Source organism: Enterobacter chinensis (genome assembly GCF_034008295.1).
GTDB classification, from domain to species: domain Bacteria; phylum Pseudomonadota; class Gammaproteobacteria; order Enterobacterales; family Enterobacteriaceae; genus Enterobacter; species Enterobacter chinensis.
Genome location: NZ_JARDVI010000004.1, coordinates 1 through 115,343, shown reverse-complemented (window position 1 = coordinate 115,343; position 115,343 = coordinate 1). Strand labels below are relative to the sequence as shown.

Below are 115,343 nucleotides of genomic sequence, written 5' to 3'. Positions count from 1 at the left end.
TTATCTGGAACACGATCGGGTCTATATTTTTGATAATGCGGGTGATAAACAGGTCTATCTCTCTTCTGCAGACTGGATGACGCGCAATATTGACTACCGAATTGAAGTCGCGACGCCGCTGCTGGATCCACGCCTGAAGCAGCAGATCCTCGACATCATCGAGATTCTGTTCAGCGATACCGTGAAAGCACGCTATATCGACAAAGAACTCAGTAACCGCTACGTACCGCGCGGCAACCGTCGTAAAGTGCGGTCGCAACTGGCGATTTACGACTATATCAAATCACTCGAGCAACCCGATTAACCTATGCCGATAAATGATAAGACCCCACGTCCGCAGGAATTCGCCGCGGTCGATCTTGGCTCTAACAGTTTCCACATGGTCATCGCCCGTGAGGTGGATGGCGCGCTGCAGATCATCGGTCGTCTGAAGCAGCGCGTACACCTGGCGGATGGTCTTGATGAACGCAGCATGCTTAGCGAAGAGGCGATGGAGCGTGGGTTAAACTGCCTGTCGCTGTTTGCTGAACGCCTGCAGGGCTTCTCGCCCTCCAGCGTGTGCATCGTGGGCACCCACACCCTGCGCCAGGCGCTGAACGCGCCAGAATTCCTCAAGCGGGCCGAAAAAGTGATCCCCTACCCGATTGAGATCATCTCCGGTAACGAGGAGGCGCGTCTGATTTTCATGGGCGTTGAGCACACTCAACCGGAAAAAGGTCGCAAGCTGGTTATCGATATCGGCGGCGGCTCTACGGAGCTGGTGATCGGCGAAGACTTTGAGCCTCGTCTGGTGGAAAGCCGCCGTATGGGCTGCGTCAGCTTCGCGCAGATGTATTTCCCGGGCGGCACCATCACCCGTGAAAATTTCCAGCGCGCGCGTATGGCGGCTGTCCAGAAGCTGGAAAACCTGGCCTGGCAGTACCGTATTCAGGGCTGGAACGTAGCGCTGGGCGCGTCAGGCACCATCAAAGCGGCGCATGAAGTGCTGCTGGCGATGGGTGAAAAAGACGGGTTTATCACGCCCGAACGCCTGACACTGCTTACCGAAGAGGTGCTGAAAAATAAAAGCTTCGACGCCTTAAGCCTGCCGGGCCTTTCCGACGAGCGCAAAGCGGTCTTCGTGCCGGGGCTGGCTATCCTCTGCGGCGTGTTTGATGCGCTGGCCATTAAAGAGCTGCGTCTTTCTGACGGCGCGCTGCGTGAAGGTGTGCTGTATGAGATGGAAGGCCGCTTCCGCCATCAGGATATCCGCAGCCGCACCGCGCAAAGCCTGGCAAACCAGTACAACATCGATCGGGAACAGGCGAAGCGAGTTCTGGAAACGACCGTTCAGATGTACGATCAATGGCAGGAGCAGAACCCTAAGCTGGCGCACCCGCAGCTTGCCGCCCTGCTGAAATGGGCAGCGATGCTGCACGAAGTGGGACTAAACATCAACCACAGCGGGATGCACCGCCATTCGGCATATATTCTGCAAAACAGCGATCTGCCTGGCTTCAACCAGGAGCAGCAAACCATGATGGCGACCCTGGTGCGCTATCACCGTAAAGCCATCAAGCTTGACGATCTGCCGCGCTTCACGCTGTTCAAGAAGAAGCAGTTCCTGCCGCTGATTCAGCTGCTGCGTCTGGGCGTGCTGCTCAATAACCAGCGTCAGGCAACCACCACGCCGCCAACGCTGAAGCTGAAAACCGACGATCATCACTGGACGCTAAGCTTCCCGCACGACTGGTTTAGCCAGAACGCGCTGGTCCTGCTGGACCTGGAAAAAGAGCAGCAGTACTGGGAAGCGGTCACCGGCTGGCTGCTCAAAATCGAAGAAGAGAGTGCCGACGTCGCCGCGTAACGCCTCAGGCGTCCGAGGAGGACGCCTCAGCTTCCAGCAGTGACTCAAGCGGTACCGGCCTGCCAATCAAATAGCCCTGCACATAATCAATACCTAGCGCGTTAACCGCGCTACGTATCTCTTCGGTCTCAACATACTCTGCGACCACCAGCATTTTCTTCATGCGCGCCAGATGGCAGATAGAGGCCACTATCTGGTAATCCAGGCTGTTGTTGACGATATTGCGGATAAAGCTGCCGTCGATCTTGAGAATGTCCGCATCCACGCTTTTCAGCCGTGCATAGCTCGCATACCCGGTACCGAAATCATCAATCGCAATGCGTACCCCCATTTTCTGCAGCTGCTGGAGGATGTGTAGCGCCTGCTCCCCGCTGCCGAAAGTGCTGCACTCCGTCACCTCAAAAATCAGCTGCCACGGCTCGATGGCGTATTTCGCCAGCAGGCGACTCACCTCGAGCGGGAACTGCACCCGACAAACGGTTGAAGGGGCCAGATTAATGGCAAAACGCTGACCGGGCAGCCTTTCGCGATGCGCGGCCAGAAAGCGCAGGGTGTGCTCCAGCACCCACAAATCCACCCGCGACGACAGACCAAACTCCTGCGCAACGGGCAAGAACTGATCGGGGGAGATCAATAACCCGTTGACATCCGGCATCCGCAACAAGACTTCGTGATAGCGATCGCCACGCAGGCCGCGAACGGGCTGCGCCAGCAGGGTGAATTCGTTGTTATCGAGCGTCTTTTGCAGGCGGCTCATCATCGCGACTTTATCCTTCAGGCTACGCTGCAAATGGACCGCACCACGCTGCTGAAGATTTTCCGGATGGTTGGAGGAGAGCGACATATCGGCAACTACCCCCAGTTCCCCCAGGACCAGATAGAGATGGTTAACCGGGGAACGTACATAGCAGTAGCTCACGCCAACCTGCGGCTGCAGCGGCATGCCATCCCAGACAAAGCGGAACTGTTTGATATGCTCGTCCAGGGCTTCAATCCGCTGCTGGTGAGATTCCGCGTTGAGCCGCACCGCCAGGTCATATCCGGTCAGGTGATACACCTGCTCATTGGGCTGGAGCGTGCCATTAACCCACTGCGCCAGCTGCTGTTTGTACAAAATACGCAGCAACACACCGTAATTTCGACCCAGAATTTCCAGTTCCGGAATGCGCAGCAGGCAGAGCGCCGACCACGGGTTCTTTGCCAGATCGCGCGACAATGCCCGCAGGTTAGGCATATGTACGACCGGGTCGAGCAGCGCCAGCCTGCGGGAGCGTTTATTCACGGCGCGCTGGCGAGTCGCCATCATCGACATATAAATCACCACAAACGAGAAGACCAGGTAACTGGAAGAGGTGATCGCCAGCTGGATGTCATACCCCTGGTTAGCCGGGATATAGTGGTAAAAATAGTGAATAGACACCAGCAGCACCGGTGTCCAGATCAGCGATACCAGCTTATAGCCAAAACGCATCGCGCCCCAGAGCATCACCGGCATCAGCAATGACAGGGTGTAGTTGGTGGTGAAAATGGAGCTGTTTTCGTTCATCGGGAGCAGCAGCAGTGAAAGCAGCCCGCCAAGCGCAACAGCCCATAGTAAAAACTCAGCGACTGTCACCTTTTTATCTATCTGGGAACGGATCTGCGAGACAAGGCTTTTGACATAACGCGGATGACGAATCAGGCGGATCAGCAGATAGCTCAACGGCACGCCCGTCAGCCCGCTGACCAGCAGTGCCTGATAGTTAATAAGCGTGCGAATATTGAGAGGGTTTAATCCCGCCAGGCTCTGGCGGCTCTCATACACGCCCAGATAGACCGCAAACTGAAACAACACCAGAAACAGCGTCGCGGGGCAGAAGACCTGCCAGAAGATGCGCTGCGCCATCAGCCGGACGTCGCCGTAAGCCGTCATATTCCGTCGGGGCGCAAACACCCGGTACCCCCCCCAGCTGAGCACTAAAGGAATGATAAAATGGAGCATACCGGCGACAGTTTCAAACATCCCGACCGACGGGTAATAGCGGATAAACAGCGACAGCGCGATCCCGGGAAGGGCTCCCAGGCCAAAGAACATCATCAGCGCAAGCAAAAATGAGAGGGGCAAATAATAGAGTGCCACAATGCCGTCGCCCAACTGCGTGAACGTATTGGCGACGCTCAGCGCGGGAAGTAAAACCACAGGTAAAATAAGCGGCAATGCCCACCAGCGGTTTTCATTGTTTTTCAGGAAAGCGAGAATATTCATAGATGCCCGGTTAAACCCCTATCGCTCCAGAGGGAAAATAAAGACAGGCATCCAACCTGACGTACGCGTCACCCGGCCACGAGCGGGGCGAACAGTGTGGAGGAAGGATTTTAAATATCAGGGCCGGGAATCCGTTGACTTAAATCAAACTAATTTACGCAAATAACTTTTTGTGGTGTTTTTTTTGAAATATTTTTCTTCATATTATCAATATGGTAAATGCATTAATTAATTTCAATAACATTAACCAATGTAAACATTGACGGTTATTTACACACTCCAGAATTGACCCCATCTTCCCGCTGTGCCTTAATATCCTTATCGCCCAAAAGGGCTTACCCAGGAAAAACAGAGTGAGTCAGGTCACGCGTATGCGCAAACGACATCGATTTAACACCCGAATGACCCGCATCATACTGCTCATCAGCTTCCTGTTTTTCTTTGGCCGCTTCGTTTACTCTTCGATTGGCGCCTGGTATCACCATCAGGACAAAACCCAGTCACAGCAATCCAGCCTGACCGTCGACACCGCTGACCGCTAGGCCGCCGGAGGGTTTTGCAGTATCCGAATAATGCCTGCTATCCCTTTGCTGAGGATTTTATCCTGCCGCATCACCACGGCCAGCCGCCGCTGCAGCACGGGCGTCAGCGACTTCACGCACAGCCCTTCGCGATCGGCATCCTCTTTGACCGCCATTCGCGGCACAATGCTGTAGCCCAGCCCCGCACGAACCATGCGTTTGATCGCCTCTATGCTGCCAAGCTGCATCACCGGCGCGATCGTTAATCCACTGCCTGCAAACCAGCCGTCGATCAGCGCCCGGGTACCGCTGCCGGATTCAAAGGCAATCAGCGGCTGAGCGTGCAGTGCCTGTGGGGTGAAATCCCTGAAAGCATCCTGCTGCTCCCGCGACGCGATAAAGACAAACTCCTCGTCCATCACCGGCATCACCTCCAGCGCTCTGCTACTCACCGGTAGCGTCACCAGCCCCATATCGAGACGGTTTTCTTCGATGGCCCTGACGATGTCGAGGGTGTTACCCGTCGTCACCCCCACGCTCAGGAGCGGAAAGTCGCGGCGTAGCTGTTCCAGCAGCGGCGGCAAAAGATGGATACAGGCCGTTGCCCCCGTGCCAAGCGTAATGGTGCCGCTCACGTCGTGGCTGAACGCGCTCACGGAGCGGATGGCGTCATCCACCGCCTGCTGAATACGCTCCCCATGGGCCAGCAAAGCCTGCCCGGCATCCGTCGCCTTAATGCCACGCCCGGTACGCTCCACCAGCCGCGTTTGCAGAAATTGCTCCAGCTGGCGTATTTGCAGGCTGACGGCGGGCTGGGAAATGCCGAGCAGATCCGCTGCCGCTGAAAAGCTGCCGCGCTGGATCGCCAGACGGAACGTGGCGAGATAGCCCAGATTAAGCGTCGTCATTCAAAGTTTCTCTTATACCGCGCATAAGGTTGCTGCCCTGCCAGCACAATACCGCGCGAGTTATGCTCAGGACAACTGCATAGCGGAATGAAAACAATGGAAACACCTGCCCTGCCTCGCCGACTCGCCCTCACGGCGGGATGTAATCAACTCATCAACTGGGGGATCTCGTTTTATATGCCCGGCACTTTTGCGCAGGCCATTTCAGCCGACCGGGGATGGTCATCACCGCAGATTTACCTCGGCCTGACGCTGGCGATGCTGGTGATGGCGGCGGTCTCCCCTTTTGTCGCCCGTCTGCTCGCGCGCTTTGGCGGCCAGAAGGTGGTGATGAGCGGCACGTTGCTGATCGCCATAAGCTGCGCGGGGATGGCGTATACCCAGACGTTTTTTGGCTGGTACTGCGCCTGGCTGGTCACCGGCGTCGGGATGCGCCTGTCGCTGTACGATGCGCTGTTCGCCGCGCTGGTGAACCTCTACGGACAGCAGGCGCGAAGAACAATTTCACGGGTCACGCTGGCGGGCGGGCTGGCCTCCGCCGTCTTCTGGCCGCTGGGCGATAGCCTGCTTCACATCATGGGCTGGCAGGATGCGCTACGCGTCTATGCCCTCTTTGGCCTGCTGAGCGCGGTGCTGATACGCACGCTTCCCCGGCAGCGGCTGACGGTGACGACAAAAGTTACCGCGCCGCCTCTCAACAACGAACGGCGTAACGGCTGGCTTTATGCCGCCTTCATTGCCCTCATCACCTTTGTCTCTAACGGCACGTCCACTCATCTGCCGGAGTTTATTGAAAGCTTCGGCCTGCCGGTCGCCATCGGCATGCTGTGGGGAATCGGCCAGACGGGCGCCCGCGCCCTGGAGGTACTGGCGGGTGCCCGCTTAACCCCCTTCGCATTAACGCTTTTTACCGCTCTCGCCATGCCGCTCTGTTTTCTTCTGGGGATAAGCAGCGCCCTGTTTGTCTGGTGCGCGGCCGGGTTTGTGCTGGGCTATGGCGCCATCAACGGGCTGGTTACCATCGTGAAAGCCACCCTGCCGCTGGAGCTGTTTAGCGCGGAAAGCTATGCCCGCCGTACGGGCATGCTGCTTATCCCCGGCCAGCTTATGGCGGCAGCCTCACCGTTTGCCTATGCGTGGTTCAACAAAACGCTGGGGATCGCTGGCGCAATGTGGGTGTCAACGGGGCTGACGCTGGTGATTGCCGGGCTGGCGATAGCCATCGTGCGCCGTCCCGGCAGGCAAACTGTATCGCACTGTATCAAGCAGTCCACGCTGACAAACGGGTACAAAACGCCTCCTCCGGCAAATATCTCCGATACATAAAAATGGTTTTCTTTCCCTGTTGCCATTCAGAACCGATGAGGAGAGAGACCGATGATTCAACATTATTTGCTGTTCCCCCTACTTGCCCTGGCCTCGGCCAGCGCCTTTGCGGAGAGTAAAACCAGCGTCGTGCTGGTGCACGGCGCGTTTGCCGACGGCAGCAGCTGGAATAAGGTGATTACCCTGTTGCAGAAACAGCACACAGAGGTCATTGCCGTGCAGCTGCCGCTCACCTCACTGAACGATGACGTCGCGGCCACAAAACGGGCCATCGCCCGCGCCCAGGGCAACGTGGTGCTGGTAGGCCACTCCTGGGGCGGTACCGTGATTAGCGAAGCGGGTAACGATGCGCGGGTCAAATCGCTGGTGTATGTGGCGGCGTTCGCGCCGGACGCCGGTCAGTCGACGGCGGATCTGGCAGGAAGCTTCCCCGCCCCGCCGGGCAGCGCGGACATCGCCAAAACGGCGGACGGCTATTTATACCTGCCGACGGACGCCGTCAGGAAGGATTTCGCGCCGGATGTGAAACCGGGTGAACAACAGACTATTGCGGCCACACAGGGGCCAATAAAGGGCGATGCGTTTGGCGAAAAGATTACTCGCGCAGCGTGGCACACTAAGCCGAGCTGGTATGTGGTGAGTGAGAATGACAGGATGATTAACCCCGCGCTTGAACGCGCGATGGCGAAGACGATCCGCGCGAAAACCACGGAGGTGGCAGCAAGCCACGTGCCGATGGTGAGCCAGCCGGAGGCTATTGCCCGCACGATTGAACAGGCGGTCAGGAGCCATTAACGACCGCGGCGGCTCATTTGACTTTCTGCACTTCCGTATCCCCAGGCAGCAGCGCAGTGCCGTCCTGCGCTGCTGGCACCATAAAGGGAACCGGCTTGCCCGTCCGCCTGTCGACCAGCAGCGAGTGGCGCTCGCCCTGCGCAAACAGATGCTGTTCTCCCCACTGACGCAGCGCCACGACCACGGGGAAAAGACTCTCACCTTTATCGGTCAGGACATATTCCTGATACGCCGTACCGTCTGATGCTCCCTGTAACGTCAGGATGTCCGCATCAACCAGCTTGCGCAGCCGGTCAGAAAGGATGTTGCGCGCTACCCCGAGGCTTCGCTGAAAATCCCCGAAGCGCGTCATGCCGTCAAACGCATTACGCACGATAAGCAGCGACCAGCGATCCCCGATCGCCTCGACGCTGCGGGCAACGGGACAATATTCCTCTTTAACCGTCTTTTGGGACATCTCGTATTTTCCTCGCAAAGGCCAGTCCACAACCAGTTGCATTTTAAAACTACATAGCCTAGCATTCAACCAGTTTCATTTTAAAACCAGGTTAACTCAGGCGAGGAATGTTAAACATGTCACTGACATCAGCCCCTCTTTCAGCCGACATGCCGCGCGGCATGGTCTGGCTGTTCGCCACCGCCAGCGGCTTAAGCGTGGCAAACGTCTATTACGCGCAGCCTTTGCTTGACGCGCTGGCGAGCGATTTCGGTATCAGCCATGCGGCTGTGGGTGGCGTGGTGACCGCGACGCAAATTGGCTGCGCGCTTGCTCTTTTGCTTGTGGTTCCTCTGGGTGACAAAGTTGATCGTCGGCGACTGATGGCAATACAGCTGGTAGCGCTGGTGGTTGCGCTGATTTCCGTCAGCATGGCACAGACCTCCTTAGCCCTACTCACAGGTATGCTTGCGACCGGCATGCTGGGTACGGCAATGACGCAGGGGCTGATCGCCTATGCCGCCAGCGCCGCATCGCCGCATGAACAAGGCCGCGTTGTCGGCGCGGCGCAGGGCGGCGTGTTCATGGGGCTGCTGCTCGCGCGCGTCTTTGCTGGCGGCATCAGCGACATCGCCGGCTGGCGCGGGGTTTATCTGTGTGCCGCCGCGCTGATGCTCATCATTGCGTTACCGCTGTGGTGGAGGCTCCCCATCCTGCCCGCCGTCACTGCCACAATGAGCTACCCGCGCCTGATTGGCTCGATGCTTGCGCTGTTGCGACAGGAAAAAGTGCTGCAGATACGCGGCGTGCTGGCGCTGCTGATGTTTGCGTCGTTTAACATTTTCTGGAGCGCGCTGGTGCTGCCGCTGAGCGCCCCGCCCTTTAGCTTCTCGCACACCGCAATTGGCGCGTTTGGACTGGCAGGCGCGGTGGGTGCGCTGGCGGCTGGCCGAGCAGGACGCTGGGCCGATCGGGGCTATGCCCAACGCACCAGCGCGGCGGCGCTGGTGATCCTGCTGTTGGCATGGTGGCCCTTGTCGCTGATGGACCGCTCACTCGGGATCCTGCTTATCGGCATCATACTGCTCGATTTGGGAGGACAGGCGCTGCACGTCACCAACCAGAGCATGATTTTTCGCACCCGTCCCGAGGCGCACAGCCGACTGGTCGGGCTTTATATGCTGTTTTATGCCGTCGGCAGCGGGCTCGGCGCGCTCGGCACGACGATGATGTATGCCTTTGCCGGCTGGCCGGGCGTCTGCCTGCTTGGCGCCTCGGTCAGCCTGCTGGCGCTGGTGTTCTGGTGGCTAACCCGCGCTAGCCACCGCGCTCTGCGGGATAATCGCGATTAATCCACGCGTGGTCCTCTTCCCAGGTGAACATCCATTTGCGCACCGGACCGGCCATCACGTTGAGGTAATAGCTGTCATACCCGGCCATCGTCGCCACCGGATGGTAGCCCTTCGGCACCATGACCACATCACGGTTGTAGACCGCCATGCACTCATCCATCGTTCTGTCGTCGGTGTAAACGCGCTGCATGCAGAACCCCTGCTCCGGGTTGAGGCGATGGTAGTAGGTCTCCTCCAGGTACGTCTCCTGCGGCGGATTATCCGTGTCGTGCTTATGGCTCGGGTACGAGCTGGTACACCCCTCACTGGTCCAGACTTCCACCACCAGCAGGCTGTCGGCGGGTTTTCCTTCCGGCAGAATGTTGTGCACGTAGCGCTGGTTGTGCCCCTTGCCGCGCGCTTCGCCGTCGATGTCCTGCGGGGCAATCAGCCGCGTCGGATATGTGCCTTTGCCGGGAGCGGCGCAGACCGCCAGCTCCAGCTTCGTCAGCGCCTTCACCTGGACCGTCTCCTGCGGGGTGACGTAAACCGCCCACGGCTTGATGCGCTCGAACGGGCTCATCCGCTCGCCAATATCGTTAAACTGCGCGGAAGGCGTGCTGATGGAGGCGCGTCCGGCCACCAGCACCAGGCAGCGCTCTTCGCTGACGGCGGGCAGCGTCAGCTGCTGCCCCTCCTGCAGCTCATACGCCTCAAAGCCGACATACCCCCAGCCGGCGCGTTCCGGCGTGATGGACTGCGTGCGTCCCTCTCCGTTCGGCTGTTGCCAGCGTGATAACAGACGTGACATGTCGCCTCCTCAGATAAGCCCGGCGTCGCGCGCCAGGCGGCTCAAGTTGTTATAGCCCAGACGGGCGTAGGTCAGCGGATGGGCTATCGCCGGATCCTGCTCGGCCTCCACCACCAGCCAGCCGTGATAGTCCTGCGCCTTCAGCAGCCGCATAATCGGCGGGTAGTCCACGCAGCCGTCGCCCGGCACGGTAAACACACCGCTCAGCACCGCATCGAGGAAGCTGGTTTTGCGGTTTTTCACGTCCGCCAGCACGTCGGCACGCACGTCTTTGCAGTGGACGTGGTTGATGCGCGACGCCCAGCGCTGCGCCACCGCCAGCGGATCGGCCCCGGCAAAGGTCAGATGGCCGGTATCCAACAGCAATCCAACCTCCTCTCCGGTGTGGCTCATCAGGTTATTCACGTCGTCGGCGGACTCAATCACCGTGCCCATATGGTGATGGTAGGCAATCTGGACTCCCTGCTGCTGCGTATAGCGGGCAAATTCGGTAAGCTTCTCGCCGTACTCTTTCCAGCGCGCCTGCGGGAAGCGCGGGCGCAGGTGAACCGGGGTCTGCTGCTCGCCGTGAATGCAGCCGCTCACTTCCGCAAACACCAGCACCTTGGCCCCCAGCTCGCGCAGCAGCGTCAGGTGGGGCTGCACGGCGGCGATCTCCTCCTCCACGCTGCGTTCCAGCAGGCGGCCAGAGTACCAGCCGGACACCAGCTGCAGGTCGTGGCGCTGCAGGATGGGGCCGAGCAGGCGCGCTTCGCGCGGGAACTTATTGCCCAGTTCGAAACCGGCGAAACCGGCCTCTTTTCCTTCGCTCAGACAGGTCTCCAGCGACGTCTCCGCGCCGAGTGAAGGCAGATCGTCGTTCGTCCACGTCAGCGGGTTAATGCCCAGTTGTACACTCATTGTCGTCTCCATTATGCGTGTCCGCGCTCGCGCCACCAGGCGATAAGCTGCAGGTAGTTGTCCCGGATGCGCGCCACCAGCTGCGCATCGTCGATATCGTGTTTCAGCCACGCGCGGGAGGCATCGCCAAACAGCGTGCGCCCTACGGCGAAGCCTTTGACCAGCGCCTGTCCCGATGCGGCTTTGAAGTCGGCGCGCAGCTGTTCTGCCGGGGCGTCCAGACCGAGGATCACCACCCCGCGACAGTGCGGGTCCCGGCGTTCGATAATCTCGCTCAGCGCCGTCCAGCCGTCGGCTGAGAGCGGCGGCAGCTTCCACCAGTCCGGGTAAATGCCGAGGTTGTAGAAGCGGGATATGGCGCGCAGGTAGAGCTCGTCGCTGCGCGGCATGCTGGCGGGCAGGATCACCTCCAGCAGCAGCTCATGCCCGGACTGGCAGCAGGCGTGGTACACCTCGGCGATTTTCTGCTCCTGCTCCAGGCGCAGGCCGTGGGCGTCTTCCGGGTGGAAGAAGACCAGGCACTTCACCACGTGCTCCTGCGGCCAACTGATAAGCTGCGTGCCGATATTGCCGTGCTCCATCTCCAGCGGCCGCGAGCCCGGCAGCTCAATGGGGCGGCCAATCCACCACCCTTCGCCGGTGATCGCGTTCAGCGCGTCCTGACCAAAGGTGCCGTCGCACAGCAGGCCGGCTTTGCCCTCCAGCCCGGCGCGGCTTGCCGCCTCGCGGCTGGCCTGCAGGATCAGCTGCTTCAGCGCGGGAATGCGCCCGATCGATGCGCCGCACTGCAGCGCCATATCTTCCAGCTGGCTGCGGTGATCGAACGCCATCACGCACAGCTCCGGCCATTCGCGGCGGCGGGTGGTGACCCGGTGGAGATGGTTAAGACGCGGGTCAAGATCCGGGCGCGGCACCATTGCGGCGCGCGAGAGATAGTCATCCAGCTCGATTTTGCTCGGCATCGCCGGGGCGCAGCCGTGGCGCGACACCACCAGCGCGCCGCAGGCGTTGGCGTAGCGGCACGCCTGCTCCCAGCCCTCGTCGTTCAGGTAGCCGCGCAGCAGGCCGGACATAAACGCGTCCCCCGCGCCGAGGACGTTCAGCACCTCCACGCGCACGCCGGTCACCGTCAGGCCGTCGTCCAGACGGGGCGGAATCGTGTCGGTATAGACTGAACAGCCGAGCGCGCCGCGTTTGCAGACCAGCGTTGCTTCACTGACGGCGCGCACCTGCCCCAGCGCCTGCAGGGTATCCGTGCTGCCGCCCGCTATGTGGAACTCCTCTTCGGTGCCGACAATGACGTCGAAGAAGTGCAGCACCTCCTGCAGCTCGCGGGTGACCTTATCGGCAGCGATAAAGCGCGTTTCGCCGTCGCCTAAGGCGGTCAGCCCCCACAGCACCGGACGGTAGTCGATGTCCAGCACCGTGCGCACGCCGTGGCGGCGGGCATAGCCCAGCGCCGTCAGTACCGCCTCGCGGGTCTGCGGATGAGAAAGGTGGGTCCCGGTGATGGCAAGACACCGTGCGGAGGCGATGTAGCTTTCGTCCACATCGCTGGCCGTAATGGCCATATCCGCGCAGTTATCGCGATAAAAAATCAGAGGAAAAGTGTCCCGGTCTTTAATGCCGAGTAGCACCAGCGCCGTAAGGCGGTCTTTATCGGTAATCAGATGGCTGGTATCGCAGCCCACCTGGTTTAACTCTTCCCGCAGGAAGCGGCCCATATGTTCATCGCCGACGCGCGCCAGCATCGACGAACGTAAACCCTGGCGCGCGGTGCCGTACGCCACGTTGCCGGACGACCCGCCGAGGTATTTGGCGAAGCTCGACACATCCTCCAGACGGGCACCAATCTGCTGGCTGTAGAGGTCTACCGCCACGCGGCCCATGCATATCACATCAAACTGCTTTTCCACGTTGATACCTCATCAGACAATGTCGTTCACGTTCAGCCAGCGGCCTTCCCGGTGCGAGAGTGCAATCGCGTCCAGCACGCGCGACACCTTCCAGCCCTCTTCGAAGTCCGGCCACATCGGCGCATCGGCGGCAATCCCGTCCACCAGGTCGCGCACCTCCACCGTTTTTTGATCGTTAAAGCCAATCCCGTGGCCGGCACCCATGCAGAACGCGGCGTAGTCCGGGTGTGCCGGGCCAACGAGCAGCGTGCGGAACCCCTGACGGTTCACCGGATCGTCATGCAGATAGAGCTTCAGCTCCGCCATGCGCTCCTGGGTGAAGCTGATAGCGCCTTTCGTCCCGGTAATGACGTACGACAGCCCCATCTTGCGGCCGCAGGCGACGCGGGAGGTTTCAATCACGCCCTGCGCTCCGCCCGCGAAGCGCACCATCGCGTGGGCCTGATCCTCGTTTTCGACGGCAATCATCTCCGACGATCCGGCCTTGGCCGGGCGTTCCGGGACCACGATCTTCAGGTCGCCGCAGATCTGCTCAATCTCCCCCACCAGGTACTGGGCCATATTGACGATATGCGCCGCGAGGTCGCCCAGCGCCCCCAGCCCGGCGGTCTCTTTGAAGCAGTGCCAGTGAATGGGCGAAAGCGGGTCGGCCATGTAATCTTCGTTGTGGGTGCCGTAGAAGTGGATCACCTCGCCAATCTCGCCGCGGGCGATAATCTCCTTCGCCAGCTGCGCCGTCGGGTTTTTCATGTAGTTGAACCCCACCAGCGTTTTCACCCCTGCCCGCTTCGCGGCGTCGACCATCTCGCGCGCGTCGTGGGCATTCAGCGCCAGCGGCTTTTCCGAGTAGACGTGCTTGCCGTGGCGAATAGCCTCCAGCGCCATCTCTTTATGCAGGTGGTTAGGTGAACAAATATCCACCACGTCAATGGCCGGGTCGGCCACCAGCGCCCGCCAGTCTCCGGTTGAGCGGTTAAAGCCAAACGCCTGCGCGCGCTCTGCCGCCAGCGTCGGGTTTACCTCGGCCACCATCTCGCGCACCAGCCTGCCGCGCAGGTTGAACACCGTCGGGGCCTGGGCATAGGCGATAGCGTGCGCCTTGCCGATATACCCGGTGCCAATCAATCCAATACGAACCTCTTTCATCGTGATCCTCACAGTGCGCCGCGACGGCTCTTGGCGTAGGTGTCAAACGCCACCGCCAGAACGATAATTAATCCGGTGATAATCTGCTGGTAGTAGGCCGAGACGTTCATCAGCACTAGGCCGTTAATCAGAATACCCATGATGATGGAGCCGATAATGGTGCCGCCGATGCGTCCGTAGCCGCCCATCAGCGAGGTGCCGCCAATCACCACCGAGGCGATGACGCGCAGCTCAAAAGAGATCCCGGCGACCGCCTCGGCGCTCCCCAGACGCGCGCTCAGAATGAAGCCCGCCAGCCCCGCCAGACAGCCAATCAGCACGTAGACGCTGACCAGCACGCGCTTGACGTTCACTCCCGCCAGGCGCGCCGCCTCCGGGTTACCGCCAATAGCGTAGACGAAGCGGCCCCAGCGGGTTTTATGCAGCGCCAGATAGCCGCCGACGGCGACAATGGCGAAGATCCAGATCGGAATAGAGATGCCGAGCAGCTCCCCGCGTCCCCACCAGCGGTAGCCGGGATCGAAACCGGCAATCGGCGCGCCGTCGTTAATCACCAGCGTCAGGCCGCGCCAGATGGTCATCCCGCCGAGGGTCACGATAAACGGCGGCAGGCGCAGGCGGGTGACGCCCAGACCGTGCAGGAAGCCAATCGCCGTGCCCATGGCCAGACAAATTCCCAGCCCAATCAGCCAGCTCATGCCGCCCCAGGCGTTCGGGTCGACGGTGGTGAAGTTGTCGCCCTTAATCACGTACGCCGCGGTCATGGCGCACACCGCCAGAATAGAGCCGACGGAGAGGTCGATCCCGGCGGTCAGGATGACGAAGGTCATCCCCACGGCCATGATCCCGTAGATAGACACCTCGGTCAGGATGTTGAAAATATTGCGTTCAGAGAAAAAATTGCTGTTCTGCGACTGAAAGAAGATCAGCAGCAGGATCATGAAAATCAGCACCCCGAAGCGCTCGAAGAAGGCAATGGGATCGATGCGTCCGGCGCGTTTGACCGGGGCCTGCGTTTTAGAAATCATCTGCGTCATGAGAAACTCCGTTATGCCGCGTTCAGGGCGTTGTGGTTGATGGCCATCATCGTCATCAGCCGTTCTTCGTTAGCGTCGTCACCGTGGATCTCGCCGGTTACCCGGCCTTCGCTGAGGGTGATGATCCGGTCAGACACCGCCATCACTTCAGGCAGATCGGAGGAGATCACGATCACCGCCACGCCCTTTTTCGCCATGTCAAACAGCACCTGGTGCACTTCCGATTTGGTTCCCACGTCGATGCCGCGCGTCGGCTCATCAACGATCAGCACCCGCGGGTTGAGCGCCATGCAGCGCGCGAGGATCACTTTTTGCTGGTTGCCGCCGGAGAGCTTGCGCACCTCCTGCTCGCTGTTGACCATTTTGATCTGCAGCGCTTTGCGGTAGGACTCAATCAGGTCGTCCTCTTTGCGGGTGTTCACGAACCAGCGCCACTGCAGCAGCGAGGAGAGACAAGAGAGCGACAGGTTGTCGCGAATCGACAGCCCCAGCACCGCCCCCTCTTTTTTGCGGTCTTCCGGCACCAGCGCCACGCCCTGGTCAAGGGCATAAAGCGGGTCGCGCGGCTGGTACGGCACGCCGTCCAGCTCAAAGCTGCCCGAGGTAAACGTATCAGCACCAAACAGGCAGCGGGCCACTTCGGTGCGTCCCGCCCCCACCAGCCCGGCAATGCCTAATACCTCCCCGGCGTGGACGTGGAAGCTGATATCGTGCAGGGCGATGCCGTGCGGATCGAGCGGCGGCTTTTCGCGGCTCAGCCCCTTCACCGCCAGGCGGACGGGTTTGTCCTCATGATGGGTTTCGCTGGCGGGACGGCGATTAAAGGCCACGTCGCGCCCGACCATCAGGCGGATCAGCTGTTCGACGTTGGTCTCCGCCACCGCGCCGGTGCCGGTAAAACGGCCGTCCTGGAAAACGGTGAAGCGATCGCAGAGCTGGAAAACCTCGTGCAGACGGTGGGTAACGTAAATAATGCTCACGCCGCGGTTTTTAAGCTCGCGCACCACGCGGTGCAGGCTTTCCACCTCGCTGTCGCTCAGCGCGGCGGAAGGTTCATCCATGATGATCAGGCGGGCGTTCAGCGTCAGCGCCCGGGCGATCTCCACCATCTGCTGCTGGGCGACGCTCAGACGGGCGACAGGCGTGGTCGGCGCGACGTTCAGCTGCAGGTAATCGAGAATGACCTGCGCCTCCTGGTTAACCGCCTTTTCATCAACGATCAGGTTACGCCTGCGCGGCTCGCGCCCGAGAAACATGTTTTCCGCGACGGTCATGTTGGGCAGCAGGTTGAACTCCTGATAGATGGTGATAATGCCCTTGTTCTGCCGCTCCACCGGGGAGTCGTCCACCGGAAGCGTTTCGCCGTTGAACCAGATATCGCCGCGCGTTTGCGGCTGCGCGCCCGCGAGCGCCTTCAGCAGCGTCGATTTTCCCGCCCCGTTTTCCCCCAGCAGGGCGTGAATTTCTCCGCTGCCGACGGTCAGCTGAGCGCTGCTCAGCGCCCAGACGCCGGAAAAGCTTTTGGCCAGGTCGGTCACTTTCAGTAAGGGTTGCGACATCGGTCTGCTCCTCCTCATGATGAGCCGCCAGAGGCGGCTCGGGACATATTAGTTACCGGCCTCACCGATACGCTCAGCCTGCTGCAGGTTCTCTTTGGTGATCAGCGTCGGCGGGTAGTCGGCCCCGGTGATGGCTTTCTTCTCGCGCACGTTCGCCACCAGCTGGCTCATCGCGGTCTGCACCGCAAAGCCCGGACGCTGATCCGCCGTCACCGCCAGCCAGCCTTCGCGCACGCGGGCCAGCGCTTCCGGTACCGCATCAAACCCGGTCACGACGATTTCACCCGGCTTCACGCCCTGGCTCTGCAGCGCTTCAATCGCTCCCAGCGCCATATCGTCGTTGGCGGAGAGGATCACCTGCGGGCGTTTCGGCAGTGAAGGCAGAACGCTTTCAACAATGCGCATCCCTTCTGAACGCATCCAGTTCCCGGTCTGATCGGCGACGATCTTGTACTTATCCCCGCCCGCTTTCAGGCTGTCGCGGATCCCTTTGGTGCGTTCAATATTGGAGGAAGAGCCCGGCTGGCCGGTGAGGAGAATGATGTCCGCGCCGTTGGGGAATTTGGTTTTGACGAAGTCGCCAATCGCCTGGCCACCCTTGTAGTTGTTGGCGCCGAAGTGCGGCACTTTCTTCTGGCTGTCGACGGAGCGGTCGAGGGTGACGATCGGCAGCTTCGCATCCTGAATTTCATCCACCGCGCTGGAGACCGCGTTCACGTCGTTCGGGGAGACGATAAAGCCCTGCGCCCCGCGGGTAATGGCGTTTTCCAGGTCAGCCACCTGTTTTGGCGAGCTGCCCTGCCCGTCCAGCACCTGAAGCTTCACGCCCATCTCTTTTGCGGCTTTCACCGCCGTGCGCTGCATGTGAACTTCAAACGGCATGGCCAGGTTTGGCGTACTGAAAACAATTTGCTCATTTTCGGCGAGGGCGGCCCCGGACGTCATGGCGATGAGGGCGGCGACGATCAGTTTTTTCATTATTATGTCTCTCTGTGTAGGGTGGTTGTGTTTAGAGGACGATCTCGCGCTGGCTGTGCAGCGACTCCAGCGCTTTATCCGCGAGGTACAGCGCACGTTCACCATCATCGCCGCTGCAGTCAGGCACCGCTTCGCCGCGCAGAACCGCAACAAAGTGTTCCCATTCCGCGGCGTAAGCGGATTTGTAGCGCTGCAGGAAGAAGTGTTCCGGCAGCGCGCTGGTGCAGCCCTGTTTGCCGTAGTGCTGCACCTGGTTTTCAAGGATGTTGCCCGCGCACAGCAGCCCTTCGGAGCCGTGCAGCTCCAGGCGCTGGTCGTAGCCGTAAGATGAACGGCGGCTGTTAACGATGGTCGCCATCGCGCCGGAGGCATATTTCAGAACGATAAACGCGGTATCGATATCCCCCGCCTCGCCAATCGCCGGATCCACCAGATTACTGCCCTGGGCATACACCGACACCGGCTCTTCGCCCATGATGAAGCGCGCCATGTCAAAGTCATGAATGGTCATATCGCGGAACATGCCGCCGGAGACGCGCACGTACTCCGCAGGCGGCGGAGACGGATCGCGGGAGATGATCAGCAGTGATTCCGGTTTGCCAATGCGCCCGGCCTGGGCATCAGTTTTCACGCGGCGGAACTGCGGGTCAAAGCGGCGGTTAAAGCCGATGAACAACGGCACGTCGTACTCTTTGACCACTTTCAGGCAGTCGCGCACGCGGGCGAGGTCAAGGTGTACCGGCTTTTCACAAAAGATGGCCTTGCCGTGGCGGGCGGCCATTTCAATCAGATCCGCGTGGGTATCGGTCGCAGAGGCGATTAGCACGGCATGAACGTTAGGGTCGGTCATCGCCTCATCCAGGCTCTGCTGGCGGGCCTGATACTGCGCGGCGAGACGGGTGGCAAATTCCTGATTCGGGTCAACCACGGACCAGAGCGTGGTCGCGCCGTGGCTGGCGATGTTAGCTGCATGTACCTGGCCAATTCGGCCAGCGCCCAGTAAAGCAATGTTAAACATAACGGCTCCCGGTGTTGGTGAATGCTGTGAACTAACGACCCTATAAATAAAACATTTATTTCATTTTTATAAATAGTGAAAATTATGTTTTTGAGTGTGGGTTAACACTTTTGAGATGAATGAGATAAATTTTGTTATCAATCTCACAACATAGAGGGAGGGATACCCCTCCATTACAAAGGAGTGAGGGAGGAAAAACCGCACCGATCCGTCCCCTCTCCCTGTGGGAGAGGGTTAGGGTGAGGGGAAACAGAAAAATGAAATGAAAATTTCGTTAAGGCGGGAAAACTTAATACTGCCGGGCTTTTTTCACCTGCACCTGCGTTTGCTCCGCGGCTTCGCGCACGGCAGAAGACTCTGCCACCTGCGCATCACCGGTTCGCCACCAGGAGGCGTAATCGTGGGTCATGGTCTTCGGCAATACCTTGATGTCCAGCAGCGTCGGGCCCGGGTGCGCGCGTGACGCCTCAAGCGCCGCCAGCAGGCTTTGCTCATCGTTCACTCGCCATGCGCGACAGCCATAGCTTTCCGCGTTTTGCGCAAAGTCGACCTTCACCAGCGGCCCGTCAAGCCGCCCGGTTTCCGGGTTGCGCCGGCGGTTTTCCGTGCCAAAGCTGCCCATCCCGTGCCCCATCTGCAGGTTGTTAATGCAGCCGAAGCTGGCGTTATCAAACAGCAGAACGGTGATCTTTATGCCCTCCTGCACCGCGGTTTGCAGCTCGGAGTGCAGCATCATGTAGGAGCCATCCCCCACCATCGCGTACACCGGCAGTTCGGGTCTGGCGAGCTTCGCGCCGATGGCCGCCGCAATCTCGTAGCCCATGCAGGAGTAACCGTACTCCAGGTGATAGCTGTCCGGCGTTTTGACCTGCCAGAGGCGCTGTAAATCCCCCGGCAGCGAACCGGCCGCGCCCACCACGATGGCGTTATCTTCAATATGCTGGTTGATCAGCCCCAGCACCCGCGTCTGGGTCAGCCGGGTGTTGAGCGCCTCGCCGTATTCAGCCAGCTGCGCATCCAGGTGCCCCGCCACTTCGGGCGCGTCGTCAGGACGCCACTGGCGATCCCACAGGCGACGGCACTCGTCGCGCCAGGCGGACTTCGCCTGGGCGATCGCCTCTCCCCAGCCGCTGCGGTAATCCCCGAGCGCGTGGGTCAAGGCCTGCAGCCCGGTTTGGGCATCGGCAACCAGCGCGGTGGCGTCCAGCTTCAGGGCGTCAAACTCGGCCACGTTCAGCAGCAGAAATTCGACGTCCGGATGGGAAAAAAGCGCCTTGGAGCCGGTGGTAAAGTCGGTCAGGCGCGTGCCGATGCCGATCACCAGGTCGGCCTGTGGCGCGAGCTGGTTGGCGGCCATTCCTCCCGTCACCCCCACCCCGCCCAGATTAAGTGGGTGGTCACTTACCAGCGCCCCCTTTCCGGCCTGCGTTTCGGCAAACGGAAGCTGCAGCGTCTCGACAAATTCGCGAAACGCCTCATGCGCGCCGGAATAGCGCACGCCACCGCCGCACACCACCAGCGGACGACGCTTGCGGGCGATCAGCGCCCGCGCCTGCGCCAGACGCTGCGGGTCAGGCGGACGACGCTCGATGTGGTGCACGCGACGCGCGAAGAAGCTCAGAGGGTAATCCCAGGCTTCTCCCTGCACGTCCTGCGGCAGGCAGATGGTCACCGCCCCGGTATTCGCGGGGTCAGTAAGCGTTCGCATCGCGCTTAGCATGGCGCTCATCAGCTGCTCCGGCCGGTTGATACGGTCCCAGTAGCGAGAGACCGGGCGGAAGCAGTCGTTGGTGCTGATGCTGAGGTCGTGATACTGCTCAATCTGCTGCAGCACCGGGTCCGGCTGGCGGCTGGCGTAGATATCTCCCGGCAGCAGCAGCAGCGGGATGCGGTTCGCCGTGGCGGTTGCCGCGGCGGTCACCATATTAGCGGCGCCCGGCCCGACCGAGGAGGTGACGGCAAAAATACGCTGACGGCGATGCTGTTTGGCGAATCCCGTCGCCATATGGGCGATGCCCTGCTCGTTGCAGCCCTGCATCACCTGCAGATGGCCCGGATCCTGCTCCAGCGCCTGGCCGATGCCGAGCACGTTGCCGTGCCCAAAGATGGTGGCGACGCCCTCGACGAACGGCGTTTCATCGCCGTCCACGCTGACGTACTGTTGATTAAGGAACCGGACCAGCGCCTGCGCCATGGTCATACGTTCGGTTTGCATAAAACCTCCTGTCAGCCCAGCGTCGGCATGGAGAACGCAGCGCCTGTCTCCTGCTGCATTTCCGGCCAGCGCGCGGTGATGGTTTTCATTCGGGTGTAGAAACGCACGCCGTCACTGCCGTGAACGTTGAGCGCGCCAAAGATGGAACGCTTCCAGCCACCGAAGCTGTGGAAAGCCATCGGCACCGGGATCGGCACGTTGACCCCCACCATGCCCGCCTGCACCTCTTCGCAGAAGCGGCGCGCGCAGCCGCCGTCACGGGTGAAAATGGCCGAGCCATTACCATATTCATGGCGGTTAATCAGATCCACCGCGCTGGCGTAATCTGCTACGCGCACCACAGAAAGCACCGGGCCGAAAATTTCTTCTTTATAGATGGTCATCTCCGGGGTGACGTTATCAAACAGCGTCGGCCCGACGAAATAGCCCTGCTCGTGCCCCTTCACGCTGAAGCCGCGACCGTCCACGCGAAGCTTCGCTCCCTGCGCTTCCCCGCTGTCGATGTAGCCCAGCACCTTGCTGCGGTGCGCGGAGGAGATGAGCGGCCCCATTTCGTTTTCCGGCGTCTGGTCCAGACCCGGCCCAACGCGCAGTGCGGCAATCTGTTTCTCCAGCCGGGCGCAGAGGTCATCGGCGGTGTTATCGCCCACCGCCAGCACCACGGAGAGCGCCATACAGCGTTCCCCCGCCGCGCCGTAGGCCGCGCCCATGATGGCGTTGGTCGCCATCTCCATGTCGGCATCCGGCATTAAAATGCAGTGGTTTTTCGCGCCGCCCAGCGCCTGACAGCGCTTACCGTGGGCGGACGCGGTCTGGTAAATGTATTCCGCAATCGGCGTGGAGCCGACAAAGCTCACCGCCTGCACGCGCGGGTCGGTCAGGAGCACGTCAACGGACTCCTTATCGCCCTGCACCACGTTGAACACGCCGTCCGGCAGACCGGCCTCTTTCAGCAGCTGCGCCAGCGCCAGCGCGAGAGAAGGATCTTTTTCCGACGGTTTCAGCACGAAGGTGTTGCCGGTCGCCAGCGCAATCGGGAACATCCACATCGGCACCATCGCCGGGAAGTTAAACGGCGTGATCCCGACGCAGACCCCGAGCGGCTGCATCAGCGAGTGGCTGTCGACGCCGGTGCCGACGTTCGCCGAGTGTTCGCCCTTTTGCAGGTGCGGGATGCCGCAGGCAAATTCCACCACTTCCAGTCCGCGGGTCAGTTCGCCCACCGCATCGGAGAAGACCTTGCCGTGCTCTTCGCTGATAATGCGGGCCAGGCGCTCCATATTCTCTTCCAGCAGCGCCTTGAAGCGGAACATCACGCGCGCGCGCTTCAGCGGAGCATGGCGCGCCCACGCCGGAAACGCCTGCTGCGCGGCGGAAATGGCCTGCCCGGTTTCCTGCGCCGTACTCATCACCACCTGGCGGATCTGCTCGCCGGTGGCCGGGTTGAAGATCGCCTGAACGCGCTGGCCTGAACCGGTGACACATTCGCCGTGAATAAAATTCGCTACCGTCTCCATCCTTAACCTCTCGCTGTTGATACGTGACTGTTACCTGAACGCTGTGTACTGAACACTATATATGAAACAAATATTCCATTTTAAGTTGAAATAAAATAAATGATGATTATTGTGATCAAGGATGGATTTTTATGTTAACAGGCAACAACACTGACGCAGCGTGCGCTATTAAGGAATTTCGGGCGAGGAAATGACTGAAGCTTCTGTTTCATTTTTGCTGCCAGATGGATGGCCGACATTTAAAAGACACGGTTTTGCGTTTAGAATCATAAGACTGTATTTGGGGGATAAGATGACGACAGCAACCAGCCTGAACGAACTGCAGCAGCAAATCCGCGATCGCTACGATAGCCTGAGCAAGAGGCTGCAGCAGGTCTCCCGCTACGTGCTGGATAACACCAACAGCGTGGCCTTTGATACGGTTGCCGTTATTGCCGAGCGCGCCGACGTGCCGCCCTCGACGCTGATCCGCTTTGCCAACGCCTTTGACTTCACCGGCTTCAACGAAATGAAACAGCTGTTTCGTATGAACCTGGTGGAGGAGACCGCCAGCTACAGCGACCGCGCCCGGCTGTTCCGCGAGATGGAGAGCGAGGCCGTGCCGGAAACGCCGCTCGATATCCTGCAGGAGTTCGCCCGCTCAAATGCGCAGGCGCTACAGCAGCTGGCCACCCGCGCGGAACCGGAGATGCTGGAGCGCGCGGTACAGCTGCTGGCCGACGCCGATGCCATCTACATCGCCGGACTGCGCCGCTCCTTTAGCGTTGCCGCGTATCTGACCTACGCCCTGAGCCACCTGGAGTGCCGCCCTATTCTGCTCGACGGCATGGGCGGCATGCTGCGCGAGCAGATCAGCCGCATTAAGGCGCGCGACATTGTGGTGTCGATCAGCTTCTCGCCGTACGCGGAAGAGACGGTGATGGTCAGCGAAACCGCCGCCAGCGTCGGCGCGCGGCAGATTGTGATTACGGACAGCCAGATAAGCCCGCTGGCGACATTTAGCGATCTTTGCTTTGTGGTGAAAGAGGCGCAGGTGGACGCGTTTCGCTCCCAGTCGGCGACGCTATGCCTGGTGCAGTCGCTGGTGGTGGCGCTGGCGTATCGGTTGGGTGGCGGGGAGAAATGAGCATGCAATCGCCACATACTCGGCGCCGATGATTTCATGCATTATCAGCTACACGCGTTCAATATGGCTCACCCATAGCGAGTCGACGTTTGATAATTACCCTGAATTTTTTCTTTAACGAGCACTTTATTTGCCGGCGACTGGGGATGTTATCGTTATCTACAGTTCATGAGATCGTTTTTTTCCTACAGTAATTTAAATTTGCGCTGTTCATACATTCCGGACAGTAGATCTTAAAAAGACCTACTGTTTGGTGTAACCATTTTTTTGATAGAGATCTACTTCCTAAATCATCACGATCATTTTCAGCGTTAAAAAGTTTAAATGCGCACTTTTTGTATGGTTTGTTTTTGATGCATGCACTATTTGCAGATAAGATTAATAAGTATCTATACAAGAAAGAGTGATATATGACTTTACATGGAAAGTTTACAATAAATGATGCTGACTACTCACCACTTGCATTTGATGGAATAGGAGTCTTTATGGCTTTTTCTGGTAATGGTGCATACAGGAACAAAGGAGCATGTGGCATCATTCCAAACGTTGGACCGCTACCAAAAGGTAAATATTATATAGTTGACAGGCCCACGGGGAGTATGGCTAACAGGTTTAGAGCTTGGGGAGTCGATACATATAAAAGCATTTTTAGTTATCATGTTGATCATTCTGAATGGTTTGCTTTATTTCGTGATGATGGGAATGTAGATGATTCAACATTTTACGAAAGCGTAGCCAGAGGCGGATTTAGACTACATCCCGGTCAGGTTTCAGAAGGGTGTATAACTTTGCCAAGCCAATCAGATTACAATAGATTAAGAGGTGCACTATTAAGAACAAAGAAAGAAAAGATTAAAGGTCTTGATTTAGAATCCTATGGAACAATTGAGGTCATTATTGGTGGTTATCAGAAAACTTGCCCTTAGTTCCCTTAGAATGATTCTATTCATTGGGATATTCGCTATTGTGTCATGGTTAGATGTTGGTTATTTAACTGAACATCCATTAATAAGTAACGAAACAGCTATTAGAATTTCCTATTTTTTTAGCAACAACCCAACACCCGAAGATATTTACTATGGTTATGATTATACTTTAATTACATTTAATTTTCTTATCTCCCTCTTTTTGTACTTTGTAACAATGAAGTTAGTTAAATTAACAAGGAGTAAATAAAATGCCTATCCCTCCCTATCTGTGGCTTAAAGATGATGGCGGTGCAGATATCAAAGGTTCTGTAGATGTTCAGGATCGTGAAGGCTCTATCGAAGTAATCAGTATGGGTCATGGTGTTAATCTTCCCGTCGATACAGCCAATGGAAAAATCACCGGAATACGTCAACATTCATCTTTTAATTTTGAAAAAGAAGTTGATAGTTCCAGCCCCTATCTCTACAAAGCAGCTGCGACAGGACAAACATTAAAAAGCGCAGAAGTAAGGTTTTATCATATCAATGATGCTGGCCAGGAGGTGTGTTATTACACCGTATTAATGGAAAATGTAAAAATAACGGGTGTTAATTGTGGTGTGCCCAATGTTAAATTATCAGGTAATGATAAGTTAAATCATATGGAATCCGTCTCTATGCAATATGAAAAAATCACATGGCGTATTGTGGATGGTAATATCCAATTCTCTGATTCGTGGTACGAGAGGCCAACAGCATAAACCAGATACTAAAACAAAAAAGCCCGCAGTTACGCGGGCTTAGAGGTAGTTTACTGCTTTTACGTGCAGGCTGTTGCCAGACGTGAAATCATTCCCACTCAATCGTAGCCGGTGGCTTACCGCTGATGTCATACACCACGCGGGAAATACCGTTCACTTCATTGATAATGCGGTTAGACACGCGGCCTAAGAAGTCATACGGCAGGTGCGCCCAGTGCGCGGTCATGAAGTCGATGGTTTCCACCGCACGCAGGGAAACAACCCAGTCGTATTTACGGCCATCGCCCATGACGCCGACGGAGCGAACCGGCAGGAACACGGTGAACGCCTGGCTCACTTTGTTATACAGGTCAGCTTTGTGCAGCTCTTCGATGAAGATCGCGTCCGCGCGACGCAGCAGGTCGCAGTACTCTTTCTTCACTTCGCCCAGCACGCGCACGCCCAGACCCGGGCCCGGGAACGGGTGACGGTAGAGCATGTCGTACGGCAGACCCAGTTCCAGACCGATCTTACGTACTTCGTCTTTGAACAGCTCGCGCAGCGGTTCAACCAGGCCCATCTTCATCTCTTTCGGCAGGCCGCCCACGTTGTGGTGAGATTTGATGACGTGTGCTTTACCGGTTGCGGAAGCCGCAGATTCGATCACGTCTGGGTAGATGGTGCCCTGAGCCAGCCACTTCACGTCTTCCAGCTTCAGCGCTTCTTCGTCGAACACTTCCACGAACACGCGACCGATGATCTTACGTTTCGCTTCCGGATCGTTCTCGCCTTTCAGCGCGTCCAGGAAGCGCTGCTCGCCTTCCACGTGAATGATGTTCAGACCGAAGTGGTCGCCAAACATGTCCATGACCTGCTGGGCTTCGTTCAGACGCAGCAGACCGTTATCCACGAATACGCAGGTCAGGTTTTTGCCGATGGCGCGGTGCAGCAGCATCGCGGTCACGGAGGAGTCCACGCCGCCGGAGAGGCCGAGGATCACTTTGTCATCGCCAACCTGCTGGCGGATACGCTCAACGGCGTCGTCGATGATTTTTGCCGGGGTCCACAGGGCTTCACACTGGCAGATGTCACGCACGAAGCGCTCCAGCATGCGCATACCCTGACGGGTGTGGGTCACTTCCGGGTGGAACTGCACGCCGTAGAAGCGTTTTTCTTCGTTTGCCATGATGGCGAACGGGCAGCTTTCGGTGCTGGCAACGGTCACGAAGTCAGATGGGATAGCGGTAACTTTGTCACCGTGGCTCATCCACACGTCCAGCAGCGGTTTGCCTTCTGCGGTCAGGGAGTCTTCGATACCGCGCACCAGCGCGCTGTCGGTGACAACTTCTACCTGCGCATAGCCAAACTCGCGCTCGTTAGAGCCTTCTACGTGGCCGCCCAGCTGCATTGCCATGGTCTGCATACCGTAGCAAACGCCGAATACCGGCACGCCAGCTTCGAACACGTACTGCGGCGCGCGCGGGCTGTTCGCTTCGGTGGTGCTTTCCGGGCCGCCGGACAGGATGATGCCGCTTGGATTGAATTCGCGAATCTGTGCTTCCGTGACATCCCACGCCCACAGTTCACAGTAAACGCCCAGTTCACGTACGCGACGCGCCACCAGCTGAGTGTACTGCGAACCGAAGTCCAGGATGAGAATGCGATGTTTATGAATGTTTTCCGTCATTGACGCTAATTCCGAGGCAAGTGAAACAAAAACAGAGCGCCCGGCAGGAGCCGGGCGCGGAAACTTATCAGGAGCCCAGACGGTAGTTCGGGGACTCTTTGGTGATCGTCACGTCGTGAACGTGGCTTTCCTGGATACCCGCACCGCTGATACGTACGAATTCCGCTTTAGTACGCAGCAGGTCGATGGTACCACAGCCGGTCAGACCCATACAGGAACGCAGGCCGCCCATCTGCTGGTGAATGATCTCTTTCAGACGGCCTTTATACGCAACGCGACCTTCGATACCTTCCGGCACCAGTTTGTCTGCGGCGTTATCGGTCTGGAAGTAACGGTCAGAGGAACCTTTGGACATCGCGCCCAGGGAGCCCATACCGCGGTAAGATTTGTAAGAACGGCCCTGGAAGAGTTCAATCTCACCCGGGGATTCTTCAGTACCTGCCAGCATGGAGCCTACCATCACGGCAGCAGCGCCTGCGGCGATCGCTTTGGCAATGTCGCCAGAGAAGCGGATACCGCCGTCAGCGATAACCGGAATACCGGTACCTTCCAGCGCTTCAACGGCGTCAGATACGGCGGTGATCTGCGGAACGCCCACGCCGGTGACGATACGGGTAGTACAGATAGAGCCAGGACCGATACCCACTTTCACCGCGCTGCAGCCAGCGTCAGCCAGCGCGCGAGCGCCTGCGCCTGTTGCCACGTTACCGCCGATGATCTGCAGGTCAGGGTATTTGGCACGGGTGTCGCGAATACGTTGCAGAACGCCTTCGGAGTGGCCGTGCGAGGAGTCAATCAGCAGGACGTCAACGCCCGCAGCAACCAGCGCGTCAACGCGCTCTTCGTTACCGGCACCTGCGCCAACCGCAGCGCCGACGCGCAGACGGCCATGCTCGTCTTTACAGGCGTTAGGCTTACGTTCTGCTTTCTGGAAATCTTTAACGGTGATCATGCCGCGCAGGTGGAAGCTGCTGTCGACAACCAGCGCTTTTTCAACGCGTTTTTCGTGCATTTTTGCCAGCACTACGTCGCGGGTTTCGCCTTCGCGGACGGTAACCAGACGCTCTTTTGGCGTCATGTAGACGCTGACAGGCTGGTTCAGGTCAGTCACGAAACGCACGTCACGGCCGGTGATGATACCCACCAGTTCGTTCTCTTCGGTCACAACCGGGTAACCGGCGAAGCCGTTACGTTCGGTCAGGGCTTTCACTTCGTGCAGAGTGGTGGTTGGCAGAACGGTCTGTGGGTCAGACACGATGCCGGATTCATGTTTCTTCACGCGGCGAACTTCTTCCGCCTGACGTTCGATAGACATGTTTTTGTGAATAAAGCCAATGCCACCTTCCTGTGCCAGAGCGATAGCCAGGCGCGCTTCAGTCACGGTGTCCATTGCCGCGGAGAGCATAGGAATGTTCAGGCGAATGGTTTTCGTCAACTGCGTGCTGAGATCGGCAGTATTCGGCAGAACGGTGGAGTGAGCGGGAACGAGGAGGACGTCGTCAAACGTCAGTGCTTCTTTAGCGATACGTAGCATGGGCAATATCTCTGACCTGGGTGGTTAAATATTGCCGTGGCATTATACAGAGCGTAACCGATTGCATCTACACTTTTTTGAAAAAAATGCTTGCGATTGCCTCTCAGCAGGTTACTATCGACTGAATAACTTGCTGATTTAGAATTTGATCCCGCTCACATGTTATCCTCTCAATCCCCCTCAATTTATACCGTCAGCCGCCTGAATCAGACGGTGCGTTTGCTGCTTGAGCAGGAAATGGGGCAGGTCTGGATCAGCGGTGAAATCTCAAACTTCACGCAGCCGTCCTCCGGCCACTGGTACTTTACCTTAAAAGACGATACCGCCCAGGTGCGCTGCGCGATGTTCCGCAACAGCAACCGCCGCGTGACGTTTCGTCCTCAGCACGGCCAGCAGGTTCTGGTACGCGCCAATATCACCCTGTACGAGCCGCGCGGTGATTATCAAATTATCGTCGAGAGCATGCAGCCCGCGGGTGAAGGCCTGCTGCAGCAGAAGTATGAACAGTTAAAAGCCAGGCTCTCTGCCGAGGGGCTGTTCGAGCAGCAGTTTAAAAAACCGCTACCCTCTCCTGCCCACTGCGTTGGGGTGATTACCTCGAAAACCGGTGCGGCCCTGCACGATATTTTACACGTGCTCAAACGTCGCGACCCTTCCCTGCCCGTCATCATTTATCCGACCGCCGTTCAGGGCGACGATGCGCCGGGCCAGATTGTGCGCGCCATTGAACTGGCGAACGCCCGTCAGGAGTGCGACGTATTAATCGTTGGGCGCGGTGGCGGCTCGCTGGAAGACCTGTGGAGCTTTAACGACGAGCGCGTGGCGCGGGCAATCTTTGCAAGCCAAATCCCTGTTGTGAGCGCCGTCGGCCACGAAACGGACGTAACGATTGCGGATTTTGTCGCGGATCTACGCGCGCCTACGCCGTCTGCGGCGGCGGAAGTGGTGAGCCGCAACCAGCTGGAGCTGCTGCGTCAGCTTCAGAACGGCCAGCAGCGTCTTGAGATGGCGATGGACTACTTCCTCGCTAACCGTACGCGTCGCTTTACCCAGCTTCATCATCGCCTTCAGCAGCAGCACCCGCAGCTGCGTCTGGCGCGTCAACAAACCGTACTGGAGCGCCTGCGCCAGCGCATGAACATTGCGCTGGATAGTCAGCTTAAGCGCGCGGTCTCGCGCCAGCAGCGCGTGACGCAGCGCCTTAACCAGCAAAACCCGCAGCCGAAAATTTATCGCGCACAAACGCGGATTCAGCAGCTGGAGTATCGTCTGGCGGAGACTATCCGCGCGCGTCTGAGCACCACCCGCGAACGTTTTGGCAATGCGGTGACCCATCTTGAAGCGGTCAGCCCCCTCTCCACGCTGGCGCGCGGCTATAGCGTGACGACGGCGACGGACGGCAAAGTGCTCAAGCAAACCAAACAGGTGAACGCCGGCGATGTGCTGACGACCCGCCTGTCGGACGGCTGGGTAGAAAGCGAAGTGAAATCAATTAAACCGGCGAAAAAGCCGCGTCAGCGAAAAACCGGATAATTCTTCGTCGGTTAGAAACTATACTGCTGCTATTCCCTTTTATTCGGCCTTGCCAGAACTAAGGAGAGCAGCATGTCCCATCTTTACAGTGTCATTCCCCCTTATATTCTTCGTCGTATTATCGAAAGCGGTTCAGAGCCGCAGCAGCGCTGTGCCCGCCAGACCTTGACCCATGTCCAGACGCTGATGGCCCACATGCCCGGCAAACCCGCCGCGCCGCACGTGAGCAAAGCCGGACAGCTGGAGCGTGATATCTACGACGCGAAGCAGACCCAGGAGCTGCCCGGTACGCAGGTGCGTTATGAAGGCCAGCCGTCGAACGGCGATATAGCGGTGGATGAAGCCTACGATTATTTGGGTATCACCCATGATTTCTTCTGGAAAGCGTATCGGCGCGATTCGCTCGACAATAAGGGCCTGATTCTGACCGGCACCGTGCATTATGGCCGGGAATATCAGAACGCCTTCTGGAACGGCCAGCAGATGGTCTTTGGCGATGGGGACGGGGAAATCTTTAACCGCTTTACCATCGCCATTGACGTCGTGGGGCACGAGCTGAGCCACGGCGTCACCGAGACCGAAGCCGGGCTTATCTATTTTGAACAGTCGGGCGCGCTGAACGAGTCGCTGTCGGACGTATTTGGTTCGCTGGTCAAACAGTACCATCTGAAGCAAACCGCCGATAAAGCTGACTGGCTGATTGGCGAAGGGCTGCTGGCGAAAGGGATCAACGGCAAAGGGCTGCGCTCGATGTCTGAACCGGGCACTGCCTACAACGATCCGCTCCTCGGCAAAGACCCGCAGCCCGCGCACATGAAAGATTTCATTAAAACGCGCGAGGATAACGGCGGCGTGCACCTGAACTCCGGCATCCCCAACCGGGCATTTTATCTGGCGGCGACGGCGATCGGCGGCTATGCCTGGGAAAAAGCGGGTTATGCCTGGTACGACACGGTTTGCGATCGCAATCTGGCGCAGGATGCGGATTTTGAGGCCTTTGCAAAACTGACGATAGCGCACGGAGAGAAACGCTCCGGCAGCGACGTTGGGGCGGCCATAAAACAAGCCTGGGAACAGGTGGGAGTGCTGTAAATGCAGGTTCCGGAACTGACGGATGACGCCGTGGTTGAGCTGGCCCGTGAAGGCGGCGTCGCTTTTATTCCTAAGCTGAGCGGCCAGCGCACCATCGCGCTGTCCTCGCTCAATGAGGCCCAGCGCCAGCGGCTGGTAAGCATCCTTGAACAGGCCTTTCCGCGCGGCCAGCCGCCGGGACAGGCCTCGTCCCCCGGCAGCGGTGACCAGCGCTATTTCCGCATCCAGATTATCTGGACCGGGCAAAATCAGGCGCACTATACCGATATCATCGTGCTGGTACCGGAGCAGGAAGCGCCCGAGTCGCTGGTCGAGCTGTGGAAGAAAGGCGAAGGATGCGTGTGCGATTAACCTTCGGCCCGAACAAACTCCACGCGTTTTTTAGAGATAAGACCGTGGCCGTTCTGGCAGAAATAGTCCACCGCCCCGCAGGCTTTTAATACCTGGAGTGGCTGATGACACTCCGGGCAGCGGGCTTCAAGCGCAATATCCTTATTACAGCTCTCGCAGTGCGCTACCCCATTCTGAGGCTCGAGCGGTGCCTGGCAATCCGGGCAGGTAATCGTCATGGTGACTCCTTCAAGGCGTTGAGGTCTGCGCTAATTTTACCACGTCGCGTTCAGTGCGGGCCACGCAGCTGTTGCTGTAACGCCAGCAGCAGTTCTACTTCCGCTATTCTGCGGCGCGTCGTGCGGCTCACCTCTTGCGGATCCCGCTCAAAAAGGCTTTTGACGCCCAGAATCTGCTCTGCAAGGCAGTGCGCGTAGATCGTGCCGGGAATTGTCCAGCATTGACGCGTGTCGCCATCGTTCAGCTCCAGCACATCTTCAGCGCCGCGCCGGTCGTGGCTGATGATGCGCCCGTCGCGCAGGCAGAGGCGTAAGCCCTTTTGCCCGCCAGCCGGTCCCGCGTATTTATTAAGCCAGATATCCACCGGCACGCCGCTGATACGTCCCTGAAGGTGCGCCTCTCCTTCCGCCGTGTTCAGGTCGCCTTTTGTGATAGCGCGACCCAGACGGTCTTTTGCCGTGACGACCTGCAGGGTCATATCATCACTCCCGCCCAGATAACGCACCGTTTCACGCAGCATCGCCAGCACGTGCGTACCGATATCCAGAATTACGCCATCAGGGTGGCGAAGCGTTCGGGTATCCGGCTCGCCGGTGGCAAAGTTAAGCGCGATGGGTTCTCCTGCGGCGTTATATCCACTCGGCTCCTGCAAAAAACCGTCGATTTTGACGATGTCAGATATGCTGCCCACCAGCGACCGCTTCACCGTGTCGATACGCGCCATCCAGTGGTCGAGCGCCAGCACGCGGGGTGCAACACCGGGCATGGCCAGCAGCGCGTTGAGCTTTTCGATTTGAGAAAGCGTGGCGACAATCGGTTTTTCAACCACAATGCGTGGCACGGGCGAGGCAATGGCCTGCTCCAGCACCTCAAGGTGGTGCAGCGAAGCGGTGGTGATAAACAGGGTATCAAGCGGTGCGGCAAGAAGCTCCGCAAGCGACGCGCAGCGCGTGACGCCTTCAGGATGCTTTGTGGGAAGAACATCAAACCCGAAACAGCGAACCGGGTGACCAAAAAGGTTACGCAACGCGGGCAGATACGCGGTTTCCACTACCGCACCCAGACCTACAAATCCTAACTGCATAGTTTCACCTCAGGAAATACAGTGCCGGGGCATAACACCTGCCCCGGCACGCTGAGGTGTTATGAGGCGTTAGCAGCCGGCTTAGTTTGCGCATTTTCCAGCATGCGGCGCACCGGAACAATGAGGACGATCAGTACCGCGGCACAAATCAGCAGCGCGATGGAGCAGCGCGCAAAGAGATCCGGCAGCATATCCAGCTGGTCGGCCTTCACGTGGCCGCCAATCAGGCCCGCCGCCAGGTTACCCAGCGCACTCGCACAGAACCACAGCCCCATCATCTGACCGCGCATTCTCTCCGGCGCCAGCAGCGTCATGGTCGCCAGACCAATCGGGCTCAGGCACAGCTCACCCAGCGTCAGCATCAGAATGCTGCCCACCAGCCAGAACGGCGACACGCCCGCACCACCGTTGCTCAGCACGTTCTGTGCCGCCAGCATCATCAGACCAAAGCCCGCCGCAGCACACAGAATACCGATAACAAACTTGGTGATGCTGCTCGGACGAATGTTTTTGCTCGCAAGCTTCGGCCATGCCCAGCTAAACACCGGTGCCAGCAGGATGATGAACAGGGCGTTGATCGACTGGAACCACACCGCCGGAATTTCGAAATCACCGATCGTGCGGTTAGTGTAGTCGTTGGCAAACAGGTTGAACGAGGTGGGCTTCTGCTCAAACGCGGACCAGAAGAACGCCGCCGAGATCAGCAGAATAAAGCAGACCAGCAGCCTGGCACGCTCTTTACGGTTCAGGCCCGCAAAAACAAACAGATAAATAAAGTAGAGGGCAACGGATGCCGCAATCACGTAGACCAGCACGCTGGCTACCGCGACCGGGTTAATGACAATCACGCCCTGCGCAATCAGCGTCACGATCGTTGCCACGCCTGCCGCCAGCGCCAGCAGCCAGACGCCCACGCCGTTACGTTTCACGATCGGGCTGTTCCAGGTGGAGTCCAGGCCGACTTCACCGTCATAGCGTTTCATCGCCGGAACCGCAAACACGCGGAAGATAATCAGCGCCACCAGCATCCCGATACCGCCAATACCAAAGCCCCAGTGCCAGCCGTGGGTTTTAATCAGCCAGCCGGAAATCAGCGGAGCGATGAACGAGCCCATGTTGATGCCCATGTAGAACAGCGAGAAACCGCCGTCGCGACGCGCATCGCCTTTTTTATACAAGGTGCCGACCATGACCGAAATACAGGTTTTGAACAGCCCGGAGCCGAGCACGATGAACATGAGGCCGATAAAGAACAGGTTGTTCCCCATCACCGCAGAGAGCGCAATCGACAGGTGACCGAGCGCAATCAGTATTGAACCGTACCAGACGGCTCTCTGCTGGCCGAGCCAGTTATCGGCCAGCCAGCCACCCGGCAGTGCGGCCAGGTACATGGTACCGGCAAAGATACCGACAATCGCCGAGGCGTTTTCACGCGCCAGGCCCATCCCGCCGTCATAGACGGTGGCGGCCATAAACAGGATCAGTAACGGGCGAATGCCGTAAAACGAGAAACGCTCCCACATCTCGGTGAAGAACAGTGAACCGAGTGGATACGGATGGCCGAAGAACGTTCGGCTCTCTTTTTGATTAACAGAGGATTGCATAATTCTCCCGAAAGGTATGTCGTCGTGCTTGTAAACACCAGCAAGTACGCCGGCCAGATACGTAACTGGCCGATTTTTTACTTGCGGCGAAAAGTTAGTTAACCATTTGATAACCAGGCGCTAGTTTTGTCTAGTACCGCACCCTGGACTTTAAGATGAAAATTCGACGATTGTCTACTTTCTTAGATTTAAACATGGTTAAAAGTGAATAGTGATTGACTTCACACAGAGAAAACCGGCGGTATGATTGGGCAAAAAAAAGCCCGCGATATACGCGGGCCTTCGTAAGTTCGGCAAAGATTATTTGCTTTTCTTAATGTGCTTAATCAAGCGCTTACGCTTACGCATTTGGTTTGGTGTCAGGGTGTTGCGCTTGTTAGCGAACGGGTTTTCCCCTTCCTTGAACTGGATACGGATAGGCGTGCCCATCACGTCCAGCGATTTACGGAAGTAGTTCATCAGATAGCGCTTGTAGGAATCCGGCAGGTCTTTCACCTGGTTGCCGTGAATCACCACGATTGGCGGGTTATAACCACCGGCGTGGGCATATTTCAGCTTCACGCGACGGCCGCGCACCAGCGGCGGCTGATGGTCTTCCGCAGCCATATTCATGATACGGGTCAGCATGGCGGTGCTCTGACGACGGGTGGAGCTGTCATACGCTTCACGCACGGATTCGAACAGGTTGCCGACACCGCTGCCGTGCAGCGCAGAGATAAAGTGCACGCGAGCAAAGTCGATAAAGCCCAGACGGAAGTCGAGGGTCTCTTTCACCTGCTCACGCACTTCATTGCTCAGGCCATCCCATTTGTTGACCACGATAACCAGTGAGCGCCCACTATTGAGGATAAAGCCGAGCAGAGAGAGGTCCTGATCGGAAATGCCTTCACGCGCATCAATAACCAGCAGCACCACGTTGGCATCTTCAATTGCCTGCAGGGTTTTGATAACGGAGAATTTTTCCACCACATCGGTGATTTTCCCGCGCTTACGTACCCCGGCGGTGTCGATGAGGACATACTCACGCTCATCGCGCTGCATTGGGATGTAGATGCTGTCACGGGTGGTGCCCGGCATGTCGTAAACGACCACGCGCTCTTCACCCAGAATACGGTTAGTAAGTGTAGACTTACCTACGTTTGGACGACCCACGATAGCCAGCTTGATCGGCAGATCCTGCGGGTTGAAGTCGTCTTCAGGCTCTTCTTCGCCCTCTTCTCCGTCTTCGAACTGCGCCCAGTATTCAGCGTCTTCGTCTACTTCTTCTGGCGGGTTAACTTCGTCAACCCACGGCAGCAGAACGGTTTCCAGCAGGCTGGTTACGCCGCGGCCGTGCGATGCCGCAATCGGGTAGATTTCACCCAGGCCTAAAGACCAGAAGTCCGCAACGGCCTGATCGGCATCGATACCGTCAGTTTTGTTCGCCACCAGGAAGGTCGGTTTTTCACGCGAACGCAGGTGTTTAGCGATAGCGGAGTCCGCCGGCATCAGGCCAGCGCGCGCATCAACCATGAACAACACCACGTCGGCTTCTTCAATCGCCAGCAGCGACTGTTCCGCCATGCGGGTTTCAACACCATCTTCCGTGCCGTCAATACCACCGGTATCAATACAGATGAACTCGCGTCCTTCTACTTCTGCACGACCGTACTTACGGTCACGCGTCAGCCCCGGGAAATCCGCAACCAGCGCATCACGGGTGCGTGTTAAACGGTTAAAAAGAGTGGATTTTCCAACGTTAGGGCGCCCGACAAGCGCGACCACAGGTACCATGTTTGAAGCCTCATAAAATTCAAAATAACGTCGCTTTTGCGGCGTTTTTAAAAATGTCAAAACGGCTCCTGAGTGAACAGGAGCCGTTTAGTATACTACAACCGCCGGGTAATTAACGCGTGATCGCGTACAGCGTGCCGTCTTTTGCCTGAATCAGCAGTTTGCCGTCGGCCACAACCGGGTCGGTCAGGAAACCGGAGCTGTCGACTTTTTGCTGTGCAACAAAGCGGCCGTTATCCGGATCGATCCAGTGCATATACCCTTCGCTGTCACCAACTACCAGGCTACCGTTGTATAGCGCTGGCGAGGTCAGCAGACGGTGCAGCAGATCGCTTTGCGTCCACAGCGTCACGCCGCCTTCAGTGCTCAGCGCCAGTAGACGATCGTTCTGGTCAACCATATAGATGCGGTTACCCTCAACGATGAAATCATTCACAGAGCCCAGCTCACGTTTCCACATGATCTGGCCGCTGCGCAGATCCAGCGCGGTCAGGTTGCCGTTATAGGCCAGCGTGTAAACCACACCGTTAACGATAACCGGCGTTGTGTCCACGTCGCTCAGACGGTCAATCTCTGTAGAGCCAGTGGCCTGGGAGATACGCTGCTGCCAGATCATCTGGCCCTGCTGCATCAGCACTGCACTCACGCGACCGTTGTCACCGCCCACAATAGCGGCACCAAATGCGGTAGCCGGCGCGGATTCACCGCGCAGAGAGAGCGCAGGCATATCCAGGTTAACGGTCCATTTCACCAGACCGTCCGCTTCGTTCAGCGCCTGCAGCTGGCCGTTGCTGGTATGGATCAGCACCAGGCCGTCGCTCACCACCGGACGAGACAGGGATTCACCCGCCACGGTCGTTTGCCAGGCAATGGAACCGTCGCTGCTGTTCAGCGCATAAACCTGTGCTTTTTCGCTACCCACGTAAACGTGGCCGCCGGCAACGGTCAGGCCGCCAGAAAGCAGTGCAGGTTTACGGGAGAACCAGCCGTCTTTTTCCGCCAGGTTAACAGACCACACTTCTTTTCCGTCATCGGCGTTCACCGCTTTCACGGTACCTTTGCGGTCAGCCGCATAGATTACGCTGTCGGCAAAGGCCGGATGAAGGTTGGAATAGAAATCACCAATCCCATCGCCCACGGAGGTGCTCCATGCGGTGGAGGGAGTAAACTGGTTTTCAACCGTCGGCAGTGGGGACATTTTTACAACGTCTTCTTCGCCACTGAACAGTGAACAACCACTCAATAACGTAACAGAAAGCAGTCCTGGCAGAAGTAATTTACGCAATTGCATCGGGTCCCTCTCAGACGGACAAATTATTTATTTTCATCTGCATCATTTCGCTCAGCGCAGGTGACGCTTTGCTCTCTACGCCAGCTTGCCACGCTTTACGCGCGCCCGCTTTGTCACCTTTGCTCAGCAGTGCTTCACCGCGCAAATCGGCAACGATGGCAGCAAAACCTTCGCCTTTGATGGTATCGAGCGTTTTCAGCGCATCGTCAGCTTTTTTCTGCTGAACCTGAATACGAGCCAGGCGCAGATTGATCACCGCTTTCAGGTTTTCATCGCTGGCCGCAGCAAGGCCTTGAGACAGCAGGGCTACGGCTTTATCCAGTTCGTTTTTATCAACGTACTGTTGAGCCACTTCCAGCGCAGCCAGTGCACCGTAGGTGTTTTTGTTGTCAGCTGCAAATTTTTCTGCCGCAGTCAGCGTTTGTGGCTGATCGGCATGAATTGCGCTAATGGTATTTTCATAGGACAGGGACGCGCCGCGCGCGGAATCCGCCTGATGACTGTTCCAGTAACGCCAGCCCAACAGCGCACCAATACCTAAAATAACCCCAACAACCAGCGCTTTGCCGTTTTCGACAAAGAAGCGCTTAATCGCGTCGACCTGATCGTGTTCGTTCTCGTAAATTTCCACGCAGTCCTTCTCCTTAGCCCAATAGAGTGCGCAAGTGCGCCGCAACGCCGTCCTGCGTTACCGTTGTCTGCTCACCAGAGCGCAGGTCCTTGACCACCACTTCGCCGTTAGCCACTTCGGACTCACCCAGCACCAGTGCAATACTTGCGCCCCACTTATCGGCACGAGCAAACTGTTTTTTGAAGTTGCCGCCGCCATGGTTGGTCATCAGCTTCACCTCCGGCAGCGCATCGCGCACGCGTTCGGCAAGCTGCATCGCCGCAGACTGCGTTTCCGCGCCTGAGGCCACCAGGTATATATCGACAACGGAATCTGCTTTAAATTCCGGATTAACTGCCTGAACCAGCAAAACAAGTCGCTCAAGACCCATCGCGAAGCCAACAGCAGGTGCTGCACGACCGCCAAGCTGCTCAACCAGACCGTCATAACGGCCGCCCGCACACACGGTGCCCTGAGAACCGAGGCTGGTGGTCACCCACTCAAACACGGTACGGTTGTAGTAATCCAGACCGCGCACCAGACGCTGGTTCACGGTGTAAGCGATGCCAGCCGCTTCAAGCAGTTTGCAGAGACCCGCGAAGTGTTCGCGAGATTCTTCGTCCAGGTAGTCACCCAGCGCAGGCGCATCGTTCAACAGAGCCTGAACATCTGGATTTTTGGAATCCAGAACGCGCAGCGGGTTACTGTACATGCGACGTTTGCAGTCTTCGTCCAGCTTCTCTTTATGCTGTTCCAGGAACGCCACCAGCGCATCGCGGTAGTTAGCGCGTGCTTCCAGAGAACCGATAGAGTTCAGCTCGAGGGAAACGTGATCGGCGATACCGAGCGCGCGCCACCAGCGGGCCGTCAGCATAATGAGTTCAGCGTCGATGTCCGGACCCTGCAGCCCAAAGACTTCCACACCCAGCTGATTGAACTGGCGATAACGACCTTTCTGAGGACGTTCGTGGCGGAACATCGGGCCGATATACCACAGGCGCTGCTCCTGATTGTACAGAAGACCATGTTCGATGCCGGCGCGTACGCAGCCCGCCGTACCTTCCGGACGCAGGGTCAGGCTGTCGCCGTTGCGGTCCTCAAAGGTGTACATCTCTTTTTCAACCACGTCGGTGACTTCACCGATCGCGCGTTTGAATAACGGGGTCTGCTCTACAATCGGCAAACGGATTTCGCTGTAACCGTAGCTGCCGAGCACCTGCTTCAGTGTGCCTTCAATGCGCTGCCAGATGGCGGTTTCGCCAGGCAGATAATCGTTCATGCCGCGGATGGCTTGAATGTTTTTTGCCACGTTTATTCTCTTTCTATATACAAAAAAAACCCAAAGAATGGGTTCAATCATACATGGGAAGCTCGCGGCTTCCCATCACGTTATTTTTCAACCTGCTGAACGCTGATACGCTGTGTCTCGTCCATCATGGCGGCTTTGGCACGGATGCGGGCTTCAAGCTGGTCGATCATGTCGCTATTATCCAGACGATCTTTACGAACGCCATCTTCATAGAGACCACTTTTCTTGTTACCGCCGGTGACACCCAGGGTTGACACCAGCGCTTCACCCGGGCCATTCACCACACAACCGATGATGGAGACGTCCATCGGGGTGATAATGTCTTCCAGACGTTGCTCCAGGGCATTCACCGTACCGATCACATCGAACTCCTGACGTGAACAGGTTGGGCAGGCAATGAAGTTGATCCCACGCGCACGAATACGCAGTGATTTCAGGATATCGAAACCGACTTTGATCTCTTCAACCGGATCGGCCGCCAGCGAGACGCGCAGGGTGTCACCGATCCCTTCAGAGAGCAGCAGCCCCAGACCGATCGCAGATTTTACGGAACCGCTGCGCAGGCCGCCCGCTTCGGTGATGCCGAGGTGCAGAGGCTGGTCGATCTGTTTTGCCAGCAGGCGGTAAGATTCCACCGCAAGGAAAACGTCGGACGCTTTTACGCTGACTTTGAACTGATCGAAGTTGAGACGATCGAGATGATCAACGTGGCGCATCGCGGATTCAAGCAGCGCCTGCGGCGTAGGTTCACCGTATTTTTCCTGCAGATCTTTTTCCAGGGAACCGGCGTTGACGCCGATGCGGATAGGAATATTTTTATCGCGGGCGCAGTCCACTACCATGCGGATACGCTCTTCGTTACCGATGTTACCCGGGTTAATGCGCAGGCAGTCGACGCCGTATTCAGCCACTTTCAGTGCGATGCGGTAGTCGAAGTGGATATCCGCGACCAGGGGAACGCTGACCTGCTGTTTGATCAGTTTGAACGCCTCAGCGGCGTCCATGGTAGGGACGGAGACGCGAACGATGTCCGCGCCTACTCGCTCTAATGCTTTGATTTGATTGACCGTCGCTTCCACATCCGTGGTGCGCGTGTTGGTCATCGACTGAACGGCGATAGGTGCCCCATCGCCGACTGGCACATTCCCAACGTAAATCCGTTTCGATTTTCTACGTTGAATCGGAGCCTGGTTATGCATGAAAAATCTCCCGCGTTGCCCGTCTGTTACTGTGCTGCTGATTGTTCGGCATTAACGGTAAGACGTGCAACCTGGTTAGTTCTGATAAAGCGGCTCAGGTCGACAGGTTTTCCTTGATACTGGATCTGTACCGCTGCCGGAGCGCCGATTTTAAGTTTATAAGGAGCCTGGCCGGTTAGGTTTAACGTGCCATCTTTACGCTGCAGACCGCTGAACAGTTTTTTACCTGTCGCGTCAGTGACTTCCAGCCAGCAATCGGCGCTGAAGTTCATTACCAGTGCGTTTGGATCGGCTGCGGTGGCAGTACCCGCCGGGCTGGTTGGCAGAGATGCTGCAGTATTGTCTGCAGTCTGCGTAGCCGCAGGCGCGCTCGCCGCAGTATCCACATTTGCCTGAGAGGGAGAAACCACTGCGTTTTGATCCTGAGCCTGCGGCGCAGCGGTGTTAGCCGTTGCTGCCGGAGCCTGCGTAGGGCTGGTCGCCGGAGCCCCTGTCGCTGCAGTCTGTGGCTCGCTGGAGGTGGCCGCACCGTCGGTATTCAACGGCACGCTCTGGGCGTTATCGCTTCCGGCCTGGTTAAGTTCGGCGGAGGATTGATCGGCCATCGTGGTGATCTCTTCCTGCTGCGCCTTGTGGTTTTGCCACCACCATGCACCGGTCAGACCGATCACCACAAACAGCACCAGCCAGGTAAAGCTCATCAGCCAGCCATCACGTTTTTTACGACGTTTTCCCAGGGAGAAGGTCTGCATCGGCGCAACTTTTGCTGCACGGACCGGGGCCTGCTTCTCCATCATTGGCAGTAATTCGTTTTCGGGGATGTGCACCAGTTTTGCGTAAGAGCGGATATAACCGCGCAGGAAAGTTGAAGCCAGATCGGCGGGTGCCTTATCTTCTTCAATATCGCGAACCGTGGAAACCTTCAGGCACAAGCGTTCCGCAACGGCTTGCTGGCTGAGTCCGAGTTGTTCACGGGCGTTGCGAAGACGAACGCCAGTGGAGAGTGCTTCATTTTGGTCGTGAGTGGCTTCAGTATTCATTCGCTACAACTACTGGTACGTGAAAAATAAGGGTTCAGGTGCCGGTGAGTCACAATGCCACCCGCACCGCGAAACTTCTGGTCAGTTAACCTTGAACAGACAGTATAAGACTGTCAGCCCGGAGATGACAGTACAGCCCTGCCCGTACGGCTAAACTGTTGTTACGTCGTTACATACTGCCCGAAAGTCGGATGAAACGCACCGTAATTATTGATCAGTCATCACGAATGTGACTGGTTATTCAGTAAGATTATGCTTCACGGCGCAGATAATGCGCCGTGAGTGCATAATAATCAAACAGCTTTAACCGCGATTGTCTCGCCCTGCATGCGTTTACGCAGGGTACGCTTCGTACGGTCAATCACATCACCTGCCAGCTGTCCGCATGCGGCATCAATGTCATCACCACGGGTTTTACGCACGATGGTGGTGAAACCATACTCCATCAGCACCTTGGAGAAGCGATCGATACGGCTGTTCGAGCTACGGCCATACGGCGCGCCCGGGAACGGGTTCCATGGAATCAGGTTGATTTTGCATGGTGTATCTTTCAGCAACTCAGCCAGCTGATGCGCATGTTCGGTACCGTCGTTGACGTGATCAAGCATCACGTATTCGATGGTTACGCGGCCCTGGTTAGCGTTGGATTTTTCCAGATAGCGACGCACGGCAGCGAGGAAGGTTTCGATATTGTACTTTTTGTTGATCGGTACAATTTCGTCACGAATTTCATCGTTTGGCGCGTGCAGGGAGATCGCCAGCGCAACGTCAATCATATCGCCGAGCTTGTCCAGCGCAGGCACAACGCCTGAGGTAGAGAGCGTCACACGGCGCTTGGACAGACCAAAACCGAAGTCATCCAGCATGATTTCCATCGCCGGAACAACGTTGGTCAGATTCAGCAGTGGCTCACCCATTCCCATCATTACCACGTTGGTGATGGGACGCGTACCGGTCACTTTTGCCGCACCCACGATTTTCGCGGCACGCCAGACCTGGCCGATAATTTCTGATACGCGCAGGTTACGGTTAAAGCCTTGCTGCGCAGTTGAACAGAATTTGCACTCCAGCGCACAGCCCACCTGAGAAGAGACGCAGAGCGTGGCACGGTCTTCTTCCGGGATGTAGACGGTTTCAACGCGCTGATCGCCGACCGCAATCGCCCATTTGATGGTGCCATCGGCCGAGCGCTGCTCTTCCACCACTTCCGGTGCGCGGATTTCAGCTACTTCTTTGAGCTTATTGCGCAGGACCTTGTTGATGTCAGTCATGTCATCAAAATTGTCGCTGCAGTAATGGTACATCCACTTCATGACCTGATCGGCACGAAACGGCTTTTCGCCCATCTCTTTAAAGAACTCGCGCATCTGCTGACGGTTCAGATCCAGCAGGTTGATTTTTCCATTTTTATTGGGAACCGCAGGAATGGCGACTTCGGAGGTATTCACTAATTCAGACATAATTTTTTCCGGCCTCGTTGTTACACGTTATGGCCCATGGAGGGTTGAATAGAAACGCCCCGGAAAGCGGTCTGCTCGTCCGGGGCGTTGCATTGTACAAAGTCTGGCGCAGGGATGCCACGTCTGGACGCGGCATTTACGAAAATAATGTGTAAACGAAACCGTTAGATTAACGGGTACGTGGACACACTTCGCCTTCAGCGAAGAAGAAAGCGATTTCGCGTGCAGCAGATTCAACAGAGTCAGAACCGTGAGTCCCGTTCTCGGTGAAGCTGTCAGCGTAGTCAGCGCGCAGAGTACCTGCCAGCGCGTTATCCGGGTTGGTGGCACCCAGCAGGTCACGGTGACGCTGTACTGCGTTTTCGCCTTCCAGTACGGATACAACGATTGGACCGGAGGTCATGAACTCAACCAGGCCGTCAAAGAATGGGCGACCTTCGTGCTCAGCGTAGAAACCACGAGCCTGCTCAACGGTCAGGTGCAGCATTTTGGTGCCAACAATTTTGAACCCTGCTGATTCAAAGCGAGCGAAGATGCTGCCAATAACGTTTTTTGCCACCGCGTTTGGTTTGATGATGGAAAAAGTACGTTCAATAGCCATGATAACCTCTGTCAATGTTCTGTTGTTTTGCATACCTGAGTATGGTGTGGCGCGGATTATAATGAGCAATAGCGCCATTGCCTATGGATTCGGGTAACATTTTTTTAAAATAAGACGAGTTTTAGCAACAGCTCACATCTGAATGCTGTTTTAAGGTCACTGCAACGTAAAATTCACCGTCGCAACCTGCCCGGTCTCATCCATAACGAGTAACTGATAATCGCCCGATTTATCAAGCTGTAATGTGTAAACTCTTCCTTTCACGTCCAGAGGCTCTCCGTTCAAAAACCACCAGCGCTCACCGCTATTGCCTGTCGCCTGAAGCGGCAGCGAAACGCGGGATTCCCCCGGCAGACGTTTAATGACGGCCCCTTCGCGCACGCCGGTCAGGATGAGTGGCGCAGGTGCGTCCTGCGAGAGCGGAGGACAGCTTGATGATGAAGGCGGGACCCGTACCGCACGACGCTCATTGGCAGGCAGCCACGGCTCCAGCGGCAGCGGCCAGACATCAAGGATCTTTTCAGTTGCATCGGGGCAATCTGCTGCCACACGTTTGCCCGTTTTATCCAGCCAGACCGGGAAACGAATGCCGCGAATGCCTTCCTGTTCGGGCAACAGCAGCGTGGGCGGTTCACTCCCTTCAAGCAGCCAGGTTGACAGACGGCGTCGGCAGTTTTCACTGCCTTCCGGCAGCGACTGGCCGCCAGGCCAGCAGATCACGCCCCGCCCGACGCTTGCCGGACGCGGATCGCGCGGCAGGCGGGCTTCGTCTACCGTTGAGCGTGACTGAAGCAGGTTATTGACCTGGTTTAATAGCGGAACCGCACTGGCAAAACCAAACTGCCCCGCAACGGGAGTGCCGTCCGGTCTTCCGGTCCAGATGCCTATCACGTAGCGGGCATTCAGACCGATGGCCCAGGCATCACGGTAGCCGTAGCTGGTGCCGGTTTTCCACGCCAGCGGCGCGATTTGCGGTAACGCATTATCCGGCAGCGGCTGCGCCTCATTCGCCAGAATTCGGCGAATAATCCACGCCGAGCCTTGTGACAACAGCGGACGTTCAGTCAGCGGATCACCCGGCTGTAACCGCAGCCTTCCCGCTTTACCGTGTCGGGCAAAGGCGCTGTAGGCCGCGGCGATATCGGCCAGCCGCGCGCCTGCACCGCCGAGGATCAGGGAGAGATTCGGCTGAGCCCCCGCAGGCAGGATCAGCGGCAGGCCTGCGTTACTCAGCATCCCGGCAAAACGTTTTGGTCCGTAGGCTTCCAGCACTTGTACGGCTGGCAGGTTGAGGGAGCGTACCAGCGCTTCACTCATGCTGACCGGTCCATGGAACCCGCTGTCAAAATTCCCCGGCCGATAATCACCGGTTTTTCTTGGAACATCCTGCAGCAACGAGGCGGGATGGATCAGGCCATCGTCGAGCGCCATGCCATAGATAAACGGTTTCAGCACCGATCCCGGCGATCGGATCGCATTGACCATATCGACATGGCTAAAACGCGCGTCATCGTTAATATCCACCGATCCAACCCAGCCGCGTACTTTCATATCGGTATGATCCACGACGATCATCGCCAGCGAGCTGCGTGCGGGCAGACGGGATTTCCAGTTCATTGCCAGCTCTTCCAGCTGCCGCTGCAGCCCGGCATCGAGCGTAGTGACAATTTTAGTGTCGCGACTTTTACTGAGCATCATGCGTGCAAAGAGCGGTGCCAGTTGCGGCATCTGTCGGGGCGCCAGCCATACCGATTCTTCGCGGGATTCGTTGACCTGCTTTGCAGACCAGACCCCTTGCGTCTCCATACGATCGAGTACTTTATTGCGCGCCGCTTCGGCCCGTTCAGGCCAGCGGTCCGGACGTAAGCGGCTGGGTGCCTGTGGCAGTACCGCCAGCAGCGCCGCTTCGGAATAGCTGAGCTGCGACGGCGGTTTACCGAGATAGGTCCAGCTTGCAGCTCCGACGCCCTGCAGCGTGCCGCCAAAGGGGGCACGGTTGAGATAGAGCGTCAGAATCTCGCGTTTAGAAAGATGCCACTCCAGCTGCATCGCCCGCCAGAGCTGACGAATTTTGCCACCAAAGGTGCGCGGATGCGGGTCCAGCAGGCGCGCCACCTGCATGGTAAGCGTACTCCCGCCAGAGACGACCTTCCCGGAACTGAGATCCTGCCAGGCGGCGCGCAGGACAGAGAGCGGGTTTACGCCGGGATGATCCCAGAACCAGCGATCTTCGTACTGGATCAGCGCCTCAAGATAGCGGGGAGAGACCTCTTCAATCGTAACCGGATAACGCCAGATCCCGTCGTTGTCGGCAAAACGCCAGAGCGGCGTGCCCTTCTCATCCACCACCACCCGCGCGGGGTTAACCTCTTTCAGAGGCAACGGCCACAGGCGGTCGGCGATGACAATAAGCCCCCATAAAATGAGAAGCGCTCCCGCCAGCCATAGCCAGCGGGAGCGTGTCAGACGTGCCATTCGCATATTATGGAACAACAATCAGCGGGCCGCTGGCCGCCCCCGTTGCCCGCCACTGCGGAACGTACATAGACTCCACCATCGGAACCGGTACCTGGTAAGTTCCCGGCGTCACGGCGCGCGCCAGATAAACCAGCGTGACCGGCTGACCTTCATTTACCGGTACAGCGGCCACAAAGCGGTCATCGCGGAATTCCATATGCTGAATGTCCGCCTGCTGCATCTGGCTGAGCAGGTTCTGCACTTCGCTGCCGCTGTCCTGCAGGCTGGCGCTGCTGCTCGCCAGGTTCTGGTTTTCCAGCTCCAGACCCGCAGGGAGGAGATCCACTACCAGCGCATCCGGCACATTCTGGCTGGCTTTCAATTCCAGCCACACCAGCACCAGTTCACCACTCTTCAGCGAAGAGAGCGATTTCGTGCTGCCGTCGGTTGCCAGAATATGACGTTCAACCTGCAGCACGTTCGAGCTCGGCTGAGGCGCATTTTCTGGATAACCGGTGCTGTCCAGACGAACCCACAGCGGTGTCGTCCCGGTATTAGTTACCTGCAGCGCGCCAAGCTGGTCACCGTTCACGTTTTGTACCAGTGACTTATCGCCGCCTGAAGCGGTCTCAGACAGAGAGGTTTTCGCCTGCCACGTACCTGACAAGGTTTGCAGCGCACGTCCGGCCAGGAACAGCGAGTTACTCTCCTGGGTGGACAGCCAGCGCTGGCTGAAGGCCTGTTCGGACAGCACATTCAGCAGCGTATTTTGCGCGTCCGGCAGCAGCTTGTACTCTTCCAGAAGAGAGAGCATCAGCGCGTTATCGCGAAGCTGGCTGCCGTAATCGGCCATCCAGGTTTTGCTGTCGTTACGCGGCGTTTTGAGTGCCAGATCCAGCGCCTGCTGGCTGCGCGGGGCATCGCCCATCAGTTTAAGCGCCATACCCAGCTGCATGAGCGGCAGCCCGGAAGCCGCCTGCCCGTGACGCTCCCAGATTTCACGCAGCGCACCCAGTGGCGCTTTTTGCTGACGAGCCAGTACCAGCGCGGCATAGGCCTGCACGGCGAACTTGCTGGCCTGCGTATCGTCGCTATAGCGAATGGACATCATGCCCGGATCCTGCAGATAGCGCAGCAGGCGGCTATTGGCGTTATTCACTGCATCGGCAGGTACGCTGTAACCCTGCTCGCCCGCGCGCACCAGGAAGTCGGTCACGTAGGCCGTCAGCCAGTACTCTTCCGGACCGTTTTTATCCCACAGCGCGAACCCACCGTCTTCACGCTGCATCTGCAGCAGACGGGAGATGCCAATATCAATGGCCGCACGGCGCTTGTCATCGGTGTCTCCCTTGATGCCAAGCGCAGTGAGCTGCGCCGCGTTGGTGTAGAGCGACGGGAACAGACCGCTGGTGGTTTGTTCCAGGCAGCCATATGGATACGCCTGCAGTTCACGAATATAGCGCGCCAGGTTGAGCGGCGGTTTGCCGCTCAGCAACAGTTGCCCCTGCAGGGTGGCAGGAGAGAAACCGTCGATATGCTGCCCTGGAGCAGTCCAGGATTCACCTGGGTTCAGCATGGTACCGGTATTCACCGTCTGTGCCGGGAACGCCGGACGCACGCCGATTTTCCAGCTCTTCTGCTGCGGTGCGAAAGTCTCACCTGGAAGCTGCAGGCCGGTCACCTGCGCGGTCACTTCACCGTCACCATAGCCGTCCAGCGCACGCACCGGAATAAACAGGGTGGTCCGTGCGCCCGGCGGCAGTTGCACCGGCTGCGGCTGTGCGCCTTCCAGCGACAGTTTGCCGGTTGCGGTCAGGGCGACGTTTAGCGTTTGCGGCCTGTCAGTCAGGTTGGTGAGATCCAGCGTCAGCCGCGAGGTATCCCCGCTTGCCAGGAAGCGCGGAGTATTCAGCTCGGTAATGACCGGTGCGGCTACCACAACCTTGCTTTCGCTGCTGCCGAAATCGTCTTCCGTCCAGGCTTGCGCCATCAGGCGCAGCTCACCGTTGAAATCGCCAATCGGCAGCGTAACGGTACCTTCCCCGTTGGCATCAAGCGTAACTGGCTGCGCCTGCTGGGCGATAATGGTGACGTGGTTCACCGGCGGTTTACCGCCGCGCTTCAGCTCATCCCCATCGCCACCAAAGCGCAGCGCGGCCATGCGGCCCTGGCCTTCAATAACCTGGCCATAGATATCGTAGATATCCGCGCCGTAGCGCTTCTGACCAAAGAAAGCCTGCCACGGATCTGGCGTAACGTAATCGGTAATGTTCAGCACACCGCTGTCCACCGCCGAGACCAGGACATTCACTTTCTGCGGCACAGCGCCCTCTTTCACGCTGGCTTTCACCTTCAAAGAGAGCGTCTGGTTTGGACGCATTTTTTGCGGGTTATCCAGCGCAATATTCAGGCGGCGATTTTCGTCGCCCATCGGCAGATGCAGCAGGCCGACCGCACGTTTCGGCGTGGCGGATTTGGATTTGTCCCCAGGACGAACCACCAGCGTGCTGAGATAGAGATCGTGACGTTTCCAGGCCTTGTCGACCGGGATTGCGAGATCAAGCCCGTTTGCTGGTACGTCGATCTCTTTCCACCACAGCGGCCCTTCGCTGGATTCGATCATTGCATAGCCCTTGCCTGCGGCCGGCGCTGCAATGTGCAGATTGATGGTATCCCCTGGCTGATACGCTGGCTTATCCAGTTTCAGCGTCACGCGGTCAGGACGCGCAGCCCCGGTGCCGTCGCTATTATCCTGCCAACTGTAGCCCGCCCAAAAGCGTACGCTGCTGACCATCTCATCCGGCGCTTTAACCTCCAGACGATAAGAGCCCCACTCAACCGGGAAAGTCACTTTGCCGGTTTCATCGGCCTTAAGGGCCAGCTCCTGCTCACCTTCAATCAGATCTTTTTGATCAAACTGCGACTGCCAGCCTTCGCTTTCGGACCAGTTCCAGTAATAGTCCCGACGCTCGCGGATCAGACGAACCTGTAACCCGGAAACGGCTTTTTTCGCCCCGCTGGCATCGGCATACACGATGTCGAAGCTGGCGTTGCCGTTCTCATCGACAATCGGCTGGTTAACGGTAGTGTCGGTGCGGTAATCGTAAACGGCTTTACTGGCAAACTGAGGGCGGATACCCGGCAGCTCCGCCGCCGGCCAGATGGCCTGCTCAGCACGGCGCGTCACCGGACGACCGCCCGACTCCAGCAGGCTGGCCTGCAGGATCAGTTGCAGAGGAGAGTGCACCTCTTTCCACTGGCTTTCGGTGGAAACCTGCCCACGGCCCTGTTCATCGAGCGTGAGCTGAACTTCATCCAGACTGCGGCTCAGGTTGTCCTCGGCGATATCGCCAAACTGGAAGCCCGGCAGCGCAGCTACCGCGTCACGCAGCGGACGCAGGAAAAGCTGGCCCTGCAGAGAATTACCGTTGGCCGGTGCCCCATACAGGTAATAGCCCACCACGTTAAAGTCGACGTTATCCTGCGGTGAAACCGGTGCTTTTTGTCCCGTCAGGTTGAGCGCCATACGCTCAGGCATAAAATCTTCGACGTGGAAGTCCCACAAGCGCTGCAGGTTATCCCCCGTGTTGGCGCGGATATGCCACATGCCAGTCTGCGCCCCGCTGTCCAGCGGATAGTTAAAACGATAGAGTCCGTTCTCTGGCTTGACGACAATCGTGCGCGCGACCTGTCCATCCGGGCGCAGCACGTCAAGCTTCACGGGCTGGTCGGGAAGTGGCTTGCCGTCGCTGTCGCGCAGCAGACCGTTAAGGATCACCGTTTCACCCGGGCGGTAGAGATCGCGTGGGCCAAACATAAAGAATTGCTTGCTGTAGCCAGGGCTACCTGCAATGTCGAATTCCGCCAGGTCGAGGGCAGGCAGCTTGAGGTCGAGCAGCGTGGTCTGGCCGTCTTTACTGGCCAGGATCAGCGCGGCTTCTTTGTCGGTCTCAAGCTTTGCATGGCCATCGCCGTCGCTGTTCGCTTCGGCAAGCGTCTGCCCTTTATCGTTCAACAGGGTAACGGTCACGCCGGACTGCGCCGCGCCGTTCTCCAGGCTCTGGGTAAAAATGTCCAGGCGGTTGTGATAACGGTGAGCGGACAGGCCAATATCGCTTAAGGTAAACAGCGTCGCGGCGTTACTGTAGTTGTAGTGCCCCGCCTGGTTCATGACCGCGATATAGACGCCAGACTGCTGGAGCGGCTTAATATCCTTCAGAGGCAGCAGCAATTTTTCACGCGTGTTGCGCGCCGGATTAAGATCGAAACGACCGGTGTAAACCAGCTCCGCCATCTTCAGCAGGTTGTCAGATTCCCAGTTGGTCAGCGAGTTACGGTATTCCCACTGGCTGACAAAGGAGGCCAGCGATTCAGGCTTCACGCGGTAGAAATTCACGTCCACGTTGTTGACGTTAAGCGCCATCACCGGCAGACCTTCCACCACTTTGCCCGGCAGCAGCGAGCCGCGGCTGGCAAAACCAACAGTGGGTTCAACGTCCCGGGTGGTCAGGGCTTTTTCATAATCAATGCCGAACGTCGCCTTGTTCAGCGCCTGCAGGTCACGTTCAACGGTGACGACCAGGTTGCGGTTGGGCTCCAGATGACGCAGGCGAAGCTCTTTCAGGTTAGGCGCAAGTTCCCACGCCCCATCAACCTTGCCGCTTTTCTTGTCCACGACATGCACAGTTTTCGCGAAATCCTGATCGGGATTCAGCGGAACAGAGAATGTCAGCACCAGCGTTGAAGCGCCGTCCAGCTGCACTTCAGAGACATCCAGCAGGGTTAACGCTTTACCCTGACTCTGCGCCGCCAGTTTTGCCAGCTTTTCAGCGTCGGGCTTTTCCGCGGCTTTTGGTGTCGATGGGGTGGAGGCGGTGGGAGCCGCAGACTGAGTGTTATCGTCGCTGTTATCACAGCCGACAAGCGTAAACGTAGTAAGCAGCGCGAGAGAGATCGCGGCTAAGCGAAACGGTTTCATCCTTTGTCCCTGGCCTATGGGGCCTGTTGGTCGTCGTCCGGATAAGTATTATCCGCAAGTTTCATTAATTCAAAAAGTCCAATTTTAGAATCCTGAATGCGCCTCGCAGAACGCTCACCTTCTGCCTCCCGGCAATGCTACACCGATCACAACCCCAAACGTTACATGTTACCTTTCAGGTCATTTGTTTTTAAAACAATAAGATAGATGGATAAGCGTGCCTGAAGGCTGCTAGTTTTATAACCATGACGCACGCCGAGTGCGCGGTTCAATAAGAGAGAAAGCCATGAAACGAGCCGTGAACGCCCTACAAAATTTCGGAAAATCATTGTACGGACCGGTGCTGATCTTACCGATCGTCGGTCTGTTTATCGCCTTTGGTAACGTGCTGGGTAACGGTAACCTCGCTGAATACCTGCCGTTTCTTGGCCATCCACTGATTCAGCACCTTGGTCAGCTTATCGCGAAATCTGCCGTGTCGGTGCTGGTCAACCTGGCGCTGGTGTTTGCCGTCGGCATCCCGATTGGTCTGGCGACGCACGATAAAGGCTATGCCGCGCTGATTGGCCTGGTGACCTTTGTCGTGTTCATTAACGCCATGAACGTCACGCTACAGCTCCAGGGTGCACTGGCGCCAGCGGCCCAGATGAAAGCGGCCGGGCAGACGATGGTTCTGGGCGTGCAGGTGCTGGAGATGGGTGTGTTTGCAGGGATCCTGACCGGGGCGCTTTCCGGCTATCTGTACAACAAATATTCCGGCGTACAGTTTAACGGCGCGATGGCAATTTACTCCGGCCACTGTTTTGTCGCCATTGTGATGCTCCCCGTCTCCATGCTGCTCGGCGTGGTGATGAGTGAGCTGTGGCCCTTTGCCCAGCACGGCATCAGCGCCCTGGCGCTGGCCATCAAAGGCTCCGGGCCGTTTGGTGTGGCAATCTACGGTTTCCTGGAACGCATTCTGGTGCCTACCGGCCTGCATCACCTGGTCTATACCCCGTTTCTGTATACCGAGCTGGGCGGCACGCAGGAGGTCTGCGGCACGGTTTATCAGGGCGCGCGCAATATTTACTTCGCCGAGATGGCCTGCCCGGAGGTGAAGCAGCTCAGCAGCACGGTGGTGTGGGATGCCCGCGGCATCAGCAAAATGTTTGGCCTGCCTGCGGCGGCGCTGGCGATGTATATGACGGCAAAGCCGGAGCGCAAAGCGCCGGCAAAGGCGATTCTGATCCCGGCAGCGCTCACCTCTCTGCTGGTCGGCGTCACTGAACCCATTGAGTTCTCCTTCCTGTTTGTCGCCCCACTGCTGTTCGTGGTGCATGCGGTGCTGACCGGCATCGGCATGATGCTGTTCTCGCTGCTGGGCGTTCACGCCATCGGCGCTAACGGGGTCATTGATTTCATCCTCTACAACCTGCCGCTCGGTACGGAAAAATCCAACTGGCCGATGTACATCCTGGTCGGGCTGATCATGTTCGCTCTCTACTTCGCGGTGTTCCGCTTCCTGATCCTGCGCTTCAACATGAAGACGCCGGGACGTGAGGATGACGATCGGGAGACGCGCCTCTACAGCAAGCAGGAGTACCAGGCCAAAGGCAATAACGACGGGCTGGGCGAATCCATCGTGACGGGGTTGGGCGGCCGGGAAAACATTGAAGTGGTGGATAACTGCTACACCCGTCTGCGCGTCACGGTGAAGGACGTCAACCTCATCGACGAGCCGCGCCTGAAGGCGACCGGCGCGAAAGGGATTATCAAACAAGGTAACAACGTTCAGGTGGTCTACGGGCTGCATGTCAAAAAAATGCGAGAAGCCGTTGAGACGTTTCTCTGAAAGGAGCTAAAGATGTTTACACCCCCATTCATTCTGTCGATCGCCGGCGGCGGTAGCACCTACACGCCGGGTATTGTCAAAAGCCTGATGGTGCGTCTGCAGGATTTCCCGCTGGCCGAAATCCGCCTTTATGACATCGACGAGGCGCGTCAGAACACCATTGCGCCCGTCGTCGAGAAGGTCATTCGCGACCACAGCCAGAGCATCAAATTTACCGTCACCAGTGACCCGGAAGTGGCCTTCAGCGGCGCGCATTTCGTCTTCGCCCAGATGCGCGTCGGCCAGTACAGGATGCGCGAGCAGGACGAGAAGATCCCGCTGCGTCATGGCGTGGTTGGGCAAGAAACCTGTGGGCCAGGCGGCCTGGCGTATGGCCTACGCACGATCCTGCCGATGGTGGAGCTTATCGATCTGGTGGATCGCTACGCGCATGAAAAAGCCTGGATCGTGAACTACTCCAATCCGGCGGCGATCGTCGCAGAAGGCGTGCGGCGTTTGCGCCCGAACGCGCGCGTGCTGAACATTTGCGATATGCCGGTGGCTGCGATGCGTAACATGGGGGCGATTCTGGGTGTCGATCGCCACAAGCTGGAGGTCGACTACTTCGGTCTGAACCACTTCGGCTGGTTTACCCGCGTGCTGGTGGACGGCGAGGACAAGCTGCCGGAGCTGCGTAAGCATATCGCGAAGTTTGGCCTGCTGACGGAAGATGCGGCCAAAACCGATCCGCAGCATTCCGATCCGTCATGGGTGAAGACCTGGCGCAACATTAAGCCGATCATGGACAACTTCCCGGAGTATCTGCCGAACCCGTATCTGCAGTACTACCTGATGCCAAACCAGATTGTGGAGCATCAGAACCCGGACTATACCCGCGCCAATGAAGTGATGGACGGGCGCGAGAAAAAGCTGTTTGCCGCCGCCGAAGAATATAAGCGTACCGGGATCCTGCCGGATGCCTTCCACGTGGGTGTCCACGGTGAATTTATCGTTGACGTCGCCTGCTCGCTGGCCTTTAACTTGCGGAGCCGCCATCTGGTGATGGTGGAAAACCGCGGTGCGATTACCAACCTGCCTTACGATGCCGTGGTGGAAGTCCCCGCTTATATTACCTCCGAGGGTCCGGAACCGATTCGCGTCGGCCAGGTGCCGCTGTTCCATCAGACCCTTTTGCAACAGCAGCTCGCCTCTGAGCAGCTTCTGGTAGAGGCGACTATCGAAGGAAGCTACGAGAAAGCCCTTCAGGCATTCACCCTCAACCGCACCGTGCCGACCATGGAACATGCAAAAGCGATTCTCGATGAGATGATTGAGGCCAACCGCGACTACTGGCCTGCGCTGCAAAAAGCCTGGCAGGACGGCGAAGCGGTGAAAAAATAGGGGCTTGCTCGCGAGTTGAACGTGGTTTGCTTGTCGGTGTCAGAAAAAACACCGACAATCCTTTTTTACGGAAAAGAATGGAGGCAACCCATGTCCACCTCATATTTTGTCGCCGCCGACTGGCTGATTGAGCACGGCGACGATCCGGAAGTTCAGATTATTGACGCGCGTATGGCCCCTCCTGGGCAAGAACATCGCGACGTTCCCGGTGAATACCGCGCAGGACATCTGCCTGGCGCGGTATTTTTTGATATTGAAGCCCTCTCCGATCACACCTCTCCTCTGCCGCACATGCTGCCGCGCCCGGAAGCGTTTTCCGTGGCGATGCGCGAGCTGGGCGTCAGCAAAGACAAACACCTCGTTGTTTATGACGAAGGTAACCTCTTCTCTGCGCCGCGCGCGTGGTGGATGCTGAAAAACTTCGGCGTGGAGAAAGTCTCGATTCTGGCCGGCGGCCTCGCAGGCTGGAAGCGTGACGAGCTGCCGCTTCAGCAGGGCGACGTGACGCTGCCGGAAGGCGAATTCGATGCCACGTTCGACGCTCACGTGGTGAAACGCCTGACCGACGTGCTGGTCGTGAGCCATGAAAAAACGGCCCAAATCGTCGATGCTCGCCCAGCACCACGCTTCAATGCGCAAGCGGATGAACCGCGTCCGGGGCTCAAGCGCGGCCACATTCCGGGCGCGCTGAACGTGCCGTGGGGCGATTTGGTATTTGAGGGTGAACTGAAAACCACCGACGAGCTGCGCGCCATTTTTGATCGTGCGGGCGTGGATTTACACCGTCCGATTATTGCCAGCTGCGGTTCCGGCGTAACGGCCTGCGTGGCGATCCTGGCGCTCGCTACGCTCGGCGTAAATGACGTCACGCTCTATGACGGCGCATGGAGCGAATGGGGCGCGCGTGACGACCTGCCGGTTGAACCGGCGAAATAATGGATAACCGCCTGGCCACGCTGTTAACGCGCGGGGCATCCCTGACCCGCGCGGAGTATCGCGTTCTCGCCCATCTCACGGAGCATCCGCTGCTGGTGGGCAATATTACGGTTCGCGAGCTGGCGCAGGCGACGTTCGTTTCTACCGCCACCATAATGCGTCTGTGTCAGAAGCTGGGGTTCAGCGGTTTTAGCGAGTTTATCTGGCACTGCAAACAGCTGCTCTCAGACACGCCGCACATTGCCGCTCAGGGGCAATCGCATCCTGAACTGCCGGCGCTTTTTAATCAGTTTATCGCCAACTATCAGCACACCTTTCAGTGGGTCACCCACGACAAACGCCAGCAGTTTGCCGACCTGCTGCGCCATAAAGAGAGCTTCTTTCTCTACGGCGCCGGGTTTTCCTATCTGTTTGCAGAGTACCTGACCAAGAAATTGCAGGTGCTGGGCAAAACGGCGTTTATCTCCGGGCCGGGGGATAGTCGGAATATTTTCCTCAGCAACGCCGCCCGCTATCAGGTGTTTATTGCCGTCTCGCGCAGCGGCGAAACGGAACAGGTGCTGGATAAGGCGCGGATTGCCAAAAACGTGGGCATGACGATCGTCGCGTTTACCCGCGCCTCGGCCAATACGCTGGCGGGGATGGCGGACGTGCACTTTGCCCTCTATGACGAAGCGGTACACTTCGCCGCCGAAGCCGCAGGAGTAACGTCGTTTGAGTCGAATCTGGTGCTGCTGATGGATTTACTGCTGCTGGAAGCAACGGGGTGATATTCACCCCGCCGTAATCAGATAATGCGGTTGGTTTTGAGATCGCGCAGGAAGCCACCCCAGCGACGCTCGTAGAACGGCGTGATGTGCTCGGTAATAAAGTGGCTGATGCCCTTCTCACCGTTCTTCACCTGACAGATATCAATCGGCTCATCGCCCGGCAGCGTGTCGGTAGCCACGCTTCCCGCGGCCTGAATGATGTCGTCGATATCGCCATCGGCTTCAATACCGATCAGCAGCACAGCCTGTTCGTCTGCGCGCTCTTTAATAGAACAGATGAACGCGCGCCTGACGGGCTTGAGCGTTTTGAAAAGCGTGGTCAGGGAATCGATCATCTGCGCGGGCGGTTCAGCCACTTCAGACAGCAGCAGCGTTTCGCCCCCTTCCAGCACTTCCTGAGTGCTGAGCGGATTGCCCTCGTCACCCATCAGATGGCTGATTTCACGCGGCGTGAACTCTTTTCCGGTCGGCAGCTTCGCGTTGAGAAACAGCGTCTGACCCAGCGTCATTTCAAACAGGGTGCGCACCGGCATCACCACGAACGCCTGTTCGTCTTCAACGGCCTTCTGCAGCGCTTCCAGCGAGGTGAAGAACGGGATCACCGAAGAGCCGTCGTCTTTCTCCCAGTGCAGGAGATCCAGCGCACTGTCCTCGACAACCTGCTCACCTTCCGCAGCGGTGCCCGGCACCCAGACGGTGGATTCCAGCAGCGTGCGGAAAAATGCTGGACGGTGGGCCGGCTCGGTTGCAGCCTGCTCCAGCAGGGTTTCTAATTCGTTTTTGGTTTCTGACATAGTTTGGCTACTTCACACTTGCCCGGCGGCGCTAAGCTTGCACGGGCCTACGGATTTTGTAGGCCGGGTAAGCGTAGCGCCACCCGGCAAAAAAGATTACTCAGCCGTCAGCAGGTTCGCCACGGTACGCACGCCCAGACCGGTCGCGCCCGCGGACCACTGCTCAACCGCCGCTTTACGGTAAGTTGCAGAGCAGTCGATGTGCAGCCAGCCTTCGTGGTAGTTCTCAACGAAGTGGGACAGGAAGCCTGCTGCGGTGCTTGCACCCGCCGGGTACGCCGCGCTCGCGGTGTTGTTCAGCTCGGCAAAGTTAGACGGCAGCTGGCTGCGGTGGAACTCGGCCAGCGGCAGGCGCCAGAACGGCTCGTTCTCAGCGGCAGCGCTTGCCAGCAGGCGAGAGGCTAGCTTGTCATCAAAGCTGAACAACGCATGGTAGTCGTTGCCCAGGGCGGTTTTCGCCGCGCCGGTCAGGGTCGCCATGTCGATAATCAGCTCTGGCTTCTGGGCAGAGGCGTCGATCAGGCCATCGGCCAGCACCAGACGGCCTTCCGCATCGGTGTTCATCACCTCAACGTTTTTGCCGTTACGGTAGCGGATGATATCACCCAGCTTGAAGGCGTTACCGCTAACCATGTTATCCGCGCAGCACAGGTACAACTTCACGCGCTTGTTCAGGCCACGGGTGATAGCGAATGCCAGCGCGCCGGTAATGGTCGCCGCGCCGCCCATGTCGGACTTCATAGAGTCCATGAACGCGCTCTGCTTCAGGCTGTAGCCGCCGGTGTCGAAGGTGATGCCTTTACCGACCAGGCAGGCAAATACTGGCGCTGCTTTATCACCGGTTGGGTTGTAATCCAGCGCCAGCAATACAGGAGGACGCTCAGAACCTCGGCCCACGGTGTGGATACCCATATAGTTCTGCTCGCGCAGGTCTTCACCTTTGGTGATGCGGTAGGACATTTTGTCACCGGCCACGCCGCACAGCAGGTCAACCGCGCGCTGCGCCAGCTGTTCCGGCCCCAGCTCTTCCGCCGGTGCGTTGATGGTGTCGCGCACCCAGTCGATTATGTTCAGACGGCTTTCCAGCTCTTTCTGACCGGCTTCATCAAGGTTGGCCCACTCGATTTTGCGAGTGCCTTTCGGGCCTTTGTAGCCTGCCCAGAATGCCCAACTGCGGTCGGTATCCCAGCCTTCGCCTTCCAGAGAGACGTGTTTAATGCCCAGGCCGTCAATTTTACGCGCGGCGCGCTGGATCAGGCCCAAATCATCGTTGCCCGTCAGGTGCAGGGTAATGCCGTCGTTGTTAATGCTGTAGGTGGCTTTCTCGCCCCAGCGCGCGTCAGCAGGCTGATTCGAGAGCGTAATCTTCATCGCTTCGGTCATTTTATTTTTCCTTATTAGCAACTAGCAAACGGGCCGCCTGAAGGCAGCCCGTTATGTTTTTTATTCTGCTTCATCTAACCAGACTAACAGAATCGCCTCCAGAATTTTTTCATTGGATGCGTTTGGATCATCGTCGAAATCTTCTAAATCGCAGATCCACTGGTGCATGTCGGTGAATCGTACGGTCTTCGGATCGAGATCCGGGTTCGCGTCGTAGAGCGCTTCGCCGATTTCACGGCTGTCTGTCCACTTCAGTCCCATATCAATGCTCGCGTGCGTGGTTGATGGTGTAGCGTGGGAATTCCACGACCAGATCTTCATCGGTCACCGCGGCCTGGCAGCTTAAGCGGCTGTCTGGCTCCAGACCCCATGCTTTATCCAGCATGTCGTCTTCGTCTTCGGTGCTCTCGGCCAGCGAGTCAAAACCTTCACGCACGATGCAGTGGCACGTTGTGCAGGCACAGGATTTTTCACAGGCGTGTTCCACTTCGATACCTGCACGCAGGGCAACATCGAGAATGGTTTCACCGGTCTTCGCTTCCAGAACAGCGCCATCCGGACAGAGGTCCGCATGAGGCAAAATTACAATCTTTGGCATATTAAACCTCGTCCACGGACTGGCCTTTCAGCGCGACGCGGACAGATTTGTCCATGCGGCGAGCAGCAAAGTCCTGGGTTTGTTTATCAACGTTTTTAATGGCTTCTTCTATTGCGTCAGCGTCATTGCCTTCTGCTACTGCGCTTAAGCGCGCGGCAGCGTCGTCAATCACCTGGCGCTCAGCGGCGCTTAACAGCGCGGCATCGGCAGCGAGCGCGCCGTTCAGGCTCTCCAGCACGCGTGCGGCTTCCACTTTCTGTTCCGCCAGCATACGCGCCTTCACATCCTGCTCGGCGTAGCTCATTGAGTCCTGGATCATGGAGGCGATTTCGCCATCGGTCAGGCCGTAGGACGGCTTCACCTGGATGGACGATTCAACGCCGGTAGATTTTTCCATCGCCGTGACGCTCAGCAGGCCGTCCGCATCCACCTGGAAGGTAACGCGAATATGCGCCCCGCCCGCAGGCAGCGCCGGAATACCGCGCAGCGCAAAGCGCGCCAGCGAGCGGCAGTCCTGCACCAGCTCGCGTTCGCCCTGCATCACGTGGATGGACATCGCGGTCTGGCCGTCTTTAAAGGTGGTGAACTCCTGCGCGCGCGCCACCGGAATGGTGGTGTTACGCGGGATCACTTTCTCCACCAGGCCGCCCATGGTTTCTAACCCCAGCGACAGCGGGATGACGTCCAGCAGCAGCATTTCGCTGTCCGGCTTGTTGCCGACCAGGATATCGGCCTGGATAGCGGCACCTACGGCAACCACTTTGTCCGGGTCGATGGAGGTGAGCGGCGTGCGGCCAAAGAATTCGCCCACGCGTTCGCGCACCAGCGGCACGCGGGTGGAGCCGCCAACCATGACCACTTCCAGCACCTCGCTGGCCTCAACGCCGGCATCTTTCAATGCGCGACGGCAGGCCAGCAGCGTGCGTTTTACCAGAGCAGCGATCAGGTCGTTGAACTGGTCGCGGGTGATGTCGCCCTGCCAGCCCGCAACATTTACGGTAACGGTCTGCGCATCGCTCAGCGCAATTTTGGCATCGATGGCCGCATCCAGCAGTTCACGCTGAACGCGTGCATCGCTGCGATCGCTGATGCCCGCCTGCTCGCGGATGTAATCCGCCAGCAGATGGTCGAAGTCATCACCGCCCAGCGCGGAATCCCCGCCGGTCGCCAGCACTTCAAACACCCCGCGGCTTAAGCGCAGGATCGAGATATCAAAGGTACCGCCGCCGAGATCGTAGACCGCAATCACCCCTTCCTGACCGGAGTCGAGGCCGTAGGCAATCGCCGCCGCCGTCGGTTCGTTCAGCAGGCGCAGCACGTGCAGACCCGCCAGACGTGCGGCATCTTTAGTGCCCTGACGCTGTGCATCGTCAAAGTAGGCCGGAACGGTTATGACCACGCCGTCCAGATCGCCGCCAAGCGTCGCCGTTGCGCGCGCTGCCAGCGCTTTGAGGATGTCAGCAGAAACACGAATCGGGTTCAGCAGGCCAGCCGCCGTCGCGATCATCGGCAGGCCGTTTTCACTTGCCTGCAGCTGATAAGGGAGATGCGGATAGCGGGTCTGGATATCGGCCAGCGAGCGGCCCATCATGCGCTTCACGGAGCTGATGGTGTTGGCCGGATCGCGCGCGGCGTTTGCGCGGGCGTCATAACCTACCGCGTGTCCCTGCTGCTGGTAGTGGACCACGGAAGGCAGCAGATGGCGGCCCTGCTCGTCAGCCAGCGTTTCCGCCTGGCCGCTACGCACGGTCGCCACGAGGGAATTGGTGGTGCCCAGATCAATACCCACCGCCAGACGACGCTGGTGCGGTGCGGCACTTAAGCCAGGCTCACTAATTTGTAATAAGGCCATAATTGCTTCCGAAATTAAAAATCGAGCAGCTTTTCTTCGAGTTGTTCAGCACTGCTTCGCAGTTTATCGAGAAAACGGAGTTTGCGCACAGTATCTGCCGCCACGTCCCAGGTCTCGTTGTTCAGTTGCTCCACCATCTGCTGATGGCGGGTATCGAACATGCCCTTCACGCGCATGATAAAACTTTCCAGACGCGCTTCGTCTTTGGCCTGTTCAATCTCATCGAGCTCTTCGCGAAGCTCCAGCTGTTCCATCAGAAACGCGGTGTCGCGCACGGTGTGCTGCTCGCTCGCGAGATCAAAGCCGTGGAGCGAAAGCAGATATTCTGCACGCGCCAGCGGATGGCGCAGCGTCTGCCAGGCCTGGTTGATGGTCGCAGAGTGCGAGACCGCAGCCAATTGCTCTGACTGCGTGCCACTGGCGAATTTATCCGGATGATACTGACGTTGCAGATCCTGAAAACGGATCGTCAGCGCCTGGAGATCAATCGGGTATTGAGCGGGTAGTCCGAAGAGAGTGAAGTAATCCATAACAATCTCAGGGGTAGCCTGTTAGAACAAACCCCACGCGTAGCAGGTAAGCCACGGTGGGGTTTCGGATGACGCGCGGTTAAACGTGGAAGCTTTCGCCGCAACCACACTCGTCTTTGACGTTCGGGTTCGTGAATTTGAACCCTTCGTTCAGGCCTTCTTTTACGAAGTCCAGTTGAGTGCCGTTGAGGAATTGCAGGCTTTTGCCATCGACCACCACCTTCACGCCCTTGTCTTCAAACACGGTGTCGTCAGACGCCGGTTCATCAACAAACTCCAGTACGTAAGCCATACCAGAACAGCCGGAGGTACGTACGCCCAGTCGCAGGCCAAAGCCTTTACCACGGTTCGCCAGAAAAGAGCTTACTCGCGCGGCAGCGCTGTCGCTAAGGGTAATCGACATACTCAAACCTCAATTATTTTGCTTCACGTTTGCTTTTGTAATCCGCAATGGCGGCTTTGATCGCGTCTTCTGCCAGAATAGAGCAGTGAATTTTCACCGGCGGCAGTTCGAGTTCTTCAGCAATATCCGTGTTCTTGATTGCCTGTGCTTCGTCCAGAGACTTGCCCTTCACCCATTCGGTGACCAGGGAGCTGGAAGCAATAGCAGAACCGCAGCCGTAGGTCTTGAAGCGCGCGTCTTCAATGATACCTTCATTGTTGACTTTAATCTGCAACTTCATCACGTCGCCACACGCCGGTGCACCGACCATGCCGCTACCGACAGATTCATCGCTGTTGTCAAAAGAGCCAACGTTGCGCGGGTTCTCGTAATGATCGATGACTTTTTCGCTGTATGCCATGATTGAATTCTCCTTATGTACCGATTAGTGATGTGACCATTCAATGCTGTTCAGATCCACGCCCTGCTTGAACATTTCCCACAGTGGAGAAAGGTCGCGCAGACGGCCGATGGAGTTACGAACCAGCTTGATGGTGTAGTCAATCTCTTCTTCGGTAGTGAAACGACCTAAAGAGAAACGGATAGAGCTGTGCGCCAGCTCGTCAGTCATGCCCAGCGCGCGCAGCACGTAGGATGGCTCAAGGCTTGCAGACGTACAGGCGGAACCGGAAGAAACGGCCAGGTCTTTCAGGGCCATGATCAGCGATTCGCCTTCAACATAGTTGAAGCTCACGTTGAGGATGTTCGGAGCGCCCTGCTCGAGATCGCCGTTCAGATACACTTCTTCCATATCTTTCACGCCATCCCACAGACGGTTACGCAGCGTGCGCAGGCGTGCCATCTCGGTTTCCATCTCTTCTTTTGCAATGCGGTAAGCTTCGCCCATGCCCACGATCTGGTGAACAGGCAGCGTACCGGAACGCATGCCGCGCTCGTGACCGCCGCCGTGCATCTGTGCTTCGATGCGGATACGCGGTTTACGACGAACGTACAGCGCGCCGATACCTTTTGGGCCATAAATTTTGTGGCCGGAGAAGGACATCAGGTCCACTTTCAGCTGGCTCAGGTCGATAGGCAGTTTGCCCACGCTCTGGGTCGCGTCAACGTGGTAGATGATACCGCGCGCGCGGCACATTTCGCCGATGGTCGCGATGTCTTGTACCACGCCGATTTCGTTGTTGACGTGCATGATGGAAACCAGAATGGTGTCATCACGCATGGCCGCTTCGAGCTCTTTCAGGTCAATAATACCGTTGCTCTGTGGCGCGAGATAGGTCACTTCGTACCCTTCACGCTCCAGCTGACGGCAAGTGTCCAGCACGGCTTTGTGTTCGGTTTTGCTGGTGATGATGTGCTTGCCTTTTTTCTGATAAAAGTTGGCTGCACCTTTGATCGCCAGGTTGTCGGATTCGGTCGCACCGGAGGTGAAAACAATCTCACGCGGGTCGGCACCCACCAGGTCAGCAATCTGATTACGGGCGATATCGACCGCCTCTTCAGCATGCCAGCCAAAACGGTGTGAACGGGAAGCTGGGTTACCAAAGTTTCCGTCCAGGGTCAGACACTGCATCATTTTCTCGGCAACACGCGGGTCCACCGGCGTGGTTGCGGAGTAATCGAGATAAATCGGTAATTTCATTGCTCTTTAAACTCCGTACATCGCTTCAATGCAAGGAATCAGGCAACCGGCTGGATGTACGACCGAGTACACGGGGCGTGACCGCCCCGGCCTGATTCTGAAATACTTATCTTTTTATTACGCGCGCAGTTTGACGTCGATAGCGTCCTGCGCGCGGGTGCTGCGTTGGGAATCCTGACTGTGCTGACGACCAGAGACATCCAGAACTTCCTGGTTATTAACCAGTTCACCCAGGGTGATGTTGTTCAGGAAGCCGGTCAGACGGTCGCTCAGATCGCGCCAGAGCGCGTGGGTCAGGCATTTATCGCCGCCCTGGCAGCCGCCTTTACCCTGGCAACGGGTCGCGTCAACGGATTCGTCAACTGCGCTAATGACTTCACCAACTGCAATACTGCCCGCGTCTTTACCCAGCAGATAACCGCCGCCTGGGCCACGAACGCTGGAAACCAGTCCATTTTTACGCAGTCTGGAGAACAGCTGTTCCAGATAAGAGAGGGAGATCCCTTGTCGTTCAGAAATATCAGCCAACGGAACCGGGCCCGCTTCGGAGTTGAGCGCAACGTCCAGCATCGCGGTCACGGCATAACGCCCTTTAGATGTCAGTCTCATGTCTTACTTAACCTCAAACTCGCCCCTGCCCGGGGTTTTTTATAGTAAAATGGGGTATTGCATAGCAGGGCCAAGTCTGACATTCCTGACTAAAATGGTCAACTATTTACTTGACTGTTTTAGTCAGGTATTTAACCTTCTGTGCCGTTTTTTGTCGGGTGGCGCTTCGCTTACCCGACCTACGGTTTTGTACGCCGGGTAAGCGAAGCGCCACCCGGCGTACAGACGACACTACTCTTTATTCTTCTGCTCAATCGACGCCAGAATCCCGCGCAAGATGTTCAGCTCCTGGCTTTCAGGGCGCGCGCGGGTGAACATGCGACGCAGCTTGTTCATCACCTGACCTGGATGGCCTTCACGGATAAAGCCGGTTGAGAGCAACGTCTGCTCCAGGTGGCCATAAAAGCGCTCCAGATCGTCTACCAGCGGGTAGGCGGTCTCTTCTTTAGGTTCTACCTCTTTCTCCTGCGTCGCCAGCCAGGCCATACGCACTTCATAGGCGATTACCTGCACCGCCATCGCCAGGTTCAGGGAGCTGTATTCCGGGTTCGCCGCAATGGCGACGTGGTAGTGGCATTTCTGCAGTTCGTCGTTGGTCAGGCCAACGCGCTCGCGGCCGAATACCAGCGCAACCGGTGCCTGTTCAGCCTCAGAAACACTTTTCAGGCCACATTCACGCGGGTCCAGCATTGGCCACGGCAGCGTACGCGAACGCGCGCTGGTCCCTACCACCAGGCTGCAACCTGCCAGCGCTTCGTCAAGGGTATCAACGATCTGCGCATTGCCGATCACGTCACTGGCACCGGCCGCCAGAGCAATAGCCTGCGAGTCGGGTTTTACCAGCGGGTTAACCAGCCACAGGTTTGTTAAGCCCATGGTTTTCATAGCGCGGGCAACGGAGCCCATGTTGCCGGTGTGCGATGTTTCGACCAGCACGATTCGAATGTTTTGCAGCATAATTTTTAATGTCTGAATTCAGTGTCTGAAGAATATTCCGGCATATTATCATAAACGGGAGACATAATCCGATCCCGCTGCTATACTCTGCGCCGATTTTCCTGTTCTTTAACATCCAGTGAGAGAGACCGATGCATCCGATGCTGACCATCGCCGTGCGCGCAGCGCGCAAGGCGGGTAATGTAATTGCCAAACACTACGAAACGCCAGACTCCGTAGAAACCAGCCAGAAAGGCAGCAATGATTTCGTGACTAACGTCGATAAAGCCGCAGAAGCGATTATTATCGAAACAATCCGCAAATCTTACCCGCAGCACACCATCATCACCGAAGAAAGCGGTGAACATGAAGGTACCGATCAGGATGTTCAATGGGTTATCGATCCACTGGATGGCACCACCAACTTCGTAAAACGCCTGCCACACTTCTCTGTGTCTATCGCAGTACGCATTAAAGGCCGTACTGAAGTCGCCGTAGTTTACGATCCAATGCGTAACGAACTGTTCACCGCTACCCGCGGTCAGGGCGCACAGCTGAACGGCTACCGTCTGCGCTGCAGCAATGCTCGCGATCTGGACGGCACCATCCTGGCGACCGGTTTCCCGTTCAAGGCGAAACAGCACGCGACCACCTATATGAATATCCTGGGCAAACTGTTTACCGAATGTGCGGACTTCCGTCGTACCGGTTCTGCGGCGCTGGATCTGGCCTACGTGGCAACCGGCCGCGTTGATGGCTACTTCGAACTGTCACTGAAACCATGGGATTTTGCGGCGGGCGAGCTTATCGCGCGTGAAGCAGGTGCGATCGTATGCGATTTCACCGGCGGCCATAACTACATGTCTACCGGCAACATCGTTGCAGGTAACCCACGCGTTGTTAAAGCCATGCTGGCAAACATGCGTGATGAACTGAGCGATGCGCTGAAGCGTTAATCCCGGTAACTGCACCCAGCAGTTATTTCTCCACTGCTGTCTGTGTATATCAATCCCCGATATTCATCATCGGGGATTTTTTATTAGCCGTTCCTTTTACGCCTAAATAATCCTCAGTATTTACTCTGTAATTTGATTTATAGCAGATCGTTTTTTCAACTTTATCATTACGATACTTCCTGACTAAACGCCTCACTCAGGAAAAATAAATGAGCAACCTTATTTATTTAACGCTTGAGGGCGATATTCAGGGAAAGATTTCTGCTGGCTGTGGCTCTCAGGCTTCAGTCGGCAACCGCTATCAGCTGGGGCATGAAAATGAAATCTTTGTTTTCAGCCTTGTGCAGGAAGCGGGTGGTACCGGTGGCCGACTTCACCATCGCGGACTGAAATTCTGTAAGCTCCTGGATAAAAGCTCTCCGTTACTCAGCAATGCCATTAATAATAATGAACGTCTTAAGCTTACCTTTGATATTTACCGCACTAATCGATACGGTCAAATGGAGAAGTATTACCTTATCGAATTACGTGGTGCATCAATACGGTCCATTCAGCTGCATTCCAAAATGAATGATATGGACTATGAATATATCTCGGTTAATTATGATTATATTATGAGTCGCCATCTTATTGCCGGTACCGAATTTGATTATCTGCTGACACCTGAAAATTATAACCGTCTTTTTCCGGTGGTGCAGAAGACTATCCTCCCCGAAGAGCAGCCTGAACGGAGAGTGACGCTGGTGCTGGGGATATTTTTCGATGGCACCGGCAATAATGCGGTGAACACCCGGAACATGCTTGAGGCTCTGACGGCACAGCACTTTGATATTAACAGCCCGGATGCGGCAACCATTCTCGCCAGAAATGCATCTGAGAAGATGGGTATTAGTGGGGTTGGGGCGGGGAGCTATCTGGGGTATTACACGAATATTCACCGACTGAATGAGTTGTATGAACGTAACTTTCCGCCAGACGGTAATTATATTCAAGGTGGTGTTTATGTTGAGGGCATTGGTACCCGGGCGGGCGAACCTGATAATCCGATAGGGCTTGGGTTAGGTACAGCAGAGACTGGTATTGTAGCCAAAACTGACGATGCGGTAGCGCAGCTGGCGACAGCCATAGATGCAGCACTTGGTTTACTGAAAGGGAAGTTTGTTGTCGATACCCTGCTGTTTGATATCTTCGGCTTCAGCCGCGGCGCAGCGGCGGCTCGTCACTTTGCCAACCGGATTCAGGCGGAAGACCAGACCATTATTGACGCCATTTCACAGGGTATGCGCAAATTTACCTATCATGGCGCTCCCGCAGGCAAAACACGTTTTCTCGGGATTATGGACACCGTGGCGGCCGTCGGCACGGTGGCGAACGGTCTCAATCCGCACAGCGCCGATACCGGCAATGTCAACATCCGCCTGCGTCCCGGCGTGGCACAGAAGGTGTTTCACATTACCGCTCAGCACGAGTGCCGCTACAACTTCGCCCTCAACAGCATCGCCTCCGCCTGGCCGGAGCTCACACTTCCCGGTGCCCATTCCGATATCGGCGGCGGCTATCTGCCCCAGTTAAGGGAAGACCTCTTTCTCACCCGCCCTCTGGTGGAAACCCTGCCTCACAACCAGCATGGCACGCAGTCGCGCGTTTACCAGCAGACGATGGCACAGCTACGCGTGCTGGAGCATTCACCGGCTATCATGCCCGTCATTCGAACCAATGCCATCACCCCGGACGTCTGGGAAGATGATTTCGCCCCGCCAGATCGATACAGCCAGCCGCAGAAGCGCGTGTTTGCCGCCCTGACGCTACGCCACCGGACGGTCCTTTTTGACTGGTCAAAGGTGGCGCTGCGGGTCATGGTCGATGCGGCAGTGGAGGCAGGAGCGTTATTTGCTGACGTAGACAGCATCAAAATTCACGCCTTACCTGATGAGCTAAAACCATTGTCTGACCGCGCACGGGAAATGGGAAAAGCGGCCCGTCAGCACAGAAGCGTAACCGGTTTTACATCTGACGAGGTGGACGTGATTGCCAGAAGATACATCCACTGCTCAGCCCACTGGAACGCCGTGGAGCTTAAACAGTCCGGTGAATTACTGGGGGGTGCCTCAGCGTCTGAAACCGTCGGCTTTGTCAACAGGCCGGACGAGAACTGGAGCAGAACGATTTACAACATGGATGGAAACAAAAGATGAAAAAACGCAACGTGCTGGCGCTTGCCCTGCTGCTTACGGCTGCAGGCTGCAGCCCACAAAAATCTCACCCTTTACAGTCAAAACAGGCCGCCAGCGGTGACTGGACGCTGCCTTATGATGAATGGACTTTTACCTTCATCACGCCAAGAAAATTACCATCTATGGTAAATCACGCCAGAGTCATCGACACGGATGGTTATCTGTATACGTTCAATACCCTCGATCCGACTTCATGGGACCCTGCCTCTGTTGATAAATGGCCTGAAAATGCGCACGGTTTTTACGCGAACTTCAATAAAGTTAAAAAACCCCCGCAGTACATTGTCTTCTGCTGGGAATCCTATATTGACCAGCAAACCTACGAAACCAGCGCCGTGTTCGGCCCGGACACCTGGCTGCGCATGAAAACGCCGGCCGATCATATCTGGAGCAATGGGGATCCGGTCTGGTACGACAATATGACTTTCGGCCTTTCCCCCGGCGGCAAAGTCAAGGTCTGGCTCCCGGATGTCGCCGGACGCCCGAGCCTGCGCGTTAAACCGTTGAGATGTGGACCCGCTCCGGCAACGATCTGACCCTCTGCAAAGACTATGTCGTTCCCGGCGGTACGTTTAACGTTATCCCGTCAACGCAGGATTTCATCAAAGGCAAAACCTATCCCTACGGTAACTGGGATTAACAATAAGCGACAGCACCCGTGGTTGAGGGGGATCAGACCGTACGTCGCTAAAACGGCCGCAATCCCCTTCCTGGCGGCACCGCACTCATCCACATCGTCACCGCCGCTACCAGCAGAATCACGCCGCCCGCCAGCGCGAGCGTTGTCCAGCCAACCTGCCGCCACAGCACCGGCGTTTTATTGCCGCTGAGTTTGACCGCCAGCTGACGGAAGCTGTGAACCAGCAGAGCCAGAGACGAAATCGTCAATGACGTTCCTGCCGCCATCGCCAGCGCCGACAGCATCCCCCAGCCAAACACGCCGATTACCTTACTGAACAGCAGCACCATGATCGCCCCCGAGCACGGGCGCATACCCATCGAAAGCACAATCATCAGCCGCGCGCGCCAGTCGTCGCCACTCTGTAATTGTTCCTGCGTGGGCAGATGCTGATGCCCGCAGCCGCAGTTTTCATCATGAACGTGGTGCGGCGTAAAGGTCTTGAATTTCGGTTTTTGCAGCAGCACGCGCAGTTTTTTCAGCGCCCGCCAGCAGAGGATAAGCCCCAGCACGCCCACCAGTGCATAACTCCCCTTCTCCAGCCAGAAGCTGCTCATATGCAGCTGGCGCGCGGGAAGCTGTAACAGCGAAAGGACAACCACGACCAGCCCGATAGCCACGCCCCCCTGAAGCAGCGAAGAGGCCAGCGTCAGGCCGATACTCGATTTCAGCTTCGACGGATGTGTGGCGAGCCAGGTCGTGATGACGATTTTGCCGTGCCCCGGCCCCAGCGCGTGCAGAACGCCATAGATAAAGCTGAACGCCAGCAGGGAACCGCCCGCTTTAGACGGGTTATCCGCTACCGCTTTGAGTAACCCGCTCATCTGCTGGTTGACCTCACGCTGCCAGACAATGCTTTTCATCATCACCTGCGGCCAGGCCTGCCACAGCCACAGCGCGCCGCAAACAGCCAGCAGTAAAAAGAGCGCCAGCGGCCAGAGATTCAGCCAGCGGCGCGGCTTTTGAACGGACGAGGCGATCACTGACATTGTAACGTTACCTCCTGCGCGAACTGTTTACCCAACTCCATATCCTCAGGCGGTGCATCTTCCTTGTCGAGAGAGACCGCAAAGTTCAGAGTCTCTTCGCCTGGCTTCGGCGTATGCACCGCGAGCTTGCAGGTTTTTTGCAGGACAGTCGGCAGCTGCACGTCACTCTTCTGTGCATAACGCATATCAACGTAGTAGGTGGGATCGAACGTGGAAAAGGTGTATGTCTGCCCTGCCAGCGGCTGCGGATGCGCCAGGGGAAGCACAAACGTCAGCACCGCCTGATGCCCGTCACGCGTCATGCCGTATTCCGTGGGACGGTTCAGAAATTTGACCTTTTGTCCGTTATGCCAGAACTCAGTAAAGTAGTGCTGGCCGAGCACGTTGGCCATCACTTCCGCCGCCAGCTTTTTCCAGATTTCATCGCCGGGCTTCGCGTTCCCCGCATCATAGAGCAGGTCAGCCGAGGTGATTTCATCCATCGTCCAGCGCATTTTCAGTCCGCTCAGCTGCGTGCCGTCGGTGACCAGCTCGGTTTTGAGGGCAATAAAACTGTGAGGGTGTGCGCTGGCAGTGAAACCGATCGCCGCCAAAAATAACGCCATCGCACTTTGTTTAACTGTTTGCATCAATTCCTCACGTCAAAAATTCTGTGATGTTCCCCAGCAATCCTGAGTGAAAGGCCTGCCGACGCGCTTTTCAGCGCCCATCCTTTAGCTATTCTTATCAAACATTCACACTGGATACCCGACAGATGATGCCGACGCTTGAAATTCCATCTGTGCTTTCCAGTTCGCAGCGCCGCTGCCAGGTGCTTTTAATGCTTTACCTGCCCGATGCTGCCGTCACCGCACAGAGCATAATCGCTGCCAACGGCGTGGACGACGCGATGGCACGGCAAGATATAGCCGAGACGCGCGATGAAATCCAGCGCTATCACCGGCTGGATATCGTCACGCACCACGACGGCTGCTACCGGATTGAAGGCACAGCCCTGAATCAGCGTTTATGCCTGCTGCACTGGCTGCGCCGGGCACTGCGGCTTTGTCCGCAATTTGTCTCACACCAGTTTACCCCGGCATTAAAAACCGCGCTTAAACAACACGGCATTGCGCGGCCGCTTTACGACGATGCAAACCTGCGAGCGTTGATCAACTTCTGCTCGCGCAAGCTCCAGCGCCAGTTTGAATGCCGCGACGTCCAGTTTTTACAGCTCTATTTGCAATACTGCCTTATTCAGCACCAACTGGGGAATACCCCGCAGTTTTCCCACACTCAGCGCAGCTGGACCCAGTCGAGAGGGGAGTATTTTACAGCGCAGGAGATCGTCCGGCACTGGAAACGGCGCGTCCCGCAGGGTGCTCACGGCGATGAACAACTGTTTCTGGCGCTCCTGTTTATGATGCTCCGCACGCCCGATCCGGTGCTCGATAAACAGCAGCAGGACCAACGTTTGCGCCGGGCCATCGTGCGCATGGTGGCGCGTTTTCGCTCGCAGACCGGGATGAACTTCAGCGATGAGCAAGGGCTGACCGATCAGCTGTATATTCATCTTGCTCAGGCGCTGGACCGCTCGCTGTTTGAGATCGGCATCGACAATAGCCTGCCGGAGGAGATCCATCGCCTCTATCCCCGACTGTTACGTACCACAAAGGAAGCGCTGTTCGAGCTGGAAGCGGAATTTGGGCTGCGTTTTTCCGATGAAGAGATGAGCCTTGTCGCGGTGATTTTCGGTGCCTGGCTGATGCAGGAGACCGATCTGCACGAAAAACAGGTGATCCTGCTGACGGGAGACGATAAAGCCTGTGAGGATCTGATTGAACAGCAGCTTCGCGAGCTGACGCTGCTGCCGCTCAATATTCGCTATCTGACGCTGCAGGCTTTCCAGAAAGAGGGGGCACCGCGCGAGGCCGCGCTGGTTATCACCCCCTACCCTACAGTCCTGCCGCTGTTCTCGCCGCCGTTGATTCATGCCGTTGAGACATTAAACGCGCAGCAGCAAGAACATATTCGCGCCATGCTGGAATCATAGCAACGGGCGAGCGGCCACTTTAGGGCGAACAACGATTGCAGGTAAGGCAACCAGTGCCATTACCCAGAAAACACCATGCCCCAGATGCTGGTAGAGGAACCCCGCAAAGACCGTCATGATCGCGATACTGCCCCCCATTGCGACCGCCGAATATACCGCCTGCAGACGAATAACGTCCCCGCCTTCGCGCGCAGCGATATAGCGCATCGCCGCCAGATGACACACGGTAAACGTGCCGCAGTGAAGAATTTGCGCCACAATCAGCCACGGCAGATCGGTCGTCCAGCCCATAATACCCCAGCGCGCCACGCCGCACACGGCGGAAAGCAGCAGCAGGTCACGTGCGCCAAAGCGACGGAACAGCTTTTTACTCAGAGCGAATATAACGACTTCGGCCACTACCCCCAGCGACCACAGGTAGCCAACGGCAGAAGCAGAATATCCCGCACCCTGCCAGTAGATGGCGCTGAACCCATAGTACGCCGCGTGTGCCCCCTGAAGCAGACAAACACACGCCAGAAAACGCCAGCTTTGTGCGACCAGGCTCCGCCAGGCGGGCCAGCCTGCGCTCTCCTGATGGCGGCTTTCTCCTTGCGGCATCACTGACGGCCGCAGCAGCATGCCCAACAGCATAGAGGCTATGCCGATGCTCAACAGGGCAAGAATGGCGCGGTAATCGTAAAGGCTAACCAGTTTACCCACCAACGCAGAGCCAATCACAAACGCAATCGATCCCCACAGGCGCACGCGACCGTAGTCCATGGTGATCTGCTTTTGCCAGGTGTTCGCCAGGGCATCCGTCAGCGGCACCAGCGGTGAGAAGAACAGGTTAAAGCCAACCATTATCACCATCAGCCAGGCAAACTGATTGCTAACCCAGAAGCAGGCCACAAAGACCAGCGTCAGCAGCGCAAGAATACGCACAGCCTTGATCAGTAAGGAGGGATCGCTGACGCGCGGGGCAATCAGCAGGCTGCCGAGGAAACGCGCCACCAGCCCGGCCCCCAGCAGGACACCGATGGTCTCGGGAGTCAGGCCGATACCCTTGAGCCAGACGCTCCAGAAGGGCAGAAAAATACCGTAGCTAAAGAAATAGGTGAAATAACTGAGCGCCAGCCAGCGCGTGGAATGCAAGACCATGAATCCCTCCCGAAATCGAGGCCATAGTCTGGCGTTAAATCAAAGCCTGCGCAAGCAACTATTAACAAGTGAATAACACACACATTTTACAGGGCCATAAAGGCCCTGCACAACATCTAGCGAACAAAGACCTGATTAATGCGTTTGGAAACCAGGAAGTAGGGGATCCAGATCGATGCGCCAACAATGGAGGAAAGCGCATTGCGAATATCAGCCGTATCCAGCCTTGCGTCGAAGACCCAGGCAGGTATGCCCACAAAATAGAGCATAAAGACAACGCCCATTAAATAGTAGGGAATGATGATCTTACGGATAGCCGACTTTCTTTTAAAGAAATACCAGCCCGCGGCCGCGGTCAGAACCAAATCAATTATCATCACCGCGATACCCACCGCTCCAAACAGGTTAATTCCCCCTGACTGGAAAAAGTGGAACACCGCAGCAAAGTAATTCCATGCTCCAATGGGCGTCATGATGAGGTTAATCGCCAGGCCCGCCGCCGGGAGATAAAGCAGCCCGTTAATTTTCTTTTCATCTGCGCTCTCACACTGATTGCACAGCCCGGATTCTTTATTTGCCTCTTCTTGCTGACATGATATGCACTGCATAAATTTCCCTTGCCAAAGAAAAGAGACAATTTTACACGAAGTCAGAATTTAACATCACGCCAAAGCCTGATTTATTAAGAAAAGCTGAATGGAAGACAATGGATTTGTGTATTAATTTTAGATTGGGTCCCCTCAAAAATGAGCCAGCTATGAACACTCTACGTTATTTAGATTTCGGTCAGTCACGTCACCTGCTGCTGTTGATTGGCCGCATCGCGCTTGTCGTGCTGTTTATTATCTTTGGTTATCCAAAACTGACGGGGTTTAGCGGCACCGTACAATATATGACCTCGCTGGGCACGCCGATGCCCATGCTGGCGGCCATTATTGCGGTGGTTATGGAAGTGCCTGCCGCCATCCTGATCGTACTGGGCTTTTTCACCCGCCCTCTCGCGGTACTGTTTGTGTTTTACACGCTGGGCACCGCGGTAATAGGTCATCACTACTGGGATATGACCGGTGATGCGGTTGTGCCGAATATGATTAACTTCTACAAGAATATCAGTATTGCGGGCGCTTTTATTTTACTGGCCATCGTAGGTCCCGGTGCCATTTCCCTGGACCGGCGTTAAGCCATAAAAAAAGGCCGCAAGCGCGGCCTTTTTTATTTCTGCACAGCAGAGGAATTATGCGTATACCGGGAAGCGTGCGCAGATATCCAGAACTTTACCTTTAACGCGCTCGATAACCGCTTCGTCATTGATGTTGTCCAGAACGTCACACATCCAGCCTGCCAGTTCTTTCACTTCCGCTTCTTTAAAGCCGCGGCGAGTCACAGCCGGAGAACCGATACGGATACCGGAAGTCACAAACGGGCTCTTCGGATCGTTTGGCACGCTGTTTTTGTTCACGGTGATGTTGGCGCGGCCCAGGGCTGCGTCAGCTTCTTTACCGGTCAGGTTTTTATCAACCAGATCCAGCAGGAACAGGTGGTTTTCAGTACCGCCAGACACCACTTTGTAGCCACGGTTCAGGAACACTTCCACCATCGCTTTGGCGTTCTTAGCAACCTGCTGCTGGTAAACTTTGAACTCTGGCTCCATCGCTTCTTTCAGTGCTACCGCTTTTGCCGCGATAACGTGCATCAGAGGGCCGCCCTGCGCGCTTGGGAACACAGCGGAGTTCAGTTTTTTGTAGAGCTCTTCATCACCGCCTTTCGCCAGGATCAGGCCACCGCGTGGACCCGCCAGGGTTTTGTGAGTGGTGGTGGTCACAACGTGAGCATGTGGAACCGGGTTCGGGTAAACGCCTGCGGCAATCAGACCGGCAACGTGCGCCATGTCGACGAACAGGTAAGCGCCGATGCTGTCTGCGATTTCACGCATTTTTGCCCAGTCAACGATACCGGAATAAGCAGAGAAACCACCGATGATCATCTTCGGCTTGTGCTCTTTGGCCTGCTTAGCCATGTCTTCGTAATCAATTTTACCGGACTCATCAATACCGTAAGGGATGATGTTGTACAGTTTACCGGAGAAGTTAACCGGGGAGCCGTGAGTCAGGTGGCCGCCCTGCGCCAGGTTCATACCCAGAACGGTATCGCCCGGTTGCAGCAGCGCAGTGTAGACCGCGAAGTTAGCCTGAGAGCCAGAGTGCGGCTGGACGTTCGCGTAGTCAGCGCCAAAGAGTTCTTTCGCACGGTCGATAGCGAGCTGCTCAACGATATCAACGTACTCGCAACCGCCGTAATAGCGTTTGCCTGGGTAACCTTCAGCATATTTGTTGGTCAGCTGAGAACCCTGCGCCTGCATAACGCGCGGGCTGGTGTAGTTTTCGGAGGCGATCAGTTCGATGTGCTCTTCCTGACGTACTTTTTCCTGCTCCATAGCCTGCCACAGTTCGGCATCATAATCGGCAATGTTCATTTCACGCTTTAACATCCGCATCTCCTGACTCAGCTAACAAGTAAATTTTGGCCTGAAAAGGCAGTCCTGTTGGACGACGGGCAACAGTATAACTGATTAGTTCTGTGATAACAGGTCTTGACAAACGATTTTACGCAAACGTTTTCCTTCACGCCACGCAAGGGTTTGAGGAATAAAGCCCTCGCCATTTTCAGCGGATTTCTTTTCAGGTTTGTGATGCATATTTTTCATCTTGCAAAGAACCATTTACAACGCAGGGGTATTTTTTATAAGATGCATTTAAAATACATCATTAAAGTCACATCAGAAGGAAGCTGCTATGCTCGACGCTCAAACCATCGCTACCGTTAAAGCCACCATTCCCCTGCTGGTGGAAACCGGTCCTAAACTGACCGCCCATTTCTACGATCGCATGTTCACGCATAACCCGGAGCTCAAAGAGATTTTCAACATGAGCAACCAGCGTAACGGCGATCAGCGCGAAGCCCTGTTCAACGCCATCGCGGCCTACGCCAGCAATATAGAGAATCTGGCTGCGCTGCTGCCCGCGGTGGAAAAAATTGCCCAGAAACATACCAGCTTCCAGATCAAACCCGAGCAGTACAACATTGTGGGCGGTCACCTGCTGGCAACGCTGGACGAAATGTTCAGCCCGGGTCAGGAGGTTCTGGACGCATGGGGCAAAGCCTACGGCGTGCTGGCAAACGTATTTATCAACCGTGAAGCACAGATCTACAGCGAAAACGCCGGCAAGAAAGGTGGCTGGGAAGGAACCCGCGCGTTCCGCATCGTTGAGAAAACGCCGCGCAGCGCATTGATCACCAGCTTCGAATTTGAGCCGGTGGACGGTCAGCCGGTGGCCGATTATCAGCCAGGGCAGTATCTGGGCGTGTGGCTCAAACCTGAAGGTTTCCCGCACCAGGAAATCCGTCAGTATTCCCTCACCCGCAAGCCTAACGGAAAAGGCTATCGCATTGCGGTGAAGCGCGAGGACGGCGGTCAGGTATCCACCTGGCTGCACAACGAGGCTAAGGCGGGTGACGTGGTCCATCTGGCCGCACCTGCCGGCGACTTCTTTATGACCGTTGAAACGACTACGCCAGTCACGCTGATCTCCGCAGGTGTGGGTCAAACGCCAATGCTGGCGATGCTGGATACGCTTGCGGCATCACAGCACAGCGCCCAGGTAAACTGGTTCCACGCCGCCGAGAACGGTGATGTCCATGCCTTCGCTGATGAAGTCAACGCGCTGGCGGCGGGACTGCCACGCTTTACCGCACATACCTGGTATCGCCTGCCGACGGAAACCGACCGCGCCGCCGCTCGCTTTGACAGCGAAGGGCTGATGGATTTAAGCAAACAAGAAGGGGCGTTCAGCGCGCCGGATATGCAGTTCTACGTCTGTGGGCCAGTGGCGTTTATGCAGTATGCCGCGAAGCAGCTGGTGGAACTGGGCGTGGATAAAGACAACATTCACTACGAATGTTTCGGGCCTCATAAGGTGCTGTAACGCAAAAAGCCCCTCGTTCGAGGGGCTTTTTTTCGCCGGGTGGCGGCTGCGAAATCTATTTAAATCGCGGCGTCGTCTTCTTCGCCGGTACGGATACGGATCACGCGCGCCACGTCAAAGACGAAGATTTTACCGTCGCCAATTTTGCCCGTCTGCGCCGTGCGGATAATGGTATCCACACAGGTGTCCACGATATCGTCGCTCACCACGATTTCAATTTTTACTTTCGGCAGAAAGTCCACCATGTACTCTGCGCCACGGTAAAGCTCGGTGTGGCCTTTCTGACGACCAAAACCTTTCACTTCCGTCACGGTCATCCCGGTGATGCCGACTTCCGCCAGCGCTTCACGCACGTCATCCAGTTTGAAAGGTTTAATAATCGCATCAATCTTTTTCATGGTGGGTCCTTAAACGCTTGCCTGTAAGCTGCCTCGTAATCGATTGCCCACAGTATCATATTCAATCGAATTTTGCGGTACTACTCTTTAAAATCGTTGGCTTCAAGCTCATGACGCGACAGCAGCTTGTAGAACTCGGTGCGGTTGCGTCCGGCCATGCGCGCCGCATGGGTCACGTTGCCTTTGGTTATCTGCAATAGCTTGCGAAGATAGTTAAGCTCGAACTGATTCCGCGCTTCGGCAAACGTCGGCAGCGCCGTGTTTTCCCCTTCCAGCGCCTGCTCCACCAGCGCGTCGCTGATAACCGGTGAGGAGGTCAGCGCCACGCACTGCTCAATCACGTTGACCAGCTGACGCACGTTCCCCGGCCAGCTTGCGGTCATCAGCCGTTTCATCGCATCAGTGGAAAACGCACGCACGAACGGTTTATGACGATCGGCCGCCTGGCGCAAAAGATGGTTCGCCAGCAGCGGAATGTCTTCCGCGCGTTCGGCCAGCGCCGGGATCTTCAGGTTTACGACGTTCAGACGGTAGTAGAGATCTTCGCGAAACTCGTTGCGGGCCATCACTTTTGGCAGATCGCGGTGCGTTGCCGAAATAATACGCACGTTAATATCGATGTCGCGATTGCTGCCCAGCGGGCGGACTTTTCGCTCCTGCAACACGCGCAGCAGTTTGACCTGCAGCGGAGCAGGCATGTCACCAATCTCGTCCAGGAAAAGTGTGCCACCTTCCGCGGCCTGGAACAGCCCTTCCCGGCTGCTTACCGCGCCGGTAAATGCGCCGCGGGCATGCCCAAACAGTTCAGATTCGAGCAGCTGCTCCGGCAGCGCGCCGCAGTTGATCGCAATAAAGGCGTTTTTGCTGCGCGGGCTGGCGTTATGGATCGCCTGCGCCAGGATCTCTTTCCCGGTTCCGCTCTGGCCGTTGATGAGCACGCTAACGTCCGACTGTGCCACCATCCGGGCCTGTTCGAGCAAACGCAGCATAATGGGGCTGCGGGTGACGATAGACTCCCTCCACGCTTCATCACCCGCCGGGGCGGCATGTTCCAGCGCGCTGTCGATAGCTTTATAAAGCGCATCTTTGTCCACCGGCTTGGTCAGAAAGCTGAACACCCCCTGCTGCGTCGCCGCAACCGCATCCGGGATCGAACCGTGCGCCGTCAGGATAATCACGGGCATTCCCGGCTGCTGCTTCTGGATCTCCGCGAACAGCTGCAGGCCGTCCATTTCGTCCATCCGCAGGTCGCTTATCACCAGATCGATTTTCTCGCGGCTGAGGATCTTCAGCCCTTCCAGCCCGCTTTCAGCGGTTACGACGCTGTAGCCTTCACTCACCAGACGCATCCCCAGCAGCTTTAACAGCCCGGGATCGTCATCCACCAGTAAGAGATGGGCAGGTTTACGGCTCGTCATGCTTCACATCCTCTTGTTTCGGCGTATCGCTGTCCGGTGCAGCGGATGAACTCCCCGGCTGATATTTACGCGACGAGAGCTGTCTTTCGATATCGGTCAGGTTTTCCAGCTTACGCGTCGTAGTATCCAGCTGCGTACGCAAATGCTGTTGCTGTTGACGCAGCGTATCAAGCTCGCTGTCGGTGGCCTGTTGCAGCTTGCTGTAGCGGGAGCGTTCTTCAGATAGCTGAAGCTGTAACGTCTGCCCATCGCGCCAGAGCTGGTAGACCGGGCGTACCTGTACCGGAAGATTGACCACAAACGTGTCCAGTCGGGTCACATTGGCGCGGCGTTCAATGGGGGTTATTTTTGCATCTGCCAGTAAAATGCCGCGCTTGAAAGCGTCCTGCCAGGTGTCGTCATCCAGCATCGCCGCTTTCGAGCGGGCGTCTACTGGCGCAAGACGCTGGGCGCAGTCTATTCCACGCAGCCAGAACAGCGGGTTGCTTTCGACATCATGGCCTGACAGGTTCCAGATATCGTCACAGCGGGTTGAGAGGAAATCTGCCAGCTGATTATCGGGCCATTTATCTTCTTGTTTACCGCTGATCGCACTTTGCGGCACATGGGAAACGCAGCCTGCCAGAAATAAACAGGGCAGACCCAGGCGAAGCGTGTTGCTGGAAAACACCGCGCGTACGGCGCGGAAAAAGACGTGTGACATACTCACCAGACATAGATTCATTTTATTAATTTTTCCGGCTCAGGGGCAGTTCAATACGGAAGCAAACGTCGGCACGGTCATCCGTGGCGATGTTTAGCTCGCCCTGCATGCGTCGTATACAGTCCCGGGCGATGCTTAAGCCAAGACCGCTTCCTTTAACCGCGCCTTTCCGCTGATGACTTCCCTGGAAAAAAGGTTCGAAGATCATGGTTTTTTCGTCATCGGGGATCGGGGTGCCGGTGTTTGCGACGTCAATAAACACCCGTGAACCATTCGTATAACTTCGGATATAAATGTTACCGGATTCAGTACCATAGTGCACCGCATTGGAGTAAAGATTATCCAGAACGCTCATCAGCAGCATGGGTTCAGCCAGGCACGCTGGCGCATTCAGTTCTACACCGGTATGCATCATTTTAGCTCTTGCCGGCAAGCTATGGGCGGAGATCACCATATCCACCAGCGGTTCAATCTCGACGTCCTCCAGTACAACCGCCCCGTCAGCCAGCTTGCGGTTGTAATCCAGCAGTTGTTCAATCAGCTTTTGCAGATTGCGGCTGCTGTTATCCAGGATCTCGACGATTTCTTTCTGTTCTGACGTAAGCGGCCCTGCCACTTCGTCCGCCAGCAGCTCCGTCCCTTCACGCATGCTGGCCAGCGGCGTTTTGAGCTCATGAGAGATATGGCGCAGGAACTGATGGCGCTGAGATTCAAGCCACGCCAGGCGCTCGGACAGCCAGATAATGCGCTGGCCGACGGAGCGTAACTCACGCGGACCTTTAAAAGCGACCGTATCGCCGAGCGATTTCCCCTCCCCCAGGCGGTTGATCATACGCTGGATGCCCTTCACCGGGCCGATGATCATGCGGGTAAAGAGCAGGACCAGCCCAAGACTCACCAGGAACAGCACCAGCGCCTGCCAGCCGAAGAACTGGCCGCGCTCGGCAATCTCCTGCTGGAGCTGCTGGCCGCGAGAGAAAATCACCGTGCGCGTTGACTGCACCATTTCGGTGTTAGCGCTGGCAAAGGCTTCAAGCCGCGCGGCGGCGGCAGCATCCGGCCCGCTATTGTGGCACTGCAGCTGCGCAAGGTCGTTCAAATCCTGACGTAACGCCTGATAGAGTTTGTCGTCAGGCAATACCCCAGCGTGAGCGTCCAGCATTTCGCTGTAGCGTTTACGCTGACTCTGATAAACCTTTTCCAGCGTCCGATCGTCAAGCACGCAATACTGGCGATAGCTTCGCTCCATCTCCAGCGCGGCGTTGGTCATCGCTTCACTGCGCCTGGCATCAATGAGCGTCGTGCGGTTGGTCAATGCTGCCTGAGCACTCAGCGCGTTCAGACTTTGCCACGCCTGCCAGGCAAGGATAAGTAACGGCAGCAGGATCAGCAGGAAGGCCATCATGACGAGCTGTCGCAGGGAGCGGGGAAAAACGGGCCAGCGTTTCAACGCATTACTCTCTTAATGGGGGTTTACGCAGAGCGTAACTGAGTCTGCCCTTCAGATACAACAAAGCCGGGTAAAAACCCGGCTTTGTCATGGAATGAGGCGGTGCCTAACTCGACGTTTCGCCCTGGCCTGATAAAGCATCGCTATGATCAGTAGTTGGACGGCAGGCACCTTTTTGTGCGTCATTCGAAGTTTATGTAGCGCGTCCCGAAGGGGCTGACATAAGAAGGTGAATGAGCCACTGGTTAATATTATGCAACACCCGTGCCATAATGCAAAACAAAAAATCAACACATTGATATATATGGTTTTTACTCATTTAACCCGTTAATTATCGGTTGAATGATTTCCAGGCTAAGTGTCGCTATTAAGCAACACCTTAACGCGAACCTTTACTGCCATATAAAAATCAATGGGTTAAATGTCTCCTTTTGGAGACATTTAACCCAGAGGGTTGTCGCGATTTTGCGACAGATACAAAAAAGCCCGGTGGCGCTCGCGCTTACCGGGCCTACAGTGACTGCGCTAAAACTTAACCCAACTGTTTACGCGCGTTGCGGAAGATACGCATCCACGGGCTGTCCTCGCCCCAGTTTTCCGGGTGCCAGGAGTTGCTCACGGTACGGAAGACGCGCTCCGGGTGAGGCATCATGATGGTCGCACGGCCGCTTTCGCTGGTCACCGCCGTAATACCGTTGGCGGAACCGTTCGGGTTAGCCGGGTAGGTTTCGGTGACCTTGCCGAAGTTATCGACAAAGCGCAGCGCCACCAGACCTTTGCTCTCAAGCTGAGCCAGATGCGCAGCATCGCGCACTTCTACCTGGCCTTCACCGTGGGAAACGGCGATTGGCATCTGTGAACCGACCATGCCCTGCAGCAGCAGAGACGGGCTTTGGGTCACTTCGACCAGGCTGAAGCGCGCTTCGAAGCGGTCAGACTGGTTACGCACAAAGCGCGGCCAGGCTTCACTGCCCGGGATCAGCTCACGCAGGTTAGACATCATCTGACAGCCGTTACACACGCCCAGCGCCAGCGTTTGCGGACGGTGGAAGAAGGATTCGAACTCGTCACGCACGCGGCTGTTGAACAGAATGGACTTCGCCCAGCCTTCACCCGCGCCCAGCACGTCGCCGTAAGAGAAGCCGCCACACGCCACCAGCGCCTGGAAATCGTCCAGACCGGTGCGGCCCGCCAGCAGGTCGCTCATATGAACATCGATAGCATCAAAGCCTGCGCGGTGGAAAGCAGCTGCCATCTCAACGTGAGAGTTGACGCCCTGCTCGCGCAGCACGGCCACTTTTGGACGCGCACCCGTCGCAATGTACGGCGCGGCGATGTCTTCGTTGATGTCGAAGGAGAGCTTCACGTTCAGGCCAGGATCCTGGTCATTCGCCTTCGCGTTATGCTCCTGATCGGCACATTCCGGGTTATCACGCAGGCGCTGCATCTGCCAGGTGGTTTCCGCCCACCACATACGCAGCGTGGTGCGGCTTTCGCTGAACACCGCGTGACCGTCTGCTTCAATGACGAAGCGGTCGCCCTGAACGGCTTTACCCAGATAGTGCACGCAATCTGCCAGACCGTGCTTCGCAAGGATGGCTTCAACCGCATCGCGATCTGCCGCACGAACCTGAATCACTGCGCCCAGCTCTTCGTTGAACAGTGCCGCCAGACGGTCTTCGCCCAGCGTAGCGATGTTAGCTTCAACGCCACAGTGGCCGGTGAAGGCCATCTCTGCCAGAGTCACCAGCAGGCCACCGTCGGAACGGTCGTGGTAGGCCAGCAGCTTACGCTGCGCCACCAGATCCTGAATCGCGTCGTAGAAGCCTTTTAACTGCGCCACGTCACGCACGTCGGCTGGTTTATCACCCAGCTGACGGTAAACCTGTGCCAGCGCGGTTGCGCCCAGCGCATTCTCACCGCGCCCCAGATCAATCAGCAGCAGGGCGTTATCTTCGGTCACGAGCTGTGGCGTAACGGTATGACGTACGTCTTCCACGCGGGCAAACGCGGTGATCACCAGCGACAGCGGAGAGGTCATCTCACGCTGCTCGCTGCCTTCCTGCCAGCGGGTTTTCATCGACATGGAGTCTTTGCCCACCGGAATGGTCAGGCCGAGAGCAGGACACAGTTCCTCGCCCACCGCTTTCACGGCTTCATACAGGCCAGCATCTTCGCCCGGGTGACCGGCAGCGGCCATCCAGTTTGCGGAAAGCTTGATACGTTTGATATCGCCAATCTGCGTCGCGGCTATGTTGGTCAGCGCTTCACCGACCGCCAGACGGGCAGAGGCAGCGAAGTCCAGCAGCGCCACCGGGGTGCGTTCGCCCAGGGACATCGCTTCGCCGTAGTAGCTGTCGAGGCTCGCGGTGGTCACGGCGCAGTTAGCGACCGGGATCTGCCACGGGCCAACCATCTGGTCACGCGATACCATACCGGTCACGGTGCGGTCGCCGATGGTCACCAGGAAGGTTTTCTCAGCGACAGCAGGCAGGTGCAGCACGCGATTGACCGCTTCCGCCACGGTGATGCCCTGGCGATCCAGCGCTTTGCCTGCTGCTTTACGGGTTGTTACGTCGCGGGTCATCTTCGGCGTCTTACCGAGCAGAACGTCCAGCGGCAGATCGATAGGCTGGTTGTCGAAATGAGTGTCGCTTAAGGACAGGTGTTTCTCTTCGGTCGCTTCACCGATGACGGCATACGGCGCACGCTCGCGGCGGCACAGCTCGTCAAACAGCGGCAGCTGATCCGCGGCAACCGCCAGTACATAACGTTCCTGGGATTCGTTACACCAGATTTCCAGCGGGCTCATGCCTGGCTCATCGCTCAGGATATCGCGCAGGTTGAAACGGCCACCGCGACCGCCGTCGCTGACCAGCTCCGGCATGGCGTTAGACAGACCGCCCGCTCCGACGTCATGGATAAAGAGGATCGGGTTCGCTTCACCCAGCTGCCAGCAACGGTCGATCACTTCCTGGCAGCGACGTTCCATTTCCGGGTTATCGCGCTGAACGGACGCAAAGTCGAGATCCGCATCAGACTGACCGGAAGTCATAGAAGAAGCCGCTCCGCCGCCTAGGCCGATGTTCATTGCCGGGCCGCCCAGTACGATCAGCTTCGCGCCAACGACGATCTCGCCTTTCTGCACGTGATCGGCGCGAATGTTGCCGATCCCGCCCGCCAGCATGATCGGTTTGTGATAGCCGCGCAGCTCTTCGCCGTTGTGGCTGTCCACTTTCTCTTCATAGGTACGGAAGTAACCGTTCAGCGCCGGGCGACCAAATTCGTTGTTAAACGCCGCGCCGCCCAGTGGGCCGTCTGTCATGATGTCCAGCGCGGTCACAATGCGTTCTGGCTTGCCGAAATCTTCTTCCCACGGCTGCTCGAAGCCCGGGATACGCAGGTTGGAAACGGAGAAACCGACCAGACCTGCTTTTGGTTTAGCACCACGACCGGTCGCACCTTCATCACGGATTTCACCGCCGGAGCCGGTCGCCGCACCCGGCCACGGGGAGATGGCCGTCGGGTGGTTATGGGTTTCGACTTTCATCAGGATATGCGCAGGTTCCTGATGGAAATCATAGCGCCCTGCTTCACGATCGGCGAAGAAGCGGCCCACCTCGGAACCTTCCATCACCGCGGCGTTGTCTTTGTAAGCAGACAGCACGTGGTCAGGGGTTTTCTCCATGGTGTTTTTAATCATTTTGAACAGCGACTTTGGCTGCTGTTCGCCGTCGATGACCCAGTCGGCATTGAAAATCTTATGGCGGCAGTGCTCAGAGTTTGCCTGCGCGAACATGTAGAGTTCGATGTCGTTCGGGTTACGGTTCAGCTTAACAAACGCATCCTGCAGGTAGTCGATTTCGTCTTCTGCCAGTGCCAGACCAAGACGCAGGTTAGCGTCAATCAGCGCCTGACGGCCCTGCCCCAGCAGATCCACGCTCTGTACTGGCGCAGGCTGGTGGTGGGAGAAAAGCTTCTGCGCGTCATCGAGAGAGGCAAACACACTCTCCATCATGCGATCGTGCAGTTCAGCCGCAACCGCCTGCCACTGTGTTTCGCTCAGGGTAGAGGCTTCCACGTAGTACGCCACGCCGCGTTCCAGACGATTAATCTGACTCAGGCCACAGTTGTGGGCGATGTCGGTGGCTTTGGAAGACCAGGGGGAGATGGTGCCCGGACGAGGCGTCGCAAGGATCAGTTTGCCGGTTGGCGTATGGCTGCTCAGGCTTGGGCCATACTTGAGCAGGCGTTCCAGCTGTACGCGCTCCTCTGCATTCAGGGGGGCATTCAGGTCAGCAAAATGGACATACTCAGCGTAAATATTGCTTACCGGAAGGTCGGCCGCCTGAAAACGTGCCAGCAGTTTAGTGATACGGAAGGCAGACAGTGCAGGCGAACCACGCAGAATTTCCATCATAAGTCTCTCGTCTTCGAAGCGCCGGGGCGCTTACAGTGTGCGCAAGGGGGGAAAACGGGCGTCATTATAAAGAATCCTGAGCGTCGACGAAACCGTTTGCGTCGAAATAAAATCTGCACAGACGTTTAACAATAGATGTGACCTGTATCTCTAATTGGTTGCCAAGTGACGCAAGTTTACGCAAAATGCCGCTCATTCAATGGCAAACCTTATTGTTAACATGGCTACAGCAGACTGAGGCAACCGGCGTCGCAGAGAATTAACTAATTGAAAAAATTAAAGATTAATTATCTGCTCATCGGCATTGTAACGTTGCTGCTGGCAGTGGCCCTCTGGCCTTCCATCCCCTGGTTCGGCAAAGCCGAAAACCGCATCGCCGCCATTCAGGAGCGGGGGGAATTGCGCGTCAGTACCCTCAACTCCCCGCTGATTTACAGCGACATCAACGGCAAAATCATTGGTCTGGATTATGAACTGGCGCAACAGTTCGCCGATTATCTTGGCGTGAAGCTTAAAATCACCGTCCGCCAGAATATCAACCAGCTGTTTGATGACCTTGATAACGACGATGCCGATATGCTGGCCGCCGGGCTGGTCTATAACAGCGAGCGCAGCAAGAACTACCAGCCAGGCCCGACCTACTACTCCGTTTCACAGCAGCTGGTTTACCGCGTCGGGAGCCTGCGCCCGCGCTCGCTGGCGTCGATTAACGATCGGCAGTTGACCATTGCCCCCGGCCATGTGGTGATTGACGATCTGCGTGAGCTCAAGGAGAAGAAATATCCGGACCTGAGCTGGAAGGTGGATACGAAACTCGGCACGACGGAGCTGCTGGAGCAGGTTAAAGATCAGAAAGTGCCCTACACCATCGCCGATTCGGTTGCGATCAGCCTGTTCCAGCGCGTGCATCCTGAAATCGCCGTGGCGCTGGACGTCACCGACGAGCAGCCCGTGACCTGGTTTACCCAGCTCGACGGCGATCAGACCCTCTCTGCCGCGATGCTCGATTTCTTCAACACCATCAATGAAGACGGTACCCTGGCACGTCTCGAGGAGAAGTACCTCGGCCACGGTGATGACTTTGACTACGTTGACACCCGCAGCTTCCTGCGCGCGGTAGACAGCGTCCTGCCGGACCTGCAGCCGTTGTTCGAAAAATACGCCCAGGAGATTGACTGGAAACTGCTGGCGGCTATCTCCTACCAGGAATCCCACTGGGATACTCAGGCCACCTCTCCCACGGGCGTACGTGGTTTGATGATGTTAACCAAAAATACCGCGCTGAGCCTTGGCGTGAATGACCGTACCGATGCAGAACAGAGCATCAGCGGCGGCGCGCGCTACCTGCAGGATATGATGGCCAAAGTACCGGAAACAGTGCCGGAAGAAGAGCGGATCTGGTTCGCGCTGGCGGCCTACAATATGGGCTACGCGCACATGCTTGATGCGCGAGCGCTGACGGCGAAAACGAAAGGTAACCCGGACAGCTGGTCAGACGTAAAACAGCGCCTGCCGCTGCTGAGCCAGAAGCCATGGTATAACAAGCTGACATACGGCTATGCGCGCGGCCATGAAGCCTACGCTTACGTGGAAAATATCCGTAAATATCAGATTAGCCTGGTCGGGTATCTGCTGGAGAAAGAGAAAGAGGCGACTGAAGCAAAACAGCTGGCTCAAAGTTACCCGGTCGTAGCACCGGACGAACTTAATCGTCCGACAGCTTCAATTCTGCCTTTTGCTGCTTTTTCTGCTGACGGCGCATTCGAAAGAAATCGCTTAATAGCCCCGAACACTCTGGTGCAAGCACCCCACCGATAGTCTTCACCAGGTGGTTCATCCCAGGATGACCCAGCACGTCCATCAGTGAACCGGCCGCACCGGTTTTTTCATCCCGCGCCCCGAAGACCAACGTACCGATTCGGCCGTGCACCATCGCGCCGGAACACATCACGCACGGCTCCAGCGTCACATACAGCGTGGTATCAAGCAGGCGATAGTTTTGCAGCACCAGTCCCCCCTGACGAAGCGCCATGATTTCGGCGTGAGCGGTAGGGTCGTGGCGGCCAATGGGACGGTTCCACCCTTCGCCAATCACCTGATTATTGTGGATCAGCACGGCGCCCACGGGCACTTCGCCCTCGTCCCAGGCGCGCTGAGCGAGCGTAAGCGCATGGCGCATCCAGTATTCATGTGAGAATTCAGGGTTGGACAACGGTTGATACTCCAGTCTAAAAGCGGGCGGCATTATACACAGCCCCTATAGATAAGACTATTCGAGTTGCTGTAGTTTGCCTTCGGGCGTGACGCGCCAGCGATGCTGGCAAAAATAGAGCAGCGGGTTGTCCTGTTTGCTGTCGCTGTAGCCGCTGTACAGGCGCAGCGGTGTACCGATGCGTTTCTCCAGTTGCACCACTTTTTCATGCCCAAGGCAGCGCATAGTCAGAACCCAACCGCCGTAACCGCGGGCAATTTGCGTGGCGATAAGATTCACGCGCGGAAGCCAGGGGGTATCAAAATAGACTTGCTCCACCAGCGTCTGCGGCGAGCCGGTAATCAGCCAGATGTCGGCATCGTTGGCGTCGAGGTAGCCGGTGAGGCGCGCCTGCACTACCGGAAAGGCGGCGACGTGGCCGCGAAACCAGTGCGCAAAATCCTGTTCAAGCTGTTTGAGCCGCGCTTCGCTGTGTCCAAACGTGCATCCCCAAAGCAGCAGGCTCATCGGCCATCGCGCCGCACGGCCTTTCACCAGCAGCGCGATACCGATCGCCGGTAAGAGAGGTAGTACGAGCAGCGCATTCAAGGGCTGACGCCGCAGCAGGTAACGCATAAACGTACCAAACATATCCTGCTGATGCAGCGTTCCATCAAGGTCGAAAAAGACAACGCGACGCGCGTGATTTGCCAAACCTTACTCCTCTGGGTCGTTGAATCCTAACAGCCAGGTAAACAGGAACCCGGCGATCACCGCCACTAAATAGCCTAACAGATAGAGCATCACTTTTCCGGTCACGATGGTTAATGCCAGCGGTAAACCGGAAAGACCAAAAGTAATTACGGTAGCGACTTTCCAGTAGCTGATCAGCGCTCCGCCGACCGCACCGCCCAGACACGCCGCGAGGAACGGTTTACCCAGCGGCAGCGTAACGCCGAAAATCAGCGGCTCGCCAATGCCGAGCAGCCCGACCGGGAGCGCGCCTTTAATCACTTTTTTCAGGCGCGCGTTGCGGGTTTTCATCAGTACGGCAATCGCCGCGCCGACCTGCCCTACCCCCGCCATCGACAGGATAGGCAGCAGCGCGTTATAGCCATGCGACTGCACCAGCTCGACGTGGATCGGCACCAGCCCCTGGTGCAGGCCGGTCAGCACCAGCGGCAGGAAGGTGCCTGACAGCACCGCGCCCACCAGCAGACCGCCACGGTCAATAGCCAGAGACGCACCGTGAGCAATGGCTTCAGAGATCCACCCGCCTAACGGCTGAAGGGCCACAATCGCTACGCTACCGGTAATTAACGTGGTCAACAGCGGGTTGAGAATCAGCTCGATCGAGCCGGGCAGAACCGCGCGAAGCCTTTTCTCGATCCAGCACATCAGAATGACCACCAGCAGCACCGCAATCACCCCGCCGCGGCCCGGCTGAAGTGCCTCACCAAACAGCGTTATCTGCGCCAGCTGCGGGCTGGACAAGATCCCCGCCATTACCCCGCCCATGGCCAGCGATCCGCCAAACACCTTTGCGGTATTCACCCCGACCAGAATGTTCATGATGGCAAACACCGCGCTGCCGAAGATGCCCAGGATGCCCAACAGGTTCGGATACTGCGTGGCAAAATCCCCCACGATATCCGGCCGCTTGAGTATATTGATGATCCCGGTGATCAAACCTGAGGCAATAAACGCCGGGATCAGCGGAATAAAGACGTTGGCCAGCTGGCGCAGCGCATCGCTCATGGGGGCTTTGTATTTGGCCTTCGCCTGCGCTTTGGTACGTTCTGCATCGTCAATCGACACGCTTGCTTCGCCGTCCATCAACGCACGCATGGCATCGACAACCTGCGCTGCTTTCCCCGGCCCGACAATCAGCTGATGCTGTTGCCCCTGTTTCACATAGCCACTAACGCCGGAAAGTTGCTTCAGACGCGGCACGTCAAGATGGTCGTCGCTATGCACCTCGACGCGCACGCGCGTCATGCAGTTTTCGAGACGCTGAATATTTTTTTCCCCACCAATCCCCTGCAGGATTTCGCTGGCGAGCGCTGCTGTTTTGTCCATACACGCCTCTGTTAGTTTTCTAGTGCCGCCCGTAAGAAACCATTATGCGCATTGAGTTTGGCTCTCGCGGCCGCCGCATCCAGCCCGCTTAAGATCATCAGAATGGCCGGTTTAACATCGTGATCGGTCTGTTTGAGTACCGCTTCTGCCTCTTCACGGCCTGCGCCTGTCGCTTCCATCACCATGCGGCAGGCTCTGTCCACCAGCTTGACGTTGGTGGCCTGCATATCCACCATCAGGTTCTGGTAGACCTTGCCGAATTTCACCATCGCGCCGGTGGAGATCATATTGAGCACCAGCTTTTGCGCGGTCCCGGATTTGAGGCGCGTGGAGCCGGTGAGCGCTTCCGGCCCGACAACCGGAGAGATGGCAATAGCGGCCACCTGCGCAATCGGCGAGCCCGGGTTGCAGGAGATCGCCACCGTCGTGCAGCCGGTCTGGTTGGCGTATTCCAGACCGCCGATGACATACGGCGTACGCCCGGATGCCGCCAGCCCGACCACCAGATCCTTCGCCGTCAGGTTCAGATCCTTCAGGTCATCCTCACCCAGCTGTTTGTTATCTTCCGCTCCTTCAACGGCTTTCAGCAGCGCACCGGGTCCACCGGCAATCAACCCAACGACCAGACCGTGCGGAACCCCAAAGGTCGGCGGACATTCTGAAGCATCCAGGACCCCAAGACGCCCGCTGGTACCCGCCCCCATGTAGATAATGCGACCGCCGGCCTTGAGGGCTTCCGCCGCCGCATCGACCGCCTTCGCCACCTCGGGTAATGTCTCTTTCACTGCCTGCGCGACCAGCGTATCCTGTTGATTAAAGCGGTTAACCAGCTCCAGGGTGGAGAGCGCATCCAGATCCATGGTTTGCGGGTTACGCGTTTCAGAAACAAGTGAGCCAAGATTCATTTTTGTACCTCAAGAATTTTTAATTCATAATAATCACACTATAATGGAATATAAAATTCATTCAGGCGAGCAAAATCCTTATTTGCGCAGATAATCACATTTTCGCCAGGAGACCATATGAACTGTTTAATTCGCATTCGCCAGCGTTATGCAGGCTTTGCCCAAAGCGACAAGAAGCTGGCGGATTTTCTGCTTTCTCAACCCGACCACGCCCGCCATCTCAGCTCGCAGCAGCTGGCGAGTGAAGCCGGTGTGAGCCAGTCCAGCGTAGTGAAATTTGCCCAGAAGATTGGCTTTAAGGGTTTCCCCGCCCTCAAGCTGGCAATTAGCGAAGCGCTGGTGAGTAACCCCAATCCGCAGTCAATGCCGGTGCATAATCAGATCCGTGGCGATGACCCGATGCGGCTGGTCGGGGAAAAACTGATCAAAGAGAACGTGGCGGCCATGCATGCAACGCTCGATGTGAATACGGAAGAGAAGCTACTGGAAAGCGTGGCGATGCTGCGTGGCGCGCGCCGTATCATTCTGACCGGTATCGGCGCGTCCGGACTTGTGGCGCGTAACTTTGGCTGGAAGCTGACAAAAATTGGGCTTAACGCCATCGTCGAGCAGGATATGCACGCCCTGCTGGCGACCGTGCAGGCGATGGATCCTGAAGATTTGCTGCTGGCTATCTCCTATTCCGGCGAGCGCCGTGAAATCAACATGGCGACCGATGAAGCCCTGCGCGTAGGCGGTAAAATTCTGGCGATTACCGGTTTTACGCCGAATGCGCTGCAGCAGCGGGCAACGCGCTGTTTGTATACCATTGCCGAGGAGCAGGCCACGCGCAGTGCGGCTATTTCATCCACCAGTGCGCAAATGATGCTGACGGACCTGCTGTTCATGGCGCTGGTGCAGCAGGATCTGGAGCGCGCGCCCGAGCGCATTCGCCACAGCGAAGAACTGGTAAAGAAACTGGTTTGACGCGTATAATGCCCGCCCAGTTTGTGTTGTTTCTGAGAATTTCCTGATGGCGCTGTTAATTACCAAAAAATGCATTAATTGCGATATGTGCGAACCCGAATGCCCGAACCAGGCAATTTCGATGGGCGACAGCATTTATGAGATTAACAGCGACCGCTGCACCGAATGCATCGGCCACTATGAAACGCCGACCTGTCAGAAAGTGTGCCCGATCCCGAATACCATCCTGAAGGATCCGGCACACGTCGAGAGCGAAGAGCAGTTGTGGGATAAGTTTGTCCTGATGCACCATGCGGACAAACTTTAACTTTCGATAATCACCGTCGCGCAGGCGTAGTGGCGTTCATCGGCGAGCGTCACGTGCATGTGATTCACTCCCAGCTTCTCTGCCAGCTTTTGCGCCTCGCCCCATAAACGCAGGCTCGGCTTACCCAGCTCATCGTTAAACACTTCAAACTGGTTAAACGCCAGGCCGTTACGAATGCCGGTCCCGAAGGCTTTGGCAGCGGCCTCTTTTACCGCAAAGCGCTTCGCCAGGAAACGCACCGGCTGCTGATGCGCTTCCCAGATTGCCCATTCGTTATCGCTCAGCACGCGCCTTGCGAGGCGATCGCCGCTACGGGCGATCACCGCTTCAATGCGGGCTATTTCAACGATATCGGTGCCTAAGCCCAGAATGGCCATTACTGACGCGCTTCCTGCATCAGGCGTTTCATTTCTGAAACCGCCTCTTTCAGGCCGCTCATCACTGCACGGCCAATAATGGCGTGGCCGATATTCAGCTCATGCATTTCCGGCAGGGCGGCGATGGCTTTAACGTTGTGGTAGGTCAGGCCGTGTCCGGCGTTGACCTTCAGGCCCAGGCTTGAGGCATAGGTGGCCGCTTTAGCAATACGTTCCAGTTCTTTGGACTGTTCGGCATCGTTTTTGGCATCGGCATAGCAGCCGGTGTGAATTTCGATATATGGCGCGCCCACGTCGGCTGCCGCTTTAATCTGAGTGAAATCGGCATCGATAAACAGGGAAACCAGGATACCGGCATCCGCAAGACGTTTGCAGGCATCGCGCATTTTGTCGATCTGCCCGGCAACATCCAGACCGCCTTCGGTCGTCACTTCCTGACGCTTTTCCGGTACCAGGCAGCAGAAATGCGGTTGGGTCTCGCAGGCAATGGCCAGCATCTCTTCAGTGACCGCCATCTCCAGATTCATACGGGTGTCCAGCGTCTGACGCAGAATGCGCACGTCGCGGTCGGTGATATGGCGGCGGTCTTCACGCAGATGAACGGTAATGCCGTCGGCGCCAGCCTGCTCGGCGATAAACGCCGCCTGAACCGGATCGGGATAAGCCGTACCGCGCGCATTACGCAGCGTGGCGATGTGATCAATGTTGACGCCTAACAGTAATTCAGCCATGACAATCCTCGGTATTTTGGTTCATTTCCCTTCCCCCTTTCCCTCCGGGAGAGGGCTGGGGTGAGGGGTAAAACATTAACGTTTCGGTATAAACTGCCTGAATAATTCGCGACTCTTTAAGGGCTTGCCGCCAAGATACGGCTTGAGGGCAATCCGGGTAAAGCGTTTTGCCGCACGCAGGGTGTCCTGATCGGGAAACTCGCGTTCATACAGCGCCCGGAGCTGGCGCCCGGTGAACGTGCTGTTATCCATCACGATGCTGGCGATAAAACCTTTTTCTTCCCGATACCGGTAGGTCATCCCGTCTTCGACCTCGTCTCCACTCCCCGCACAGTGCAGAAAATCAACGCCGTAGCCCAGGTGGCCCAGCAGCGCCAGCTCAAAACGACGCAGGGCGGGTTCGGGCGTGCCGGTTGCGCCAGCCAGCGCCTGGATACAGTGCAGATAATCGAAGAAAAGTTCAGAGAAGCGAGTCTCATGTTCAAGAACCCGTGAGATGAGTTCATTGACATACAAACCGCTGTAGAGCGTGGTACCGGAAAGGGGGAGCGCCAGGGAGACGGCTTCGGCACTGCGCAGGGTTTTGACTTCCCCTCGCCCACCAAAGCGAACCAGCAGCGGCGTGAAAGGCTGTAAGGCACCTTTCAGATTAGAACGTTTGGAACGTGCGCCTTTCGCAACAAGGCGCACGCGACCCGACTCTTCCGTGAAGACGTCCAGCATAAGGCTGGTTTCGCTCCAGGGACGACTATGCAGGACAAAGGCGCGCTGCCATCCATCCATATGCTCGTCGTCTTAGTTTACTGGTCTTCGCCGTAACCGAGGCTGCGCAGAGCACGCTCATCATCGGCCCAGCCAGATTTCACTTTCACCCACAGTTCCAGGTGAACGGGTGCTTCGAACATCTCCATCATGTCTTTACGGGCTTCAATGCCGATGGTTTTGATCTTGGCACCTTTGTTGCCGATCACCATCTTCTTCTGCCCTTCGCGCTCAACGAGGATCAGGCCGTTGATGTCGTAGCCGCCACGCTCGTTGGTCTGGAAACGCTCGATCTCCACCGTCACAGAGTACGGCAGTTCAGCGCCCAGGAAACGCATCAGCTTTTCACGAATGATCTCAGAGGCCATAAAGCGCTGAGAACGATCGGTGATGTAGTCTTCCGGGAAGTGATGAATCGCTTCCGGGAGATGTTTACGCACGATGCCCGCGATGGTATCAACGTTCAGGCCGGTTTCAGCAGACAGCGGAACGATATCGAGGAAGTTCATCTGGCTGCCCAGCCACTGAAGATGCGGCAGCAGGTCGGCTTTTTCCTGCACGTTGTCAACTTTGTTGACCGCGAGGATGACCGGCGTTTTGCCGTCACGCAGCTTGTTCAGCACCATCTCGTCGTCCGGCGTCCAGCGGGTACCTTCAACAACGAAAATCACCAGCTCTACGTCGCCAATTGAGCTGCTCGCCGCCTTGTTCATCAGGCGGTTAATGGCACGCTTCTCTTCCATGTGCAGGCCCGGGGTATCGACATAGATCGCCTGATACGCGCCTTCAGTATGGATGCCGACAATGCGGTGGCGCGTGGTCTGCGCCTTACGAGAGGTGATGGAAATCTTCTGCCCAAGCAGATTATTCAACAGGGTGGATTTGCCGACGTTCGGACGTCCGACGATGGCAATAAATCCGCAATAGGTTTTTTCTTCGCTCATTCCAGCTCCAGCATTTTTAACGCCTGTTCGGCGGCAGCCTGTTCAGCCTTACGACGGCTTGAACCTGTGCCCACCACCGGTTCACTCAGGCCACTGACCTGGCAATGTATGGTAAATTCCTGATCGTGCGCTTCGCCACGTACCTGCACCACCAGATACGATGGCAGCGGCAGATGACGACCCTGCAAATATTCCTGCAGACGCGTTTTCGGATCTTTTTGTTTGTCGCCTGGGCTGATTTCGTCCAGACGGGTCTGATACCAGTTCAGGATCAGCTTTTCTACGGTCTGGATATCGCTGTCCAGGAACACACCACCAATTAATGCTTCGACCGTATCGGCAAGAATAGATTCACGACGGAAGCCGCCGCTTTTCAGTTCACCCGGCCCAAGACGCAGACATTCACCCAGCTCAAATTCGCGCGCGATTTCCGCAAGGGTATTACCCCGAACCAGCGTGGCACGCATGCGGCTCATATCACCTTCATCCACGCGCGGGAAACGATGATAAAGCGCATTCGCAATCACGAAACTTAAAATAGAGTCGCCCAGAAACTCGAGACGCTCATTATGTTTGCTGCTGGCACTGCGGTGGGTTAATGCCTGTTGCAACAACTCCTGATGATGAAAAGTGTAGCCCAGCTTCCGTTGAAGCCGATTAATTACGATGGGGTTCATGCGATACCAATAAATGAATGCGTCAAAAATGCAGCACACGAAACCGACCTGAGAAAGCCAACGCGGTTTCGTGTGCCGTGGCACCCTTGCAGGGCCAACCTTAAACTTCGGGGGAATATTCTATACACAACGACAGGGGATGTCGTTAGTTCGAAGTGATTTATAGTGGAAATAATTCGCGTAGCCGCTAATTAAAGCGGCTACGCGTTCATTTATTGAGAATTAATGGATTCCGCCAATACGATTCAGGCGTACACCGGTCGGCCATTCGCCTTCCTGCTTCTCAAAACTCATCCAGATTGCGGTCGCTTTACCGACCAGATTCGCTTCCGGCACAAAGCCCCAGTAACGGCTGTCCGCAGAATTATCGCGGTTATCACCCATCATGAAGTAATGTCCTGGCGGCACAATCCAGCTCGCCAGCTGCTGACCCGGTTGCTGATAGTACATACCCAACTGATCCTGCGCGATGGGCACGGTGAGGATCCGGTGAGTCACATCACCCAGCGTCTCTTTGCGCTCGACCAGACGAATACCGTTCTCTTTGGTTTCGCCTTTCGGGACCTGGAAGAAACCGCTGGTTGCTTCGCCACCGTTACGACGCGCAAAGGTCTGCACAAAATCACTTGGCTCAACGTTTGAGTAGGTGATTGGCAACGCATTTTCACATGCGGTCCCGGAGCTGCAGCCCGGCTGAACGGTGACTTCCTTCGCAACCGGATCGTAAGTCACTTTATCACCCGGCAGACCTACCGCGCGCTTGATGTAGTCCAGGCGCGGATCTTCCGGATATTTAAACACCACGATGTCGCCGCGTTTTGGATGACCGGTTTCGATCAGCGTTTTCTGGTAGATAGGATCTTTAATACCGTAGGCAAACTTCTCTACCAGAATAAAATCACCAATCAGCAACGTTGGCATCATTGAACCTGATGGGATCTGGAACGGCTCGTAAATAAACGAACGTACCACCAGCACAATGGCCAGCACCGGAAATACCGAGGCACCCGTTTCCAGCCAGCCCGGTTTCGGGCCGACTTTCTTCAGGGTTTTCGCGTCAATCCCATCGCCTGTGGCTGCCTGCGCGGCAGCCTGACGTTCACGGCGTTTTGGGGCGAAAATAAACTTATCCAGACACCAAAGCAGACCTGTCACCAGGGTAGCAATGACCAGGATCAGGGCAAACATGTTCGCCATGCCAACTCCTTAGGGTTATTTTCCGTCTTTACCAACGTGAAGAATGGCAAGGAATGCTTCCTGCGGCAGCTCGACGTTACCGACCTGCTTCATACGCTTCTTACCTTCTTTCTGCTTCTGCAGCAGCTTTTTCTTACGGCTGACGTCACCGCCATAGCACTTCGCCAGAACGTTTTTACGCAGCTGTTTCACGGTAGAACGCGCGATAATGTGGTTGCCGATGGCCGCCTGAATCGCGATATCGAACTGCTGACGCGGGATCAGCTCTTTCATCTTCTCAACCAGCTCGCGGCCACGGTATGGCGCATTGTCGTTGTGGGTGATCAGCGCCAGCGCATCCACACGCTCGCCGTTGATCAGCACGTCCACACGCACCATGTTGGAGGCCTGGAAGCGTTTGAAGTTGTAATCCAGTGACGCATAGCCACGGGAGGTCGACTTCAGACGGTCGAAGAAGTCGAGTACCACTTCCGCCATCGGGATTTCATAGGTCAGCGCCACCTGGTTACCGTGGTAAACCATGTTGGTCTGCACGCCACGCTTCTCAATACACAGCGTAATAACGTTACCCAGGAACTCCTGCGGCAGCAGCATGTGACACTCTGCAATCGGCTCACGTAGCTCCTGAATGTTGTTCAGCGGCGGAAGCTTGGACGGGCTGTCGACGTAGATCACTTCTTTCGAGGTGGTTTCAACTTCATACACTACCGTCGGTGCGGTGGTGATCAGATCCAGATCGTATTCACGCTCCAGACGCTCCTGAATGATCTCCATGTGCAGCAGACCGAGGAAGCCGCAGCGGAAGCCGAAGCCCAGCGCCGTTGAGCTTTCTGGCTCGTAGAACAGGGAAGCATCGTTCAGGCTCAGTTTACCGAGCGCATCACGGAAGTTTTCGTAGTCGTCAGAGCTGACCGGGAACAGGCCCGCGTAAACCTGCGGTTTCACCTTTTTAAAGCCTGGCAGCGCTTTATCTGCCGGGTTACGCGCACCGGTCAGGGTATCGCCCACCGGCGCACCGAGGATGTCTTTAATTGCGCAGACCAGCCAGCCTACCTCGCCGCATGTCAGCTCGGTACGGTCAACCTGTTTAGGCGTGAAGATGCCCAGACGATCGGCGTTATAGACCTGTCCGGTACTCATTACTTTGATTTTGTCGCCTTTACGCATGGTGCCGTTTTTAATACGCACCAGGGAGACAACGCCCAGGTAGTTATCGAACCAGGAGTCGATAATCAGCGCCTGCAGCGGGGCATCCGGATCGCCTTCCGGAGCAGGAATATCACGTACCAGACGTTCCAGCACGTCGGTTACGCCCACACCGGTTTTCGCGGAGCAGCGCACGGCGTCGGTCGCGTCAATGCCGACAATATCTTCAATCTCTTCCGCTACGCGCTCAGGATCGGCAGCTGGCAGGTCGATCTTGTTCAGGACCGGCACAACCTCGAGATCCATTTCCATCGCGGTGTAGCAGTTTGCCAGAGTCTGGGCTTCTACGCCCTGCCCGGCATCCACCACCAGCAGCGCGCCTTCACAGGCCGCCAGTGAGCGTGAAACCTCATAGGAGAAGTCAACGTGGCCTGGGGTGTCGATAAAGTTCAACTGATAGGTTTCGCCATCAGCCGCTTTGTAATCAAGCGTGACGCTCTGCGCTTTAATGGTGATACCGCGTTCGCGTTCCAGGTCCATGGAGTCCAGAACCTGGGCTTCCATTTCACGATCAGACAGGCCACCGCAAATCTGGATAATACGGTCAGACAGCGTCGACTTACCGTGGTCAATGTGAGCAATGATCGAAAAGTTACGTATGTTCTTCATATAGTTAAATAATTATGCCTTACGAATTCCTGGAGGCCGCTGTTCTTAGCCTGACGTTTTTCAGTGCGAAAACGCAGCATTCTACACTACATCCTCACAACCTGGAAATGCACTTAGAGACAGGTATAGCGTGAAGAAAGGGTGTTTTCTGTTTTAGGGCGTAAAAAATGATAAAGCCCGATGAATCACCGGGCCTCAGAAGAGAGCGTCTCGACACGAAGCTGGTCTGGCGCCAGCCCAACGCTGAGAATGACAGGCTGCCACTCCTCGCGCGCGGCGAGCGTCGGGGAAAGACCTTTGGCAAGCCAGAACCCGCCCACGCCACCCAATGCGGCACCGCACATGGCGGCCACATCGGTACCAAACAGCATCTGGAATATGCCGCCCATAATAAACAGCCCGACCAGCGGAGAGAGATAAACCAGCATCGCGGAACTGAGCAGGCTACCTTCGGCAATGCCCAGCTCGACCTTCTGCCCCACCATCAGCGGCTGTTCACTGGGCACTGAAATCGTGTGCGATGTTTGCGGCCCGAGCTTATTCAGCACGCGACTGCCGCAGCCCGCTCTGGAGGCACAACTATTACATGAAGCTTTTACGTCGCAGCTTACGAGCGCAATGCCATTCTGCCACGATACAACCGTAGCCCACTCTTTGATCATTGTGCGGCCCTGAATTTAATGCTGTCGGAAATGCGCTTCGCAGTTTGCGGAGGGAGTTCACCCACAATGGTGATCTCTGCGTTATCGCGTACCGTGGTGCTGACCGTACGGCGTCCGGTACGCAGCATTTGTTCGGTGCTGTTTGCCGTTGCGCGATTGATATTCACCGAGAAACTGAATAACCCGTCGGAATAGAGGCGCGATTCCACCGGCGTTTCAATCGTTGGCAGTTGACGACGGCTGCTGGATATTTCGCTAAACCCTTGTGGGATCCAGGATGGTACCCAGTTGAAATTAACGGAATCCCCTGCAGGAACAGAAAGCAGCGGCGGCAGGCTGGCTTTAGCCAGATTCTGCATGCTGTTGCCAACCTGGTTGTTCACACTGAAGGAGATAACGCGGAACTGCTCCAGCGTTTCACCGTCACGGTCGAGCAGGTCTACACGCATGGGGAGTTTGGTTTCCGCGTCAATCCAGACAATATAGCTGTAGCGCGTTCCGTCCCGGGCAACCACGCGGATCACTTCGCACAGCCTGTCCGCGATGCGCGTACGCCCTACCGAAATAAAATCATAGTAAGGAGCAAGTCGTTTGAAGTCGGTGTAAATAAGTGACGGCAGAGAATCAACGATATAGTCGCCATTCAGCGTGAAAGGCTCCAGGCCGGGCTCAAAATAGCTGATTTCATTACCACGCTGGACAACTTCCCGACGCGGGCCATCCATCTGTAAAAGCTGGGCGAGTGGCTGGTTATCAAGACGGGCATGACGATAGCGTAACGACTCGACGCCCTGTTTATTGATGCTGATAAATGCCAACTCGTAATTGAGTGACTGGCTGGCCAGATTCATTTGCTGCAACAACGCCCCGGATGAAACATCAGCCGAGGCGTTGGCAGAGAAGAACAGGCTACCCGCCATCAGAGACATGGCGAACCAAAGTTGCTTCATTACTGCGATTGCGTTCCTAAAGTTTGGTTTCCGGGCACCTGCACAGCAGCTTGCTGTGTTTGCGCCTGCTCAAACTGAAGCTGTTCAGAGTGCAGACGACGCTGCAACTCGTAATCCTGCAACATCGCATTAATGCGACGGCGCTGCTCCTGAACCTGCTGTTGCTGACCGCCGCTGGCGGAAGCATCAGCCGGAACACCCAGACTTACCGGGCTGGCTTTGCCCATCATCGGCAGTGTGTTAAACACTGGCGCTTCTGGCTGCTGATTAGTTTCAGACTGAGTATTATAGTGCTGGACGCCAACGATAACTGCAAGCGATACGCATGCAGCCACACCCATTTGGGTAAGCTGGCTGGCCCACGGACGCACCTTTTGCCAGAACGGCATTTTCTGCCACTGATGAGGCGCGGGTTGAGCTTCAGGAATCAGCGGAGTGGTCTGATGAACAGGCTCATTCTCAATCGCCGCCATGACGCGGGCTGAGATATCGAAATGGAGAACCTCGCCGGTATCACCGCGAAGGGTGTCGCGGATGAGATGGTAGCTCTCCCAGGTCTCTTGCATTTCGGGAGAATGAGACAGCTCGTTGAGCAGCTCACTGTCCAGCGTTTCACCATCCATTAAAGCGGAAAGTTTTTCTTTCTGCATGCCTAATACCTTTTCCAGTATCCCGCTATCGTCAACGCCTGATAAGCGGTTGAACTTTATTATCAATAGCTTCTCGCGCACGGAAAATTCGTGAACGTACCGTGCCGACCGGACAATCCATGATAGCGGCTATCTCTTCATAGCTCAGACCATCCAGCTCCCGTAACGTAATTGCCATGCGTAAATCTTCCGGAAGCGACTCGATCGTGCGAAAAACGATTTGTCTCAGTTCTTCTGACAACATTAAGTTCTCAGGGTTCGAAATTTCTTTCAATGCGCCGCCACTTTCGAAGTTTTCGGCGTCGATTGCGTCCACATCACTTGAAGGCGGACGACGGCCCTGAGCGACCAGATAATTCTTTGCCGTATTGACCGCAATACGGTACAGCCAGGTATAAAAAGCACTATCTCCCCGGAAAGAATCCAGCGCGCGATAGGCCTTAATAAAAGACTCTTGCACCACATCAGGCACATCGCCTGACGGTACATAGCGGGAAACCAGGCTCGCCACCTTATGCTGGTAGCGCACCACCAGTAAGTTAAAGGCCTTCTGATCTCCCTTCTGGACCCGTTCAACCAGGACCTGGTCCGTTAACTGCTCGCTCATCCGAGGTAATGTCTCCCCAAACCTAAATTCCACGCGTTATCGAAACGCCACTCTACAAATCCCGCACTTTGAGCAAGCACCGAATTAGAGTGTCTGATCTTCAATAAGTTCCGTAACGCCTTTGTTTTTGTTCATCGCGCCGCAGACTGTTCATTTTCTCTCATTATAAGTCTGTTCACGATACGCACCACTTTCTGACAAGAAACATCTTTTTCCCGCCAGAAGAGTAACGCAACCCAGGCTTTATTTCACCACAAAATCTGACGCTAACGATCTGCTTCGCAAAATAATTTCACTCATTTACTCTCCGTTGACCTCCGCTTACGCGTTTAGCCATTGCAACAGCCTTTAAAAAAAACGTGCGATAAATCGCATTCAGGTGCTATTCTGACCCAACACTGTTTAGTAAATTAAACAATAATCATGAACACAACACCTGAACTCCATTGTGATGTACTGATCATTGGCAGCGGCGCTGCCGGTCTCTCTCTGGCGCTGCGCCTGGCCGAGCATCAAAACGTTATTGTTCTGAGTAAAGGACCGATAAGTGAAGGTTCCACGTTTTATGCTCAGGGCGGAATTGCTGCCGTGTTTGATGAGACGGACAGTATTGCATCCCACGTTGAAGATACGCTGATTGCCGGGGCCGGGATCGTGGATCCACACGCCGCAGAGTTTGTTGCCAGCAATGCCCGTCATTGCGTTCAGTGGCTTATCGACCAGGGCGTACTGTTTGATACGCAGGTTCAACCCAATGGTGAAGAGAGCTACCACCTGACTCGCGAAGGTGGCCATAGCCACCGCCGCATTCTGCACGCAGCGGATGCCACCGGAAAAGAAGTGGAAACCACGCTGGTCAGTAAAGCGCTGAGTCATCCTAATATTCGGGTTCTTGAGCGAAGTAATGCCGTTGACCTGATTATCTCCGACAAAATTGGCCTGCCCGGCACGCGTCGCGTGGTCGGCGCCTGGGTCTGGAACCGTAATAAAGAGAAGGTTGAAACCTGTCAGGCGAAGGCTGTGGTGCTGGCTACGGGCGGCGCCTCCAAGGTGTATCAGTACACTACTAACCCGGACATTGCCTCCGGAGACGGTATCGCTATGGCCTGGCGCGCCGGCTGCCGCGTGGCGAACCTCGAATTTAATCAGTTTCACCCAACCGCCTTGTTCCACCCTCAGGCGCGTAACTTCCTGCTGACGGAAGCCCTGCGCGGTGAAGGCGCTTATCTGAAGCGCCCTGACGGCACCCGCTTTATGCCGGACTTTGACGCCCGGGGCGAACTGGCCCCACGTGATATCGTTGCCCGCGCCATCGACCATGAAATGAAACGTCTTGGCGTGGACTGCATGTATCTCGATATCAGCCATAAGCCAGCAGAGTTCATTCGCCAGCATTTCCCGATGATTTACGAAAAACTGCTCAATCTTGGCATTGATTTAACCCGCGATCCGGTACCCATTGTGCCAGCCGCCCACTATACCTGCGGTGGCGTAATGGTTGACGATCATGGGCGTACCGATGTCGATGGTCTGTATGCTATTGGTGAGGTCAGCTATACCGGGCTTCACGGCGCGAACCGTATGGCCTCTAATTCGCTGCTTGAATGTCTGGTCTACGGCTGGTCTGCAGCGGAAGACATCACGAAACGCATGCCTTACGCCCGTGAGACAGAGCGCCTGCCGGCCTGGGATGAAAGCCGGGTGGATAACCCGGACGAATTGGTCGTGATCCAGCACAACTGGCATGAGCTACGGCTGTTTATGTGGGATTACGTAGGAATTGTGCGCACCACGAAACGTCTTGAACGCGCCTTGCGCCGCATCACCATGCTGCAGCAGGAAATTGATGAGTATTACGCTAACTTCCGGGTATCCAATAATCTGCTGGAGCTGCGCAACCTGGTACAGGTTGCCGAGCTGATTGTTCGCTGCGCGATGATGCGTAAAGAGAGTCGCGGGTTGCACTACACCCTCGACTACCCGGATCAGCTTGCTGAGTCTGGCCCGTCGATACTCGCCCCGCAGGTTTACATAAACAGATAAAACGACTGGGTCAGGGCAGTGTAATCTTCGGAATAACGCTGGTCTGGCCCACGGATAACCATTCGGTCATTAAAGCATTCACCCTCTTTTGGCGAGAGCGCCAGCAGCACACGGTGCGGCAGTCGTCCTTCCGTATCCGAAATATCGGTACGCAGACGTAATGTCCAGCCGATTTCCTGCGCAATACCGATGAATGTGTTGCCCGTACTCTCCGGCAGGACCACACAGAAAAAACCCTCTTCGGAGATAAGTTCTGCCGCACTGGTGAGCAAGGCTTTATGATCGAGGGAGCTGGTATAACGCGCCTGCTCGCGCTCAGGCGAACCGCACTCAACGCCGGGCTCGTAGTAGGGAGGGTTGCTGACGATCAGATCGTAACGCGCGGTTTGTTCAGGCGCCCAGGCCAGTATATCTGCGCATTCCACTCTCATTCGGGCTGCCCATGGGGATTCGGCCGCATTTTCACTCGCCTGCTCTGCTGCCTGCGCATCCAGTTCAACGGCATCAATGGTGACATGCTCTTCCGTACGCTGCGCCAGCATCAACGCCACCAGCCCGCTGCCGGTACCTATATCAAGAATACGCTTAACGCCTGCGACAGGCGCCCACGCCCCCAGTAAAATACCGTCTGTACCGACTTTCATGGCACAGCGATCGTGAGCGACAAAAAATTGTTTAAACGTAAAACCATCGCGGCGCAACTGCGCTTTGAGTAGAGACATGTCAGGGCAACCTTCTAAGTGAAACTGGAGTAGCATAGGGGAAAGCGAAGTGGCCGAAAAGCGATATCCATACAAACAGATGAAGATTACAGCCGTAACGTCTATAATCAGCGCCCCACACAGAGGTAGAACATGACTGTAACGACTTTTTCCGAACTTGAACTCGATGAAAGCCTGCTCAATGCACTTGAGAGCAAAGGCTTTACACGCCCGACCGCCATTCAGGCAGCGGCCATCCCGCCTGCGCTTGAGGGCCGCGATGTGCTCGGTTCTGCGCCAACCGGCACGGGGAAGACAGCAGCCTATTTGCTGCCTGTGTTGCAGCATTTGCTCGACTTCCCACGCAAAAAATCTGGCCCACCGCGTATTTTAATCCTGACGCCTACGCGCGAACTGGCAATGCAGGTTGCCGATCACGCGCGTGAACTCGCGGCGAATACTCATCTTGATATCGCCACCATCACCGGCGGCGTTGCGTATATGAACCACGCCGAAGTGTTCAGCGAAAACCAGGACATTGTCGTTGCGACGACGGGCCGTCTGCTGCAGTACATTAAAGAAGAGAACTTCGACTGCCGCGCGGTTGAAACGCTGATTCTTGACGAAGCCGACCGCATGCTGGACATGGGCTTCGCACAGGATATCGAGCACATTGCAGGAGAAACGCGCTGGCGTAACCAGACGATGCTATTCTCTGCCACCCTCGAAGGGGAAGCGATTAAAGATTTCGCAGAGCGTCTTCTGGAGGATCCGGTAGAAGTGTCTGCTACACCGTCCACGCGCGAGCGTAAGAAAATCCACCAGTGGTACTACCGTGCAGACAATCTTGAGCACAAAGTTGAATTGCTCAAGCACCTGCTGAAGCAGGAAGATGCTCTGCGTACGATCGTGTTTGTGCGTAAGCGCGAGCGCGTGCACGAGCTGGCTGAGATGCTGCGTAACGCGGGAATAAATAACTGCTATCTTGAAGGCGAGATGGCGCAGGTCAAGCGTACCGAAGGCATTAAGCGCCTGACCGATGGCCGCGTTAACGTGCTGGTTGCAACAGACGTTGCCGCACGCGGGATCGACATCCCGGACGTCAGCCACGTCATTAACTTCGATATGCCGCGCAGCGGAGATACCTATCTGCACCGTATTGGCCGTACCGGCCGCGCGGGCCGCAAAGGTATTGCGATTTCACTGGTCGAAGCGCATGACTACCTGCTGCTGCAGAAAATTGGCCGCTATGTTGATGAGCCGCTGAAAGCGCGCGTTATTGACGAGCTCCGCCCGACCACACGTGCGCCGAGTGAAAAAATGACGGGCAAACCGTCCAAGAAAGCGCTCGCAAAACGTGCTGAGAGAAAAGAGAAAGAAAAAGAGAAACCGCGCGTTAAGCAGCGCCACCGCGATACCAAAAATATTGGTAAGCGCCGTAAGCCAAGCTCTGCCGCACCAGAGACGAAAACTGAAGAGTAAAAAAAAGCCGGGAAAATCCCGGCTTTTTTATTCCCCCCTGTCTGAAGCCGTTACAGGCTTTCAGTAAAGGTACGCGCAATAACGTCGCGCTGCTGCTCTGGGGTGAGAGAGTTGAAGCGAACTGCATAGCCGGAGACGCGAATGGTCAGCTGCGGATACTTCTCTGGGTGCTCAACCGCATCCATCAGCGTTTCGCGGCGCAGTACGTTAACGTTCAGGTGTTGACCGCCTTCCACGCGCACTTCCGGTTTCACTTCCATTGGAATTTCACGGTACTCGATCTCGCCCAGTTTGCTTACCGGCACGATTTCATCTTCTGCAAAACCCGCTTTCGCTACGACACAGCGCGCTTCGTTTTTCTCGCTGTCCAGCAGCCAGAAAGAATTGAGCAGATCGTCATTTGCAGCTTTAGTAATCTGGATACCTGTAATCATGTGTTGCCTCCCTTAGGCTACATTAACTGATGCCGGCCTCTCGCGGCCAATTGGTAAAACCATTATTTCTTGTGTGTATATATATCATTCACACCACCGCGATTTATTGATTTAAATCAACAAAAACACCAACCACATAAAGAGTGTGGTCTGAATTTATTGTCCCAGATCAATTTAGCAATCTTACCAATTCAACTCTAACTGCATAATTTCAACATAAATTGAGTGACTTACGCGCATTTTCCGCCTGTAATTTTGCGCCCGGGAATTTAACGGTTAAGCTAGTCACAGATTGAGATTCGCAGGAGAGCGAGATGACGACACCTTTAACCTGGCATGATGTGCTGGCAGAAGAAAAGCAGCAGCCTTACTTTATCAATACTCTCAGCACCGTTGCTGCTGAACGTCAGTCCGGACAGACGATTTACCCGCCGCAGAAAGATGTGTTCAACGCCTTTCGTTACACGGAACTGAGTGATGTGAAAGTTGTCATTCTGGGACAGGATCCCTATCACGGTCCAGGGCAAGCACATGGACTGGCATTTTCCGTACGTCCGGGTGTGGCTATCCCTCCTTCTCTGCTCAATATGTATAAAGAGCTTGAGGGAACCTTGCCCGGGTTTACCCGCCCCACTCACGGTTACCTGGAAAGCTGGGCGCGTCAGGGTGTGCTGTTACTGAATACCGTGCTTACCGTACGGGCGGGCCAGGCGCACTCGCACGCCAGCCTGGGCTGGGAGACCTTTACCGATAAAGTCATCAGCCTTATCAATGAGCATCGTGAAGGGGTCGTGTTTTTACTGTGGGGGTCGCATGCGCAGAAAAAAGGGGCGATCATCGACCGTCAGCGTCATCATGTCCTGAAAGCACCACATCCGTCACCGCTGTCTGCACATCGCGGTTTCTTTGGCAGTAATCATTTTGTTCTGGCGAATGAGTGGCTGGAAAAACGTGGCGAAACGCCAATTGACTGGATGCCTGTATTACCGGCAGAGAGCGAGTAGTTTGAGTTTGTATGCCCGGTTAACCGGGCATACAAAAAGCATAATGGCTTATGCTTTATTCTGACGCCACCACTCGGCCAGCAGTACGCCGGTCGCAACGGAAACGTTCAGACTTTCCACATTGCCTGTTCCGTCGATAGAGACGCTCAGATCCGCACTGGAGAGCGCCGCGTCAGACAGACCATCGCGCTCCTGACCCAGCACCAGAACCATTTTACGCGGCAGTGTCGCTTTAAACAGCGGCGTACCGGCGTGGCTTGAGGTAGTCACGATGGAATAGCCCGCTTTACGGAACTGCTCAAGGGCGTCCAGAACGCTGTCGCCGGTGATTGGCTGTACGTGCTCGGCTCCACCTTCCGCAGTACGGATCGCGGCGCCGGATTCCAGCAGCGCGGCATCCTGCAACAGTACGCCTTTCACGCCAAAGTGCGCGCAGCTACGCATCATTGCGCCCAGGTTGTGCGGGTTGCCCACATCTTCCAGCGCCAGCACGCAGTCATCGGCATCCGCCTGGCTGACCCACTGCTGAACGGTCGTGCCGTTACGTTTTTTGATCAGGAAGCAGACGCCGCCGTGGTGCTCGGTTCCCGACGCTTTGGTCAGTTCGGCATCATCAACCACGTGGTAAGCTTTACGGTTCGCGGCCATCCAGCGCAGCGCTTCTTTAAAGCGCGGGGTCACGCTCTGGATAAACCAGGCGCGGACGATACACTCAGGACGGCTCAGGAACAGCGCCTGGCAGGCGTTCTCACCATACACGCGTGTCTCTTCCGCACGCTGACGGCGCAGCACTTCCGGATCGATAAAGCTTTTACCGCTGATACCGCCGTGATCGGCTTTTTCTGGCGTCTCTTCACCAGGCGCGCGAGAAACGGTGCGCCACGGGGAAGCGTTATCACGTGAGAAGTCATCACGCGGACGATCGTCGCGTGGACGGTCACTACGTGGGCGGTCGGAACGCGGACGGTCATCGCGTTTGCGATCGTCACGTTTGCGGTCATCACCGCGGTTATTTCTGTCATCGCGGGCGGGGCGACGGCCACCGTCTGCACGAGAAGACGCCGGACGCCCGCCACCTTTTCCGGTACGCGGATTTTGGGTGCGTTTATCAGAGTCATCATCACTGCGGACATACATCACTTTGACCTTGCCGCTTTTGTTTTTCATTTCGTCGTTCATGCTTTTCTCCACCAGCGCTGCGCGAAGCGCGCAGATTACCCGATGTGCCAGCGCATAGCCATAATTTCGTACAAAAGCCTGTGACTATTGTTCTCATTGAATAAAACGCATTGTTGTTTCAAACAGGCTCATTGATAATATGTAACATATTAGAAACATTATCGGCATACTGCCGCTGTCCCACGGCTCTATCAGAGGTTAGTTATGAATACCGTATGTGCCAACTGTCAGGCTCTTAATCGCATTCCGGACGATCGGATTGAAGATGGTGCGAAATGCGGACGTTGTGGCCATGAATTGTTTGATGGCGATGTCATTAACGCGACGGGTGCTACGCTGGACAAACTCCTCAAGGACGATCTTCCTGTCGTGATCGATTTCTGGGCGCCATGGTGCGGCCCATGCCGAAACTTCGCGCCGATCTTTGAGGATGTGGCCGAAGAGCGCAGCGGTAAGATGCGCTTCGTGAAGGTCAATACTGAGGCGGAGCGCGAGCTCAGCGCGCGTTTTCAGATCCGCAGTATTCCGACCATTATGATCTTCAAAAACGGTGAAATGGTCGACATGCTCAACGGTGCGGTTCCGAAAGCTCCGTTCGATAGCTGGTTAAACGAATCACTGTAACAATCCCAGGGGCACATCTTGTGCCCCGCTCCCGCCTCTGCGAAAATAGTGTTTTTCCTGCATTTCGCCCATGACAAATAACGCTGTCCTTAAATTACGCGCCGAACGCCTTGCGCGCGCGACTCGCCCCTTTCTTGCCCGCGGCAATCGTATTCGTCGCTGTCAGCGCTGCCTGCTACCGCTGAAGGTTTGCCTGTGCGAGACGCTGGTCCCGAGTACGGCAGAGAGCCGTTTTTGTCTGGTCATGTTCGATACCGAGCCGATGAAACCCAGCAATACGGGGCGTCTTATCGCCGATATTCTGCCGGATACCGTCGCGTTTCAGTGGTCTCGTACGGAACCGCCACAGGCCTTGCTCGACATGGTGGCAAGCCCGAACTATCAACCCATGGTCGTTTTCCCCGCGTCTTATGCAGGCGTTGATCGCCAGGTGCTTTCGGCGCCGCCATCCGGTAAACCACCGCTGTTTATTATGCTGGACGGCACCTGGACTGAAGCGCGAAAAATGTTTCGCAAAAGTCCTTACCTCGACGCCCTGCCGGTGATGTCTGTCGATCTTTCCCGCGTCTCGGCCTACCGCCTGCGTGAAGCGCATGCTGACGGGCAATACTGCACCGCCGAAGTGGCCATTGCGCTTTTGGATCTGGCGGGAGATACCGCTGCGGCAGCCGCTTTGGGCAACCATTTCTCATGTTTCCGCGAGCGCTATCTGGCAGGAAAAACCGTTCATAAGGGCAGTGTCACAGCAACAGAGCCAGAAAGCGTTTAAAATCATCAGGTCGCTTGCATTCACAGGAGGCCTGCATGAGCCAGCGAGGGTTAGAAGCGCTACTTCGTCCTAAATCCATAGCCGTCATCGGCGCATCAATGAAACCGGATCGTGCTGGCTATCTGATGATGCGTAACCTGCTGGCCGGGGGATTTAATGGCCCCGTCATGCCCGTCACGCCGGCTTATAAGGCGGTTCAGGGGGTGCTTGCATGGCCTGATGTACAAAGCCTGCCTTTCGTGCCGGATCTAGCCGTACTCTGTACCAACGCGAAGCGTAACCCGGAACTGCTGGAGTCACTCGGCAAGAAGGGGTGTAAAACCAGCATTATTCTCTCGTCTCCGCCTGAACAGAAAGCCGAGCTTATGGCCTGCGCCAGCCGCTATCAAATGCGTATTCTTGGGCCAAACAGTCTGGGCCTGCTCGCCCCCTGGCAGGGGCTGAATGCCAGTTTCTCCCCGGTTCCAATCCGCAAAGGCAAGCTCGCTTTTATTTCACAATCGGCCGCGGTATCAAATACCATCCTCGACTGGGCGCAGCAGCGTGAAATGGGATTCTCCTACTTCATTGCCCTGGGAGATAGCCTGGATATCGACGTTGATGAACTGCTGGATTTTCTGGCTCGTGATAGCAAAACCAGTGCGATCCTGCTCTATCTTGAGCACCTCAGCGACGCCCGTCGTTTTGTATCGGCTTCGCGAAGTGCTTCGCGAAATAAGCCGATCCTGGTGATTAAAAGCGGACGTAGCCCTGCAGCACAGCGTCTGCTGCATTCGCATTCCGGTATGGATCCGGCCTGGGACGCTGCCATTCAGCGTGCGGGATTGCTGCGGGTACAGGATACGCACGAGCTTTTTTCCGCCGTTGAGACGTTAAGCCATATGCGCCCGCTGCGCGGCGAGAAGTTAATGATTGTCAGTAATGGAGCCGCCCCTGCCGCACTTGCGCTGGATGAGCTGTGGCGACGCTTCGGCAAGCTGGCAACCCTGAGTGAAGAGACGCTGCAGCGCCTGAAAGAAGCGCTTCCGACCAGCGTGACGCCCGGTAATCCACTTGATTTGCGCGATGACGCCAGCAGCGAGCGCTATATCAGTGCTATCTCCATTTTGCTGGATAGTCAGGATTTTGATGCGCTGATGATTATCCACTCCCCCAGCGCGGTCGCGCCGGGCAGTGAAAGCGCGCGAGCGCTTATTGATGCCGTGCGCAATCATCCGCGAGGTAAATATGTCACCCTGCTGACCAACTGGTGCGGTGAATTTTCCTCTCAGGAGGCGCGACGTTTGTTCAGCGAAGCCGGGCTACCAACCTACCGCACGCCGGAAGGCACCATCACCGCGTTTATGCATATGGTGGAATATCGCCGCAACCAGAAACAGCTACGTGAAACGCCGGCGCTGCCCGGTAATCTGACGGCGAACACCATAGACGTTCACCGGCTGTTGCAGCAGGCTATCGACGAGGGCGCGACGTCGCTTGATACCCATGAAGTTCAGCCCATTCTGGGTAGCTACGGCATGCAAACCCTGCCGACCTGGATCGCCGGCGACAGCGCTGAGGCCGTTCATATTGCCGAGCAAATTGGCTATCCGGTTGCCCTTAAGCTGCGTTCCCCGGATATCCCGCATAAGTCTGATGTTCAGGGTGTCATGTTATACCTGCGCACGGCGACAGAGGTGCAACAGGCTGCAGATGCCATCTTCGACCGTGTCAAAATGGCCTGGCCGCAGGCAAGGATCCACGGACTGTTGGTGCAAAGCATGGCCAACCGCGCTGGGGCTCAGGAGTTACGGGTTGTGGTCGAACACGATCCCGTATTTGGCCCCCTCATCATGCTGGGAGAAGGCGGCGTTGAATGGCGTCCTGAAGAACAAGCCGTGGTGGCGTTACCGCCGCTGAACATGAATCTGGCGCGTTATCTGATCATTCAGGCAATTAAAAGCAAAAAGATCCGAGGCCGAAGTGCGCTGCGTCCGCTCGATATTGCCGGGTTAAGTCAGTTCCTGGTGCAGGTGTCTAACCTGATTGTGGATTGTGCAGAGATCCAGCGGCTGGATATCCATCCGCTCCTCGCCTCTGGCAACGAGTTTACGGCTCTGGACGTGACGCTGGATATCGCGCCATTCGAAGGTGACAGAGAGAGCCGTCTGGCGATCCGTCCTTATCCTCTGCAACTGGAGGAATGGGTTGAGATGAAAAATGGGGAACGCGCCTTGTTCCGCCCTATTCTGCCGGAAGATGAACCCCAACTGCGGGCCTTTATCTCTCAGGTCACGAAAGAAGATCTCTACTATCGCTATTTTAGCGAAATCAACGAATTTACCCACGATGATTTAGCCAACATGACCCAGATCGACTACGATCGAGAAATGGCGTTTGTTGCTGTTCGTCGCTCCGATAAGGGTGACGAGATCCTCGGCGTCACGCGTGCTATTTCTGACCCGGATAACGTCGATGCGGAATTTGCCGTACTGGTCCGCTCCGATCTTAAAGGTCTGGGCCTGGGAAGACGGCTACTGGAAAAACTCATCAGTTATACGCGCGATCACGGATTGTTGCGCCTGAATGGCATTACTATGCCTAACAATCGCGGCATGGTGACCCTGGCGCGAAAACTTGGATTTGACGTTGATATTCAGCTGGACGAAGGTATTGTTGCCTTGTCCCTCAGCCTGACATCGGCAGACAAACACGAGTAAGCTACTGGAAATGTTACCCACTTTGGACGGGACTGGTGGTATCATTGTCCGCTTATGTTGTTTGCATGGTACAGACAACCCTTCAATGAACAGAGAAGAAACGCACTGTGATGTTGTCAAAATTTAAGCGCAATAAACATCAACAACACCTTGCTCAACTACCGAAGATTTCTCAGTCAGTTGATGATGTAGAGTTCTTTTACGCTCCCGCTCATTTTCGGGAGACGCTTCTGGAAAAGATTGCCAGCGCCACGCGACGCATTTGCATTGTGGCTCTGTATCTTGAACAAGATGAAGGCGGACGCGCGATCCTGAACGCACTCTATGAAGCCAAACGCCAGCGTCCGGAACTTGATGTTCGCGTGCTGGTAGACTGGCATCGCGCTCAGCGTGGCCGGATTGGCGCTGCCGCTTCAAACACCAATGCTGACTGGTATTGCCGCACGGCGCAGGAAAATCCTGGCGTTGATGTGCCTGTTTATGGCGTCCCGGTTAATACCCGTGAAGCGCTCGGCGTCCTTCATTTCAAGGGGTTTATCATTGATGACAGCGTGCTTTACAGCGGCGCAAGTCTTAATGATGTTTACCTTCATCAGCTCGATAAATATCGCTACGACCGTTACCATCTGATCCGTAATCCACAGATGGCCGATATCATGTTTAACTGGGTTGATAAAAATCTGGTACATGGCCGTGGCGTTAATCGCCTTGACGATCCCGAGCGTCCGAAAAGCCCGGAGATCAAAAACGATGTTCGCGCCTTCCGCCAGGAGCTGCGCGATGCGGTCTATCATTTCCAGGGCGATGCGAACAACGAAGAGTTATCCGTTACCCCGCTGGTAGGGCTCGGCAAATCAAGCCTGCTGAACAAAACAATCTTCCATCTGATGCCGTGCGCGGAGCAGAAACTCACCATCTGTACTCCGTACTTCAACCTTCCTGCTGTGCTGGTGCGTAATATCATTCAGCTGCTGCGCGACGGTAAAAAAGTGGAAATCATCGTTGGTGATAAAACGGCAAACGACTTTTTCATTCCTGAAGATCAGCCGTTTAAAATCATCGGTGCGCTGCCTTACCTCTATGAGATTAACCTGCGTCGTTTCCTGAGCCGTTTACAGTATTACGTAAACACTGACCAGCTGGTTGTGCGTCTCTGGAAAGATGAAGACAACACTTACCATCTGAAAGGAATGTGGGTCGACGATGAGTGGATGCTGCTGACCGGTAACAACCTGAACCCACGCGCGTGGCGACTGGATCTGGAAAACGCTATCCTGATCCATGACCCTCAGCATGAGTTAGCCGCAAAACGTGAACGTGAGCTGGAGCTAATTCGCACACATACCACTGTGGTGAATCATTACCGCGAACTGCAGAGTATTGCCGATTATCCGGTGAAAGTCCGCAAGCTTATTCGCCGCTTACGTCGTATCCGTATCGACCGACTTATCAGCCGTATTCTGTAATATCCAGGCCCTGCCAACCGCAGGGCTTTTTTATGGAGCCCGTTGATGCGCATTTCTTTATTACTGAGCGTCCTCTTTCTGAGTGGCTGTAGTCATATGGCCAACGATAGCTGGTCCGGACAGGATAAGGCACAACATTTCCTCGCTTCCGCGATGTTGTCCGCAGCCGGTAATGAATATGCGCAGCATCAGGGGTATAGCCGGGACCGTAGCGCGGCGATAGGGTTGATGTTCTCAGTCGGTCTTGGGGCATCAAAAGAACTGTGGGATAGCCGCCCCGCAGGGAGCGGCTGGAGCTGGAAAGATTTTGCCTGGGATGTTGCCGGCGCAACGACCGGCTATGCCGTGTGGCAGATGGCGCATTACTAAAGACGAATACCTTTACCCTTGCGATGCAGCATCAGAGAGACAATGAAAGCAAGGGCTCCCATTACCGTCACGTACCAGAAGAATGTCGTTTCACTTCCCCATGATTTAAGAGACAACGCAACGTACTCCGCCGATCCGCCAAACAACGCGTTGGCTACCGCATAAGAGAGCCCGACTCCTAAAGCACGTACCTGCGCCGGGAACATTTCGGCCTTCAGTATCCCACTGATAGAGGTATAGAAACTGACAATCACCATTGCCAGCATAACCAGCGCAAATGCAGCATACGGCGAGGAGACATGCTGAAGCGCAGTCAAAATAGGCACGGTACAGAGCGCAGACAATCCGCCAAAAATAAGCATCGAGGTGCGTCGGCCAATTTTGTCCGAGAGCGCACCGACGATCGGCTGTATGAGCATAAAGACAAATAGCGCCACAGTCATGACAACGCTGGCGACGTTAGCGTGCATTCCGGTGGTGTTCACCAGGTACTTTTGCATATAGGTAGTGAAGGTATAGAAACTGAGAGAGCCTCCCGCAGTGAAGCCCAGCACCATAACGAAAGCTTTGCGGTTACGCCATAATCCTTTGAATGTTCCCGCTTCCTTCAACGTCCTGACCTCCTTCTGCGAGGTTTCATCCAACTGACGGCGTAACCAAAGCGCGACGATCGCCAGCACTGCACCCATTGCGAAAGGAATTCGCCATCCCCAGGCGTGAAGTTGTTCGTCCGTCAGGATCTGCTGCAGGATCACCACCACAAGAATGGCCAGCAGTTGACCACCAATCAGCGTGACATACTGGAACGAGGCATAAAAGCCTTTACGTCCTTCCAGGGCAATCTCACTCATGTAAGTTGCACTGGTACCGTATTCGCCCCCCACCGATAACCCCTGGAATAAGCGGGCCAGTAAAAGTAACGCGGGTGCCCAGGTACCAATGGATGCATACCCCGGTAAGCAGGCAATCACCAGAGAACCAAAGCACATCATACAAACCGAGATCAGCATAGAGGCTTTACGCCCGCGACGATCCGCAATGCGGCCGAACAGCCAGCCCCCGATCGGTCGCATTAAGAATCCTGCAGCAAATACCCCTGCCGTTTGCAGTAGCTGTGTCGTGGTGTTGCCTGAGGGAAAGAAGATATGTGCGAAGTAGAGAGAACAGAATGAGTAGACGTAGAAGTCGAACCATTCAACCAGATTCCCTGAAGAGGCGCTGACGATTGCCCATACCCTTCTTCGGGTATCACTGTTAGCCAGCGTCCCGTTTGATGTAATGCTTTCTGTCATTGTGATTATGCTCCTGCCATAAACTGCGGCGTATTGAGCCAGTAGACTCAATTACCTCGTAAATGAAATGTTATAATTTTGTTATAAATAACATTGAGACAGCGATCACATATTCCATTAGCAGGATAAGGGATTAAGAGAAAGGCCAGATTGGGTAGACACAAAGCAAAAAACCCCGCACCTTACGGTACGGGGTTCTTCTATTTGATGCCTGGCAGTTCCCTACTCTCACATGGGGAGACCCCACACTACCATCGGCGCTACGGCGTTTCACTTCTGAGTTCGGCATGGGGTCAG

The 115,343-nt window shown here is 56.5% G+C and carries 103 protein-coding genes and 1 rRNA gene (1 of these 104 running past the window's edge); 34 read left to right on the top strand and 70 right to left on the bottom strand.

Going from position 1 to position 115,343, the window contains the following annotated elements:
- Together ppk1 and ppx are read left to right on the top strand one after the other, a co-directional pair.
- Positions 1–304, top strand: the final stretch of a protein-coding gene (gene ppk1, locus PYW49_RS13240; protein ID WP_134347663.1) for a polyphosphate kinase 1. Its footprint begins 1,757 nt before the window's first position; the window shows 304 of its 2,061 coding nt (coding positions 1,758–2,061); the start codon falls outside the window, past its left edge; its stop codon occupies positions 302–304.
- 3 nt (positions 305–307) lie between these two features.
- The gene (ppx, locus tag PYW49_RS13235) at positions 308–1,846 is read left to right on the top strand and encodes an exopolyphosphatase (RefSeq protein ID WP_134347662.1); all 1,539 of its coding nucleotides are present in this window, start codon (positions 308–310) and stop codon (positions 1,844–1,846) included.
- Between the two features lie 4 nt (positions 1,847–1,850).
- Here ppx and PYW49_RS13230 read toward each other — a convergent pair whose 3' ends face one another.
- Positions 1,851–4,091 carry a sensor domain-containing phosphodiesterase gene (locus tag PYW49_RS13230; protein ID WP_320386668.1) on the bottom strand — a complete coding sequence of 747 codons (2,241 nt, stop codon included), beginning with the start codon at positions 4,089–4,091 and terminating at the stop codon, positions 1,851–1,853.
- 353 nt (positions 4,092–4,444) lie between these two features.
- On the opposite strand from PYW49_RS13230, the gene PYW49_RS13225 reads away from it, so the two are divergent.
- Positions 4,445–4,633: a YfgG family protein gene (locus PYW49_RS13225; RefSeq protein ID WP_021241815.1), complete on the top strand. Its 189-nt coding sequence runs from the start codon at positions 4,445–4,447 to the stop codon at positions 4,631–4,633.
- Here PYW49_RS13225 and PYW49_RS13220 read toward each other — a convergent pair.
- Positions 4,630–5,520: a LysR family transcriptional regulator gene (locus tag PYW49_RS13220; protein WP_320386667.1), complete on the bottom strand. Its 891-nt coding sequence runs from the start codon at positions 5,518–5,520 to the stop codon at positions 4,630–4,632. The two genes, PYW49_RS13225 and PYW49_RS13220, sit on opposite strands and share 4 nt — an antisense overlap.
- 96 nt (positions 5,521–5,616) lie before the next feature.
- On the opposite strand from PYW49_RS13220, the gene PYW49_RS13215 reads away from it, so the two are divergent.
- The gene (locus PYW49_RS13215) at positions 5,617–6,846 is read left to right on the top strand and encodes an MFS transporter (protein ID WP_320386666.1); all 1,230 of its coding nucleotides are present in this window, start codon (positions 5,617–5,619) and stop codon (positions 6,844–6,846) included.
- A gap of 51 nt (positions 6,847–6,897) precedes the next feature.
- A complete protein-coding gene (locus PYW49_RS13210; RefSeq protein WP_320386665.1) occupies positions 6,898–7,641 on the top strand; it encodes an alpha/beta fold hydrolase in 744 nt (247 codons plus the stop codon).
- Positions 7,642–7,654: 13 nt separating this feature from the next.
- Here PYW49_RS13210 and PYW49_RS13205 read toward each other — a convergent pair whose 3' ends face one another.
- On the bottom strand, positions 7,655–8,098 hold the full coding sequence (locus PYW49_RS13205; RefSeq protein ID WP_320386664.1) for a winged helix-turn-helix transcriptional regulator: 444 nt from the start codon (positions 8,096–8,098) through the stop codon (positions 7,655–7,657).
- A gap of 116 nt (positions 8,099–8,214) precedes the next feature.
- On the opposite strand from PYW49_RS13205, the gene PYW49_RS13200 reads away from it, so the two are divergent.
- A complete protein-coding gene (locus PYW49_RS13200; protein ID WP_320386663.1) occupies positions 8,215–9,429 on the top strand; it encodes an MFS transporter in 1,215 nt (404 codons plus the stop codon).
- On the opposite strand, the gene iolB is transcribed toward PYW49_RS13200, so the two are convergent.
- The 10 genes from iolB to PYW49_RS13150 all read right to left on the bottom strand — a co-directional run bounded on the left by iolB (position 9,395) and on the right by PYW49_RS13150 (position 22,505).
- Positions 9,395–10,219 carry a 5-deoxy-glucuronate isomerase gene (gene iolB, locus PYW49_RS13195; protein WP_320386662.1) on the bottom strand — a complete coding sequence of 275 codons (825 nt, stop codon included), beginning with the start codon at positions 10,217–10,219 and terminating at the stop codon, positions 9,395–9,397. The two genes, PYW49_RS13200 and iolB, sit on opposite strands and share 35 nt — an antisense overlap.
- A 9-nt stretch (positions 10,220–10,228) precedes the next feature.
- Positions 10,229–11,119, bottom strand: a complete 891-nt coding sequence (gene iolE / locus PYW49_RS13190) for a myo-inosose-2 dehydratase (RefSeq protein WP_320386661.1) — start codon at positions 11,117–11,119, stop codon at positions 10,229–10,231.
- Positions 11,120–11,130: 11 nt separating this feature from the next.
- Positions 11,131–13,035 (bottom strand): bifunctional 5-dehydro-2-deoxygluconokinase/5-dehydro-2-deoxyphosphogluconate aldolase, encoded by a 1,905-nt coding sequence (locus PYW49_RS13185; RefSeq protein ID WP_320386660.1) that lies wholly within the window; start codon positions 13,033–13,035, stop codon positions 11,131–11,133.
- Between the two features lie 12 nt (positions 13,036–13,047).
- A complete protein-coding gene (locus PYW49_RS13180; protein ID WP_320386659.1) occupies positions 13,048–14,181 on the bottom strand; it encodes a Gfo/Idh/MocA family protein in 1,134 nt (377 codons plus the stop codon).
- 8 nt (positions 14,182–14,189) lie between these two features.
- On the bottom strand, positions 14,190–15,218 hold the full coding sequence (locus PYW49_RS13175; protein WP_028014045.1) for an ABC transporter permease: 1,029 nt from the start codon (positions 15,216–15,218) through the stop codon (positions 14,190–14,192).
- 11 nt (positions 15,219–15,229) lie between these two features.
- On the bottom strand, positions 15,230–16,777 hold the full coding sequence (locus PYW49_RS13170) for a sugar ABC transporter ATP-binding protein (protein WP_320386658.1): 1,548 nt from the start codon (positions 16,775–16,777) through the stop codon (positions 15,230–15,232).
- A 48-nt stretch (positions 16,778–16,825) separates the two neighbouring features.
- Positions 16,826–17,755 carry a substrate-binding domain-containing protein gene (locus PYW49_RS13165; protein WP_320386657.1) on the bottom strand — a complete coding sequence of 310 codons (930 nt, stop codon included), beginning with the start codon at positions 17,753–17,755 and terminating at the stop codon, positions 16,826–16,828.
- A gap of 31 nt (positions 17,756–17,786) precedes the next feature.
- Entirely contained in the window at positions 17,787–18,773 is a 987-nt protein-coding gene (gene iolG, locus PYW49_RS13160; protein ID WP_320386656.1) for an inositol 2-dehydrogenase, read from the bottom strand.
- A gap of 289 nt (positions 18,774–19,062) precedes the next feature.
- Complete coding sequence (gene iolD, locus PYW49_RS13155) at positions 19,063–20,988, bottom strand: 3D-(3,5/4)-trihydroxycyclohexane-1,2-dione acylhydrolase (decyclizing) (RefSeq protein ID WP_320386655.1); 1,926 nt, start codon at positions 20,986–20,988, stop codon at positions 19,063–19,065.
- An 11-nt stretch (positions 20,989–20,999) separates the two neighbouring features.
- Positions 21,000–22,505 (bottom strand): CoA-acylating methylmalonate-semialdehyde dehydrogenase, encoded by a 1,506-nt coding sequence (locus tag PYW49_RS13150; protein ID WP_320386654.1) that lies wholly within the window; start codon positions 22,503–22,505, stop codon positions 21,000–21,002.
- Positions 22,506–22,797: 292 nt separating this feature from the next.
- On the opposite strand from PYW49_RS13150, the gene PYW49_RS13145 reads away from it, so the two are divergent.
- From PYW49_RS13145 to PYW49_RS13135, 3 genes are all read left to right on the top strand, one after another.
- Positions 22,798–23,631 carry a MurR/RpiR family transcriptional regulator gene (locus PYW49_RS13145; RefSeq protein WP_320386653.1) on the top strand — a complete coding sequence of 278 codons (834 nt, stop codon included), beginning with the start codon at positions 22,798–22,800 and terminating at the stop codon, positions 23,629–23,631.
- Positions 23,632–24,041: 410 nt separating this feature from the next.
- Positions 24,042–24,557, top strand: coding sequence for a DUF2778 domain-containing protein (locus PYW49_RS13140; protein ID WP_320386652.1), 516 nt, complete (start codon positions 24,042–24,044; stop codon positions 24,555–24,557).
- A 251-nt stretch (positions 24,558–24,808) separates the two neighbouring features.
- Positions 24,809–25,300 carry an Hcp family type VI secretion system effector gene (locus PYW49_RS13135; protein WP_320386651.1) on the top strand — a complete coding sequence of 164 codons (492 nt, stop codon included), beginning with the start codon at positions 24,809–24,811 and terminating at the stop codon, positions 25,298–25,300.
- Positions 25,301–25,388: 88 nt separating this feature from the next.
- Here PYW49_RS13135 and guaA read toward each other — a convergent pair whose 3' ends face one another.
- Both guaA and guaB read right to left on the bottom strand, forming a co-directional pair.
- Positions 25,389–26,966, bottom strand: coding sequence for a glutamine-hydrolyzing GMP synthase (gene guaA, locus PYW49_RS13130; RefSeq protein ID WP_320386650.1), 1,578 nt, complete (start codon positions 26,964–26,966; stop codon positions 25,389–25,391).
- Positions 26,967–27,033: 67 nt separating this feature from the next.
- Positions 27,034–28,500, bottom strand: coding sequence for an IMP dehydrogenase (gene guaB / locus PYW49_RS13125; RefSeq protein ID WP_010433923.1), 1,467 nt, complete (start codon positions 28,498–28,500; stop codon positions 27,034–27,036).
- Between the two features lie 159 nt (positions 28,501–28,659).
- Between guaB and xseA the strand changes: the two genes are divergently transcribed.
- From xseA to PYW49_RS13110, 3 genes are all read left to right on the top strand, one after another.
- Positions 28,660–30,033, top strand: coding sequence for an exodeoxyribonuclease VII large subunit (xseA, locus tag PYW49_RS13120; RefSeq protein ID WP_320386649.1), 1,374 nt, complete (start codon positions 28,660–28,662; stop codon positions 30,031–30,033).
- A gap of 72 nt (positions 30,034–30,105) precedes the next feature.
- Positions 30,106–31,125, top strand: a complete 1,020-nt coding sequence (locus tag PYW49_RS13115) for a M4 family metallopeptidase (RefSeq protein WP_320386648.1) — start codon at positions 30,106–30,108, stop codon at positions 31,123–31,125.
- Entirely contained in the window at positions 31,126–31,476 is a 351-nt protein-coding gene (locus PYW49_RS13110; RefSeq protein WP_025757698.1) for a protealysin inhibitor emfourin, read from the top strand.
- On the opposite strand, the gene PYW49_RS13105 is transcribed toward PYW49_RS13110, so the two are convergent.
- The 13 genes from PYW49_RS13105 to PYW49_RS13045 form a co-directional block, all read right to left on the bottom strand.
- Positions 31,473–31,694, bottom strand: a complete 222-nt coding sequence (locus PYW49_RS13105) for a zinc ribbon domain-containing protein (protein WP_025912814.1) — start codon at positions 31,692–31,694, stop codon at positions 31,473–31,475. The genes PYW49_RS13110 and PYW49_RS13105 overlap by 4 nt on opposite strands.
- 50 nt (positions 31,695–31,744) lie before the next feature.
- Positions 31,745–32,779 carry a Gfo/Idh/MocA family oxidoreductase gene (locus PYW49_RS13100; protein ID WP_320386647.1) on the bottom strand — a complete coding sequence of 345 codons (1,035 nt, stop codon included), beginning with the start codon at positions 32,777–32,779 and terminating at the stop codon, positions 31,745–31,747.
- A 59-nt stretch (positions 32,780–32,838) separates the two neighbouring features.
- Positions 32,839–34,383, bottom strand: a complete 1,545-nt coding sequence (locus PYW49_RS13095; RefSeq protein ID WP_134347639.1) for a peptide MFS transporter — start codon at positions 34,381–34,383, stop codon at positions 32,839–32,841.
- Positions 34,384–34,683: 300 nt separating this feature from the next.
- On the bottom strand, positions 34,684–36,156 hold the full coding sequence (gene der, locus PYW49_RS13090; protein ID WP_023308811.1) for a ribosome biogenesis GTPase Der: 1,473 nt from the start codon (positions 36,154–36,156) through the stop codon (positions 34,684–34,686).
- A 112-nt stretch (positions 36,157–36,268) separates the two neighbouring features.
- Positions 36,269–37,447: an outer membrane protein assembly factor BamB gene (bamB, locus tag PYW49_RS13085; protein WP_134347638.1), complete on the bottom strand. Its 1,179-nt coding sequence runs from the start codon at positions 37,445–37,447 to the stop codon at positions 36,269–36,271.
- A 10-nt stretch (positions 37,448–37,457) separates the two neighbouring features.
- The gene (locus PYW49_RS13080; protein ID WP_134347637.1) at positions 37,458–38,078 is read right to left on the bottom strand and encodes a YfgM family protein; all 621 of its coding nucleotides are present in this window, start codon (positions 38,076–38,078) and stop codon (positions 37,458–37,460) included.
- 13 nt (positions 38,079–38,091) lie between these two features.
- Positions 38,092–39,366 carry a histidine--tRNA ligase gene (hisS, locus tag PYW49_RS13075; RefSeq protein WP_047346752.1) on the bottom strand — a complete coding sequence of 425 codons (1,275 nt, stop codon included), beginning with the start codon at positions 39,364–39,366 and terminating at the stop codon, positions 38,092–38,094.
- A gap of 80 nt (positions 39,367–39,446) precedes the next feature.
- The gene (gene ispG, locus PYW49_RS13070; protein ID WP_023337626.1) at positions 39,447–40,565 is read right to left on the bottom strand and encodes a flavodoxin-dependent (E)-4-hydroxy-3-methylbut-2-enyl-diphosphate synthase; all 1,119 of its coding nucleotides are present in this window, start codon (positions 40,563–40,565) and stop codon (positions 39,447–39,449) included.
- 26 nt (positions 40,566–40,591) lie between these two features.
- Entirely contained in the window at positions 40,592–41,605 is a 1,014-nt protein-coding gene (gene rodZ, locus PYW49_RS13065) for a cytoskeleton protein RodZ (RefSeq protein WP_320386645.1), read from the bottom strand.
- Positions 41,606–41,898: 293 nt separating this feature from the next.
- On the bottom strand, positions 41,899–43,065 hold the full coding sequence (locus tag PYW49_RS13060) for a bifunctional tRNA (adenosine(37)-C2)-methyltransferase TrmG/ribosomal RNA large subunit methyltransferase RlmN (protein WP_014171168.1): 1,167 nt from the start codon (positions 43,063–43,065) through the stop codon (positions 41,899–41,901).
- A gap of 169 nt (positions 43,066–43,234) precedes the next feature.
- Complete coding sequence (ndk, locus tag PYW49_RS13055) at positions 43,235–43,666, bottom strand: nucleoside-diphosphate kinase (RefSeq protein ID WP_003860625.1); 432 nt, start codon at positions 43,664–43,666, stop codon at positions 43,235–43,237.
- A gap of 156 nt (positions 43,667–43,822) precedes the next feature.
- Positions 43,823–46,147, bottom strand: a complete 2,325-nt coding sequence (pbpC, locus tag PYW49_RS13050) for a peptidoglycan glycosyltransferase PbpC (RefSeq protein ID WP_320386644.1) — start codon at positions 46,145–46,147, stop codon at positions 43,823–43,825.
- Between the two features lies 1 nt (position 46,148).
- Positions 46,149–51,101: an alpha-2-macroglobulin family protein gene (locus tag PYW49_RS13045; RefSeq protein WP_320386643.1), complete on the bottom strand. Its 4,953-nt coding sequence runs from the start codon at positions 51,099–51,101 to the stop codon at positions 46,149–46,151.
- A 286-nt stretch (positions 51,102–51,387) separates the two neighbouring features.
- Between PYW49_RS13045 and PYW49_RS13040 the strand changes: the two genes are divergently transcribed.
- The 4 genes from PYW49_RS13040 (at position 51,388) to PYW49_RS13025 (ending at position 56,018) form a co-directional block, all read left to right on the top strand.
- On the top strand, positions 51,388–52,932 hold the full coding sequence (locus PYW49_RS13040; protein WP_320386642.1) for a PTS transporter subunit EIIC: 1,545 nt from the start codon (positions 51,388–51,390) through the stop codon (positions 52,930–52,932).
- A gap of 12 nt (positions 52,933–52,944) precedes the next feature.
- Complete coding sequence (locus PYW49_RS13035) at positions 52,945–54,312, top strand: 6-phospho-alpha-glucosidase (protein ID WP_320386641.1); 1,368 nt, start codon at positions 52,945–52,947, stop codon at positions 54,310–54,312.
- 90 nt (positions 54,313–54,402) lie between these two features.
- Positions 54,403–55,248, top strand: a complete 846-nt coding sequence (gene sseA, locus PYW49_RS13030) for a 3-mercaptopyruvate sulfurtransferase (protein WP_134347630.1) — start codon at positions 54,403–54,405, stop codon at positions 55,246–55,248.
- Positions 55,248–56,018, top strand: a complete 771-nt coding sequence (locus PYW49_RS13025; protein ID WP_320386640.1) for a MurR/RpiR family transcriptional regulator — start codon at positions 55,248–55,250, stop codon at positions 56,016–56,018. The genes sseA and PYW49_RS13025 overlap by 1 nt, the downstream gene beginning before the upstream one ends.
- A gap of 17 nt (positions 56,019–56,035) precedes the next feature.
- Here PYW49_RS13025 and sseB read toward each other — a convergent pair whose 3' ends face one another.
- From sseB to trmJ, 11 genes are all read right to left on the bottom strand, one after another.
- The gene (sseB, locus tag PYW49_RS13020; RefSeq protein ID WP_320386639.1) at positions 56,036–56,812 is read right to left on the bottom strand and encodes an enhanced serine sensitivity protein SseB; all 777 of its coding nucleotides are present in this window, start codon (positions 56,810–56,812) and stop codon (positions 56,036–56,038) included.
- A 96-nt stretch (positions 56,813–56,908) separates the two neighbouring features.
- Positions 56,909–58,195 carry an aminopeptidase PepB gene (gene pepB, locus PYW49_RS13015; RefSeq protein ID WP_320386638.1) on the bottom strand — a complete coding sequence of 429 codons (1,287 nt, stop codon included), beginning with the start codon at positions 58,193–58,195 and terminating at the stop codon, positions 56,909–56,911.
- 60 nt (positions 58,196–58,255) lie between these two features.
- Complete coding sequence (gene iscX, locus PYW49_RS13010; RefSeq protein WP_003860650.1) at positions 58,256–58,456, bottom strand: Fe-S cluster assembly protein IscX; 201 nt, start codon at positions 58,454–58,456, stop codon at positions 58,256–58,258.
- Position 58,457: 1 nt separating this feature from the next.
- Positions 58,458–58,793, bottom strand: a complete 336-nt coding sequence (gene fdx, locus PYW49_RS13005; protein WP_003860652.1) for an ISC system 2Fe-2S type ferredoxin — start codon at positions 58,791–58,793, stop codon at positions 58,458–58,460.
- Between the two features lies 1 nt (position 58,794).
- Positions 58,795–60,645 (bottom strand): Fe-S protein assembly chaperone HscA, encoded by a 1,851-nt coding sequence (hscA, locus tag PYW49_RS13000; RefSeq protein ID WP_063427835.1) that lies wholly within the window; start codon positions 60,643–60,645, stop codon positions 58,795–58,797.
- A gap of 14 nt (positions 60,646–60,659) precedes the next feature.
- Positions 60,660–61,175 (bottom strand): co-chaperone HscB, encoded by a 516-nt coding sequence (gene hscB, locus PYW49_RS12995; RefSeq protein WP_320386636.1) that lies wholly within the window; start codon positions 61,173–61,175, stop codon positions 60,660–60,662.
- Between the two features lie 79 nt (positions 61,176–61,254).
- Entirely contained in the window at positions 61,255–61,578 is a 324-nt protein-coding gene (gene iscA, locus PYW49_RS12990; protein ID WP_003860659.1) for an iron-sulfur cluster assembly protein IscA, read from the bottom strand.
- 13 nt (positions 61,579–61,591) lie between these two features.
- Complete coding sequence (iscU, locus tag PYW49_RS12985; protein ID WP_003860661.1) at positions 61,592–61,978, bottom strand: Fe-S cluster assembly scaffold IscU; 387 nt, start codon at positions 61,976–61,978, stop codon at positions 61,592–61,594.
- Between the two features lie 24 nt (positions 61,979–62,002).
- Positions 62,003–63,217 (bottom strand): cysteine desulfurase, encoded by a 1,215-nt coding sequence (iscS, locus tag PYW49_RS12980; protein WP_008502157.1) that lies wholly within the window; start codon positions 63,215–63,217, stop codon positions 62,003–62,005.
- 117 nt (positions 63,218–63,334) lie between these two features.
- Positions 63,335–63,826, bottom strand: coding sequence for a Fe-S cluster assembly transcriptional regulator IscR (gene iscR / locus PYW49_RS12975; protein WP_024908641.1), 492 nt, complete (start codon positions 63,824–63,826; stop codon positions 63,335–63,337).
- Positions 63,827–64,057: 231 nt separating this feature from the next.
- Entirely contained in the window at positions 64,058–64,783 is a 726-nt protein-coding gene (trmJ, locus tag PYW49_RS12970) for a tRNA (cytosine(32)/uridine(32)-2'-O)-methyltransferase TrmJ (RefSeq protein ID WP_024908640.1), read from the bottom strand.
- Positions 64,784–64,914: 131 nt separating this feature from the next.
- Here trmJ and suhB point away from each other — a divergent pair, with 131 nt between their 5' ends.
- The 4 genes from suhB (at position 64,915) to PYW49_RS12950 (ending at position 68,592) form a co-directional block, all read left to right on the top strand.
- On the top strand, positions 64,915–65,718 hold the full coding sequence (gene suhB / locus PYW49_RS12965) for an inositol-1-monophosphatase (protein ID WP_003860668.1): 804 nt from the start codon (positions 64,915–64,917) through the stop codon (positions 65,716–65,718).
- A 209-nt stretch (positions 65,719–65,927) separates the two neighbouring features.
- Positions 65,928–67,913 (top strand): type VI secretion system tube protein TssD, encoded by a 1,986-nt coding sequence (gene tssD, locus PYW49_RS12960; RefSeq protein WP_320386635.1) that lies wholly within the window; start codon positions 65,928–65,930, stop codon positions 67,911–67,913.
- Positions 67,910–68,488: a DUF2931 family protein gene (locus PYW49_RS12955; RefSeq protein ID WP_320386634.1), complete on the top strand. Its 579-nt coding sequence runs from the start codon at positions 67,910–67,912 to the stop codon at positions 68,486–68,488. The genes tssD and PYW49_RS12955 overlap by 4 nt, the downstream gene beginning before the upstream one ends.
- Positions 68,461–68,592, top strand: a complete 132-nt coding sequence (locus tag PYW49_RS12950; RefSeq protein ID WP_320386633.1) for a hypothetical protein — start codon at positions 68,461–68,463, stop codon at positions 68,590–68,592. The genes PYW49_RS12955 and PYW49_RS12950 overlap by 28 nt, the downstream gene beginning before the upstream one ends.
- 47 nt (positions 68,593–68,639) lie before the next feature.
- On the opposite strand, the gene PYW49_RS12945 is transcribed toward PYW49_RS12950, so the two are convergent.
- Together PYW49_RS12945 and PYW49_RS12940 are read right to left on the bottom strand one after the other, a co-directional pair.
- Positions 68,640–69,620: a nickel/cobalt transporter gene (locus PYW49_RS12945; RefSeq protein ID WP_320386632.1), complete on the bottom strand. Its 981-nt coding sequence runs from the start codon at positions 69,618–69,620 to the stop codon at positions 68,640–68,642.
- Positions 69,611–70,249 (bottom strand): DUF1007 family protein, encoded by a 639-nt coding sequence (locus tag PYW49_RS12940; protein ID WP_320386631.1) that lies wholly within the window; start codon positions 70,247–70,249, stop codon positions 69,611–69,613. The genes PYW49_RS12945 and PYW49_RS12940 overlap by 10 nt, the downstream gene beginning before the upstream one ends.
- A 125-nt stretch (positions 70,250–70,374) precedes the next feature.
- Here PYW49_RS12940 and csiE point away from each other — a divergent pair, with 125 nt between their 5' ends.
- Complete coding sequence (csiE, locus tag PYW49_RS12935; protein WP_320386630.1) at positions 70,375–71,652, top strand: stationary phase inducible protein CsiE; 1,278 nt, start codon at positions 70,375–70,377, stop codon at positions 71,650–71,652.
- Here the strand turns inward: csiE and PYW49_RS12930 are convergent.
- The gene (locus tag PYW49_RS12930) at positions 71,647–72,792 is read right to left on the bottom strand and encodes a 3-phenylpropionate MFS transporter (protein ID WP_320386629.1); all 1,146 of its coding nucleotides are present in this window, start codon (positions 72,790–72,792) and stop codon (positions 71,647–71,649) included. The genes csiE and PYW49_RS12930 overlap by 6 nt on opposite strands.
- A 116-nt stretch (positions 72,793–72,908) precedes the next feature.
- On the bottom strand, positions 72,909–73,400 hold the full coding sequence (locus tag PYW49_RS12925) for a DUF2569 domain-containing protein (RefSeq protein ID WP_320386628.1): 492 nt from the start codon (positions 73,398–73,400) through the stop codon (positions 72,909–72,911).
- A 149-nt stretch (positions 73,401–73,549) separates the two neighbouring features.
- Between PYW49_RS12925 and PYW49_RS12920 the strand changes: the two genes are divergently transcribed.
- Entirely contained in the window at positions 73,550–73,972 is a 423-nt protein-coding gene (locus PYW49_RS12920) for a DoxX family protein (protein ID WP_048991352.1), read from the top strand.
- A 54-nt stretch (positions 73,973–74,026) separates the two neighbouring features.
- Here PYW49_RS12920 and glyA read toward each other — a convergent pair whose 3' ends face one another.
- Positions 74,027–75,280, bottom strand: coding sequence for a serine hydroxymethyltransferase (gene glyA / locus PYW49_RS12915; RefSeq protein ID WP_008502165.1), 1,254 nt, complete (start codon positions 75,278–75,280; stop codon positions 74,027–74,029).
- Positions 75,281–75,584: 304 nt separating this feature from the next.
- On the opposite strand from glyA, the gene hmpA reads away from it, so the two are divergent.
- Positions 75,585–76,775 carry an NO-inducible flavohemoprotein gene (hmpA, locus tag PYW49_RS12910; protein WP_320386627.1) on the top strand — a complete coding sequence of 397 codons (1,191 nt, stop codon included), beginning with the start codon at positions 75,585–75,587 and terminating at the stop codon, positions 76,773–76,775.
- A gap of 59 nt (positions 76,776–76,834) precedes the next feature.
- Here the strand turns inward: hmpA and glnB are convergent, their stop codons facing one another.
- From glnB to purL, 5 genes are all read right to left on the bottom strand, one after another.
- Positions 76,835–77,173, bottom strand: a complete 339-nt coding sequence (glnB, locus tag PYW49_RS12905) for a nitrogen regulatory protein P-II (protein WP_003860685.1) — start codon at positions 77,171–77,173, stop codon at positions 76,835–76,837.
- Positions 77,174–77,253: 80 nt separating this feature from the next.
- Positions 77,254–78,591 carry a two-component system response regulator GlrR gene (glrR, locus tag PYW49_RS12900; RefSeq protein ID WP_047346771.1) on the bottom strand — a complete coding sequence of 446 codons (1,338 nt, stop codon included), beginning with the start codon at positions 78,589–78,591 and terminating at the stop codon, positions 77,254–77,256.
- Positions 78,578–79,315: a two-component system QseEF-associated lipoprotein QseG gene (gene qseG / locus PYW49_RS12895; RefSeq protein ID WP_134347601.1), complete on the bottom strand. Its 738-nt coding sequence runs from the start codon at positions 79,313–79,315 to the stop codon at positions 78,578–78,580. Before qseG ends, glrR begins: the two co-directional genes overlap by 14 nt.
- A gap of 4 nt (positions 79,316–79,319) precedes the next feature.
- Complete coding sequence (qseE, locus tag PYW49_RS12890; RefSeq protein WP_134347602.1) at positions 79,320–80,744, bottom strand: two component system sensor histidine kinase QseE/GlrK; 1,425 nt, start codon at positions 80,742–80,744, stop codon at positions 79,320–79,322.
- A gap of 532 nt (positions 80,745–81,276) precedes the next feature.
- Positions 81,277–85,164 (bottom strand): phosphoribosylformylglycinamidine synthase, encoded by a 3,888-nt coding sequence (purL, locus tag PYW49_RS12885; protein WP_320386626.1) that lies wholly within the window; start codon positions 85,162–85,164, stop codon positions 81,277–81,279.
- A 267-nt stretch (positions 85,165–85,431) separates the two neighbouring features.
- Here purL and mltF point away from each other — a divergent pair, with 267 nt between their 5' ends.
- A complete protein-coding gene (gene mltF, locus PYW49_RS12880; RefSeq protein ID WP_320386625.1) occupies positions 85,432–86,982 on the top strand; it encodes a membrane-bound lytic murein transglycosylase MltF in 1,551 nt (516 codons plus the stop codon).
- Here the strand turns inward: mltF and tadA are convergent.
- From tadA to murQ, 4 genes are read right to left on the bottom strand one after another with little or no spacing between them, the layout of a single operon-like run.
- A complete protein-coding gene (gene tadA / locus PYW49_RS12875) occupies positions 86,870–87,409 on the bottom strand; it encodes a tRNA adenosine(34) deaminase TadA (protein WP_407057611.1) in 540 nt (179 codons plus the stop codon). The two genes, mltF and tadA, sit on opposite strands and share 113 nt — an antisense overlap.
- A 24-nt stretch (positions 87,410–87,433) precedes the next feature.
- Entirely contained in the window at positions 87,434–88,069 is a 636-nt protein-coding gene (gene yfhb, locus PYW49_RS12870) for a phosphatidylglycerophosphatase C (RefSeq protein ID WP_320386623.1), read from the bottom strand.
- 3 nt (positions 88,070–88,072) lie between these two features.
- Positions 88,073–89,434, bottom strand: coding sequence for a PTS transporter subunit EIIC (locus tag PYW49_RS12865; protein ID WP_320386622.1), 1,362 nt, complete (start codon positions 89,432–89,434; stop codon positions 88,073–88,075).
- Positions 89,435–89,445: 11 nt separating this feature from the next.
- A complete protein-coding gene (gene murQ, locus PYW49_RS12860; protein ID WP_320386621.1) occupies positions 89,446–90,339 on the bottom strand; it encodes an N-acetylmuramic acid 6-phosphate etherase in 894 nt (297 codons plus the stop codon).
- A gap of 117 nt (positions 90,340–90,456) precedes the next feature.
- Here murQ and PYW49_RS12855 point away from each other — a divergent pair, with 117 nt between their 5' ends.
- Both PYW49_RS12855 and PYW49_RS12850 read left to right on the top strand, forming a co-directional pair.
- Positions 90,457–91,305: a MurR/RpiR family transcriptional regulator gene (locus PYW49_RS12855; protein WP_134347610.1), complete on the top strand. Its 849-nt coding sequence runs from the start codon at positions 90,457–90,459 to the stop codon at positions 91,303–91,305.
- A gap of 46 nt (positions 91,306–91,351) precedes the next feature.
- Positions 91,352–91,612, top strand: coding sequence for a YfhL family 4Fe-4S dicluster ferredoxin (locus tag PYW49_RS12850; RefSeq protein ID WP_008502177.1), 261 nt, complete (start codon positions 91,352–91,354; stop codon positions 91,610–91,612).
- On the opposite strand, the gene acpS is transcribed toward PYW49_RS12850, so the two are convergent.
- The 12 genes from acpS to rseD form a co-directional block, all read right to left on the bottom strand.
- On the bottom strand, positions 91,609–91,989 hold the full coding sequence (gene acpS, locus PYW49_RS12845) for a holo-ACP synthase (RefSeq protein WP_042715848.1): 381 nt from the start codon (positions 91,987–91,989) through the stop codon (positions 91,609–91,611). The two genes, PYW49_RS12850 and acpS, sit on opposite strands and share 4 nt — an antisense overlap.
- Complete coding sequence (gene pdxJ, locus PYW49_RS12840; protein ID WP_134347611.1) at positions 91,989–92,720, bottom strand: pyridoxine 5'-phosphate synthase; 732 nt, start codon at positions 92,718–92,720, stop codon at positions 91,989–91,991. Before pdxJ ends, acpS begins: the two co-directional genes overlap by 1 nt.
- 75 nt (positions 92,721–92,795) lie before the next feature.
- On the bottom strand, positions 92,796–93,503 hold the full coding sequence (gene recO, locus PYW49_RS12835) for a DNA repair protein RecO (RefSeq protein WP_320386620.1): 708 nt from the start codon (positions 93,501–93,503) through the stop codon (positions 92,796–92,798).
- A gap of 17 nt (positions 93,504–93,520) precedes the next feature.
- A complete protein-coding gene (gene era / locus PYW49_RS12830; RefSeq protein WP_006176722.1) occupies positions 93,521–94,426 on the bottom strand; it encodes a GTPase Era in 906 nt (301 codons plus the stop codon).
- Positions 94,423–95,103 (bottom strand): ribonuclease III, encoded by a 681-nt coding sequence (gene rnc / locus PYW49_RS12825; protein ID WP_003860711.1) that lies wholly within the window; start codon positions 95,101–95,103, stop codon positions 94,423–94,425. Before rnc ends, era begins: the two co-directional genes overlap by 4 nt.
- Before the next feature lie 222 nt (positions 95,104–95,325).
- A complete protein-coding gene (lepB, locus tag PYW49_RS12820) occupies positions 95,326–96,300 on the bottom strand; it encodes a signal peptidase I (protein WP_134347613.1) in 975 nt (324 codons plus the stop codon).
- Between the two features lie 15 nt (positions 96,301–96,315).
- Positions 96,316–98,115, bottom strand: a complete 1,800-nt coding sequence (gene lepA, locus PYW49_RS12815) for a translation elongation factor 4 (protein WP_134347614.1) — start codon at positions 98,113–98,115, stop codon at positions 96,316–96,318.
- Positions 98,116–98,300: 185 nt separating this feature from the next.
- Positions 98,301–98,777 (bottom strand): SoxR-reducing system protein RseC, encoded by a 477-nt coding sequence (gene rseC / locus PYW49_RS12810; RefSeq protein ID WP_320386619.1) that lies wholly within the window; start codon positions 98,775–98,777, stop codon positions 98,301–98,303.
- Positions 98,774–99,727, bottom strand: coding sequence for a sigma-E factor regulatory protein RseB (gene rseB, locus PYW49_RS12805; RefSeq protein WP_134347616.1), 954 nt, complete (start codon positions 99,725–99,727; stop codon positions 98,774–98,776). Before rseB ends, rseC begins: the two co-directional genes overlap by 4 nt.
- A complete protein-coding gene (rseA, locus tag PYW49_RS12800; RefSeq protein ID WP_014832926.1) occupies positions 99,727–100,377 on the bottom strand; it encodes an anti-sigma-E factor RseA in 651 nt (216 codons plus the stop codon). The genes rseB and rseA overlap by 1 nt, the downstream gene beginning before the upstream one ends.
- 31 nt (positions 100,378–100,408) lie before the next feature.
- Positions 100,409–100,984: an RNA polymerase sigma factor RpoE gene (rpoE, locus tag PYW49_RS12795; protein WP_006176728.1), complete on the bottom strand. Its 576-nt coding sequence runs from the start codon at positions 100,982–100,984 to the stop codon at positions 100,409–100,411.
- Positions 100,981–101,064: a rpoE leader peptide RseD gene (gene rseD, locus PYW49_RS23385; RefSeq protein WP_353620348.1), complete on the bottom strand. Its 84-nt coding sequence runs from the start codon at positions 101,062–101,064 to the stop codon at positions 100,981–100,983. Before rseD ends, rpoE begins: the two co-directional genes overlap by 4 nt.
- Positions 101,065–101,407: 343 nt before the next feature.
- Here rseD and nadB point away from each other — a divergent pair, with 343 nt between their 5' ends.
- A complete protein-coding gene (gene nadB / locus PYW49_RS12790) occupies positions 101,408–103,027 on the top strand; it encodes an L-aspartate oxidase (protein ID WP_320386618.1) in 1,620 nt (539 codons plus the stop codon).
- Here nadB and trmN read toward each other — a convergent pair.
- A complete protein-coding gene (gene trmN / locus PYW49_RS12785; RefSeq protein ID WP_320386617.1) occupies positions 103,012–103,749 on the bottom strand; it encodes a tRNA(1)(Val) (adenine(37)-N(6))-methyltransferase TrmN in 738 nt (245 codons plus the stop codon). The genes nadB and trmN overlap by 16 nt on opposite strands.
- A 132-nt stretch (positions 103,750–103,881) precedes the next feature.
- Between trmN and srmB the strand changes: the two genes are divergently transcribed.
- Positions 103,882–105,210 carry an ATP-dependent RNA helicase SrmB gene (gene srmB / locus PYW49_RS12780; RefSeq protein ID WP_134347619.1) on the top strand — a complete coding sequence of 443 codons (1,329 nt, stop codon included), beginning with the start codon at positions 103,882–103,884 and terminating at the stop codon, positions 105,208–105,210.
- Between the two features lie 50 nt (positions 105,211–105,260).
- Here the strand turns inward: srmB and grcA are convergent, their stop codons facing one another.
- On the bottom strand, positions 105,261–105,644 hold the full coding sequence (gene grcA, locus PYW49_RS12775; RefSeq protein WP_008502190.1) for an autonomous glycyl radical cofactor GrcA: 384 nt from the start codon (positions 105,642–105,644) through the stop codon (positions 105,261–105,263).
- Between the two features lie 314 nt (positions 105,645–105,958).
- Here grcA and ung point away from each other — a divergent pair, with 314 nt between their 5' ends.
- Positions 105,959–106,648, top strand: coding sequence for a uracil-DNA glycosylase (gene ung, locus PYW49_RS12770; RefSeq protein ID WP_320386616.1), 690 nt, complete (start codon positions 105,959–105,961; stop codon positions 106,646–106,648).
- A gap of 48 nt (positions 106,649–106,696) precedes the next feature.
- Here the strand turns inward: ung and PYW49_RS12765 are convergent, their stop codons facing one another.
- Complete coding sequence (locus PYW49_RS12765) at positions 106,697–107,827, bottom strand: tRNA/rRNA methyltransferase (RefSeq protein WP_134347621.1); 1,131 nt, start codon at positions 107,825–107,827, stop codon at positions 106,697–106,699.
- 204 nt (positions 107,828–108,031) lie between these two features.
- Between PYW49_RS12765 and trxC the strand changes: the two genes are divergently transcribed.
- From trxC to PYW49_RS12735, 5 genes are all read left to right on the top strand, one after another.
- Positions 108,032–108,451, top strand: coding sequence for a thioredoxin TrxC (gene trxC / locus PYW49_RS12760; RefSeq protein WP_047346793.1), 420 nt, complete (start codon positions 108,032–108,034; stop codon positions 108,449–108,451).
- Between the two features lie 70 nt (positions 108,452–108,521).
- Entirely contained in the window at positions 108,522–109,220 is a 699-nt protein-coding gene (locus PYW49_RS12755; protein ID WP_320386615.1) for a tRNA-uridine aminocarboxypropyltransferase, read from the top strand.
- 35 nt (positions 109,221–109,255) lie between these two features.
- Positions 109,256–111,919 (top strand): bifunctional acetate--CoA ligase family protein/GNAT family N-acetyltransferase, encoded by a 2,664-nt coding sequence (locus PYW49_RS12750; RefSeq protein WP_320386614.1) that lies wholly within the window; start codon positions 109,256–109,258, stop codon positions 111,917–111,919.
- A gap of 110 nt (positions 111,920–112,029) precedes the next feature.
- Positions 112,030–113,385 (top strand): CDP-diacylglycerol--serine O-phosphatidyltransferase, encoded by a 1,356-nt coding sequence (gene pssA, locus PYW49_RS12740; protein ID WP_023333068.1) that lies wholly within the window; start codon positions 112,030–112,032, stop codon positions 113,383–113,385.
- A 45-nt stretch (positions 113,386–113,430) separates the two neighbouring features.
- On the top strand, positions 113,431–113,754 hold the full coding sequence (locus PYW49_RS12735; RefSeq protein WP_320386613.1) for a YfiM family lipoprotein: 324 nt from the start codon (positions 113,431–113,433) through the stop codon (positions 113,752–113,754).
- On the opposite strand, the gene PYW49_RS12730 is transcribed toward PYW49_RS12735, so the two are convergent.
- Both PYW49_RS12730 and rrf read right to left on the bottom strand, forming a co-directional pair.
- Positions 113,751–115,046 (bottom strand): MFS transporter, encoded by a 1,296-nt coding sequence (locus tag PYW49_RS12730; RefSeq protein ID WP_320386611.1) that lies wholly within the window; start codon positions 115,044–115,046, stop codon positions 113,751–113,753. The genes PYW49_RS12735 and PYW49_RS12730 overlap by 4 nt on opposite strands.
- 209 nt (positions 115,047–115,255) lie before the next feature.
- Positions 115,256–115,343 (bottom strand): 5S ribosomal RNA (gene rrf / locus PYW49_RS12725); the annotation flags it as partial.

Bases quoted from the DNA above. Each gene is read 5' to 3' on its own strand.
- ppx (WP_134347662.1), top strand. From the start codon at position 308: ATGCCGATAAATGATAAGACCCCACGTCCGCAGGAATTCGCCGCGGTC.
- PYW49_RS13230 (WP_320386668.1), bottom strand. From the start codon at position 4,091: ATGAATATTCTCGCTTTCCTGAAAAACAATGAAAACCGCTGGTGGGCA.
- PYW49_RS13220 (WP_320386667.1), bottom strand. From the start codon at position 5,520: ATGACGACGCTTAATCTGGGCTATCTCGCCACGTTCCGTCTGGCGATC.
- PYW49_RS13215 (WP_320386666.1), top strand. From the start codon at position 5,617: ATGGAAACACCTGCCCTGCCTCGCCGACTCGCCCTCACGGCGGGATGT.
- PYW49_RS13210 (WP_320386665.1), top strand. From the start codon at position 6,898: ATGATTCAACATTATTTGCTGTTCCCCCTACTTGCCCTGGCCTCGGCC.
- PYW49_RS13205 (WP_320386664.1), bottom strand. From the start codon at position 8,098: ATGTCCCAAAAGACGGTTAAAGAGGAATATTGTCCCGTTGCCCGCAGC.
- PYW49_RS13200 (WP_320386663.1), top strand. From the start codon at position 8,215: ATGTCACTGACATCAGCCCCTCTTTCAGCCGACATGCCGCGCGGCATG.
- iolB (WP_320386662.1), bottom strand. From the start codon at position 10,219: ATGTCACGTCTGTTATCACGCTGGCAACAGCCGAACGGAGAGGGACGC.
- iolE (WP_320386661.1), bottom strand. From the start codon at position 11,119: ATGAGTGTACAACTGGGCATTAACCCGCTGACGTGGACGAACGACGAT.
- PYW49_RS13180 (WP_320386659.1), bottom strand. From the start codon at position 14,181: ATGAAAGAGGTTCGTATTGGATTGATTGGCACCGGGTATATCGGCAAG.
- PYW49_RS13175 (WP_028014045.1), bottom strand. From the start codon at position 15,218: ATGACGCAGATGATTTCTAAAACGCAGGCCCCGGTCAAACGCGCCGGA.
- PYW49_RS13170 (WP_320386658.1), bottom strand. From the start codon at position 16,777: ATGTCGCAACCCTTACTGAAAGTGACCGACCTGGCCAAAAGCTTTTCC.
- PYW49_RS13165 (WP_320386657.1), bottom strand. From the start codon at position 17,755: ATGAAAAAACTGATCGTCGCCGCCCTCATCGCCATGACGTCCGGGGCC.
- iolG (WP_320386656.1), bottom strand. From the start codon at position 18,773: ATGTTTAACATTGCTTTACTGGGCGCTGGCCGAATTGGCCAGGTACAT.
- iolD (WP_320386655.1), bottom strand. From the start codon at position 20,988: ATGCAAACCGAACGTATGACCATGGCGCAGGCGCTGGTCCGGTTCCTT.
- PYW49_RS13150 (WP_320386654.1), bottom strand. From the start codon at position 22,505: ATGGAGACGGTAGCGAATTTTATTCACGGCGAATGTGTCACCGGTTCA.
- PYW49_RS13145 (WP_320386653.1), top strand. From the start codon at position 22,798: ATGACGACAGCAACCAGCCTGAACGAACTGCAGCAGCAAATCCGCGAT.
- PYW49_RS13140 (WP_320386652.1), top strand. From the start codon at position 24,042: ATGACTTTACATGGAAAGTTTACAATAAATGATGCTGACTACTCACCA.
- PYW49_RS13135 (WP_320386651.1), top strand. From the start codon at position 24,809: ATGCCTATCCCTCCCTATCTGTGGCTTAAAGATGATGGCGGTGCAGAT.
- guaA (WP_320386650.1), bottom strand. From the start codon at position 26,966: ATGACGGAAAACATTCATAAACATCGCATTCTCATCCTGGACTTCGGT.
- guaB (WP_010433923.1), bottom strand. From the start codon at position 28,500: ATGCTACGTATCGCTAAAGAAGCACTGACGTTTGACGACGTCCTCCTC.
- xseA (WP_320386649.1), top strand. From the start codon at position 28,660: ATGTTATCCTCTCAATCCCCCTCAATTTATACCGTCAGCCGCCTGAAT.
- PYW49_RS13115 (WP_320386648.1), top strand. From the start codon at position 30,106: ATGTCCCATCTTTACAGTGTCATTCCCCCTTATATTCTTCGTCGTATT.
- PYW49_RS13110 (WP_025757698.1), top strand. From the start codon at position 31,126: ATGCAGGTTCCGGAACTGACGGATGACGCCGTGGTTGAGCTGGCCCGT.
- PYW49_RS13105 (WP_025912814.1), bottom strand. From the start codon at position 31,694: ATGACGATTACCTGCCCGGATTGCCAGGCACCGCTCGAGCCTCAGAAT.
- PYW49_RS13100 (WP_320386647.1), bottom strand. From the start codon at position 32,779: ATGCAGTTAGGATTTGTAGGTCTGGGTGCGGTAGTGGAAACCGCGTAT.
- PYW49_RS13095 (WP_134347639.1), bottom strand. From the start codon at position 34,383: ATGCAATCCTCTGTTAATCAAAAAGAGAGCCGAACGTTCTTCGGCCAT.
- der (WP_023308811.1), bottom strand. From the start codon at position 36,156: ATGGTACCTGTGGTCGCGCTTGTCGGGCGCCCTAACGTTGGAAAATCC.
- bamB (WP_134347638.1), bottom strand. From the start codon at position 37,447: ATGCAATTGCGTAAATTACTTCTGCCAGGACTGCTTTCTGTTACGTTA.
- ispG (WP_023337626.1), bottom strand. From the start codon at position 40,565: ATGCATAACCAGGCTCCGATTCAACGTAGAAAATCGAAACGGATTTAC.
- rodZ (WP_320386645.1), bottom strand. From the start codon at position 41,605: ATGAATACTGAAGCCACTCACGACCAAAATGAAGCACTCTCCACTGGC.
- PYW49_RS13060 (WP_014171168.1), bottom strand. From the start codon at position 43,065: ATGTCTGAATTAGTGAATACCTCCGAAGTCGCCATTCCTGCGGTTCCC.
- ndk (WP_003860625.1), bottom strand. From the start codon at position 43,666: ATGGCTATTGAACGTACTTTTTCCATCATCAAACCAAACGCGGTGGCA.
- pbpC (WP_320386644.1), bottom strand. From the start codon at position 46,147: ATGCGAATGGCACGTCTGACACGCTCCCGCTGGCTATGGCTGGCGGGA.
- PYW49_RS13045 (WP_320386643.1), bottom strand. From the start codon at position 51,101: ATGAAACCGTTTCGCTTAGCCGCGATCTCTCTCGCGCTGCTTACTACG.
- PYW49_RS13040 (WP_320386642.1), top strand. From the start codon at position 51,388: ATGAAACGAGCCGTGAACGCCCTACAAAATTTCGGAAAATCATTGTAC.
- PYW49_RS13035 (WP_320386641.1), top strand. From the start codon at position 52,945: ATGTTTACACCCCCATTCATTCTGTCGATCGCCGGCGGCGGTAGCACC.
- sseA (WP_134347630.1), top strand. From the start codon at position 54,403: ATGTCCACCTCATATTTTGTCGCCGCCGACTGGCTGATTGAGCACGGC.
- PYW49_RS13025 (WP_320386640.1), top strand. From the start codon at position 55,248: ATGGATAACCGCCTGGCCACGCTGTTAACGCGCGGGGCATCCCTGACC.
- sseB (WP_320386639.1), bottom strand. From the start codon at position 56,812: ATGTCAGAAACCAAAAACGAATTAGAAACCCTGCTGGAGCAGGCTGCA.
- pepB (WP_320386638.1), bottom strand. From the start codon at position 58,195: ATGACCGAAGCGATGAAGATTACGCTCTCGAATCAGCCTGCTGACGCG.
- iscX (WP_003860650.1), bottom strand. From the start codon at position 58,456: ATGGGACTGAAGTGGACAGACAGCCGTGAAATCGGCGAAGCGCTCTAC.
- fdx (WP_003860652.1), bottom strand. From the start codon at position 58,793: ATGCCAAAGATTGTAATTTTGCCTCATGCGGACCTCTGTCCGGATGGC.
- hscA (WP_063427835.1), bottom strand. From the start codon at position 60,645: ATGGCCTTATTACAAATTAGTGAGCCTGGCTTAAGTGCCGCACCGCAC.
- hscB (WP_320386636.1), bottom strand. From the start codon at position 61,175: ATGGATTACTTCACTCTCTTCGGACTACCCGCTCAATACCCGATTGAT.
- iscA (WP_003860659.1), bottom strand. From the start codon at position 61,578: ATGTCGATTACCCTTAGCGACAGCGCTGCCGCGCGAGTAAGCTCTTTT.
- iscU (WP_003860661.1), bottom strand. From the start codon at position 61,978: ATGGCATACAGCGAAAAAGTCATCGATCATTACGAGAACCCGCGCAAC.
- iscS (WP_008502157.1), bottom strand. From the start codon at position 63,217: ATGAAATTACCGATTTATCTCGATTACTCCGCAACCACGCCGGTGGAC.
- iscR (WP_024908641.1), bottom strand. From the start codon at position 63,826: ATGAGACTGACATCTAAAGGGCGTTATGCCGTGACCGCGATGCTGGAC.
- trmJ (WP_024908640.1), bottom strand. From the start codon at position 64,783: ATGCTGCAAAACATTCGAATCGTGCTGGTCGAAACATCGCACACCGGC.
- suhB (WP_003860668.1), top strand. From the start codon at position 64,915: ATGCATCCGATGCTGACCATCGCCGTGCGCGCAGCGCGCAAGGCGGGT.
- tssD (WP_320386635.1), top strand. From the start codon at position 65,928: ATGAGCAACCTTATTTATTTAACGCTTGAGGGCGATATTCAGGGAAAG.
- PYW49_RS12955 (WP_320386634.1), top strand. From the start codon at position 67,910: ATGAAAAAACGCAACGTGCTGGCGCTTGCCCTGCTGCTTACGGCTGCA.
- PYW49_RS12950 (WP_320386633.1), top strand. From the start codon at position 68,461: ATGTGGACCCGCTCCGGCAACGATCTGACCCTCTGCAAAGACTATGTC.
- PYW49_RS12945 (WP_320386632.1), bottom strand. From the start codon at position 69,620: ATGTCAGTGATCGCCTCGTCCGTTCAAAAGCCGCGCCGCTGGCTGAAT.
- PYW49_RS12940 (WP_320386631.1), bottom strand. From the start codon at position 70,249: ATGCAAACAGTTAAACAAAGTGCGATGGCGTTATTTTTGGCGGCGATC.
- csiE (WP_320386630.1), top strand. From the start codon at position 70,375: ATGATGCCGACGCTTGAAATTCCATCTGTGCTTTCCAGTTCGCAGCGC.
- PYW49_RS12930 (WP_320386629.1), bottom strand. From the start codon at position 72,792: ATGGTCTTGCATTCCACGCGCTGGCTGGCGCTCAGTTATTTCACCTAT.
- PYW49_RS12925 (WP_320386628.1), bottom strand. From the start codon at position 73,400: ATGCAGTGCATATCATGTCAGCAAGAAGAGGCAAATAAAGAATCCGGG.
- PYW49_RS12920 (WP_048991352.1), top strand. From the start codon at position 73,550: ATGAACACTCTACGTTATTTAGATTTCGGTCAGTCACGTCACCTGCTG.
- glyA (WP_008502165.1), bottom strand. From the start codon at position 75,280: ATGTTAAAGCGTGAAATGAACATTGCCGATTATGATGCCGAACTGTGG.
- hmpA (WP_320386627.1), top strand. From the start codon at position 75,585: ATGCTCGACGCTCAAACCATCGCTACCGTTAAAGCCACCATTCCCCTG.
- glnB (WP_003860685.1), bottom strand. From the start codon at position 77,173: ATGAAAAAGATTGATGCGATTATTAAACCTTTCAAACTGGATGACGTG.
- glrR (WP_047346771.1), bottom strand. From the start codon at position 78,591: ATGACGAGCCGTAAACCTGCCCATCTCTTACTGGTGGATGACGATCCC.
- qseG (WP_134347601.1), bottom strand. From the start codon at position 79,315: ATGAATCTATGTCTGGTGAGTATGTCACACGTCTTTTTCCGCGCCGTA.
- purL (WP_320386626.1), bottom strand. From the start codon at position 85,164: ATGATGGAAATTCTGCGTGGTTCGCCTGCACTGTCTGCCTTCCGTATC.
- tadA (WP_407057611.1), bottom strand. From the start codon at position 87,409: ATGCCGCCCGCTTTTAGACTGGAGTATCAACCGTTGTCCAACCCTGAA.
- PYW49_RS12865 (WP_320386622.1), bottom strand. From the start codon at position 89,434: ATGGACAAAACAGCAGCGCTCGCCAGCGAAATCCTGCAGGGGATTGGT.
- murQ (WP_320386621.1), bottom strand. From the start codon at position 90,339: ATGAATCTTGGCTCACTTGTTTCTGAAACGCGTAACCCGCAAACCATG.
- PYW49_RS12855 (WP_134347610.1), top strand. From the start codon at position 90,457: ATGAACTGTTTAATTCGCATTCGCCAGCGTTATGCAGGCTTTGCCCAA.
- PYW49_RS12850 (WP_008502177.1), top strand. From the start codon at position 91,352: ATGGCGCTGTTAATTACCAAAAAATGCATTAATTGCGATATGTGCGAA.
- acpS (WP_042715848.1), bottom strand. From the start codon at position 91,989: ATGGCCATTCTGGGCTTAGGCACCGATATCGTTGAAATAGCCCGCATT.
- pdxJ (WP_134347611.1), bottom strand. From the start codon at position 92,720: ATGGCTGAATTACTGTTAGGCGTCAACATTGATCACATCGCCACGCTG.
- recO (WP_320386620.1), bottom strand. From the start codon at position 93,503: ATGGATGGATGGCAGCGCGCCTTTGTCCTGCATAGTCGTCCCTGGAGC.
- era (WP_006176722.1), bottom strand. From the start codon at position 94,426: ATGAGCGAAGAAAAAACCTATTGCGGATTTATTGCCATCGTCGGACGT.
- rnc (WP_003860711.1), bottom strand. From the start codon at position 95,103: ATGAACCCCATCGTAATTAATCGGCTTCAACGGAAGCTGGGCTACACT.
- lepB (WP_134347613.1), bottom strand. From the start codon at position 96,300: ATGGCGAACATGTTTGCCCTGATCCTGGTCATTGCTACCCTGGTGACA.
- lepA (WP_134347614.1), bottom strand. From the start codon at position 98,115: ATGAAGAACATACGTAACTTTTCGATCATTGCTCACATTGACCACGGT.
- rseC (WP_320386619.1), bottom strand. From the start codon at position 98,777: ATGATCAAAGAGTGGGCTACGGTTGTATCGTGGCAGAATGGCATTGCG.
- rseB (WP_134347616.1), bottom strand. From the start codon at position 99,727: ATGAAGCAACTTTGGTTCGCCATGTCTCTGATGGCGGGTAGCCTGTTC.
- rseA (WP_014832926.1), bottom strand. From the start codon at position 100,377: ATGCAGAAAGAAAAACTTTCCGCTTTAATGGATGGTGAAACGCTGGAC.
- rpoE (WP_006176728.1), bottom strand. From the start codon at position 100,984: ATGAGCGAGCAGTTAACGGACCAGGTCCTGGTTGAACGGGTCCAGAAG.
- nadB (WP_320386618.1), top strand. From the start codon at position 101,408: ATGAACACAACACCTGAACTCCATTGTGATGTACTGATCATTGGCAGC.
- trmN (WP_320386617.1), bottom strand. From the start codon at position 103,749: ATGTCTCTACTCAAAGCGCAGTTGCGCCGCGATGGTTTTACGTTTAAA.
- srmB (WP_134347619.1), top strand. From the start codon at position 103,882: ATGACTGTAACGACTTTTTCCGAACTTGAACTCGATGAAAGCCTGCTC.
- grcA (WP_008502190.1), bottom strand. From the start codon at position 105,644: ATGATTACAGGTATCCAGATTACTAAAGCTGCAAATGACGATCTGCTC.
- ung (WP_320386616.1), top strand. From the start codon at position 105,959: ATGACGACACCTTTAACCTGGCATGATGTGCTGGCAGAAGAAAAGCAG.
- PYW49_RS12765 (WP_134347621.1), bottom strand. From the start codon at position 107,827: ATGAACGACGAAATGAAAAACAAAAGCGGCAAGGTCAAAGTGATGTAT.
- trxC (WP_047346793.1), top strand. From the start codon at position 108,032: ATGAATACCGTATGTGCCAACTGTCAGGCTCTTAATCGCATTCCGGAC.
- PYW49_RS12755 (WP_320386615.1), top strand. From the start codon at position 108,522: ATGACAAATAACGCTGTCCTTAAATTACGCGCCGAACGCCTTGCGCGC.
- PYW49_RS12750 (WP_320386614.1), top strand. From the start codon at position 109,256: ATGAGCCAGCGAGGGTTAGAAGCGCTACTTCGTCCTAAATCCATAGCC.
- pssA (WP_023333068.1), top strand. From the start codon at position 112,030: ATGTTGTCAAAATTTAAGCGCAATAAACATCAACAACACCTTGCTCAA.
- PYW49_RS12735 (WP_320386613.1), top strand. From the start codon at position 113,431: ATGCGCATTTCTTTATTACTGAGCGTCCTCTTTCTGAGTGGCTGTAGT.
- PYW49_RS12730 (WP_320386611.1), bottom strand. From the start codon at position 115,046: ATGACAGAAAGCATTACATCAAACGGGACGCTGGCTAACAGTGATACC.